Here is a 113,977-nt window from a genome sequence, read left to right on the forward strand (position 1 = left end):
GGTGACCTGCCATTCCTCGACGGCGATCTCGGCGGTGAGGGTGGTGCCGCCGTCGAAGGCGAGGGTGTAGGTGGCGCGGTCGGCGCGGGCCTGGTGGGTGACGCGGGGGGTGTGCGGGGTGCCGTCGATGAGGACCTGGGTGACGGGGGTCTCTTGGCCGTACAGGACGGCGCCGGTGGTGCGGTCGGTGTAGTCGAGGATGCGGGGGAAGGCGGGGTCGACGCGGACGTCCAGCGCGGTGGAGCGCAGGACCGTTTCTCCGGTGCGGGGTGCGGCGGCCGCGGTGCGGGTGCCGAGTGGGAGGGCGGTGGCGACGCCGGCGAGTGCGGTGGCGGCGACGAGTTGTCTGCGGCTGGGCCCTGGCTGTGCGGTCACGCGCGTCCTCCTCGGTGGCGGTGCGGCCTGTCGGCGGACAGCGTGCGCGGCGGGCGGGGCGCAGGCCCATGGACTAAGGGGCGGGAGGTGTTGGACAGATGTGGGGCGGCGGCGGCCCGGGTCAGTCGCCGTCCGGGCCGGCCGCGGGAAGGACCGCGGTGACTTCCCAGCCGCCTTCGGGTGCCGGGCCGGCGGTGAGGGTGCCGCCCAGGGCCTCGGCGCGTTCGGTGAGGCCGGCCAGGCCGAAGCCGCCGCCGCGGGCCTGTGCGGCGCGACGGCGATCCGGGCCCCGGTGGTGAGCGGGATCCGCCGGTACGGGACGGCGCACAGGCAGACCACGGCGGCCGCGGCGACGACGACGGCGGCGGGCGGGCGGGTGGGCTGCTGGGTGAGGACGACCGACTCGACGCCGACGAGGAAGAGCAGGACCCCGGCGAGGGCGGTCTTGACGGCGGCGGCCTTGCGGGGGTGGGCGCGGGCTCACCCGGTCATCGGACTCATCCGCCGGCGGCCAGCCCGGTCTCCCAGGCCCAGGCGGCGATCTCGACGCGGTTGCGGGCGGCGAGTTTGGCCTGCACGTTGGCAAGGTGCGTCTTGACCGTGGAGAGCGAGACGAAGAGTTCGTCGGCGATCTCGGCGTTGGTGCGGCCGGTGGCCAGGGCGCGGACGACCTGTTCTTCGCGTTCGGTGAGCGGTTCGGCGGGGGTGCGGGCGGTGGCGCGGCCGGCGGTGGGGGCCATGGCGCGCAGCAGCCGCAGGGTGATGGCGGGTGAGACCAGGGCGTCGCCGGCGGCCGCGGCGCGGACGCCCTCGATGAGCAGGGCGGGACTGGCGTCCTTGAGGAGGAAGCCGCAGGCGCCGTCGTGCAGCGCGGCGTGCACGTACGCGTCCAGGTCGAAGGTGGTGACGATGACGATCCTGGGGCGGTCGTGGTATTCGGGGTGGGTGGCGGCGCGTTCGGCGAGCCGGCGGGTGACCTCCAGGCCGTCCGGCTCGGGCATCCGGATGTCGAGCAGCAGCACGTCCGGTTGGAGCCGTTCGACGGCCTCCAGGGCGGCGGTGCCGTCGGTGACGTCGTCGAGGACCTCGATGTCGAGCTGGCTCTCCAGGATCATCCGGAAGCCCGTCCGGACCATCTCCTGGTCGTCGGCGATGACCACGCTGATCGGCATGGCTCCATCGGACCCGGGGCGGGCGGGGCCCGCAAGCCGCGGCGGCGGATGGTGGTACCGGCCGGGGCCCGGGGCAGCTGCCCCGGTCCCCGGCCGTCGGCGGTGCGCGCGGGTCAGCCGCCGAGCTCGGTGGCGGCCTTCTTGATGTCGGCCGCGAAGGTGCTCACCTCGCTGTAGACGCCGGGCTTGCCGGGCCGGGCGCAGCCCTCGCCCCAGGAGACGATGCCGACCTGGAGCCACTGGCCGGCGTCGTCTTTGCGGAACATCGGGCCGCCGGAGTCGCCCTGGCAGGTGTCGGTGCCGCCGGTGTCGAGCTTGCCGGCGCATATCTCGTCGCCGGGCGTGAGGGAGTCGCCGTACGCCTTCTGGCAGGTGGCGTCGTCGACGAACGGGACGGTGGCCTTGAGGAGGTAGCGCTGCTGGTCGCCGCCTTCCTTGTCGGCGCCCCAGCCGGCGATGGTGAAGTCGCCGTTGTTGTAGGTGTCCTGTTCGGCGATCTTCAGGGTGGGCTGGTCGATGGGCTTGGCGAGCTTGATGAGGGCCCAGTCCTTGCCCTTGCCGTTGTAGCCGGGGGCCTGGAGGACCTGGGTGGAGTTGACCTTGACGGCCGCGGAGTCTTCGAGGTCGACGGCACCGGCGGTGGCGGTGATGGACGTGTTGGGGCCGCTCCCGTCGACGCAGTGCGCGGCGGTGAGCACGATGTCCTTGGCGTAGAGGGCGCCGCCGCAGCCCATCGACAGCCGGACCATGAAGGGGAAGTCGCCCTGGTCGGCGCGGGTGCCGCCGACGACGTGGGAGTGCACGGAGCCGCCGGGGGTGGGGGCGGGGGCGGCGTGTGCGGCGGCCGGCTGGAGGCTGGCGGCGGCCAGCAGGATCGCGCCGGCGGCGGTGGTTCTCTTGAGGTGCTTCAGGGAGCTGCGCACGGGGCTTCCTTTCGTGGGGGGTCGAAAGCGCCATGACAGGCCCATGCCAAACCCAGCGCCGGGCATGGCGGCCGTAAAAACCGCGTGACCCACGGCAGCACACCGCAAAGCATCCGGGCATCCAGGCAATGAACCCGTAAAGCGCCCTGTGATTATGTGGAGTGCGGTATCAGAGTGACAAGGGTCAACATCCGGCCAACTCCCTTACCCCATACGCCCCGTACGCCCCGGTACCGCCGTCGGCCGCACCGGTCGTACAGTGTCGGGATGACCACCGGCGGCAGCGGGATCGCACACGGCTTCCCCCATCTCGACACGGTCCGCGCGGCCCTCACGGCGCTCTACCGGCGCGTCTCCCACGACACCGTGAGCACCTTCCCCACCAGCGTCCTCCCGGTGGACGTCGCCTTCGACGACACCGAGGACCTCCACCTGGGCGCCCAGCGGATCGCCCGCGCCATGGTCCACCAGCTGCACCTGCCGGACGCCCGGATCGTGCTCACCTTCCGCGAGATGGAACACGCCGCGACCGTCGAACTGACCGCGGGCCCGGAGTACTTCGTCGAGCTCAACGACCGCTTCCGGCACCACCGCAAGGACATCGGCGCCGCCCTCGCCCACGAGGTGACCCACGTCTGGCTGCACCGGCTGGACCTGTCCTTCCCCGGCACCCGCGACAACGAGATCCTCACCGACACCACCGCCGCCTACCTCGGCGCCGGCTGGCTGCTGCTGGACGCCTACCGCGAACACGGCCCGTTCTCGCAGAAGCTGGGCTACCTCACCCCCGAGGAGTTCGGCTACGTCCTGGCCAAGCGCGCCGACCTCTTCGGCGAGGACCCCGCACCGTGGTTCACCAGCCCGCAGGCGTACGACGCGTACACCGCCGGACGGGCGCGGGCCCGCCAGGACGCCCACCGGCCGCCGCTGGCCGGCGCCGGCTGGGCCGCCCGGCTCCGCTACGCCAAGGACCGCCGGGCGGCCCAGGGCCGCACCGCCCCGCCCGCCACCGGCCCCGGCGCCGGCTACGCCTTCGAGGCCGCCTCCGGGGGCGGGGCACCACTGCGGGTGTCCTTCCCCTGCCCGACCTGCTGCCAGCGGATCCGCGTCCCGGTCCGCGGCCGCCTCCAGGCCCGCTGCGGCCTGTGCAAAACCCTGTTGGACTGCGACACCTGAAGCACCGTCGGCCCGCGGGACGGCCCGGTCAGATCCAGCCCTCCAGCCCGGCCAGGAACCCCTCGAAGTCGTCCCGGTGGATGGTGTGCCCGGCGCCCTGTACCGTCCGGACCTCGAAGCCGCGGCGGGTCAGCTCCTTCGCCGCCTCCTTCGTGAAGAGGAACCCCTCCCCCGCGATCTGCACCAGCGACGGCACCACCGGCCGCTCCGGCGTCCGGTCCTGGAGATGGCCGCCGGACAGGGCCAGCGCCGTCCCGGTGTCCCAGTCCGCGATCGTGGCCAGCTCGATCTCGACGTCGGCGTCGTCCCAGCGCGGGTTGAAGGCCCGCACCCGGGACTCGTTGGCGTTCTTGAACGTCACGAAAACCGCCGGGTCGACGGCCTGGCCCACCCCCGCCAGTGCCCACGCCGGGTCGCTGTAGACCGCGCGCCGCGGCTGCAGCCGCTCGACCGCCAGGGACAGCGCCAGCCCGCCCAACGAGTGGCCGAGGACGACCTCGGCGCCGACCGGCAGGGTGTCCACCAGGTCCTCGGCGAAGAGCTCGGGGCCGTAGTCGCCGCGCGGGCTGCGGCCGTGGCCGCGCAGATCGACGCCGATGACGCGGTAGCCCCGCTCCGCGAGGGCCGGGCCGACCCGGCGCCAGGTGCGGTGGTCGGACATGATCCCGTGGATCAGCACCGCGATCCGGTCGCCGTCGCCCCACTCATGGGTGTGCAGCTGCATCCGTGCTCCTGTCCCGCTCGTCGCTCGTCTCCCGCCCGCGCCCAGGCGCCACATACGCCGCGCGCCGCCCCCGAGGGGCCGTCCGGCACGGCCGCACGGCCGAAGTTACACGTGTAAGTTGTCGGGCGAGCGTAAGCGGTGCCGCACACCGCCGACCCGCACCCCGGCGCGAGGATCCCCAGCGACATGACCGACGACCCCACCGGCCCCGACGCCACCCCGACTCCCCCGACCAGCGCGGCCGTTGCCCGCCGCGCCGGGGTGTCGCGCGCCACCGTCTCGTACGTGCTCAACGGGCAGGCCGCCGGGCGCGTCGGGGCGCGCGCCCAGGCCCGGGTGCGGGCCGCCGCCGAGGAGCTGGGGTACGTCCCGCACGCGGCGGCGCGCAGCCTGCGGGCCGGGCGGGGCCGGATCGTGCTGCTGGCCGCGCCGGCGGACTCCGCGCCCGCCTTCGGCCCGCTGTTCACCGGCTTCCTGGCCGGGTTCCAGACCGCGCTGCACCGCCTCGGCTACACCGGCGTGCTGCACGGCGCACCCGCCGGCTCCCCGCTGGCCGCCGCCCGCGCCTGGGCCGAGCTGCGGCCCGCCGCCGTGCTGGCGCCGCACGGGCCGCCGCTGGACGCCCCCGCCGTCGCCCTGCTCAAGCGCTCCGGCACCGCGGTCGTGCTCACCCCCGGCCCCCAGGCGACGCCCGGCGCCCACACCCTCCTGCTGGACCAGGCCGAGGCCGGTCGCCGGGCCGGTGCGCACCTGCTGGCCGCGGGCCGCCGCCGGATCGGGGTGGTCCGCCCCGCCGAGGGAGGTCTGGCCGCCTTCGCCGAGCCGCGACTGGCCGGCGTACGGGAGGCGGCCGCCGCCCACCCCGACGCCGCGGTCCGCCCCCTGGACCTGGCGCTCACCGAGGAGTCCGCGGCCCGGCTCGCCGCGCGGTGGCCGGCGCTCGGCCTGGACGCGGTGTTCGCCTACAACGACGAGTACGCGATGCTGCTGATGCGGGCCCTCCAGGACGCCGGCCACACCGTCGGCACCGGCCCGGGGCGGATCGCGGTGGTCGGCGCGGACGACCTGCTGCCGGCCCGGCTGCTGCGCCCCCGGCTGACCAGCGTCCGCACCGAGGTCATCGCCCCGGACCGGATCGCCCGCCTGGTCGACGCCCTGATCCGGGACCCGTCGGCCGCACCGGCCACCCACCGGCTGGGGACCTTCCACGTCGTGGCCCGCGACTCCGGCTGACGCTCCGTCACTTCACTGCGCGCAAAGTCACGTTGGCCAGAACTGCCGCAACCGCCCGGCCCGCACGACCGGTCCGCCTCCCGACCGGCCGCGCCCGGGACGGAACCCGTCGCGCCCCCGGCACGTCCCATCCGCGACCGACCCGAGGAGGCACGTCATGCAGCACCCCGCCCCCCGCAACCGCCCGCGCACCCGTGCGACCGCCCTGGTCGTCTGCCTCGCCGCGGCCGGCGCCGTCGCGCTCTCCGGTTGCGGCAGCAACACCCGGACGGTGGGCGCCGCACCGCCGCCGCGGGCCAAGGACGCCTTCGACCAGCGGGCCGCACAGATAGTGCGGGACTGGCCGAAGGTCGCCCCCGCCCCCGGCCGGCAGGACGCGCTGCTGCCGCTGGCCGGCGCCGACCACCCCAAGAGCCAGGACGTCCGGGAGCTCACCGTGACCGTCGGCCACAGTGCCTGCGACGCCGGCTACGGCACCCGCGTCCTGGAGTCCAAGGAGCTGGTCGTGGTGTCCGGGTGGGGCCGGAAGAAGATCCCCGAGGGGATGTGCACCGAGCAGTTGGCCACCGACAAGGCGAAGGTGCGGCTGGACGGCCCGCTGGCCGGCCGGAAGGTGGTGGACGCGGCCACCGGCAAGCAGTTGCTGAAGGGCTGAGCGCGTGCCGGCGGGCCGCGACCCGGGCGGCGGACGGCCGCGGGTTCCGCCGGGAGTGCGCTCCACGCCCTAGGCTCGCGTCCATGAGCCCTTCCATCGCCACCACCACCCGGGTCGACCTGTCCGAGCTGCTGGAGTTCGTCCGCCCCCGACACCACGCGATCCTGCTCACCCGCCGCTCCGACGGCACCCCGCAGGGTTCGCCGCTGACCTGCGGGGTGGACGACTCCGGCCGGCTGGTGATGTCGACGTACCCGGAACGGGCCAAGGTCCGCAACGTCCGCCGGGTCTCCTCGGTCAGTGTGCTGGTGCTGTCCGACGAGTGGACCGGCCCGTGGGTGCAGGTCGACGGCGAGGCCGAGGTGATCGACGCCCCGGACTCCATCGAGCCGCTGGTCGAGTACTACCGCAACATCGCCGGCGAGCACCCGGACTGGGACGAGTACCGCGCCGCGATGCGCAAGCAGGGCAAGTCGCTGATCCGGGTGACGCCGCGCCGCTGGGGCCCGATCGCGACCGGTGGTTTCCCGGCCCGCCTGGTGGCGGGCGACGGCGCCTGACGGGCGGCCCGCGGCGTCAACGGGTGGTGTGGGCACCCCCGTTGACGTTCAGCACCTGACCGGTGACGTGCCGGGCCGCCGGGGACGCCAGGAAGGCGACCGCGCCGGTGATGTCGTCCAGGGTGCCGGGGCGGCCGGTGGCGGTGGCCGCGATCAGGTGCACGCGGCGCTCGTCGGCGAGCTTGTCGCGGAAGAACTCGGTGCCGGCGATGTAGCCGGGCGAGACCACGTTGGCGGTGATCCCGCGGGGCCCGAGGGTCCGGGCCAGCTCGACGTTCCAGGAGGCGAGTCCGGCCTTGGCCGCCCCGTAGGAGCCGGAGCCCTGGTCGGCGGCGATGGACCCGATGTGGACCACCGCGCCGCCGGCCGCCAGCCGGTCCTCCAGGGCGCGGGTGGTCAGCGCGGCGCCGAGCAGGTTGGCGTCGAGGTTGGCGCGGAAGTCCCGGGCGTAGGAGGCCAGGTCGGTGGCGCCGTCGGCGTCGAAGTCGGTCTGGCCGCCGGCGTTGTTGACCAGGACGTCGAGGCGCTCGGGGAGTTCCCCGGCGAGTCGGAGGAGCGCCGCGGGGTCGGTGTGGTCGCAGACCAGGCCGGTCACCCCGGCGAGGGCGTCCGCGGTCTCCTGGAGCGGGCCGGGGCGTCGGCCGGTGATGACGACGCGGTCGCCGTGGCCCGCGAAGTGCTCGGCGAGGGCGCGTCCGATGCCGGTGCCGCCGCCGGTGATCAGGATGGTGCGTGCCATATGCTGCACTCCGTCCGTAATTTTTAGGTCTAAATACACAGCTCGCGAACGCCCTGCGTTCAGGGCTAAATTTAGACCTGAACATAACACTTCCAGGAGGTCCGGTGGCAAGCGAAGCCGAGGCGCAGGACGACGGCGGCCGCCCGGCAGCCTCCTCCACCTACCCCGTCGAGGAGATCGCCGCCGCCTGGCGGCGCGAGCGTCCGGGCACGCCGGTCTCCTCCATCGGGATCGTCACGCCCATCTGGCGGCTGGCCAAACTGCTGGGCGACGACCGGCGCCGGGTGCTGAACCGCGCCGGGATGGACCCGGCCACCCTCGACCTGCTGAGCGTGCTGCGCCGCGGCGGCCCGCCGTACACCCTGAGCACCCGGGAGCTGAGCCGGCGCACCATGGTCACCGCCGGGGCGATCTCCCAGCGGGTGGCCCGCGCCGAACGCGACGGCCTGGTCACCCGCCGCCCCGGCGAGGGCCGCCCGCGCACCGTCCTGGTCGAACTGACCCCGGCCGGACACGACCTCGTCGAGTCCACCGTCGACCAGGTCCTCGGCCGTGAGGCCGAGTTGATCGACGCGCTCGCCCCCGAGCAGCAGGAGCAGCTGGCCGGACTGCTGCGGATCCTCCTCCAGGACGTCCAGCACCGCCTGGGCGACGACCGGATCACCCAGGTCGGCGAGGACTGACCTCCGTCCGCTCGCGGGGCGGCGCCGGAGTGGGCGTCAGTACCGCTTCGGGCAGCCCCAGCCGGCTCCGGAAGGCGACCCGGCCGGCCTCGGTGACCGCGAGGATCCGGCTGGCCGGGGCCCTGATGACCCAGCGGTGCTCCAGCGCGTGCCGGTACAGGGCGGCCCCGACCGCGCCGGAGAGGTGCTGACGGCGCGAGGTCCAGTCCAGGCAGGTGCGCACGTGCGCCCGATGGGCCGGTGAGTGAGCGGCCTCCGGGATGCCCAGGTCGGCCAGCCACGCGGCGCCGGCGGCGGTCAGCTCCCACCCGTACTCCCGTACCAGCAGGCCGCGTTCGGTCATCGCCTCGGCGACGGCCACCCCGAGCGCCCCGGCGATGTGGTCGTAGCAGGTGCGGGCGTGGTGCAGGGCCCGGCGGTGGTTGGCCTCGGCCAGCGAGCGGATCCGCACCCGGCGGTAGGGGGCGAGTCCGGCGAGGTTCTCCAGGATCTCGGCGGTGTCCGGCCCGGCGAGTCCGACGTAGCGCCGCCGCCCCCGCCGCTCCTCGGCCAGCAGACCGCCGGCGACCAGGAGGTTGAGGTGCTCGGTCGCGGTGGACGGCGCCACCCCGGCGTACTCGGCCAGCTCGCCGGCGGTCCAGGTGCCGCCGTCGAGCAGGGCGATGCAGATGGCGGCGCGGGTCCGGTCCGCGAGCAGCGCCGCGAGGGCTGCCAGATCGGGGGTTTCCGCAGTGCTTACGTGATCGGCGTCCCATCGAATCATGTGCAGAGCGTAATCACATATAACACTTCGGTGAGTACCGAATCGTTCGGCTTCTATCCTCAGGAGTTATGAAATCCGCGCTGGAGAAGAGCAGTTCGGTCGTGCCCGCGCTGCTGTCCACGGAGAACGACGACGGGACCTTCGTGCTGGTCGCGCTGCAGATCCGGTGGGACCTCGGCCCGGTGGTGAGCGTCTGGCTGCCCGCCCGGGGGCGCACCGCCCAGAATCTCGCGGTACGCCCCGACGTCGTCTTCAACCTTCCGCCCCAGGAGACAGCGGCACAGGAGGGAACGGGCGGCGGCCCCGAGGGGGAGGTGCCGTGGACGGAGCCCTCCGAGCTGGTCCGGCCGCCCCGACTGGCGCACTGCCCGGTGCAGTTGGAGGCCCGCCGGGTCGGTGAGCGGACGATGACCGACGGCGCCTGGACCCAGATCGAGGCGCAGGTGCTGCGGGTGCACGCGGACCCGCGCTGGGTGCTGCCACTGGGCGACGGCAGCATCGACGTGTCGGGCTGGCGCGCGCCGGTGCACGATTTCCGGCCGCCGGCCGCTCCCCCGCCGCAGACCGTACCCGCGCCCGCCCGGGAACTGGCCCGGCAGTTGGGACGGCGCTTCCCGGCCCGGCGGGACTGCTTCCCCGCCCAGCGGGACTGCTAGCCCGACGGGGGCCGGGCGGCCGGGCCGCGGGGCCCGGAAAACAGCGCGGCGCCTGCCCTCCGGTCGGGGGAGGGGACAGGCGCCGCTGTACGGGGGCCGGGCTCTCACCCGGTCCCCGTGCCTCCGTACGACGCTGTACGGGACATCAGGGGACGGACGTTCACACCGTCAGGGCGCGGTCCGTCGGCTTGATCGGGGCCGGCAGGGCGCTGGCTCCGGTGAGGAAGCGGTCCACACCGCGGGCGGCGGAGCGGCCCTCGGCGATGGCCCACACGATCAACGACTGGCCGCGACCCGCGTCGCCGGCCACGTAGACGCCGGGCACGTTGGTGGCGAAGTCCGCGTCGCGGGCGACGTTGCCGCGGGCGTCCAGCTCCAGTCCGAACTGCTCGACCAGGCCGTTCTGCTGGTCGGTGCCGGTGAACCCCATCGCGAGGGTGACCAGCTGGGCCGGGAGCTTCCGCTCGGTGCCGGGCTTCTGCTCCAGCTTGCCGTCCTTGAACTCCACCTCGATCAGGTGCAGCCACTGGACGTTGCCGTCCTCGTCGCCCTCGAAGTGGGTGGTGGAGACGGAGTAGACCCGCTCGCCGCCCTCCTCGTGCGCGGAGGTGACCTTGTAGAGCATGGGGAACGTCGGCCAGGGCTGGCCCGCGGCCCGGTCCTCGCCCGGCTTGGGCATGATCTCCAGCTGAGTCACCGACAGGGCGCCCTGGCGGTGCGCGGTGCCGACGCAGTCCGCGCCGGTGTCGCCGCCGCCGATGACGACCACGTGCTTGCCCTCGGCGCTGATCGGGGCGACGGTCAGGTCGCCCTCCTGGACCTTGTTGGCCAGCGGCAGGTACTCCATCGCGAAGTGGACGCCGTTCAGCTCGCGGCCGGGCACCGGCAGGTCGCGGGAGATGGTGGCACCGGCCGCGATGACCACCGCGTCGTGGCGCTTGCGCAGCTTGCGGGCGTCGATGTCGCGGCCGATCTCCACCTCCGTGCGGAACTTGGTGCCCTCCGCGCGCATCTGCTCGATGCGGCGGTTGATGTGCCGCTTCTCCATCTTGAACTCGGGGATGCCGTAGCGGAGCAGGCCGCCGATGCGGTCCGCGCGCTCGTACACCGCCACCGTGTGGCCGGCGCGGGTCAGCTGCTGGGCGGCGGCCAGACCGGCCGGGCCGGAGCCGATGACGGCGACCGTCTTGCCGGAGAGCCGCTCGGGCGCCTGCGGGGTGACGTCACCGTTGTCCCACGCCTGGTCGATGATGGAGACCTCGACGTTCTTGATGGAGACCGGCTGCTGGTTGATGCCCAGCACGCAGGCCGCCTCGCAGGGCGCGGGGCACAGCCGACCGGTGAACTCCGGGAAGTTGTTGGTCGCGTGCAGCCGCTCGCTGGCCGCGGTCCAGTCCTCGCGGTAGGCGTAGTCGTTCCACTCGGGGATGAGGTTTCCGAGCGGACAGCCGTTGTGGCAGAACGGGATGCCGCAGTCCATGCAGCGCGACGCCTGCTTGGTGATGATCGGCAGCAGGGAGCCGGGCTGGTAGACCTCGTTCCAGTCCTTGACGCGCTCCTCGACGGGGCGGGTCCTGGCGTTCTCGCGCTCGTGGGTAAGGAAGCCCTTGGGGTCAGCCATTGGTCGCCGCCTCCATCATCTTCTCGTGGGTCTCGGACTCGGAGAGCCCGGCCTGCTCGGCGGCTTCCTTGGCGACGAGCACTGCCTGGTACGTCGGCGGGATGACCTTGCTGAAGCGCGCGGCCGCGGCATCCCAGTCGTCGAGGAGCTTGCCGGCCACGGTGGAGCCGGTCTCCTCCTGGTGGCGGCGCACCACGTCGTGCAGCCACTGCTTGTCGTTCGCGTCCAGCGGGGAGACCGCGGCGGCCAGTTCCTTGTTGACGTTGGCCGGGTCCAGGTCGATGACGTAGGCGAAGCCGCCGGACATGCCGGCCGCGAAGTTGCGGCCGGTCTCGCCGAGGACCACCGCGTTGCCGCCGGTCATGTACTCGCAGCCGTGGTCGCCGACGCCCTCGGAGACCACCGTGGCACCGGAGTTGCGGACGCAGAACCGCTCGCCGACCCGGCCGCGCAGGTACAGCTCGCCGCCGGTGGCGCCGTAGGCGAGGGTGTTGCCGGCGATGGTGGAGTACTCGGCGAGGTGGTCGGCACCGCGGTCCGGGCGGACGACGATCCGGCCGCCGGACAGGCCCTTGCCGACGTAGTCGTTGGCGTCGCCCTCCAGGCGGAGGGTGACACCGCGCGGCAGGAACGCGCCGAACGACTGGCCGGCCGAGCCGGTGAAGGTGAGGTCGATGGTGTCGTCGGGCAGGCCCGCGCCGCCGAACTTCTTGGTGACCTCGTGGCCGAGCATGGTGCCGACGGTCCGGTTGATGTTGCGGATCGCGACCTGCGCGCGGACCGGCTGGGCGGCCTCGGCGGTGTCCGCGGCCAGCGCGTCGGCGGCGAGCCTGATCAGCTCGTTGTCCAGCGCCTTCGCCAGGCCGTGGTCCTGGACGGTGACCTGGTGGCGGACCGCGCCCTCGGCCAGGTCGGGGACGTGCAGCAGCGGGGCGAGGTCCAGACCCTGGGCCTTCCAGTGGTCCACCGCCCGGGCGACGTTGAGGACCTCGGCGTGGCCGATGGCCTCGTCCAGGGTGCGGAAGCCCAGCTCGGCGAGGATCTCGCGGACCTCCTCGGCGATGAACTCGAAGAAGTTGACGACGAACTCGGCCTTGCCGCTGAACCGCTCGCGCAGCACCGGGTTCTGGGTGGCGATGCCGACCGGGCAGGTGTCCAGGTGGCAGACGCGCATCATCACGCAGCCGGAGACCACCAGCGGGGCGGTGGCGAAGCCGAACTCCTCCGCGCCCAGCAGGGCCGCGATGACCACGTCGCGGCCGGTCTTGAGCTGGCCGTCGGTCTGCACCACGATCCGGTCCCGCAGGCCGTTGAGCAGCAGGGTCTGCTGGGTCTCGGCCAGGCCCAGCTCCCAGGGGCCGCCCGCGTGCTTGAGGGAGGTGAGCGGGGAGGCGCCCGTACCGCCGTCGTGGCCGGAGATCAGGACCACGTCCGCGTGCGCCTTGGAGACGCCCGCGGCGACCGTGCCGACGCCGACCTCGGAGACCAGCTTCACGTGGATGCGGGCGGCCGGGTTGGCGTTCTTCAGGTCGTGGATGAGCTGGGCGAGGTCCTCGATGGAGTAGATGTCGTGGTGCGGCGGCGGCGAGATCAGGCCGACGCCCGGGGTGGAGTGCCGGGTCTTGGCGACCCACGGGTAGACCTTGTGGCCGGGCAGCTGGCCGCCCTCGCCGGGCTTGGCGCCCTGGGCCATCTTGATCTGGATGTCGTCGGCGTTGACCAGGTACTCGGAGGTCACGCCGAAGCGGCCGGACGCCACCTGCTTGATGCTGGAGCGGCGCGCCGGGTCGTACAGGCGCTCCGGGTCCTCGCCGCCCTCGCCGGTGTTGGACTTGGCCCCGAGCTGGTTCATGGCGATGGCGAGGGTCTCGTGCGCCTCGCGGGAGATCGAGCCGTAGGACATCGCGCCGGTGGAGAACCGCTTGACGATCTCGGAAGCCGACTCGACCTCGTCCAGGGGGATGGCCTGGCGGCCGGAGGCGAAGGAGAACAGGCCGCGCAGCGTCATCAGCCGCTCCGCCTGCTCATTCACCCGTTCGGTGTACTGCTTGAAGATGTCGTAGCGGCGCGCACGGGTGGAGTGCTGGAGCCGGAAGACGGTGTCCGGGTCGAAGAGGTGCGGTTCGCCCTCGCGGCGCCACTGGTACTCGCCGCCGATCTCCAGGGCGCGGTGGGTGGCCGCGATGCCGGAGGCCGGGTACGCCTTGGCGTGCCGGGCCGCGACCTCCTGGGCGATGACATCCAGGCCGGCGCCGCCGATCTTGGTGGTGGTGCCGTGGAAGTACTTCGCGACGAATTCCTCGTCCAGGCCGATCGCCTCGAAGACCTGCGCGCCGCGGTAGGAGGCGACGGTGGAGATGCCCATCTTGGACATCACCTTCAGGACGCCCTTGCCGAGCGCCTTGATCAGGTTCTTGATGGCGGTGTCGGTCTCCACGCCGGGCAGGAAGGTGCCGGCCCGGACCAGGTCCTCGACGGACTCCATCGCCAGGTACGGGTTGACCGCGGCGGCGCCGAAGCCGATCAGCAGCGCGACGTGGTGCACCTCGCGGACGTCGCCGGCCTCGACCAGCAGCCCGACCTGGGTGCGGGTCTTGGTGGCGATGAGGTGGTGGTGGACCGCGGCGGTCAGCAGCAGCGACGGGATCGGCGCGTGCTCGGCGTCCGAGTGGCGGTCGGAGAGCACGACCAGTCGGGCGCCGTCGGCGATGGCGGCGTCGGCCTCGGCGCAGATCTCCTCGATCCGGGCGGCCAGCGACGCGCCGCCGCCGGAGACCCGGTAGAGGCCGGACAGGGTCACGGCCTTCATGCCGGGCATGTCGCCGTCGGCGTTGATGTGGACGAGCTTGGCCAGCTCGTCGTTGTCGATGACCGGGAACGGCAGGGTCACGCTGCGGCAGGAGCTCGCGGTGGGCGTGAGGAGGTTGCCCTGGGGGCCGAGGGAGGAGATCAGGGAGGTGACCAGCTCCTCCCGGATGGCGTCCAGCGGCGGGTTGGTGACCTGCGCGAACAGCTGGGTGAAGTAGTCGAAGAGCAGCCGGGGCCGCTCGGACAGCGCGGCGATCGGCGAGTCGGTGCCCATCGAGCCGATCGGCTCGGCGCCGGCCTTGGCCATCGGGGCGAGGATGACCCGGAGCTCTTCCTCGGTGTAGCCGAAGGTCTGCTGGCGGCGGGTGACCGAGGCGTGGGTGTGCACGATGTGCTCGCGCTCGGGCAGGTCGGCCAGGTCGATCAGGCCGGCGTCCAGCCACTCCTGGTAGGGGTGCTCGGCGGCGAGCTGCGCCTTGACCTCGTCGTCCTCGATGATGCGGTGCTCGGCGGTGTCGACGAGGAACATCCGGCCGGGCTGCAGGCGGCCCTTGCGGACGACCTTGGCCGGGTCGATGTCCAGGACGCCGACCTCGGAGGAGAGCACGACCAGGCCGTCGTCGGTGACCCAGTAGCGACCCGGGCGCAGACCGTTGCGGTCCAGGACCGCGCCGACCTGGACGCCGTCGGTGAAGGTGACGCAGGCCGGACCGTCCCAGGGCTCCATCATCGTGGAGTGGTACTGGTAGAAGGCCCGCCGGGCCGGGTCCATGGCGGTGGCGTTCTCCCACGCCTCGGGGACCATCATCAGCACCGCGTGCGGCAGCGAGCGCCCGCCGAGGTGGAGCAGCTCCAGGACCTCGTCGAAGGAGGCGGAGTCGGAGGCGTCCGGGGTGCAGACCGGGAAGAGCCGGTCGAGGTTCTCGGGGGCTCCGTCGCCGAAGAGCGCGCTGGCCAGCTGGGACTCGCGGGCCCGCATCCAGTTGCGGTTGCCCTTGACCGTGTTGATCTCGCCGTTGTGCGCGACGAAGCGGTACGGGTGGGCCAGCGGCCAGCTCGGGAAGGTGTTGGTGGAGAACCGCGAGTGGACCAGCGCGATGGCGGTGGCGAACCGGCGGTCGGACAGGTCCGGGAAGAAGGGCTCCAGCTGGCCGGTGGTCAGCATGCCCTTGTAGACGAGGGTGCGGGCGGACAGCGAGGGGAAGTAGACCCCGGCCTCCCGCTCGGCGCGCTTGCGCAGCGCGAACGCCTTGCGGTCCAGTGCCAGCCCGGTGTTCTCGCCGTCCGCGACGAACAGCTGGGAGAAGGCCGGCATGGTGGCGCGGGCACCGTTGCCCAGCAGCTGCGGGGCGACCGGGACGACCCGCCAGCCCAGGACCGTGAGGCCCTCCTCGCCGGCGATCGTCTCGATGGTCGAGACGGCCTGGGCCGCTTCGTGGGCATCGGACGGCAGGAAGGCGATGCCGACCGCGTACGAGCCGGCCTCGGGGAGCTCGAAGGTGACGTTCTCGCGCAGGAACGCGTCCGGGACCTGGAGCAGGATGCCCGCACCGTCGCCCGAGTCGGGCTCGGAGCCGGTGGCACCGCGGTGCTCCAGGTTCGTCAGCACGGTCAGGGCCTGTTCGACCAGGGCGTGACTGGCCTCGCCGGTGAGCGTGGCCACGAATCCGACGCCACAGGCGTCGTGCTCGTTGCGCGGGTCGTACATGCCCTGCTGGGCGGGGCGGCCGTCCATGGGCGACCAAGCGGCGGCGGCGCTGCTGGTGGTCGCGGAGTGCGTGGACGCGAAGCGCATCGGCTCTCCCAACGTCGTCGTGGCATTTGCATTGCCGAGGGACGACGTTGGCCCTCCGCGAAATTTCGTGCAGGTTACAGGATGGCCCGCTTCTCAAAAAGCGAAAGATGCCTTCCAACATGCGGACACCGCGCCGGCGGTGAGACGGAATTTCTGGGAACTGCGGACGGAAACGAGCCGCCCTCTGCGGCGGCGTTCGGCGAGCGACATTGCCCGCGACGCCAGGGCCTTATGCCCGGTCGTCAACAAACCGAAACCGCTGGGTAACGCGGCCATGATGCGGTCACCCGAATGGGACGTCAACCCATCACCGTCCCGAACAGCACGCCGAGGGCGTACGTCACACCCGCCGCGGCGCCGCCCAGAGCCAGCTGACGCAGCCCGCTGAACCACCACGAACGCGCCGTCACTCGCGCCACCACGGCACCGCAGCCGAAGAGCCCGAACAGCGCCAGCAGCACCGCCGGCCAGAGCACAGTGGCGCCCAACAGATAAGGAAGAACAGGCAGCAGCGCGCCCAACGCAAAGGATCCGAAGGAAGAAACGGCCGCAACCATCGGAGAAGGAAGGTCCGACGGATCGATGCCCAATTCCTCGCGGGCGTGGATCTCCAGCGCCTGCTCGGGGTCGCGGGAGAGCTGTTCGGCGACCTGCCGGGCGAGCTCCGGCTCCACCCCGCGGGACTCGTAGAGGGCCGCCAGCTCGTCCTGCTCATCCTTCGGATGCTTGCGCAACTGGGCCCGCTCGACGTCCAGCTCCGCGACCACCAGTTCACGCTGCGAAGCCACCGAGGTGTACTCCCCCGCGGCCATCGAGAACGCCCCGGCCGCCAGTCCCGCCAGACCGGTGATCACGATCGTCTGCTGCGACACCGCGCCGCCGGCCACACCCGTCATCAGGGCGAGGTTGGACACCAGACCGTCCATCGCGCCGAAGACGGCGGGGCGCAGCCAGCCACCGTTCACATCGCGGTGGGTGTGGTTGTCGCGGTGCGCCACGTGCGTCGGTGCGGCCGCGTCCATGATCTCCATGACCGACATATCTGGACCTGCTCCCTGCTCTGCGAGGTGTGGGCCGCTGACGGCACTTCCCCCTCCAACACCTCGAAGCTATGCGCGAATTACCCTCCTCCGCTAGCAAGGAAGGCCGAACTTACCCCGCTGACCTGCGGTTTTACCGAGAACAGCACCTTGTGATCCGGATCACAAGGGATTCTCGTGGCCGCCGAGGGCCGTCCGCCACGGTCGACCGGGTGACCGTGGCGCCCCGGACAGCACAGCCGGCCCGCCGCGGGGGACGGATACCGCGCCGGGCGGCGACACGCGGGCCCCGCCGCCACCGCCGCCCGCCCCGGCACCACCGGCCCCCGCGAAAGGACGCCCCGCAGATGACGGACGCCACCACCGCCACCACGACACCGCCGGCCCCGGCACCGCCGGCCCCGGCACCGCCCCTGAGCCCGCACGGCGTCGGCCCGGACCCCGGACCGGCCGCCCCCGAGGTCGCCCCCCTTGAGGACCGGGCGACCGGTGCCCTCGTCGGCGCCGCGGTCGGCGACGCGCTCGGCGGGCCGGCCGAGGGCCTGACGCCGGAACAGATCGTGGCCCGGCACGGCGGCCGCATCGAGGGCATCGTCGGGCCGTTCCACACCGACTGGCGCACCGCCAGACCGCTCACGCCGTACCACAAGGGCGACGGCCACATCACCGACGACACCCTGATGACCCATGCACTGGTCCGCGTCTACGAGACGGTCCGCGACCACCTCGACGCCTACGACATCGCCGAACACCTCGTCCCCGACCTGATCGGCACCCCCCGCTGGATCCCCGAACTGGAGGCCGAGGCGCTGCCGTTGCAGCGGATCTTCCTCGCCGAGAAGTGGATCGTGGCCCGGCTGCACTACGGTCACGCCGATCCGCGCGAGGCCGGCGTCGGAAACATCGTCAACTCCGGTGCAGCGATGTACATGACGCCGGTCGGCATCGTCAACGCCGGTAATCCTGACCGGGCTTACGCCGAGGCCCTGGACATCTCCGGTGCCCATCAGGCGTCTTACGGGCGCGAGGCGGCCGGGGTGTTCTCCGCCGCGGTGGCCGCCGCGTTCCTGCCGGACGCCACTCCGGCCTCGGTCGCCGGGCATGCGCTGCGCCTGGCGAAGGACGGCACCCGGGCCGCGATCGAGGCGGTCTGCGACGTCGCCGCGCCGCACACCGACTACGAGTCCGCCCTCGTCCCGCTGCGGGCCGCGGTCGCCCCGTTCGACACCGTCGGCCCGGACCACCGCCAACCGTCGCTGGGCGCCCGCCGGCCCTCCCGGCTCCACGCCGTCGAGGAACTCCCCATCGCGCTCGGCATGCTGCTGGTCTCCGACGGCGACTACCGGGCCACCGTGCTCGGCGCGGTCAACTACGGGCGGGACTGCGCCGCCACCGCCACCATGGCCGGTGCGCTCGCCGGCGCCCTGAACGGCGCGGCGGCGGTGCCCGCCGCGTGGCACACCGAGGTCGCGCGGGCGAGCCGGCTCGACCTGCACGCCCCGGCCGCCGCGCTGGCCGCCGTCAGCCGCGAGGTGTTCGCCCGCGACCAGGCCCGCCGCCTGCGCCACGAGCAGGCGTTCGGTGCCATCGCGACGCGGGCCGTGGTGACCGAGGCCAGCGGGCGGTGACGGCCCGGCGGCAGAAACGGCGGAGCGCCGGGCGGTCCCGCGGTGAGCGGGTCCGCCCGGCGCTCCGGTCGGAGGGTTGCGCCGGCGGCGTCAGGGCGTGGCGCCGCCCGGGCTCCCGGCGGTCTTGACTGAGCCGGACGCGGAGGTGTCGGTGCGCTCGGCGCCGTCCGCGTCCCCGCCGTCCTTCTTGCCGTCGGCCCCGTCGGGCTTCCCGGCCGCCGCGTCCGACGCGCCGTCGGCGTCCTCGGACCCCTTGACGACCCCGGAACCCTCGGCCTCCTTGGTGCCCTTGGCGCCCTCGGTGTCCTTCGCGTCCTCGGTGCCCTTGGTGTCGTCCTGGGCGCCCTCGGCGAGCTGCCACTCCGGCTCGACGATCTCCTCGCGGCCCGGGGCCTTCCGGGCGGAGACGATCATGTAGATGACGGCCAGGATGAAGACGACCAGCGAGGTCCAGTCGTTCAGCCGCAGGCCGAGGATGTGGTGCGCCTCGTCGACGCGCATGTACTCGATCCAGGCGCGGCCCGCGCAGTAGGCGGCGACGTAGAGCGCGAACACCCGGCCGTGGCCGAGGCGGAAGCGCTTGTCCGCCCAGATCACCAGCGCCGCGACGCCCAGGCACCACAGGGACTCGTAGAGGAACGTCGGGTGGTAGGTACCGCCGATGCGGCCGATGGCCGGGTCCGGGTCGATCTTGAGCGCCCACGGGAGGTCGGTCGGCTTGCCGTACAGCTCCTGGTTGAACCAGTTGCCCCAGCGGCCGATCGCCTGGCCGATCGCGAGGCCCGGCGCCAGCGCGTCGGCGTAGGCCGGCATCGGGATACCGCGGCGGCGGCAGCCGATCCAGGCACCGAGCGCACCCAGCGCGACCGCGCCCCAGATGCCGAGGCCGCCCTGCCAGACCTTGAAGGCGTCGAGCGGATGGCCGTTCTTGCCGAAGTACGGCTCGTAGGTAGTGATGACGTGGTAGAGGCGCCCGCCGACCAGGCCGAAGGGCACCGCCCACACGGCGATGTCGGCGACGGTGCCGGAGCGGCCGCCGCGCTGCACCCAGCGCTTGTTGCCGAGCCAGACGCCGACGAAGACGCCGATGATGATGCAGAACGCGTAGCCGCGCAGCGGGATCGGGCCGAGATGGACGACACCGGTCGGCGGGCTGGGAATGAATGCGAGGTCCATGGCAGGACCGACGCTACCGCGCCGGGCCGGGTTGACGACAACCCGCCCGGCAACGGCTGCGTAACGACCCCGCTGGGGCCGCGGCCCGTACCGCCGGGCGGCTCAGCCCTTGGGCGACTGCTCGCCCTTGTTGGCGGCGAGGACCATCTTCTTGAGCTCGGCGGGGGTGACCTGGCCGCCCTTGACCTGGGCGAGGTCCTTGCCGTTCAGCAGGACGGTCGGGGTGCCGCGGAACCCGCCGCCGGCGAAGGCCGCGTTGGACTTGCGCACGAACCCGTCGTACCGGCCGTCCCGGACGCACTTGGTGAACGCGTCCGACACCAGGCCGTTGACCTTCCCGGCCAACTGGATCAGGTACTTCTTGTCGCTGAAGCGGTCCTGCTGCTCCGGCGGCTGGTGGGAGTAGAGGACGTCGTGGTAGTCGCGGAACTTCCCGGCGTCCTGGGCGCACAGGGCGGCGTTGGCGGCGGTCAGCGAGCCGGTGCCGCCGGCGTTGCCGTCGATGAGGGTGGCGAGGTGGTACTCGGTCTTGAGCTGGCCGGAGTCCTGGAGCTCGTGGATCACCGGGCGGAAGCCGGTCTCGAACTGCTGGCAGGCCGGGCAGCGGAAGTCCTCCCAGACGACGAGCGTGGAGCGGGCGCCGGCCGCGCCCACCGGGACGGCGGGCTTGTCGCCGTCGCTGGCCTGCTTGGGGAGGGCGAACGCGGTGTCGGTGGTGCTGCCGGTCCCGCCGCCCGAGGACACCCAGACGGCGACCCCGCCGGCCACCGCGAGCGCGGCCACCACCGCGCCGCCGACGACGGCCTGGCGGACCCGCCGGGCGCGCGTCTTCTCCTTGGTGCGCTGTTCCTGCAGCCGCTCACGGGCGCTGCTGATTCCGTCACGGTTCTGGCCGTCATGGCTCTTCTCGTTCACGCCCGTGGACAACGAGGCGGAGGGGCGCGGTCGCACCCCTCCGCTCCGAGGTTCGCTCCATCGGGCGAACGGACCGGGTCAGTCCCGGGCCGCACCGCCCCGGCGCACACCGTCGCCCAGTCGGCCGGCGAGGGCGCGGACCGCGGCCAGTCCGGCGTCAAGGTCGTCTTCCGCCGCCAGCAGGCACTTGACGAACGCCGAGCCGACGATCACACCGTCGGCGAACCGGGCCACCTCGCGGGCCTGCGTGGCGTTGGAGACCCCGAGCCCGACGCAGACCGGCAGTTCGGTCGTGGCGCGGGTGCGGGCCACCAGGTCCTCGGCCTCCCGGCCGACGGACTCGCGGGTGCCGGTGACGCCCATGAGGGAGGCGGCGTAGACGAAGCCGCTGCCGGCCGCGGTGATCTTGGCCAGCCGCTCGTCCCGGCTGCTCGGCGCGACCACGAAGACGGTGGCCAGGCCGTGCTGCTCGGCGGCCTTCCGCCAGACCTCGGACTCCTCGACCGGGAGGTCCGGCAGGATGCAGCCGGCGCCGCCCGCCTCGGCGAGGTCGGCGGCGAACCGCTCGACGCCGTAGCGGTCGACCGGGTTCCAGTACGTCATGCAGAGCACCGGTGCCCCGGTGGCGGTGTGCACCTCGCGGACCGTGCGGATCACGTCGACGATCTTGATGCCGGCGCGCAGCGCGATGTCGTCGGCGGTCTGGATCACCGGGCCGTCCAGGACCGGGTCGCTGTGCGGCAGCCCGACCTCGACGATGTCGCAGCCGCCGTCCAGCATCTCGGTCATCGCGCGGATGCCGCCGTCGACGGTGGGGAAGCCGGCCGGGAGGTAGCCGACCAGCGCCGCCCGGTCCTCGGCGCGGGCCTGCGCCAGGACGGACGTCAGAAGTTCGATGTTGCCCGCCATCACTTGTCCCCCTCGCCGGTCCGGGACGCCTCGTCCGCGGTGTCGTACAGCCCGAAGTACCGGGCGGCGGTGTCCATGTCCTTGTCGCCGCGCCCGGAGAGGTTCACCAGCAGCAGGCCGTCGGGGCCCAGCTCCCGGCCGACCTCCAGGGCGCCGGCCAGCGCGTGGGCGCTCTCGATGGCCGGGATGATGCCCTCGGTCCGCGACAGCAGCCGCAGGGCCTGCATCGCCGCGTCGTCGGTCACCGCGCGGTACTCGGCGCGGCCGACGTCCTTGAGGTAGGCGTGCTCGGGGCCGATGCCCGGGTAGTCCAGTCCGGCCGAGATCGAGTACGGCTCGGTGATCTGGCCGTCCTCGTCCTGGAGAACGTAGGAGCGGGAGCCGTGCAGGATGCCGGGGGTGCCCTCGGTGAGGGTGGCGGCGTGCTCGCCGGTCTCGATGCCGTGGCCGCCCGGCTCGCAGCCGATCAGGCGGACGTCGGCGTCGGGCAGGAAGGCGTGGAAGAGGCCGATGGCGTTGGAGCCGCCGCCGACGCAGGCCACGGCGGCGTCCGGCAGCCGGCCGGCGCGCTCCAGGATCTGCCGGCGGGCCTCGACGCCGATGACCCGGTGGAAGTCGCGGACCAGGGCCGGGAAGGGGTGCGGGCCGGCGACCGTGCCGAAGAGGTAGTGGGTGCGGTCGACGTTGGCGACCCAGTCGCGGAACGCCTCGTTGATGGCGTCCTTGAGGGTGCGGCTGCCGGACTTCACGGCGATGACCTCGGCGCCGAGCATGCGCATGCGGGCCACGTTGAGGGCCTGCCGCTGGGTGTCGACCTCGCCCATGTAGATGGTGCATTCGAGGCCGAAGAGGGCGCAGGCGGTGGCGGTGGCGACGCCGTGCTGGCCGGCGCCGGTCTCGGCGATGACCCGGGTCTTGCCCATGCGCTTGGTGAGCAGCGCCTGGCCCAGCACGTTATTGATCTTGTGCGAGCCGGTGTGGTTGAGGTCCTCGCGCTTGAGGAACACCCGGGCCCCGCCGGCGTGTTCGGCGAACCGCGGCACCTCGGTGAGCGCGCTGGGCCGCCCGGTGTAGTTGACCATCAGGTCGTCGAGCTCGGCGGCGAAGGCGGGGTCCGCCTTGGCCTTCTCGTACTCGGCGGCGACCTCGTCCACCGCGGCGACCAGCGCCTCGGGGATGAACTTGCCGCCGAACGCGCCGAAGTAGCCCTCGGCACTGGGCACTTGGCCTTCCGGGTCGGGAAGGAAGAAACGGGAACTTTCGGAGGACATCTGAGCACTCCTCGACCGGGGCGTACCGCCCCGGAGGTCCGGTATGTCGGGGTGACGTGACGACTGCTGCGCGCAGTGCTGCGCCGTCGCTACGGGGACGGGCGCGTCAGCGCGCGGTCCCCGGGCGCCATCGCATCCCGTTGATCTGACCCGGTTCGGAGCCGATGTGGTACCGGACCCGGCGTCCCCGGACCCGCCGGGCGGGGGCCCGGCAGCCGCGGTGCCACGAGGGCAGCGCCGAGCGCTTGGCCTCGGGGCGGCGGGGAACGGCGGTCATGTCGGTGTACCTGTGTCCTTCGGTGGCCCGCGCTCAGTCCCGGCCGTGCCGGATCGCCGGGTGGGAGCCCGCCGCGACCAGGTCCGCGACCGCGGTCCTGGGGTCCTTGCCGGTGACCAGCGACTCGCCCACCAGGACGGCGTCGGCGCCGTCGTTGGCGTACGCGATCAGGTCGTGCGGGCCGCGGACGCCGGACTCGGCGACCTTGACGATGTGGTCGGGGACCTCCGGGGCGACCCGGGCGAAGGTGCCCCGGTCGACCTCCAGGGTCTTGAGGTTGCGGGCGTTGATCCCGATGATCCGGGCGCCGGCGTCCACCGCGCGGGCGACCTCGTCCTCGTCGTGCGCCTCGACCAGCGGCGTCAGCCCGATCGACTCGGCCCGCTCGATCAGCGAGACCAGCGCCTCCTGCTCCAGCGCGGCGACGATCAGCAGCGCGAGGTCGGCGCCGTAGGCCCGGGCCTCCCAGAGCTGGTAGGCGGTGACGATGAAGTCCTTGCGCAGCACCGGGATGTCGACCTTGGCGCGGACCGCCTCCAGGTCGGCGAGCGAGCCGCCGAACCGGCGCTGCTCGGTGAGGACGGAGATCACCGCGGCGCCGCCCGCCTCGTAGTCGGCGGCCAGGCCCGCGGGGTCGGCGATCGCGGCCAACGCGCCCTTGGAGGGGCTGGAGCGCTTGACCTCGCAGATCACCCGGACGCCCTCGCCCTTCAGAGCGGCGACACCGTCCTTGGCGGGGCGTGCCTTGCGGGCCCGCTCCTTGAGCTCGTCGAGGCTGACGCGCGCCTGCCGCTCGGCGAGGTCGGCGCGGACTCCGTCGATGATCTCATCGAGCACGCTCACGCGAGCGGCCTCCTTCTTGAACGGTGGAGGTGGACAGTGACCCTGTGGGACAGGCCACTGTCCCAATCGGTTCTCTGATGGTATCCGCCAGCGGGGACAGGTCCCGCATCCGGTTGACTCCGGTCCCACAACCTGGACATCTCCGGGTTTCGCGGTGGTTTGCGCCGGGGGCGGTGCCGGGGCCCGCGCGTGGTGCGGATCACGGGCGCAGTCCGGCGCCGAAGGGCAGGTTGCGGACGACCGTGAAGGCCAGCAGCAGGCCGCCCAGCGCCCACCAGTGGGCCGGCCGGGGCCGTGGCCCCGCGGTGGGCAGGCCGCGGGCCGCCCGGGTCAGCCAGACCAGCCAGAGGAGCGCGAACGCGGCGTAGCCGGCCACCGCGGGGGCGTTGGCGCCCAGCGCGGCGGCGAGGTCGCCGTGCGCGACGGCGTGCGCGCTGCGCAGCCCGCCGCAGGCCGGACAGAGCAGGCCGGTGAGGTGCAGCAGCGGGCAGACCGGGTAGTGGCCCGGTTCGTTGGGGTCGACGGCGCCGACCCAGGTGAAGGCGGCGGCCACCGCCGCCAGGGTGCCGACCGGCGCCGCGAGGCGGCGCAGCGGACGACCGGGCCGGGAACCGTCCGGCCGCAGCGGAACCACGGGATCGCTCACGGTGCCGATGGTGCTACCGGACGCGGAAAGGCGCAGCTTCTCGGCCGCCGTACGGGGCGCGGGCCGTACGAGGGGCGGGAAGCGGCGCCTCCGGGTTCGTGCCGAGCGGGGCTCAGCCCTCCTGCGGCTGGACCGTGGCCGGGGCGACCTTGGCGGAGCGCTTCGGCTCCTGGCCCATGCCGGCCGCGCGCATCAGGCCACCCACGACGGCACCGGCGCCGATCAGCACCATGCCCGCCCAGAAGCCGGCCACGTTGGCCATCACGATGAAGACACCGGCCACGCAGAAGCCGATGAACGCGATGATGACGCCGGTCCAGGCGGCGGGGGTGTGTCCGTGGCCACTGCTCGACATGGAGTGCTCCTCGTTGCTCTGTCGCGCCGGGGTCCGGGCGCGGGAATGTCGTCGTCCATTGTCACCGATGCCGGGCGGAACCCTTTTACCGGGTGGGGTCCTCGCCGCGGTCCAGGGACTTCCAGATCTCCTCGGGACGGTCCAGGTCCGGCGCCGCCGGGGCGCGCCGCGGACCGCGGGCGCCGCCGGGGGTGCGCTCGTACCGGCCCGACATCGCAGGCCAGGAGCGGCCGTACACCAGGGCCAGCACCCCGGCGAGGAACAGCAGCAGGCCGCCGGCGGCGGCCACCCACGGCCAGGCGGTGTGGGTGACGTGATGCACATCGGCGCCGGCCAGCCCGACCGCGTCGGCGGCCTTCTCGCGCAGTGCCGAGGTGTCGGTGTTGCCGAGCGCGGCGGCGGCGGTGATGCCCAGCCCGCTGAGGGCCAGCAGCGCGGCGACCACGATCCGGCCGACCCGGCGGACCGCGAAGACGGCGACCAGGGCGGCCAGGCCGACCACCGCCAGCGCACCGGGCACCCCGGTCACGTCGGCGCCGGTCACGGTGCGCGGCAGCTCGCCCTGGGCGAGCACCGCGGTGCCCTGGGCCCAGGTGCGGCCGGAGGCCAGCAGCGCCAGGCTCGCGCCGGCGGCGCCGAGCAACAAGGCCAGGGCGACGGAGCGCTTGGCGCTGCGCGCGGGCCGGGCCGGGGTCGCGGCCGGCTCGGCGTCGGTACGGGGCTGGGGTACGGCACTCACGCGTACCACTATCGCCCACCGGCCCGGGTGGACCGGTGGGCGGGGGTGCGGCGGATCATTTCCCCAGGTGGTTGGCGGTGTGGACGGCGCGGAGGACGGCCGCGGCCTTGTTGCGGCACTCGGTGTCCTCGGCGACCGGGTCGGAGTCGGCGACGATTCCGGCGCCGGCCTGGACGTAGGCGGTGCCGTCCCGCAGCAGGGCGGTGCGGATGGCGATGGCGGTGTCGGAGTCGCCGGCGAAGTCCAGGTAGCCCACGCAGCCGCCGTAGAGGCCGCGCCGGGTCGGTTCCAGCTCCTCGATGATCTGGAGGGCGCGCGGCTTGGGCGCGCCGGAGAGGGTGCCGGCGGGGAAGCAGGCGGTGAGCACGTCGAAGGCGGTGTGGCCGGCGGCGACCGTGCCGGTGACCGTGGAGACGATGTGCATGACGTGGCTGTAGCGCTCGACGGACATGAAGTCGACCACCTCGACGCTGCCCGGCTCGCAGACCCGGCCCAGGTCGTTGCGGCCCAGGTCGACCAGCATCAGGTGCTCGGCGCGCTCCTTGGGGTCGGCCATCAGCTCGTCGGCGAGCGCCTGGTCCTCCTGGACGGTCGCGCCGCGCGGGCGGGTGCCGGCGATCGGGTGCACCATGGCCCGGCCGCCCTCGACCTTGACCAGCGCCTCGGGGCTGGAGCCGACCACGTCGAAGGCGCGGCCGTCGTCACCCTCGAAGCGGAAGAGGTACATGTAGGGGCTGGGGTTGGTGGCCCGCAGCACCCGGTAGACGTCCAACGCACTGGCCGTGCAGGGGGTTTCGAACCGCTGCGAGGGCACCACCTGGAACGCCTCGCCGGCCCGGATGCGCTCCTTGACGTCCTCGACGGCGGCCATGAACGCCTCGCCGCCCCACTTGCCGGTGTACGGGGGCACGGCGGACGGCGGGAGCGCGGCGGCGCTCGCGGGGGCCGGGCGGGCCAGGTCGTCGGCCATCGCGTCCAGGCGGGCCACCGCGTCCGCGTACGCCTCGTCGACGCCGGTCTCCAGGTCGTTGTGGTTGATCGCGTTGGCGATCAGCAGGACCGTGCCGCTCCAGTGGTCCAGGACCGCGAGGTCGGAGGTGAGCAGCATGGTCAGCTCGGGCAGGCCGAGGTCGTCGGTGGTGTGCTCGCCGACCTTCTCCAGGCGGCGCACGATGTCGTAGCCGAGGTAGCCGACCATGCCGCCGGTGAAGGGGGGCAGCCCCTCGCCCTCGATGAGGTCGTGGGTGGGGGCACCTCCCGCGCCGCGAGGCGCAGGGGGAGTGTGCAGGGTCTCGACGGTGGCGCGCAGCGCGGCGAGCGGGTCGCCCTCGGTGGGGACGCCGACCGGCGGGGTGCCGAGCCAGTGCGCCTGCCCGTCGCGGGTGGTGAGCGTCGCGGCGCTGCGGACGCCGATGAACGAGTACCGCGACCACGTACGGCCGTTCTCGGCGGATTCGAGGAGGAAGGTGCCGGGGCGCTCGGCGGCGAGCTTGCGGTAGAGGCCGACCGGGGTGTCGCCGTCCGCCAGGAGGCGCCGGACGACGGGGATGACCCGTCGGTCCTTGGCGAGCGTGCGGAAGGTGTCGAGGTCCGGTGCGGCGGTTCCGGTGGTTCCCGTGGTCATGGCAGCGGAGCCTACTGGTCGGCGGAGGGTGCGCCGGCCAGTACGTCCGCGTCGAAGCAGGTGCGGGCACCGGTGTGGCAGGCGGCGCCGACCTGGTCGACCTTGACCAGAACGGTGTCGGCGTCGCAGTCCAGGGCGACGGACTTGACGTACTGGAAGTGGCCGGAGGTGTCGCCCTTGACCCAGTATTCCCGGCGGCTGCGGGACCAGTACGTGCAGCGGCCGGTGGTGAGGGTGCGGTGCAGCGCCTCGTCGTCCATCCAGCCGAGCATCAGCACCTCGCCGGTGTCGTACTGCTGGGCGATGGCCGGGAAGAGGCCGTCGGCGCCGCGCTTGAGGCGGGCGGCGATGGCGGGGTCCAGGGCGGGTGCGGTGGCGCGACTGCTGGTCATGGGTCCATTGTGCCGTGCGGCATCCTGCTGGGATGGATCAGCAGCCGCCGCCCGTCCCGCCCCCGCCCCCGCCGGACCCGGACCGGACGGCGAAGGTCGCGGTGCGGGTGCTGGCGGCGGTGTTCGCGGCGGCGCTGGTGGCCGCCGTGGTGGTGGCGGTGGTCGTGCTGCGGTACTGACGGCGGAGCGCGCCGGTCGGGCGTGCGCCGTGGCAGGGTGCGCGGGGCGGTCGTAGGCTGGCCGTATGTCGACCCATGCGAAGCGTGAACGGCTCCTTCTGGCCGACCTGTTGGAGAGTGCGGGCCCCGAGGCGCCGACCCTGTGTGACGACTGGACGACACGGGACCTGGCCGCGCACGTGGTGGTGCGCGAGCGGCGTGCCGACGCGTCCGCGGGGATCGTGGTCAAGCCGCTGGCGGCGCGGCTCTCGCGGGTGCAGGCGGAGTTCGCGGCGAAGCCGTACGAGGAGCTGATCAACCTGATCAGGACCGGACCGCCGAAGATGTCGCCGTTCGCCCTCAAGCAGATCGACGAGGCGTCGAACACCGTCGAGTTCTACGTGCACGCCGAGGACGTGCGGCGGGCCCAGCCGGACTGGGCGCCGCGCGTGCTGGACCCGGTCTTCGAGGACGCCCTGTGGACGCGGCTGGAGCGGGCGGCCCGGGTGCTGGGCCGCAAGGCGCCGGTGGGGGTGGTGCTGCGGCGGCCGGACGGGCAGACCGCGGTGGCTCATCGGGGCACTCCGGTGGTGACGGTCACCGGTGAGCCGGGCGAGCTGACGCTGTTCGCCTTCGGCCGCATGGAGGCGGCGAAGGTGGAGCTGGACGGGGAGAAGGACGCGGTGGCGAAGCTGCTGGAGGCGCAGCTGGGGGTGTGACGGGGGCGGCGCGGGGCCGGGGGCCTTCCCCGGCCCGGCGCTCCGTCTCAGGACGCGCCGCCCGCCAGGTGCTCCCGCAGGATGCGGTCCAGTTCGCGGGCGGCGCGCGGCGGTGAGACGTCGCCGCGGTGCGCGACGGAGACCACGCGGTGCATGCCGGGGGTGGCGAACGGGGTGACGCGCAGGCCGGAGCGTTCGGCGACCATGCTGGGGACGACGGCGATGCCGAGCCCGGCCCGGACGAAGCCGAGGACCGCGTCCATCTCGCCGCCCTCGACGGTGAAGGTCGGTTCGAAGCCGGCCGCGCGGCAGGCCGCGGTGGTGAATTCCCGCAGGTCGTAGCCGCGGCGGAACATGGCGAGGGGGCGGCCGCGGAGGTCCTCGACGCGGATCCGGGTGCGCCGGCCGGCCACCGGTGCCGGGCGGCCGGGGGCGGAGACCACCACCAGTTCCTCGCGCAGCAGCTCCGCGGTGGCCAGCGCCGGGGCCTGGCCGGGCAGCGGCGTGATGATCAGGGCCAGGTCCAGTTCGCCGTCGGCCAGGGCCCGGACGAGGTCCTGGGAGCCGTCCTCGGTGACGATCAGGTCGACGCCCGGGTAGGTGGCGTGGAAGGCGCTCAGCACGTCGGGGACGAGGCTGGCGCAGAGGCTGGGCGGGGCGCCGAGGCGGAGCCGGCCGCGGCGCAGCTGGGCGACCTCCTGGACCTCGCGGCGGGCGGTCTCGGTGTCGGCGAGGATCCGGCGGGCCAGCGGCAGCAGGGTCTCGCCGGCGTCGGTGAGGGTGATGTGGCCGCGGGCGCGGTGGAAGAGCTCGGCGCCCAACTCTCTTTCCAGGGCGCGGATCTGCTGGGAGAGGGAGGGTTGGGCGACGTGTTCGCGTTCGGCGGCGCGGGTGAAGTGGCGGGTGTCGGCCACGGCCGTGAAGTAGCGGAGCTGCTGCAGCTGCATAAGGGGAATATAAGGCAGCGATAGGGCCAGCCTATTGAGATCAGCTGGACCATGTCTTGGACTGATGGCGAACGCGTCCCTACCGTCGGGACTCATGGCACTGGCAACACGGACGGACCAAAGGCCGCCGAAGAAGAACCGCGCGCCGCAGCGCCCCGGCGGCCGGCCGACGGGCGGGCGCGCACTGTGGGACTCCACCGTCGGCAAGAAGGCAGTGATGGCCGTCAGCGGCCTGATCATGCTCGGCTATCTCGTCGTCCACATGTTCGGCAACCTGAAGATCTTCTTCGGGCCCGGCACCTTCAACGAGTACGCGCACTGGCTGCGCACCGTCGGCGAGCCGTTCATGCACTACGAGTGGACGCTCTGGGTGGTCCGCGTGGTCCTCGTGGCCGCCGTCGTCGCGCACGCCACCTCGGCGTACCAGCTCAGCCGACGCGACATCAGGGCCCGCCCGACCAAGTACGTGCACAAGAAGCCGCGGGCCGGTTACGCCACCCGCACCATGCGGTGGGGCGGCATCATCCTCGGCCTGTTCATCGTCTGGCACGTCCTGGACCTGACCACCGGCACCGTGCACACCGGCGGCTTCCAGCCGGGCCACCCCTACCAGAACGTCGTGGACACCTTCTCCACCTGGTACGGCAACGCCATCTACCTCGTGGCGATGCTCGCGCTGGGCCTGCACGTCCGGCACGGCTTCTGGAGCGCCGCACAGACCCTCGGCGCCGGCAGCCGGAACCGCGACCGCCTCCTCAAGACCCTGGCCAACCTGCTCGCGCTGGTACTGACCGTGGGCTTCATCGCCGTCCCCGTCGGCGTCATGACCGGATTGGTGAGCTGACCATGAACTACACCGAGTTCGCGACCGGGGAGCCGGTCGTCGACACCAAGGCCCCGACCGGCCCGATCGCCGAACGCTGGGACACCCGCCGCTTCGAGGCCAAACTGGTCAACCCGGCCAACCGCCGCAAGCACACGGTCATCGTCGTCGGCGCCGGCCTGGCCGGCGGCTCGGCCGGCGCCACCCTCGCCGAACAGGGCTACCACGTCGTCCAGTTCTGCTACCAGGACTCGCCGCGCCGGGCCCACTCCATCGCCGCGCAGGGCGGCATCAACGCCGCGAAGAACTACCGCAACGACGGCGACTCCGTCCACCGCCTCTTCTACGACACCGTCAAGGGCGGCGACTTCCGGGCGCGGGAGTCCAACGTCCACCGGCTCGCCCAGATCTCCGTCGAGATCATCGACCAGTGCGTCGCCCAGGGCGTCCCCTTCGCCCGCGAGTACGGCGGCCTCCTCGACACCCGTTCCTTCGGCGGCGTCCAGGTGTGCCGCACCTTCTACGCCCGCGGCCAGACCGGCCAGCAGCTCCTGCTCGGCGCCTACCAGGCACTGTCCCGGCAGATCGCCGCGGGCAACGTCGAGATGCACCCGCGCACCGAGATGCTCGACCTGATCGTCGTCGACGGCCGGGCCCGCGGCATCGTCGCCCGCGACCTGATCACCGGGAAGATCTCCACCTACTTCGCGGACGCGGTGGTCCTCGCCTCCGGCGGCTACGGCAACGTCTTCTACCTGTCGACGAACGCCATGAACTCCAACGCCACCGCGGTATGGCGCGCCCACCGGCGCGGCGCCTACTTCGCCAACCCCTGCTTCACCCAGATCCACCCGACCTGCATCCCGCGCACCGGCGACCACCAGTCCAAGCTGACGCTGATGAGCGAGTCGCTGCGCAACGACGGCCGGATCTGGGTGCCGAAGGCGCAGGGCGACACCCGGCCGCCGAACCAGATCCCCGAGGACGAGCGCGACTACTACCTGGAGCGCATCTACCCGTCCTTCGGCAACCTCGTGCCGCGCGACATCGCCTCCCGGGCCGCGAAGAACGTCTGCGACGAGGGCCGCGGCGTCGGCCCCGGCGGCCAGGGCGTGTACCTGGACTTCGCGGACGCCATCGCCCGGATGGGCCGCAAGGCCGTCGAGGCCAAGTACGGCAACCTCTTCGACATGTACCAGCGGATCACCGACGAGGATCCGTACCGGGTGCCGATGCGGATCTACCCCGCGGTGCACTACACGATGGGCGGCCTGTGGGTCGACTACGACCTCCAGACCACCGTCCCGGGCCTGTTCGCGATCGGCGAGGCCAACTTCTCCGACCACGGCGCCAACCGCCTGGGCGCCAGCGCGCTGATGCAGGGCCTGGCCGACGGCTACTTCGTGCTCCCCGCCACCATCAACGACTACCTGGCGCGGCACCCGCACAAGGACGAGGTGGGGGCCGACCACCCGGTGGTCCAGGAGGCGCTGGCCGACACCGAGGACCGGCTGAACCTGCTGCTCGCCGTCGACGGCGACCGCACCCCCGACTCCTTCCACCGCGAGCTCGGTGAACTCATGTGGGAGTACTGCGGAATGGCCCGCACCGACGAGGGCCTGCGCAAGGCCCTGGACCGGATCCCGCAGATCCGCGAGGAGTTCTGGCGGCGCATCAAGGTGCCCGGCACCGGCGAGGAGTTCAACCAGTCGCTGGAGAAGGCCAACCGCGTCGTCGACTACCTGGAGCTCGCCGAGCTGATGTGCCTCGACGCACTGCACCGCGGCGAGTCCTGCGGCGGCCACTTCCGCGCCGAGTCGCAGACCCCCGACGGCGAGGCCGCCCGCCGGGACGACGCGTTCTCCTACGCCGCCGCCTGGGAGTTCGCCGGCACCGGCGCGGCCCCCACCTTGCACAAGGAAGACCTGGTCTTCGAGTACGTCCACCCCACCCAGCGGAGCTACGCATGACTGCCGCCTCCCGGGGGGCGACCCCCGTACCCCCGATGTCCCTCACCCTGCGCGTCTGGCGCCAGAAGAACGCCGACGCACCGGGCACCATGTCCACGTACGCGGTGGACGGCATCTCCCCGGACATGTCGTTCCTGGAGATGCTCGACACCCTCAACGAGGAACTCATCCTCAAGGGCGAGGACCCGGTCGCCTTCGACCACGACTGCCGCGAGGGCATCTGCGGGGCCTGCTCGCTCGTCATCAACGGCGACGCGCACGGCCCGGAGCGGACCACCACGTGCCAGCTCCACATGCGGTCCTTCAAGGACGGCGACACCATCGACATCGAGCCGTGGCGGGCCGCGGCCTTCCCGGTCGTGAAGGACCTCGTCGTCGACCGCTCGGCCTTCGACCGGATCATCCAGGCCGGCGGCTACGTCACCGCGCCGACCGGCGCCGCCCCCGAGGCGCACGCCACGCCGGTGCCGAAGCCGGACGCCGACTTCGCCTTCGAGCACGCCGAGTGCATCGGCTGCGGCGCCTGCGTGGCCGCCTGCCCCAACGGCGCGGCGATGCTCTTCACCTCCGCGAAGGTCAACCACCTCAACGTGCTGCCGCAGGGCGCCCCGGAACGCGAGACCCGGGTGCTGGACATGGTGGCCCAGATGGACGAGGAGGGCTTCGGCGGCTGCACCCTCGCCGGCGAGTGCGCCACCGCCTGCCCCAAGGGCATCCCGCTGTTCAGCATCACGAAGATGAACCGGGAGTTCGTCCGGGCGGTGCGCAAGGGGCGCTGAGCCGCCGGCCGGCCGAACGCGGCGAGGCCCCCTCCGCAGGACGCGGAGGGGGCCTCGTGCCGTACGGGCGCCGGGGCGCGCCGGTTCACCGCACCGGGTGGCCGGCGTCCCGCAGCGCGTCCTTGACCTGGCCGATGCGCAGGTCGCCGAAGTGGAAGACGGACGCGGCCAGGACGGCGTCGGCGCCGGCCGCCACCGCGGGGGCGAAGTCGGCGAGCTTGCCGGCGCCGCCGGAGGCGATGACCGGGACGCCGACGTGCCGGCGGACCGCCTCGATCAGCTCCACGTCGTAGCCGTCCTTGGTGCCGTCGGCGTCCATGGAGTTCAGCAGGATCTCCCCGGCGCCGAGCTCCGCGGCGCGGTGCGCCCACTCCACGGCGTCGATCCCGGCCGACCGGCGGCCGCCGTGGGTGGTGACCTCGAACGACCCCGACGCGGTGCGGCGGGCGTCGACGGAGAGCACCAGCACCTGGCTGCCGAAACGCTCGGCGATCTCCTTGATCAGCTCCGGGCGGGCGATCGCCGCGGTGTTGACCCCGACCTTGTCGGCGCCGGCCCGCAGCAGCTTGTCGACGTCCTCCGCGGTGCGCACCCCGCCGCCGACGGTCAGCGGGATGAAGACCTGCTCGGCGGTGCGGCGGACCACGTCGTAGGTGGTCTCGCGATTGCCGGAGGACGCGGTGATGTCGAGGAAGGTCAGCTCGTCGGCGCCCTCGTCGCCGTAGACCTTCGCCATCTCGACCGGGTCCCCGGCGTCGCGGAGGTTCTGGAAGTTGACGCCCTTGACGACGCGGCCGTTGTCGACGTCCAGGCAGGGAATGACGCGGACCGCCAGGGTCATGTCGTTCAGCCCTCTCGCTCGGTTTCCGGGGACAGGTCCCGGAACGCTTCTAGTTCTACTTCCACCAGGACACGGGAGTCGACGAAGCCGGAGACCACGACCAGGGTCGTGGCGGGCGGCGCGGCTTCGAACAGCTCGCGGTGGGCGCGGGCGGCGGCGTCCGCGTCGCGCAGGTGGGTCAGGTACATCCGGGTGCGCAGCACGTCGGCGGCGCCCAGTCCGAAGGGTTTGAGCGCCGCCAGCGCGTTCCCGAAGGACACCTTGGTCTGGACGTAGGGATCACCCTCGCCCTGGAGGACACCGCCGACCAGCGGCATGGTGCCGGAGACCAGGACCCGGTCTCCGGCGGCCACCGCGCGCGCGAAGCCAATGGTCTCTTCCCAAGGACTGTCGGTCCGTACGCGCTCGATGCTCATCACGCCGCCTCCCTTGTGGCCGGTTGCGGCACCCGCGGCTACGACACCGCCGCCAGTGCCTCTTCGAGGGTGAACGCCTTCGCGTAGAGCGCCTTGCCGACGATGGAGCCCTCCACGCCCTCCGGCACCAGCGCGGCGATCGCCCGCAGGTCGTCGAGGGAGGAGACGCCGCCGGAGGCGACGACCGGGCGGTCGGTGGCCGCGCAGACGTTCTTCAGCAGTTCCAGGTTGGGGCCCTGGAGCGTGCCGTCCTTGTTGATGTCGGTGACGACGTAGCGGGCGCAGCCCTCGGAGTCCAGGCGGGCCAGCGTCTCGTAGAGGTCGCCGCCGTCCCGGGTCCAGCCGCGGCCGCGCAGGGTGGTGCCGCGGACGTCCAGGCCGACCGCGATCTGGTCGCCGTGCTCGGCGATGATCTTGGCGACCCACTCCGGGTTCTCCAGCGCCGCGGTGCCGATGTTGACCCGGGTGCAGCCGGTGGCCAGGGCGGCCGCCAGCGAGTCGTCGTCGCGGATCCCGCCGGACAGTTCGACCTTGATGTCCATGGAGCGGGCGACCTCGGCGATCTGCGCGCGGTTGTCGCCGGTGCCGAAGGCGGCGTCCAGGTCGACCAGGTGCAGCCACTCGGCGCCGGCCCGCTGCCAGGCCAGGGCGGCCTGCAGCGGGTCGCCGTAGGAGGTCTCCGAGCCGGACTCGCCGTGCACCAGGCGGACGGCCTGGCCGTCGCGGACGTCGACGGCGGGCAGCAGTTCAAGCTTCTTCACAGCGTTCACAGCGTTTCGATCCAGTTGGTGAGGAGCTGGGCACCGGCGTCGCCGGACTTCTCGGGGTGGAACTGGGTGGCCCACAGCGCGCCGTTCTCGACCGCGGCCACGAACGGCTCGCCGTGCGTGGCCCAGGTGACCTTCGGGGCGGCGAGGTGCTCGTTGCCGACCTCCAGCTCCCAGTCGTGGACCGCGTAGGAGTGCACGAAGTAGTAGCGGGCGTCGGCGGGCTGCCCGGCGAAGAGCTGGGAGTCCTCGGCGGCGCGGACGGTGTTCCAGCCCATGTGCGGGACCACCTCGGCCTTGAGCGGCCCGACCGTGCCGGGCCACTCCTCCAGGCCGGAGGTCTCCACACCGTGCTCGATACCGCGGCCGAAGAGGACCTGCATGCCGACGCAGATGCCCATCACGGGGCGGCCGCCGGACAGCCGGCGGCCGATGATCCAGTCGCCGCGGGCCTCCTTCAGACCGCGCATGCACGCGGCGAACGCGCCGACGCCGGGCACCAGCAGCCCGTCGGCGTTCATCGCGGTGTCGTAGTCGCGGGTGATCTCCACGTCCGCGCCGACGTGCGCCAGGGCGCGCTCGGCGGACCGGACGTTGCCGAAGCCGTAGTCGAAGACGACGACCTTTTTGGCGGTCTTCCCCGGGGACTGCCGCGCGGCGCTCAACTCCACACCTCCAGTCGCATCACACCCGCCACCAGGCACATCGCCGAGGCGATGGACATGAGGATGATCACGGACTTGGGGATCTTCTGCTTCCAGAACGAGTAGACGCCGCCGAGCAGGAAGAGCCCCACCAGGATGAAGACGGTGGACAGACCGTTCATCAGAGGGCGCCCTTCGTGGAAGGCAGGATGCCGGCCGCCCGCACGTCACGCTCGCTGGCGTAGCGCAGGGCCCGGGCCAGCGCCTTGAACTGGCACTCCACGATGTGGTGGGCGTTGCGCCCGTACGGCACGTGGACGTGCAGGGCGATCTGGGCCTGGGCGACGAACGACTCCAGGATGTGCCGGGTCATCGTGGTGTCGTAGGTGCCGATCATCGGCGCCATGTTCTCCGGCTCGGTGTGCACCAGGTACGGGCGGCCGGAGAGGTCGACGGTCACCTGGGCCAGCGACTCGTCCAGCGGGACGGTGCAGTTGCCGAAGCGGTAGATGCCGACCTTGTCGCCGAGCGCCTGCTTGAAGGCGGCGCCGAGCGCGAGGGCGGTGTCCTCGATGGTGTGGTGGGTGTCGATGTGCAGATCGCCGTCGGTCTTGACCTTGAGGTCGAAGAGGCCGTGCCGGCCGAGCTGGTCGAGCATGTGGTCGTAGAAGCCGACGCCGGTCGAGACGTCGACCTGGCCGGTGCCGTCGAGGTCGATCTCGACCAGCACCGTGGTCTCCTTGGTGGTGCGCTCCACGCGCCCCACGCGGGCGGTCGCCCCGCTCATCGCTTGTTCTCCTTCAGGCTGCGTTCTTTGAGCACCGCGCGCACCGCGTCCAGGAACGCGTCGTTCTCGGCCGGGGTGCCGGCGGTGACCCGCAGCCAACCCGGTACGCCGTTGTCGCGGACCAGCACGCCGTGGTCGAGGATCGCCTGCCAGGTGGCGTGCGCGTCGTCGAAGAGGCCGAACTGGACGAAGTTGGCGTCCGAGGCGACGACCTGGCAGCCGATCGCGCGCAGTTCGGTCACCAGGCGGTCCCGCTCGTCCTTGAGCTGCGCCACGTACTTGAGGAGCGTATCGGTGTGCTCCAGGGCGGCGAGCGCGGTGGCCTGGGTGACGGACGAGAGGTGGTAGGGCAGCCGGACCAGCTGGACGGCGTCGACCACGGCCGGGTCGGCGGCGAGGTACCCCAGCCGCAGCCCGGCGGCGCCGAACGCCTTGGACATGGTCCGGGACAGCACCAGGTTCGGCCTGCCCTCGATCAGCGGCAGCAGCGAGGGGTGGTGGCTGAACTCGCCGTACGCCTCGTCGACCACGACCAGTGCCCCGGCGGTGCCGGCCTTGGCGGCCTGGGCCGCCTCGTACAGCGCCAGGACGGTGTCGGCCTCGACGGCGGTGCCGGTGGGGTTGTTCGGCGAGCAGACGAAGACCACGTCGGGCCGGTGCTCGGCGATGGCCGCCTTCGCCGCCTCGACGTCGATGGTGAAGTCGTCGTTGCGCGGGCCGGAGATCCAGCCGGTACCGGTGCCGCGCGAGATCAGCGCGTGCATGGAGTACGACGGCTCGAAGCCGAGGGCGGTGCGGCCGGGGCCGCCGAAGGTCTGCAGCAGCTGCTGGATGACCTCGTTGGAGCCGTTGGCGGCCCAGACCTGGCCGGCGGTGACCGCGTGGCCGGCGGTGCGGGTGAGGTAGGCGGCCAGCTCGGTGCGCAGCTCGACCGCGTCCCGGTCGGGGTAGCGGTTGAGCCGGCGGGCGGCCTCGGTGACCCGCTCGGCGATCCGCCGCACCAGCGGTTCGGGGAGCGGGTAGGGGTTCTCGTTGGTGTTGAGGCGCACCGGGACGTCCAGCTGCGGCGCGCCGTAGGGGGACTTGCCGCGCAGTTCGTCCCGGATGGGGAGATCGTCGATCTTGGTCATCTGCCTGCTCACTTGCTCTGCGGAACCGTCCAGTCGAACCTCGCCTTGACCGCCGCGCCATGGGCCGGGAGGTCCTCGGCCTCGGCAAGGGTCACCACGTGGTGGGCGACCTCGGCCAGCGCCTCCCGCGAGTAGTCCACGACGTGGATGCCGCGCAGGAACGACTGGACGGACAGGCCGGAGGAGTGGCAGGCACAACCGCCGGTGGGCAGGACGTGGTTGGAGCCGGCGCAGTAGTCGCCGAGGGAGACCGGGGCGTAGGTGCCGACGAAGACCGCGCCGGCGTTGCGCACCCGGGCGGCGACCGCGGCGGCGTCCGCGGTCTGGATCTCCAGGTGCTCGGCGCCGTAGGCGTCCACCACCTTCAGGCCCTCGTCGAGGCCGTCGACCAGGACGATCGCGGACTGCCGGCCGGACAGGGCCGGCACGATGCGGTCCTCGACGTGCTTGGTGGCCTCGATCTGCGGGGCCAGTTCCTTCTCGGTGCGGTCGGCCAGCTCCTCGGAGTCGGTGACCAGGACGGCGGCGGCCATCGGGTCGTGCTCGGCCTGGCTGATCAGGTCGGCGGCGACGTGGACCGGGTCGGCGGTGCGGTCGGCGAGGATCGCGATCTCGGTGGGACCGGCCTCGGAGTCGATGCCGATCCGGCCCTTGAGGAGGCGCTTGGCGGCGGCGACGTAGATGTTGCCGGGGCCGGTGACCAGGTTGGTCGGGGCGCATTCGGCGGTGCCGTACGCGAACATCGCGACGGCCTGGGCGCCGCCCGCGGCGTAGACCTCGTCGACGCCGAGCAGGGCGCAGGCGGCGAGGATCGTGGGGTGCGGCAGCCCGCCGAAGTCGGCCTGCGGCGGGGAGGCGACGGCCAGCGAGCCGACGCCGGCCTCCTGGGCGGGGACCACGTTCATGACGACGGAGGACGGGTAGACCGACCGGCCGCCGGGGACGTAGAGGCCGACCCGCTCGACCGGCACCCAGCGCTCGGTGACCGTGCCGCCGGGCACGACCTTGGTGGTGACGTCGGTGCGGCGCTGCTCGCGGTGGACGATCCGGGCGCGCCGGATGGACTCCTCCAGGGCGGCGCGGACCTTCGGGTCCAGCGCGTCGAGGGCCTCGGTGAGCGCCTCGGCCGGGACCCGGACCCGCTCGATCTCGACACCGTCGAACCGCCGCGCGTAATCGATCAGCGCCGCGGTGCCGCGATGGCGTACGTCCTCGCAGATGGGCCGCACCTTCTCCAGGGCGGCTTCCACGTCGAACTCGGCACGGGGCAGCAGGTCGCGGAGCGCGGCGCCCTCGGGGAGGGCCGCACCACGCAGATCGATTCGGGAGATCACTCCCCCAGTGTCTCAGACCCGTCGTCGGGCCCGAGCGGCCGTATCACTGGGTGATACGCAGTGACACACGGGCCGGGCGGGCGTCGGGGCGGTCCGCGAAGTTGACCGGAGTTGGCCCTGACCACGCGTGTTCAACCGGTCACCGGGCGGGCAAGGGGTTCGGTGCGGGCGCACGGGGGCGACCGCGGGGCGGGCGGAAGAGGGCCCGCCGGGATGCATCCGAACAGGTATCGCGACCGGATACCGGCCCGCCCCGGGCAGCGCCCCGGCCGGGCGGCCGCCGCGCGAGCGCAGCGACCACCGGACCACGAGCACCGGACGACAAGCACCGGACCACGAGCAACGACCACCGGACACGGCCGGCCGGCCGGCACCGTGAGAGCAAGGGGGAGCAACAGTGACCGGAGCCAGGGACGGCGACGCACCCGCCGACCTGCGACTGACGTCCGCGGAATGGAGCATGTGGCAGGCGTTCCGCAACGGCAGCACCTGCAACCTGCACAGCGGCGAGCCGTCCCGGGACGACCCGCACGGGCAGCACCTGTGGGGCCCGGAGCGCCGGATCCGGGCCCGGGTGGTGGCCCTGCTGCTGCTCGACGGGCCGGCGCCGCAGCCTGGCCGGGTGTCCGGGCTGAAACTGACCGGGGCGTACATCACGGACACTCTCGACCTTGCGGGCGGCACGATCAAGCCATTCGTGGAGCTGCGGGACTGCCGCTTCGAGGCCGAGGTGCTGCTGCCGGAGAGCCGGTTCACCACGTTGCGGATGGTGAACTGCGCCCTGCCACGGCTGGAGGCGGCCCGGCTGCACACCGAGGGCGATCTGCACCTGCCGCGCTGCGTGGTGCACTCCGGTATACGACTGACCGACGCGCACATCGGCACCGACCTGATGCTCAACCAGGTGGTGGTCCACAAGGACCGGCAGGGCCGCTCGATCATGGCGGACGGGCTGACCGTCGCCCAGGACCTCCAGGCCGAGATGCTGGAGTCCTACGGCGAGCTGTCGCTGCGCGGCGCCACCGTCGGGGTGTCGCTGAGCCTGCGCGGCAGCCACCTGAGCAACCCCTTCGGCCGCCGGGCGCTGAACGCCCCCCAGCTGACCGTCGAGCGGACCCTCTACCTCACCGCCGCGGGCCTGGCCAACTCCCCGTTCTCCAGCGGCGCCACGCCCCCGTACGGGATCACCCACACCCCGGCCCGCGGCACCCGGATGCAGCGCTTCGAGTGCGAGGGCGGGGTGCGGCTGGACGACGGGCGGTTCGGGGACGCGGTGGACCTGGAGCACGCCCGGTTCATCATGGAGTCCGACCAGGAGCTGTCGCTGCGCCGGATCCAGGCGCCGGAGCTGCGGTTCCTGGGCGAGCGCCCGCAGCGCGGCCGGGTGATCCTCTCCGGCGCCCGGGTCGTCAACCTCGTCGACAAGTCGGCGAGCTGGCCGGGGCTGGGCGGGCTGATGATGGCCGGCTTCTCCTACGAGACGCTGATCCCGCACGGCCACTTCCCGCTGGCGCTGCGGCTCCAGTGGGTGGCCGCGGCGACCCCGGAGTACGCGCCCGAGCCCTACGAGATGCTGGCCGCCTCGCTGCGCGCCATGGGCGAGGACGCGGACGCCCGGGAGGTGCTGCTGGCCAAGCAGCGGCGGCGGCGCGAGACGCTGCCGCTGGCGGCGAAGGCGTGGGGCTTCCTCCAGGACTGGACGGTCGCCTACGGCTACCGCCCGGGGCGGGCCGCGGTGTGGATGGCGATCCTGTGGGCGATCGGCACGGCGTACTTCTCCTCGTACCCGCCACCGCCCCTCAAGCACGACGAGGCGCCGCCCTGGAACCCGTACCTCTACTCGCTGGACCTGCTGCTGCCGGTGATAGACCTCTATCAGGGCGGCGCCTGGAAGCCGGGGGGCGGCGCCCAGTGGGTGGCGGCCGTGATGATCATGACGGGGTGGGTGCTGGCGACGACGGTCGCGGCCGGCGCGTCCCGGTTGCTGCGGCGGGCCTAGACCGTGTCCGGTGGATCGGGATCGGCCCCGGCCGCGAACGGCCGGGGGCCCTGACCGGGTGCGGGTGGTGGCCCGCGCGGGCACAGGCTCTAGGCTTACCGACTGTGTCCTCCGTGCGTCTGCCGCTGTTCCCGCTCAACTCGGTGCTGTTCCCGGGTCTGGTGCTGCCGCTGAACGTCTTCGAGGCGCGCTACCGGGCGATGATGGCCGATCTGCTGGACCGGCCCGAGGACGACCGCCGGTTCGCGGTGGTCGCCATCCGGGACGGCCGGGAGGTCGCCCCCACCGCACCCGGGCTGCCGGACGCCACCGCGCCGGCCGCCACCGGACCGGCCGCGGGCTTCGGCGACGATCTGCTCCGGGCCTTCCACACCGTCGGCTGCGTCGCGGACGCGGCGACCGTCCGGGAGAAGTCGGGCGGCGGCTACGAGGTCCTGGCCACCGGCACCACCCGCTTCCGGCTGCTGTCGGTGGACGCCTCCGGGCCCTACCTGACCGGGGAGCTGGCGCCCCTGGAAGAGGACCAGGGGGAGGGCGCGGGCGCGCTGGCCTCCGGTGTGGTGCGGGCCTTCCGCACCTACCAGAAGCGGCTGGCGTGGGCGAACGAGCGGACCCTGACCACCGGCCAGGACCTGCCCGCCGACCCGTCGGTGCTGTCGTACCTGGTCGCCGCGGCGGCGGTGCTGGACGTGCCCGCCAAGCAGGAGTTGCTCGCGGCGCCGGACACCGCGGACCGGCTGCGGCAGGAGCTGAAACTGCTTCGCCAGGAGTCGGCGGTGATCGGTAAGCTCCCGTCGCTGCCGGCCGTGGAGCTGACCCGGCAGCCGACCAGTCCCAACTGACGCACGGGCCCCACGGAACGTCCGGTCCCGGGGCGGGCAGGCTCCGCGTTCGAACGAGGCGAGGCACGTTGGCGAAGAAGCCGAAGCAGGGGAAGAAGGGCGCGGCCCAGTCCGGCGGTACGCCCGCGACGGTGGCGCTGACCGCGGCCGGCGTCCCGTTCACGGTGCACGCCTACGAGCACGACCCGGCGGCCGCCTCGTACGGCGAGGAGGCCGCCGAGGCGCTCGGGGTCTCCCCCGACCAGGTGTTCAAGACGCTGCTGGCGGACGTGGACGGCACCCTCACGGTGGCTGTGGTGCCGGTCTCCGGCTCGCTGGACCTGAAGGCGCTGGCCGCCGCGGTGGGCGGCAAGCGGGCGGCGATGGCCGACCCGGCGGCGGCCGAGCGCAGCACCGGCTACGTGCTCGGCGGGATCTCACCGCTGGGGCAGCGCAAGCGGCTGCGGACGGTGCTGGACGCCTCGGCGGAGGGCCGGCCGACGGTCTGCGTCTCGGCGGGCCGGCGCGGCCTGGAGGTCGAACTCGCGCCCGCCGACCTGGTCGCGCTGACCGGCGCACGGTTCGCGCCGATCGCGCGGGGCTGAGCCCGGCCGGCGCCGCCGCGCGCCCCCGGTGCCGCCGCCCGCACCGCTCCAGTACTTCCCGCGCACCCCTGCCTCCGGTTACGACCGGGGGAGGAGGTACGCCGATGTCGAAGAGGACCCGTAAGCGGAAATGGCGCGTCCGGAAGGGCCGGGCCAACCACGGCCGCCGGCCGTCCTGAGGGGCGGCCGGCGCGGCGGTCAGTCGACCGGCGGCTGGTGGTGTCCGGACCAGTCCGGCACCACCGGCCCGTCCAGCTCCGGGTCGCGCGGCCCGAACAGCCCGGTCAGCGCGATCTGGGTGAGCATCCCGGCGATCGGCCAGGCCAGCAGGGCGCCCTTGGCCTGGAGCCGCAGCGGGCCGTCGAAGACGACGCCGGCGCCGACCTGCTTGGCGTGCGCGACCACGTCCGGGGTGGGTCCCAGCCACATGCCGGTCAGCCAGCCCAGCACGGCACCCAGCAGTCCGCCCAGGGCCAGCGACACCACCAGCGGGATGCCGCCGCGCCGCCGGACGAGGAAGACCACCGCCGCGGTGACCACGCCGAAGCCGAGCGCCAGCAGGACGAAGGTGCCGTCGGCGCCGATCGCCTCCTCGCCCTCGGTGTTCTTGAGGTAGACGTTGTGGGTGTCCGCGATCAGCGGGACGCGCGGCGCCAGCCAGGCCCACAGCACGCCCAGCAACACCCCGCTCACCGCGACCGCCAGGGCGATCAGCACACCCTCCCGCAGCTCGCGGGCGAATTCGGGGCCGCCGTCGGGTTCGGCGGCGGCACCGTGGTCCTCGACGGGGGCGGCCTGCGGCCGGTGCGGCTCTTCGGGCGGTTGGTTCTCGTGGGGCGTCTGCGCTGTCACCCCGTCATCGTGCCAGGCCGACGCCGCGGTACCGGCAGCAGGACGCCCGTGGCCCCCCTGAGGGTCGGCGGCGGCGCTCACCGGACCGCCGCCCGGCGGTACGCCCAGGTCGCCACGGCCAGCGAGAGCACCCCGACGGCCGCACAGACGCCCAGGTCCGCGGCGACCGCCAGCCAGTCGGGATGCGGCGCGAAGGTGCGCGCCAGCGCCTCCACCCCGTAGGTCGAGGGCAGCAGATCACGGGCCCAGCCGATCGGCTCGGGCATCCGCGAGGCCGGCAGCACCCCCAGCAGCAGCGCCGCCGACATGCCCAACTGGCCGCCGAGGGTGGCGAGTTCCTGGCGTGGGGCGAGCAGCCCGAGGGCCGCGCCGAGCCCGGACAGCGCCGCCCCGGAGAGCGGGACCACGGCCACCAGCACCCACAGGTGGGCCATCGGCAGATGGAAGAGCACACAGCCGGTGACCGCGGTGACCACCGCGCCGGGCACGGTGAAGGAGGCGTACGCGGCGGCCGCGCCGAGCACCACGGCGGCCGGCGGCACCGGCAGCGTCGCGTAGTGGTCCAGGCCGCCGCCGGCCCGCAGCTGGCCGAAGTACTGGGCCAGCAGGTTCAGCGCGACGAAGGCGACGACCAGCACCGCGGAGCCGGAGACCACCGACCACGCCGGGTCGCCGCCGCTGACCACCCCGCGCAGCAGGACCATGATCCCGACGGACTGGAAGGTGGCGACGAACAGCAGCGGAATCCGGGCGACCCGGGCCCGGGAGAGCTGGGCGCGGTAGACGGCGGCGAGCGCGGGCAGCAGCCGGGCCCGGGGCGCGAGCGGGGCGGCCCCACCGGCCCCACCGTCGTCCAGTCGCGCTCCGGAACCGGTCGCCACCTGTGCGGACACCACACTCATGCGGTCACCCAGCTTTCCTCGACACGCCGCCGGTCCGTACTCCCGGCCATGCTCCTCCTCCGGCCGCCGGCCGCGTTCGGCCCCGCGCCCCGCCCGCTCACGCCTTCATCAGCCCTTCCGCGCGCCCGCCCAGGGACACGTAGACGTCCTCCAGGCTCGGCGTGGCCAGCGTGAAGTCGTCCAGGGCCGCGAAGGCGGGCCCGGCGGTGACCGCGGTGACCGCGGAGCGGGCCCGGTCGGCGGGGAGCCGCAGGGTCCAGCGGCGGCCGGCGGTGCGGGCCTCGGCGGCGAGCGCGGCGACCTCGGGGACGTCCAGCGGCGGCCGGTCGCGCCAGACCAGTTCCAGCCGGACCTCCTCCCCCACCAGTTCCTTCAGCCGGCCGGGCGTGTCACAGGCGATCACCCGGCCCTGGTCGATCACCGCGACCCGGTCGAGCACGCTCTCGGCCTCCAGCACGTTGTGCGTGACCAGGACGACGGTGGCGCCCCGCTCGGCGCGGCGGCGGTCCACCGCGGCCCAGACGGCGCGCCGGGCGACCGGGTCCATACCGGTGGTCGGCTCGTCCAGTACCAGCAGCGGGCGCTCGCCGATCAGCACGGTGGCGAAGCAGGCCAGTCGCCGCTGGCCGCCGGAGAGCTTCTTCAGCGCCCGGCCGGCGATCGGGCCCAGGCCCAGTTCGTCGAGGACCGCGTCGCGTTCGGCGCGGGCGGTCCGGGTGTCCAGGCCGCGCAGCCGGCCGGTGGTCTCCACGGCGAGGGAGACGGTCAGCTCGTCCAGCGCGGTCGACTCCTGGCCCAGGTAGCCCAGCAGCCGGGCGGCCCGCTCGGGGTGCCGCACCAGGTCGTGGCCGAGGACGACGATGCGGCCGGAGTCCGGCCGCAGCAGTCCGGTCAGCTGGCGGACCAGCGTGGACTTGCCGGCGCCGTTCGGGCCGAGCAGCCCGAAGATCTCGCCGCGCCGGACGTCGAGGCTGATGCCGTCGCTGGCGCGTACCGCCGGCGCCCGCTCCGTCCCGCGCCGCCCGCGCAGCGCCGGATAGGTCTTGACCAGGTCCTGCACCACGCACACCGGCGCGCCGTGCTCCACCTGTTTTGCGCCCGTCTTCACGAGCTACGAGGGTACGCGGCCCCGGGCGGCCGCCGGTCCCGGGGGCTCCGTGGGCCCGGCGCGCACAGCCTGCGCACAGCCTCCTCCCCGGCCGTCAGTCGGCCGACGGGGTGTGCTCGGCGGCGGTACGGAGGTCGACCTCGCGCCAGAAACCGGCCCGGATGGCGTACCGGTCGTGCTCGTCGATCTGGTCGTCCTTGTGGGCGAGCAGGCCGAAGCGGGCGGCGTAGCGGAGCAGTTCCCCGTCGATGCGGTGCGGGATGCGGGGGTACTCCGTGGAGATCTGCTGGAGGTGGGCGGCGTCGGAGAGCCGCTCGGTCCAGCGGCGGGCGAAGACCTGGCCGACCTCGAAGGGGTCGCCGCCGACCGCCGTGATGTCCTCCTCGCGGTCGGCCCAGCGCTGTTCGGCGCTGGTGAGCAGGGCGAGGGTGGGCAGCGAGGCGGTCTCGGCGGGCTCGCCGAGCGGGCCGCCGCGCTCGATCCACCCCTTGTCGGAGGACCAGCGGAGGGTGGCGGCGGGCTGGCTGCCGTTCGGCGAGGGGCTCTGGGCGGCGGGCGGGCGGCCGAGGCCGGCGAGGTCCTTGGGGGTGGGGACACCGCGGGAGCCGCCGGAGCCGGTCTCGCCGGACGGTTCGCCGCGGTCGCCGGCGGGGGCGGGGCGGGGGGTGCCGTTGGTACCGGTGCGCCCGTCGGTGTCCGGTCCGGCCGCGGCGGCCGCGGCGGCGACCGCGGTCTCCGGGAGCGGGGCGGAGAGGATCGCGGCGATCTCGGGGCGGGGGGCCGGCGGCGGGGCGCAGGGGCCGCCCAGTTCCTTGGCGTGGACCGCGCGGGTGATCCAGGCCCGGTCCAGCACCCGCCGCTCGTCGGCCTCGGCGACCAGGTCCTCGGACTGGTTGTAGTCGCCGTCGGCGGCCTGGACGGCCCAGAGGTGGACGGCGACGCCGTGCTCCTTGGCGGACATCAGGCCGGGCAGCAGGTCGCCGTCGCCGGTGACCAGCACGATGTCGGAGCAGGCGCGGTTGCGGGCGAGTTCGGTCAGCTCGGCGTGCATGGCGGCGTCCACGCCCTTCTGCGCCCAGCGCCCGTCGCTGCGGGTCAGGGCGCCCAGCCGGACGGTGACCCGGGGCATCACCCGCAGCCGGCGGTGTTCGGGCTGCGGGACGCGGTCGGGGGCGCCGTCGAACCAGTAGATGCGCAGCAGCGGTCGTTCGGTGTCGGCCTCGGCGCGCTGGCGCAGCCCTTGGATGAGGGCGGCGTGGTCGACGGTGATCCGGGAACGGGCGGGTTCTCCGGCGAGCAGGCTCGCGGCGGCACCGAGCAGATACCCGGCGTCCACCAGGACGACGCAGCGGTCCACGTTCCACCCTCTTCCCTGAGGTGCTGAAGTCCGGTCGCCCCCCGGCTCGGCCCGTGGCACGAGTGCTCCTCGGCTTCCTTCGAGTCTGCCCGACCGAACGGGGGTTAACTGCACGAACTCGATCTTCGGCGTGGCGGATTCGGTCCCGGCCGTCCACACGGCGGGTAACTGGCGTTATCACCCAGGGTAATTGCCCGAAATGCAGTGATGTGCCCGGCATGTAAGGCTGATTCCGGCCGATCCAAAGATCCCCTTCAGGAGGCACGATCATGGCCAAGAACAAGAAGGACCGGAAGCAGCCCAAGGCGAGCGAGGCCGAGCGAGGCCAGCAGCAGTCCGAGAAGGCGACCCTCGACGCGATCTCGCACTCGCAGGCCCCGGGCACCCCGGCGGACGTCGCGCGCAAGCACCAGCGCCGCTTCGGCCACAACTGAACGTCCCGGCGCGGCCGCCCGGCAGTGCCCCCAACCGACCCGCGCCGCCGATGACTTGAGGGGCGCGCCCGCATCGTGCGGGCGCGCCCCTCGTGGCATCCGGGGCCGGGGCGGCGGCGACGCCCCGGCCGGCGGCTCAGCCGGCCAGGCAGGACGGGCCGAGCAGCACCTTCAGATCGCCGAACAACGACGGGTCGGCGGTGACCCGGTGGCGGTCCAGGCGGAGCACCGTGGTCTTCCGCACGCCCTGGAGCCTGATCCGGACCTCGGTCGAACCGCGGTGGCTGCCGAGCACCTCACCGAGCTTCTCGACCATCGGCGGGGTGACCTTCACGGCCGGAATCGTGATCGTCACCGGGGCGTTGGCGCCGGCCTCGGAGAGGTCGGGGACCATCATCTCCATGGCGACCAGCCGCGGCACGTCCTCCCGCTTGTCGAGCCGGCCCTTGACGAACACCACGGTGTCCTCGACGAGTTGGGTGGACACCAACTGGTAGGTCGCCGGGAAGAACATGCAGTCGATGGAGCCGGCCAGGTCCTCGACGGTGGCGATCGCCCAGGCGTTGCCCTGCTTGGTCATCTTGCGCTGGAGGCCGGAGATGATGCCGCCGATGGTGACGATCGAACCGTCGGAGTAGTCACCGCCGGTCAGCTGGGCGATGGCGGCGTCCGCCTTGTCGCTCAGCACGTGCTCCAGCCCGAAGAGCGGGTGGTCGGAGACGTAGAGACCGAGCATCTCGCGCTCCTGGGCGAGCAGATAGGTCTTGTCCCACTCCTCCTCGGAGAACTCCACGTCCAGCCCGAAGCCGGGGCCGTCGTCGGCGGTGTCGTCGCCCATCCCGCCGAAGAGGTCGAACTGGCCCTCCGCCTCCTTGCGCTTGACCTGGACGACGTTGTCGATCATCGGCTCGTAGTGCGCGGTCAGGCCCTTGCGGGTGTGGCCCATCTCGTCGAAGGCGCCGGCCTTGATCAGCGATTCGGTGGTGCGCTTGTTGCAGACCACCGCGTCGACCTTGTCGAGGTAGTCCGGGAAGGAGGAGTACTTCCCCTTCGCCTTGCGGCAGCGGATGATCGAATCGACGACGTTCTGCCCGACGTTGCGCACCGCGGTGAGGCCGAAGAGGATGACGTCGTCGCCCTGGGCGGCGAAGTTGGCCTCGGACTCGTTGACGTTGGGCGGGAGCACCTTGATGCCCATCCGCCGGCACTCGTTGAGGTAGACCGCGGACTTGTCCTTGTCGTCGCGCACGGACGTCAGCAGCGCGGACATGTACTCGGCCGGGTAGTTGGCCTTGAGGTAGGCGGTCCAGTAGGTGACCAGGCCGTACGCGGAGGAGTGCGCCTTGTTGAAGGCGTAGCCGGCGAACGGGACCAGGACGTCCCACAGGGCCTGGATCGCCGAGTCGCTGAACCCCTTCTTCTTGGCGCCCTCCTGGAAGATGGTGAAGTTCTTCGCCAGCTCCTCCGGCTTCTTCTTGCCCATCACGCGGCGCAGGATGTCGGCCTCGCCGAGGGAGTACCCGGCGATGATCTGGGCGGCCTTCTGCACCTGCTCCTGGTAGACGATCAGGCCGTAGGTCAGGCCCAGGGTCTCCTTGAGCGGATCCTCCAGCTCCGGGTGGATCGGGGTGATCTCCTGGCGGCCGTTCTTGCGCTCGGCGTAGTTGATGTGCGAGTTCATGCCCATCGGGCCCGGCCGGTACAGGGCCGAAACGGCGGAAATGTCCTCGAAGTTGTCGGGCTGCATCTGGCGCAGCAGCGACCGCATCGGTCCGCCGTCGAACTGGAACACACCGAGCGTGTCACCGCGGCAGAGCAGTTCGTACGTCTTGGGGTCGTCGAGCGGGACCGACAGGAGCTCCAGTTTGACGCCCTTGTTGGACTCCACCATCTTCACGGCGTCGTCCATGATCGTCAGGTTCCTGAGGCCCAGGAAGTCCATCTTGATCAGGCCGAGGTTCTCGCACTGCGGGTAGTCCCACTGCGTGATGGTCACGCCGTCGGTGTGCCGCACCCAGATCGGGGCGTGGTCGACGATGGGCTCGCTGGACATGATGACGCCGGCGGCGTGCACGCCCATCTGCCGGACCAGGCCCTCGACGCCCTTGGCGGTGTCGATGACCTTCTTGACGTCCGGCTCGTTCTCGTACATCCCCCGGATCTCGCCGGCTTCGTTGTAGCGCGGGTGCGAGGGGTTGGTGATGCCGTCGAGGTCGATGCCCTTGCCGAGGACGTCCGCGGGCATCGCCTTGGTGAGGCGGTCGCCCATCGCGTACGGGTAGCCGAGAACGCGGGCGGAGTCCTTGATGGCGTTCTTGGCCTTGATCTTGCCGTACGTGCCGATCATGGCGACCTTGTCGGCGCCGTACTTCTCGGTCACGTACCTGATCACTTCGACGCGCCTGCGCTCGTCGAAGTCGATGTCGACGTCGGGCATGGAGACGCGCTCGGGGTTGAGGAACCGCTCGAAGATCAGCCCGTGCTCGATCGGGTCGAGGTCGGTGATGCCCATGGCGTACGCGACGATCGAACCGGCCGCGGAGCCTCGGCCGGGGCCCACCGCGATGCCGTTGTTCTTCGCCCACATGATGAAGTCGGCGACGACGAGGAAGTAGCCCGGGAACCCCATCTGGATGATGACGTCCATCTCGTACTCGGCCTGCTTCTGCCGGTCCTCGGGCACACCGCCGGGGAAGCGGCGGAGCATGCCGCGGCGCACTTCCTCCTTGAACCACGTGGTGTTGGTGTAGCCCTCTTCCGGGATGTCGAACTTCGGCATGAGGTCGCGCTTCTCGAACATGCCGGTGGTGTCGATCTGCTCGGCCACCAGAAGGGTGTTGCGGCAGCCCTCCTGCCAGGCGTCCGAGGAGTCGACGGCGTACATCTCGTCGGTGGACTTGAGGTAGTAGCCCGTCCCGTCGAACCGGAAGCGGTCCGGGTCGGAGAGGTTCTTGCCGGTCTGGATGCAGAGCAGGGCGTCGTGCGCGGTCGCCTCGTGGGCGTACGTGTAGTGCGAGTCGTTCGTCACCAGCGGCGGGATGCCGAGCTTCTTGCCGATCTCCAACAGGCCGTCGCGGACCCGGCGCTCGATCTCGATGCCGTGGTCCATCAGCTCCAGGAAGTAGCGGTCCTTGCCGAAGATGTCCTGGTACTCGGAGGCCGCCTTGAGCGCCTCGTCGAACTGGCCGAGGCGCAGCCGGGTCTGCAGCTCACCGGAGGGGCAGCCGGTGGAGGCGATCAGGCCCTCGCTCCACTGGGAGATCGTCTCCTTGTCCATCCGCGGCCACTTCTGCAGCCAGCCCTCGGCGTACGCGTCCGAGGAGAGCTTGAAGAGGTTGTGCAGGCCCGTCTTGTTCGCCGCCCAGATCGTCTTGTGGGTGTAACCACCGGAACCGGAGACGTCGTCGCGCTTCTGGTGCGGCTGGCCCCACTGGATCTTGCGCTTGTTGCGCCGCGACTCCGGCGCGACGTACGCCTCGATGCCGATGATCGGGGTGACCCCGGCCTTCTTCGCGGAGTGGAAGAAGTCGTAGGCGCCGTGGAGGTTGCCGTGGTCGGACATGGCGATGTGCGTCATCCCCATGTCGTTGCACGCCTTGAACATGTCGGAGAGCCGCGCCGCTCCGTCCAGCAGTGAGTACTGGGTGTGGACGTGCAGGTGCGTGAAGGGGGGCCTGGACGAGGGGGCCACGGCGCTGAACCTCCGGGAGCGGCAGTTGTCAGGATGGGCGGGCGGGGCGGACGGGAAGCGCCCGTGAGGACGAGCGGAAGGGGTCGCGAGGGATGGGTGGGACGGTCTTGAAGTCTACGACCCGGAGCTGACAGCGAAGGCCCCGTCGAGGGGATCCGCGGCGCCCCGGCGGGACGGCGGGGCGTCCGGGCACTCACCGGCCTCCCCACCCGTTGTCCGGCTGATCTCCGATCCGCTTTCCGGCACCCCAGGAGGCAGCCAGCGATGCCGATCTCCCACGCCCCGGCGCGCGACAGCGCGTGGCACGGCCAGGACACCGCCCGGCGCGAGGGGCAGCTCCTCGCCGCCCTCGACACCGCCTCCGGCCCGGCCCTGCGCCGGATGGCCGGCTCCCCCGCCGCGTTCTTCGCAGGCGGGGCGGCCCTGTTCCACCACGACCTGGCGGCGGCCGGCGCGGGCGCGCCCGGCGCCCCGTATCTGGACGAGCGCACCGGCCGGGTGTGGATCCACGGCGATCTGCACGCCGGGAACTTCGGCACGTACCTCGACGCCACCGGCCGGCTGGTGTTCGGCGTCACCGGTTCCGGTGAGGCGTACGTCGGCCCGTTCACCTGGGACCTGAAGCGGTGCGCGGCCTCGGTGGCGCTGCTGGGCCATGCCCGGGGGCTGAGCGATGCCCGGATCACCGAACTGGTGCGGGCCTTCGCCGCGGCCTACCGGGAGCACGTCCATGCGCTGGCCTCCGGAGCGGACGCGATCCCGCCGGCCACCCTGGACACCGCCGACGGCCCGCTGCTCGCCGTGCTGCGCGCGGCCCGCGGCCGGACCCGGGCCGGGCTGCTGGCGCCGCTGACCGAGGTGTGCGACGGCGAGCGGCGCTTCACCGGCGGGCGCGGCACCGTCGAGCTGGACGCGGCGGCCCGCTACACGGTCCTGGCGGCGTTCGACGGCTATCTGGAGACGCTGCCGGAGACCGGCCCGGCCCGCCCGGAGGCGTACCGGGTCAAGGACGTGGTGGGCCGGCCCGGCGCCACCCCGGCCGACCCGGCCTCCTACGACCTGCTGCTGGAGGGCGGCAGCGACGTCCTGGAGAGCGACGTGGTGCTCACCATGCGGCAGGTGCCGGCCCCGGCGCTCGCCCGGCACCGCCCGGTTCCGGAGGTCGCCGAGCACGTCCGGCACGAGGGGCACCGGGCGGCGCTGGCCCGGCGCGCCCTCCAGGCGCACGCCGATCCGTGGCTGGGCTGGACGGCGCTGAACGGCGCGGGTCTCCTGGTCGGCGAGGTGTCGCCGTACGCGGTCGGGCTGGACTGGTCCGCCCTCGACGCCCCGGAGGAGATCGCCGCGGCCGTCGCGGGGCTGGGCCGGGTCACCGCCGCGGCACACGCCGCGGGGGACGGCAAGGACCGGCACCCGCTGGTCCCGTTCCGGCCCGAGCGGGCCGTCGACGCGGCGATCGCGGCCGACGAGGACGGCTTCGGGCCGCTGCTGGCGGACGCCGCGCTCGCCGCGGCGTCCCGCGCCCGCGCCGACCACCGGATCTTCGTGGAACTCCTCCGGGACGACCGGTTCCCGGGCCGGTAGGACGGCCCCCGCACTCCTCTTAGTGCCGCTTTAGCGCGTCCCATGGCACACTCGCAGACGATGGACATCTCGGTGGCACACCTGCGGGCACTGCGCGCGGCATTCTTCGCGACGCTGTGCGTGACGCTGTCGTCCGCGTCCCACGTGCTGCTCTCCCGTATGCCGCTGCCGCCGGTCACGGTCGTCGCGACCGGTGCCGCGGTGTTCGCGCTCGCCTACGCGCTGGCCGGCCGCGAGCGCGGCTACTGGCGGATCGCCGGGCTGCTGCTCCCCCTGGAGCTCGCCGCCGACGCGGTCTTCAGCCTCGGCCAGCACACCTGCTACGGCCCGGACGGGACCCCGGCCCCACCCGTGCACTCACTGGGCACGATGCTGCTCTGCGGCGGCGGTCCGGTCGGCGGCCCGCTGGCCCAGCTGACCCACGAGGGCGACGCCCCGGCCCAGGTCTGGCTGCTGCTGCTCGCCGCGCACCTGGCGGTCGGGCTGCTGGCGGCCGGCTGGCTGCGCCGCGGCGAGGCCGCGCTGGTGCGGCTGCTGGGCGCGGTGGCCGGCTTCGCGTTCCGTCCGCTGCTGATCGCGGCCGCGGTCCTGGGCGGCACCGCCGCACCGCGCCGCCCGGTGCCCGCCCCCGTACGGAACGGGCCGACCGTCCGCTCCGCCCCCCTGCTCGTGCACTCCGTGGTGCGCCGCGGGCCGCCGTGCGCGCTCGCCGCCTGAGGTCCCTTCCCGGCCCGGCGGCCGGCGTGCGCCCGTACGGCGCGCATGCCCCAGGCAGCACGCACCCCGTCCCCCTGGACCACGGAACCCACGGAGCAACAGTCATGAGCAACCGCAACAGTCAGGCCAACAAGCAGGCAGCCCGCGACCGGCTGCGCGCCGAGCGCGAGCGGCAGGCCAAGAAGGACCGCACCCGCCGCCAGTTGATCGTCGCCGGCTCGGTGGTCGCGGTGCTGGCGGTGGCCGGCGGCATCGGCCTGACGGTCGCCAACTCGGGCGGCGGCAGCGGCGCCGGCGGTTCGGGCGCCGACGTCTGGGCGAAGGCCGCCAAGGCCAAGCCGGTCCCGCCCGCCCACACCAGCGGCCCCAACGGCACCACCATCGTCGTCGGCAAGTCCGACGCCAAGAACTCCCTCGAACTCTTCGAGGACCCGCGCTGCCCCGGCTGCGCCGCCTTCGAGCAGACCGTCGGCGCGACGGTCGAGAAGGACATCAGCGACGGCAAGTACAAGGCGACGTACCACATCGGCACCTTCCTGGACGGCAACCTCCAGGGCACCGGCTCCAAGAACGCGCTCAGCGCGCTGGGCGCCGCCCTGAACGTCTCCCCGGACGCCTTCCTGAAGTACAAGTTCGCGCTGTACTCCAAGGAGTTCCACCCGGAGGAGACCGGCCCGGACAAGTTCGCCGACGACAACTACCTGATCAAGGTGGCCGACACCATCCCGGCGCTGAAGGGCAACGCCGCCTTCCAGAAGTCGGTCAAGGACGGCACGTACGACGCCTGGGCGATGGCGATGTCCAAGGAGTTCGACTCGCACAAGGACGTCCGCAGCACCCCGACCATCAAGATGAACGGCACGGTCCTCGGCACCCAGACCGCCCAGGGCCCGGTCGCGCCGTCCACGCTCGCGGACTTCACCGCCCAGGTGGACAAGAACCTCAAGAAGTGACCCCCGGGTACTGACGCCGGGGCGCACCCCCGGCGGCGGCATCGGACGGCGTGCCTCCCGCACGCCGTCCGATGCCAAATCTTGACCCGGATTCCCGTCGTGCTCATGGCAGACTCCGGCCATGCAGGGGAGGGGAGTCCGCCCGGCGGCCCGGCCCGGGGCCTCGCCCGGAGAGCGGCCGGTGGTGCGGGGGTTACCTCCCGTGCCGTCAGGGCCACGCGGCCGGGCGGCGCTGTTCACCGCGGTGTGCGTCACCCTGTCCGCCACCTGCCACGTCCTGCTCTCCCGCAATCCGCTGCCGCCCGCGGCGCTCGCCGCGGTGTGCGCCGGGATCTTCGCCGCGGCCTACGGGCACACAGGCCGGGAGGACGGCTACGGACGGACCGCCGCACTGCTGGTCCCCCTGGAGCTGGCCGCCGACACCGTCTTCACCACCGGCCAGTACGCCTGCTACGGCCCGCTGCGCGCGGTCGGGGTCGACCTGCTGTGCCGGGGCGCCGCGGGCGGCACCGGCCCGGCGGGTCCGACCGCCCCCCGCCCCGGCCTGCCCGCGGTACCGCCGGCCGCCGCCTGGCCGCTGCTCGCCGCACACCTCGCCGTCGGCCTGCTCGCCGCCGGCTGGCTGCACCGCGGGCAGGAAGCGCTCGGCACCCTGCTGCGGGCGGCCGGCGCGGGTGCCGCCCGGCCGCTGCGGACCGCGGCCGCCGTGGTCCGCGCCGCCGTCGCGCGCCGTCACCACCGCCGCGCACCGCGCCCCTCGGCGCCGCCCCGGCCGCTCCCTCTCCGCCGGCACTACGTGCGCCGTCGCGGCCCTCCGTTCCCGGCCGCCGTCTGACACCCGCACCGCCCTCAGCCAGCGCAGCACCGAAGGATCGGACACCCCCCATGAGCAACCGGAACACCCAGGAGAACAAGCAGGCCGCCCGTGAGCGGATCCGCGCCCAGCGCGACAAGGAGAAGAAGAAGGAGCGGCTGCGCCGCCAACTCGTCGTGGCGGTCTCGGTCGTCGGTGTCCTGGCGGTCGCCGGCGGCATCGGCTTCGCCGTGCTGAAGGCGAACGAGCCGACCGGCTGGGAGGCCGCCAAGGAGGCCAAGCTGGTCACCCCGGCGCACACCCAGGGCAAGAACGGCACCGAGATCCTGATCGGCGACAAGAGCGCCAAGGACACCCTGGAGGTCTTCGAGGACGTCCGCTGCCCGGCGTGCGCGGCGTTCGAGCAGAGCACCGGCGAGGAACTGCTCAAGGACATCCACGACGGCCGGTTCAAGGTCCGCTTCACCCTGTACTCGTTCATCGACGACATGTCGGGCGGCGAGGGCTCCAAGAACGCCCTGAGCGCGCTGGGCGCGGCGCTGAACATCAGCCCCGAGGCGTTCCTGAAGTACAAGTCGGCGCTGTACTCGACCACGTACCACCCCGACGAGCGCGAGGACCTCTACGCCAAGGACGCCGAGCTGCTGAAGGTGGCCGCCGACGTGCCGGAGCTGAAGGGCAACAAGGCGTTCGAGAAGCAGGTCAAGGACGGCACCTACGACCGCTGGGCGATGGAGATGAGCGCGCTGTTCGGCCGCAAGGGCGTACGCGGCACCCCGACCTTCATGCACGGCGACAAGAAGCTCACGATTGCGGAGATACCGCAGCAGCAGATGACGCAGCAGCAGTACAACCAGCTCGCGCGGGCCAACTTCGGCAAGATGATCGACAAGGAGTTCGGCCCGGCGAAGGGCGGGGGCGCCGGCAAGGACAGCGGCAAGGACGGCGGCGGCCAGGGCATCGCCAAGGGCGAGAAGGACCCGACCGGCGGCAACTGACCGCCGCGGCCCGCCCGTTGAACAGGCCCGGGGCGGGCGTTCCCGGTCCTACGGGAACGCCCGCCCCGGCCCGGCCGCGGTTCAGTCCCGCGCGGGCAGGTCCACCAGGAACCCCAGCGCCACCTTCCAGGCCCGCTCCGCCGCCTCCGCGTCGTAGTCCGGCAGGTCGGGGTCGGTGAAGAGGTGGCCGGCACCGGCGTAGCGGAACACCTCGACGTCCGCGCCGGCCCGGCGCATCCGCAGGTACCAGGCGTTCAGCCAGTCGTGCGGCTCGAACGGGTCGGGGTCGGCGACGTGCAGCTGCACCGGCAGGTCGTCGGCACTGGCGCCGTCGGCGATGTCGGAGGTGCCGTGCATCAGCAGCAGTCCGCGGGCCTTCTCGTCGCCGAGGGCGAGGTTCTGCGCGACCGCGCCGCCGAAGGAGAACCCGGCGTAGACCAGTCCGCGGTCGGAGTACGGGGCGGCCGCCGCGACCGCGCGCCGGAGCAGCTCCTCCTTGCCGATCTCGTCCTTGATCACGATGCCGTCGGCGACCGAGTCCGCGGTCCGCCCGCCGAACAGGTCCGGGACGATCACCTCGTGTCCCGCGGCCCGCAGCCGGTCCGCGTCGGCGTGCACGGCGGGACGCAGCCCGCACACCGAATGGAACAGCAGGATGGTGGAGGAACCGCTGGTCGCGGGCTCGGCGGAGGCGGGCACAGACATCACTTCCCTGGGGTTGGATCGCTCTCCCCCCATCGTGCCAGCTACCGTCGTCGGGTCCGGCAGGAGCACACCGCACCGAGGAGGAGTCCCGTGTCCCTGGAGGCCGTGCTGCGCCCGATCGTCGTCATCGGGGGCTCGATCGTGGTCACGCTCGTACTGGTCTGGTCGATCGACCGGACCCTGCAGCGGATCGACAACCGGCACCCGGAGACCCCGCTGTGGGGCCTGCTGCGGCGCTGCCGCATACCGCTCCGGCTGATGCTCGCCGCGGCCCTGTTGCTGGGGTCGTACGGCCAGACCCGGATCCCCGTCGTGGTGCAGCACGCGGCGGGCATCGGCCAGGCCCTGACGCTGGTGCTGATAGCCGCCACCGCCTGGCTGCTGGTGCGGGCCGCGGCGGCGATCGTGGAGTCGTCGTACACGCACTATGCGGCGGGCGCCCGGGACGCGGCGCGGGTGCGGCGGGTGCGGACCCAGGTGACGCTGATCCAGCGGGTGGTCACCGCGGTGGTGATCGTGGTCGCGGCGGCCTCGATGCTGCTGACGTTCCCGCAGATGCGGGCGGTGGGCACGTCCGTGCTGGCGTCGGCCGGACTGCTGGGCATCGTCGCCGGCATCGCCGCCCAGTCCACCCTGGGCAACCTCTTCGCCGGGCTCCAGATCGCCTTCGGCGACATGGTGCGCATCGGGGACACCGTCGTCGTGGACGGCCAGTGGGGCACGGTCGAGGAGATCACCCTGACGTTCCTGAGCGTGCGGACCTGGGACGAGCGCCGGATCACCATGCCGGTGTCGTACTTCACCAGCAAGCCGTTCGAGAACTGGTCGCGCGGCGGCGCCCAGATGACCGGCGCGGTCTTCTTCCACCTGGATCACTCCGCCCCGGTGGAGAAGATGCGGCAGCACCTGCACGAACTGCTGCAGGAGTGCCCGGAGTGGGACGGCCGGTCCTGGAGCCTGGTGGTCACCGACACCACCCCGTCCACCATCGTGGTCCGCGCCCTGGCCACCGCCCGGGACGCGGACGCCGTGTGGACGGTGCGCTGCCAGGTCCGCGAGCGGATGATCGAGTGGCTGCGGACCGAGCACGCCTACGCGCTGCCGCGGATCGCCACCGCGCCCGCCCCGGTCACCGAGGAGGCGCTGCGCACGGACCCGCCCGGCCCGGCGGGCGCCGCGGGCGGTGCCGGGGAGCGCTGACCGGCCGCCGTCCTGTACGCCCGGCCCCGGGCCACCGGTCCTACGGGGTGGCCCGCAGGCTGCGCACGTCCAGATGGCGCAGCACCCGGTCGACGATCTCCGGGTCGGCACCCGGTTCGCTGCGCGCCGCCAGCACCTCGTGCCGGGCGGCGGAGAGCATCTCGTTCTGGATCCGCTGGACCTTCTTCAGCCGGGAGATCCGCTTCTCGAACAGCTCGCGCCGCTCGTCGTCGACGATGTCCGGCGCGATCCGGGCCCCGATGTCGTAGGCCCGGCGGGCCAGTTGGTCGGCGACCTCGTCGGGCACCTCCTCGACCTCCAGGACCTCCTTGAGGCGCCGCTTGGACGCCTTGATCACCCGCAGCGCCAACTCCCGCTCCAGCGCGTCCGCGACGTCGGTGTCGGCCCGCACCCGCAGCTTGCGCACCAGCCACGGCAGCGTCAGCCCCTGGATGATCAGGGTGGAGAGGACCACCGCGAAGGCGATGAAGAGGATCTCGTCGCGGGCCGGGAAGGGCCCGCCGTCCACCCCGAACGGGATGGCCAGCGCCAGCGCCACCGAGGCCACCCCGCGCATCCCCGACCACCACATGATGACCGTCTCGCGCCAGCTCATCGGGATGTCCTCGTCGTAGTCCCGGCGCTTGTGCATCCGCTTGGCGAGCCAGGCGGCGGGCAGCAGCCACAGCAGGCGCACCGCGACGACGACCGCGACCACCGCGGCGCCGGCGCCGAGCATCTCGCCCCAGCGGCCGGACGCGGCGCCGATGATGTTGTGCAGCTCCAGGCCGATCAGCCCGAAGGCGACGCCGGTGACGAGGGTGTCGACCACTTCCCAGAAGGTGTAGCCGGCCAGCCGGCCCATCACGTCGTCCGCGTCGACCGCGTACTCGGCCAGGAACAGCCCGCAGGTCAGCACCGCGAGCACGCCCGAGCCCTTGAACTCCTCGGCCAGGACGTAGGACACGAACGGCACCAGCAGCGTCAGCCCGATCTGCAGCGTCGGGTCGCCCAGCCGCCCCATCAGCTGGTTCGTGACCCACCCGAGCACCAGGCCGACCGCTATGGCGACGACGGCGGAGAGCACCAGCGAGCCCACCGCGCCGGGCACCGAGAAGGAGCCGCTGATCACCGCGGCCAGCGCGACGTGGTAGAGCACGATCGCGGTGACGTCGTTGAACAGCCCCTCGCCCTCCAGGATGGAGACCAGGCGGCGGGGCAGGCCCAGCTTGCCCGCCACCGCGGTGGCGGCGACCGGGTCGGGCGGGGCGACCAGCGCGCCCAGCACCACCGCGGCGGCCACCGGCATCCCGGGCACCACCGCCTGGGCGACCGCCGCGACCGCCGCCGTGGTGGCGAACACCAGCAGCACGGCGAGCAGGAAGATCGGCCGGATGTTGGCGGTGAACTGCCGCCAGGAGGTGCGCTGGACCGCCGCGTAGAGCAGCGGCGGCAGCACGATCGGCAGGATGTACTCCGGCGGTACCTGGACGTTGGGCACGAACGGCAGCAGCGCCAGCACCGCACCGGCGAGCGTCATCAGCACCGGCGAGGGCAGGCCCAACCGGTCGCCGAGCGGAACCATCACCACCGCTCCGAGGAGCAGGACGAACAGCAGGGCCAACTGATCCACGGCGATTACGCTCCGGGACGGTCGATTTCGATCACTTTCCGCCCCAAGCCTGCCATGAAGTGATCAGATGCCCGCTTTTGCCGACTGAGTTGTCTGGCAGTTGTTTGGCAGTTGTTCGCTGCTGTTCCCGCAGGCGACGTCAGTAGCTCTCTTCCCGGACGGTGTCCAGCGCGTGCTGGAGGTCCGCCGGGTACGCGCTCTCGAACTCGACCCAGCGCCCGTCCGAGGGGTGCTCGAAGCCCAGCCGCACCGCGTGCAGCCACTGCCGGGCGACACCCAGCCGCTTGGCGAGGGTGGGGTCCGCCCCGTAGGTCAGATCGCCGACGCAGGGGTGCCGGTGCGCGGACATGTGCACCCGGATCTGGTGCGTCCGCCCGGTCTCCAGCTTGATGTCCAGCAGGCTCGCGGCCCGGAACGCCTCGATCAGGTCGTAGTGGGTGACCGACGGCTTGCCGTCGGCGGTGACCGCCCACTTGTAGTCGTGGTTCGGGTGCCGCCCGATGGGGGCGTCGATGGTGCCGCTCATCGGGTCCGGGTGGCCCTGCACCAGCGCGTGGTAGCGCTTGTCCGGCACCCGCTCCTTGAACTGCCGCTTCAGCGAGGTGTACGCCCGCTCCGACTTGGCGACCACCATCAGGCCGGAGGTGCCGACGTCGAGGCGGTGCACGATGCCCTGCCGCTCGGCCGCCCCGGACGTGGAGATCCGGTAGCCGGCCGCGGCCAGACCGCCGATGACCGTGGTGCCGCTCCAGCCGGGGCTGGGGTGCGCGGCGACCCCCACGGGCTTGCCGATCACCACGATGTCCTCGTCGTCGTGCACGATCTCCATGCCCTCGACGGGCTCGGCGACGATCTCCACCGGCGCGGCGGCGGCCGGCATCTCGACCTCCAGCCAGGCGCCCCCGCTGACGCGCTCGGACTTCATCACCTCCGAGCCGTCGACCCGGACCTTGCCGGCCGAGGCGAGCTCGGCCGCCTTCGTCCGGGAGAAGCCGAACATGCGGGCCAGCGCGGCGTCCACGCGCTCGCCTTCCAGGCCGTCCGGTACGGGCAGGGTGCGGATCTCGGGAAGCGTGCTCACCCCACGAGTATGGCAGTCCCGCGGTACTGCCCCGCCCGGCGGCGGGCGCCGGCCCCCCGGACCGGCACTCGGCCCGGGTCCGGGCCGTCAGTCCTTGTGGACCGTGCCGTCGGGGTCCAGGCCCCGGAAGGACAGCAGCACGATCAGCACGCCGCCGCAGACGATCGCGGAGTCGGCGAGGTTGAAGACCGCGAAGTGCGCGGGGGCGATGAAGTCCACCACCGCGCCCTGGAAGACGCCCGGCGAGCGGAAGATCCGGTCGGTGAGGTTGCCGAACGCACCCCCCAGCAGCAGGCCCAGCGCGATCGCCCAGGGCAGGCTGTAGAGCTTGCGGGCGATCCGGGCGATCACCACGATCACCACCGCGGCGATGATGGTCAGGAAGACCGTCAGCGCCTCACCGAACCCGAAGGCGGCCCCGCGGTTGCGGATGACGCTGAACTGCAGCAGCGTCCCGATGACCTCGATCGGCGCGTGGTGCTCCAGCTTGGCGACCACCGCGAGCTTGCTGCCCAGATCGAGCAGGTAGACGACCGCGGCCACCAGCAGCAGCGCGGCGATCCGCCGCTTCCCGCGTGCGGTGGGCCGCTCACCCTCCGCCGGCCGTCCCCCTTCGGATCCCGCCACGGGATCCGACCCGGAACCCGGCTCGGATTCCGGCGTACCGGTGATGCGTTCCGCCTCTGCCACGTGTGCGTCCCTCAGCCCGTCGAGTCATCCGGCCAGGCCCAGCCCGGCTGACCACGAGAGTACGGCACATGCCCGCGGCAGCGGGCCGGACAGGTACCGCCCCGCGACACACCGCCACGGGCACCGACCGGGTCAGCGCCGCTCCTGCTTCTGCTTGCACTCCACACACAGCGTCGCCCGCGGGAACGCCTGCATCCGCGCCTTGCCGATCGGCTTGCCGCAGTTCTCACACAGGCCGTACGTACCGGCGTCCAGCCGGCCGAGGGCGCGCTCGGTCTGGTGCAGCATCTCGCGGGCGTTGGAGGCCAGCGCCAGCTCGTGCTCGCGGGTGATGTTCTTGGTGCCGGTGTCGGCCTCGTCGTCGCCCGCACCGTCCCCCGAGTCCCGCATCAGCCCGGCGATGGCGTCCTCGGCGGACACGATCTCGGTCCGCAGCCGGCCCGCCTCCGCCATCAGGTCGGACCGCGCCTCGGCGACCTCCTCCGGCGTCCAGGGGTCCTCACCGGGCCGTACCGCCAGCTCGCCGGGGGTCGCGGCCGCGCGGGTCGAGGGCACCGCCGAGTCCGTACCGTGCTGGGCCGTCGCGGCCGCCGTCTTCTTCGCCACCACCGTCTTGGCTCCCGTCTTCTCCGCCTCCGCCTTCCCGGCGGTCGTACTGCCGGCCGCCGCCTTCTTGGCGGGCGTCTTCTTCGGAGCCGCCTTCTTGGCCGCGGCCTTGGCGGGCGCCGCCTTCTTGGCCGGCGTCTTCTTCGCGGCCGCCCTCTTGGGGGCGGCCTTCTTCGGGGCCGCCGGATGCCCGGCCGCCTCCTCGTGGGCGGACTGCCGAGCGACGTCCTGGTCAGCGGCCCCGGTGGACGTCGTGGTCTTCTCCGCGGCGGTCTTCTTCGCCACCATGGCCGCGACCCCTTCACATATGTGATCTTGTTCGCGAATCGTGACGGGAACGATAAAACGCCGCGCGGCACGCGGCAACGGGACGCACCGCCCGGCCACCCCCGCCGCCGGGGCCGTACGTCCGGTCTGCCTCGGTTGTGCCCCGCTACGGGCGCGGTAATCCGCCCGGAATGACCAGGTCTGCCGGTGTCGCCATTCGGGTCACCCGCCGGCCGGCGGCCGGCGGCCCCGCCCCCCGGTCCCGTCGCCCCGGAGCCGGCGCCCGGAATCCGGTCGGCCGGCGTCGGCGCGGCCCTTTACACTGGGCGCAGCGAAAGGCATTGATGGGACGAGTAGCGTCATACGCAGCCTGCAGCGACCCGGGGACGGTGCGAGCCCGGGGGCGTGCATGACGTGAAGATCAGCCCGGAGTCGCCGGAAGAAAGCTCTGGACAGTGGGCTCCGCCCACGGACCGCGGGTCCACGGGGCGAGTAGAACCGGCAGCGCGATCCCAATGAGGGGACGGTGCGGCCAGCGCCGTCAAGGAGGGTGGTACCGCGGGAGCCAGTGCTCTCGTCCCTCCGGTCGGAGTACGCACCCAGGTGTCCGCCGGAGGAACCGATGAGTCCCACACCCCAGTACCGCCCGGTACCAGCCCAGGTAGACCTGCCCGCCCTCGAACACGCGGTGCTCGACTTCTGGCAGGAGCGGAAGGTCTTCGCCCGCACCCTCCAGCAGTCCGAGGGCCGCCCCGAGTGGGTCTTCTACGAGGGCCCCCCGACGGCCAACGGCATGCCCGGCGCCCACCACATCGAGGCCCGCGTCTTCAAGGACGTCTTCCCCCGGTTCCGCACGATGCAGGGCTACCACGTCGACCGCAAGGCCGGCTGGGACTGCCACGGCCTCCCGGTCGAGCTGGCCGTGGAGAAGGAGCTGGGCTTCAACGGCAAGAAGGACATCGAGGCGTACGGCATCGCCGAGTTCAACGCCAAGTGCCGCGAGTCGGTGACCCGGCACACCGACGCCTTCGCCGAGCTGACCACGCGGATGGGCTACTGGACCGACCTGGACGCCCCGTACCGCACCATGGACCCCGACTACATCGAGTCGGTCTGGTGGTCGCTGAAGGAGATCTTCTCCAAGGGCCTGCTGGTCCAGGACCACCGCGTCGCCCCCTGGTGCCCGCGCTGCGGCACCGGCCTGTCGGACCACGAGCTGGCCCAGGGCTACGAGACGGTCGTGGACCCCTCGGTCTTCGTCCGCCTCCCGCTGACCTCCGGCCCGCTGGCCGGCCGGGCCGCCCTGCTGATCTGGACGACCACCCCCTGGACCCTGGTCTCCAACACCGCGGTCGCCGCCCACCCCGACGTCACCTACGTCGTCGCCACCGACGGCACCGAGCAGCTGGTCGTCGCCGAACCGCTGCTGGAGAAGGCGCTGGGCGAGGGCTGGACGGCCACCGGCGAGTCCTTCACCGGCCGCGAGATGGAGCGCTGGGCCTACGAGCGCCCCTTCCAGCTCGTCGACCTCGACGGCGCCCACTTCGTCGTCAACGCCGAGTACGTCACCACCGACGACGGCACCGGCCTCGTCCACCAGGCCCCCGCCTTCGGTGAGGACGACCTCAAGACCTGCCGCGCGTACGGCCTGCCGGTGGTCAACCCGGTCCGCCCGGACGGCACCTTCGAGGAGCAGCTGCCGCTCGTCGGCGGCCAGTTCTTCAAGAAGGCCGACGAGGCGCTGGTCGCCGACCTCGACGCCCGCGGCCTGCTCTTCCGCCACGTCGCCTACGAGCACAGCTACCCGCACTGCTGGCGCTGCCACACCGCGCTGCTCTACTACGCCCAGCCGTCCTGGTACATCCGCACCACCGCGGTCAAGGACGCCCTGCTGCGGGAGAACGAGAACACCAACTGGTTCCCCGAGTCGGTCAAGCACGGCCGGTTCGGCGACTGGCTGAACAACAACATCGACTGGGCGCTGTCCCGCAACCGCTACTGGGGCACCCCGCTGCCCATCTGGCGCTGCGAGGAGGGCCACCTCACCTGCGTCGGCTCGCTCACCGAGCTGTCCGAGCTGACCGGCACCGACCAGTCCGGCCTGGACCCGCACCGCCCGTTCATCGACGAGATCACCTTCGGCTGCACCCACGAGGGCTGCGCGCTGACCGCCACCCGCGTCCCCGAGGTGATCGACGCCTGGTACGACTCGGGCTCGATGCCGTTCGCGCAGTGGGGCTACCCGTACCGCAACAAGGAGCTCTTCGAGAAGCGGTACCCGGCGCAGTTCATCTCCGAGGCCATCGACCAGACCCGCGGCTGGTTCTACACGCTGATGGCCGTCGGCACGCTCGTCTTCGACAAGTCGTCGTACGAGAACGTGGTCTGCCTCGGCCACATCCTCGCCGAGGACGGCCGGAAGATGTCCAAGCACCTGGGCAACATCCTCCAGCCGATCCCGCTCATGGACCAGCACGGCGCCGACGCGGTCCGCTGGTTCATGGCCGCCGGCGGCTCGCCGTGGTCGGCCCGCCGGGTCGGTCACAACACCATCCAGGAAGTCGTCCGCAAGACGCTGCTGACGTACTGGAACACCGTCGCCTTCCAGGCGCTGTACGCCCGCACCACCAACTGGGCGCCGTCCGCGGCCGATCCGGCCCCCGCCGACCGCCCGCTGCTGGACCGCTGGCTGCTCGGCGAGCTCAACACCCTGGTCGAGGGGGTCAGCGACGCCCTGGAGGGCTTCGACACCCAGCGCGCCGGCAAGCTGCTCTCCGCCTTCGTCGACGACCTCTCCAACTGGTACGTCCGCCGCTCCCGCCGCCGCTTCTGGCAGGGCGACCCGGCCGCGCTGCGCACCCTCCACGAGGTCATCGAGACGGTGACGCGCCTGATGGCCCCGCTCACCCCGTTCATCACCGAGCGGGTCTGGCAGGACCTGGTCGTCCCGGTCACCCCGGACGCCCCGGACTCCGTCCACCTCTCCACCTGGCCGGTCGCCGACCGCGAGCTGACCGACCCGGCGCTCTCCGTGCAGATGCAGCTGGTGCGCCGGCTGGTCGAGCTGGGCCGCGCCACCCGCGCCGAGTCCGGTGTGAAGACCCGCCAGCCGCTGTCCCGCGCGCTGGTCGGCGCCCACGGCTTCGCGGACCTCTCCGAGGACCTGCGCGCCCAGATCGCCGAGGAGCTGAACGTCAGCTCGCTGGCCTCGCTCTCCGAGGTGGGCGGCTCCCTGGTCGACACCACCGCCAAGGCCAACTTCCGCGCCCTGGGCAAGCGGTTCGGCAAGGGCGTCCAGGCGGTCGCCAAGGCCGTCGCCGCCGCGGACGCCGCCGCCCTCTCGCTCGCGCTGCGCGACGGCACGGCGAGCGTCGAGGTCGACGGCGAGACCGTCAGCCTCACCCCGGAAGAGGTCATCATCACCGAAACCCCGCGCGAGGGCTGGTCGGTGGCCTCCGACGCGGGCGCGACGGTCGCCCTCGACCTGGAGATCACTCCGGAGCTGCGCCGCGCCGGCCTGGCCCGCGACGCGATCCGGCTGATCCAGGAGGCCCGCAAGAACAGCGGTCTGGACGTCGCCGACCGGATCGCGCTGCGCTGGGCGGCCGCCGACGACGAGCTGCGGACGGCACTGACCGACCACGCCGCGCTGATCTCCGACGAGGTGCTGGCCACCGACTTCGCCGCTGGCGAGCCGGACGGGTCCTACGGCCCGGCCTTCACCGACGAGGCGCTGTCCCTGACCTTCCACCTCCGCAAGGCGTAACGGAGCACGGAAGCACGGCAAGCACGACCGGGCCCCACGGCCCGCACCGCAGGCCCCGGCGCACTCCGCGCCGGGGCCTGCGCTCTTGTCCGCCCCCCGCGCACCACCGATCGCGCCCCCGCCGGAACGACGGCACGAACAGGGCCGGGCCCCGAGGGAGTTCCCTCGGGGCCCGGCCCTGATTGCCGACTCGGGACGCCGTACCGGCGTCAGCCGTCCGTCAGTTGTCGTCCTCGTCGATGAGGAAGCCACGCATCGGCGACGGCGTCTGCTGCATCGGCGCCGGACCCTGCGGCCGCACCGGTGCCATCGGCTGGGTCATCGCCGGCGACATCTGCTGCTGGCCGCCGTAGGACGGACCACCGCTGGACGGGCTGCTCATGGAGTGGTTGCCGCCCATGGACTGGCCGCCACCCATGGTGTGGTTGCCACCCATGGTGCCCGCACCGGCCGACGCCATCGACGGCGACGGCGGCAGCGAGGGGGCCGCGGGGGTCCGCGGCGGGGCCAGCGACTCGTCGGCCTGGTTCTCCAGCTGGCGCAGCTGGCTCTCCAGGTACGACTTCAGACGCGTGCGGTACTCGCGCTCGAAGCCCCGCAGGTCCTCGACCTTGCGCTCCAGCGTCGCGCGGGCCGACTCCAGCGAGCCCATCGCCACGCGGTGCTTCTCCTGCGCGTCCCGCTCCAGGGCGTCGGCCTTGGCGCGGGCGTCCCGCTCCAGGCCCTCGGCACGGCTGCGCGCCTCACCGACGATCTTGTTGGCCTCGGAACGGGCCTCCGCGATCGCCTGGTCGGCGGTCTGCTGTGCCAGCGACAGCACGCGCGCCGCACTGTCACCGCCGGGGCCGCCCTGCTGCGGCGGGGCCTGCTGCGGCAGTTGCTGCGCGGGACCGCCGAGCGGACCGCCCATGGGACCGCCCTGGCCCATGGGACCGCCCTGGCCCATCGGGCCGCCCTGACCCATCGGGCCGCCCTGGCCCATGGGGCCGGGACCGTGCGAAACCTGCGGACCGTGGCCACTGGGACCGGGGGGCAGCTGCGGTGCACCACCGGGCAGTTGGGGCGGGCCACCCATCCCCTGCTGCTGCGGCGGAACCGGCTGCGGACCGGATATGGCGGCGGGCACCGGGGCCCCCGGCCGCTGCTGCTGCTCCTGCTGCTGGTCGGGTCCCTTGCGCAGACCCTGCTGCTGGTTCTGCGCGGCGGCACGAGTGGCGGCGGCCAGCTTGGCGCGCAGGTCCTCGTTCTCCCGCAGCAGGCGGGTCAGTTCGCCCTCGACCTCGTCGAGGAAGGCATCGACCTCGTCCTCGTCATAGCCTTCTCGGAGGCGGACGGTCGTGAACTGCTTGTTCCGCACGTCCTCGGGGGTCAACGGCATCTCTACTTCACCTCAACGTAGTCGTCGGCAATCGGCAAGACCGTATCGTTCACACCAACAACACCGTCCTCACGACGGTGATCAGGATGTAGACGATGATCATCAATACGAAGAAGGACAGGTCGAGCGCCACGCCCCCGAGACGCAGCGGCGGGATGACCCGCCGCAGAAGCTTGAGTGGCGGATCGGTGACAGTGTAGGTGGCCTCAAGAATCACCACCATCGCCTTGCCGGGTTGCCATGAACGGGCGAACTGGAAGACATAGTCCATCACCAGCCGGAAGATCAGCACGATCAGGAAGCAGTACAGCGCGATATAGATCACCTGACCAGCGACACTCATCTCGCGCGTCCCTCTCCCCTTGTTCCTGTGCTGACCTTATGGCCTTGGTGTGCCCGGTGTTGCGTCTCAGCTCTGGTTGAAGAACCCGCCCTCTGCGATACGGGCCTTGTCCTCCGCCGTGACATCGACGTTAGCAGGCGACAACAGGAACACCTTCTGCGTCACCCGCTCAATGCTCCCATGCAGTCCGAAGACCAGACCGGCCGCAAAGTCGACAAGTCGCTTCGCGTCCGTGTCGTCCATCTCCGTGAGATTCATGATCACCGGAGTGCCCTCACGGAAGTGTTCCCCGATGGTACGGGCTTCGTTGTAGGTCCGGGGGTGCAGTGTGGTGATGCGGTAAGGCTCCCGCTCGGACACAACTTTGGGCATGATCACCGGTGCGTTCTTCTCCAGGTTCGGACGTTCGGGTGTGATGGATGCCACGGGGGCGATACGCGCGGGTCGTCCGCTTTCCGCGGCGAGCGGGGCGGGTTCACGCGGAGCGGGAGGCGTCACGGCACGAACCGGTTCCTCCCGTTCCGGGCGTGTCTCGGGCTGCACTTGGTGTTGCTGCCGCCGCCGATCAGGCTCCGGGTCAAGCTCGGGCTCGAACTCGTCGTCGGGGTCGAACCCCCGGCCGTCGTAACCATCGTCCTCCACGAGGCCGAGGTAGACCGCCATCTTGCGCATCGCGCCGGCCATTCTCTGCGTCCTCCGCTCTGTGGTGGATCGGCTCCGTCACCGGGGGCCTTGGATCCACTCGGCCTGCCCCGCTTCCTGCGGGAATGACCATATTTTGTGCTGTGGTCCGACTTGCTTGGCGACGTTACCCGAGCCGTGGTCGGACTCCGAGTACCGCGCTGCCGATGCGCACATGTGTCGCCCCGGCCGCCACGGCGTCCTCAAGGTCCGCACTCATACCTGCCGACACCATGGTGGCAGCAGGATGGGACATGCGCAGGTCGGATGAGATTTCCACGAGCCGCTCGAAAGCGGCGCGTTGACGTCCGGCGTACGGTCCGGCCAGCGGCGCGACCGTCATCACGCCGTCCAGGCGCAGCCCTTGGGAACCGGCGATCACCTCGGCGAGTTCCGCGACACCCTCCGGCGCCACCCCGCCGCGATCCCCGACGATCCGTCCGCTTTGCCCTGATTCAACGTCAAACGCCACCTGGATCAGGCAACCCAGTTCGCGTCCGGACCGCACCGCCTCCTTGGACAGCGCGGTGGCGAGCCGGGGCCGGTCGACCGACTGGACGATCCCGGCGTAACCGGCCACGGACCGCACCTTGTTGGTCTGCAATTGACCGACGAAGTGCCAAGTCAGCGACAAATCGGCACATTCGGCCGCCTTGGGCGCCGCTTCCTGATCGCGGTTCTCCGCGACCTGACGGACCCCCAGCTCCGCGAGCAGCCGGACGTCGCTCGCGGGGTAGGTCTTGGTGACGACGATCAGCGTGACCTCGTCGCGTGCCCGGCCGGCCTTTGCACAGGCGGTGGAGATACGATCCTCCACCCGCGCCAGGTTGTCGGCCAGTTGCGTTCTGCGGTCGTCGGTCACTGCGCAGCCTCTCCGGGGACGCCCCCGAGCCATACGTAGCTCGCGAGCCGCCCGGTCGTGCGGTCGCGGCGGTACGAGTAGTGGTCCGCCGACTCCCGGGTGCAGAGGGGCGATTGCGTACGCAACTGCACACCGACCGCGGCGAGTTGGGCCCGCACCCCGGCGGCGACGTCCACCGACGGGGTGCCCCAGGAGGTGGTCGCCCACGCCTCCGGCACCACTGCCGCGACGTCGGCGCGCATCGCCTCGGGCACCTCGTAGCAGCGTCCGCAGACCGCGGGGCCGACATGGGCGACGATCCGGGACGGCTCCGCGCCCAGTGCGGTCATGGCGGCGACGGCCGCCGGAACCACCCCGGCGACCAGGCCCGGCCGGCCGGCGTGCGCGGCGCCCGCGATCCCAGCGACCGGGTCGGCGAGCAGGACCGGGACGCAGTCCGCGGTCAGCACGGCCAGCGCCAGCCCCCGGCGGGCGGTCACCACCCCGTCCACGGACGGGATGTCACCCTCCCCCCAGGGACCCTCGACCACGGCCACGTCCCGGCCGTGGACCTGGTTCATCCAGACCACCGCGGCCGGGTCGAGGCCCAGTTCCCGGGCCACCAGGTCGCGGTTGGCACGGACGGCCGCGGGGTCGTCGCCCACCGCGCCGCCCAGGTTGAGCTGCTCATACGGAGCGGCGCTCACCCCGCCCCACCTGTCGGTGAAGGCGAAGTGCGCGCCGCTCTCGTGGTGCTGTTGCCCTATCACGTCGGTGCTTTACATCACTTCAGGAAGTCGGGAACGTCCAGTTCCTCGGCCGCGGAGTCCGAGTACGGACGGGCCGGGGGAACCGAAGGACCGCCGTTCGGCGGGGTGGACACCTCGCCCAGCGACGCGGACTCGGACGACACCGGGGAATCGTCCCGGACCGGCGGAACCGCGCCGAGACCGCCGAACGACGGTGCCGTGCGCGGCGGCTCGACCGGGGGCACCGTCGGACGGCTCGGCGCCGGAACGGGCTCCTCGCGCTTCGGGGCCGACATACCGGTCTGCTGCGCGTCGCGGCGGGCCGGCGGCTGACCGCCGTCGAAGCCCGCGGCGATGACGGTGACCCGGACCTCGTCGCCCAGCGCGTCGTCGATGACCGCGCCGAAGATGATGTTGGCCTCGGGGTGCGCGGCCTCGCTGACCAGCTGCGCGGCCTCGTTGATCTCGAAGAGGCCGAGGTCGGAGCCGCCGGAGATGGAGAGCAGTACACCGCGGGCGCCGTCGATGGACGCTTCCAGGAGCGGCGAGGAGATCGCCATTTCCGCGGCGGCCACCGCGCGGTCGTCGCCGCGCGCCGAGCCGATGCCCATGAGCGCCGAGCCGGCCTCGGACATCACGGACTTGACGTCGGCGAAGTCGAGGTTGATCAGGCCCGGGGTCGTGATCAGGTCGGTGATGCCCTGAACGCCCGACAGCAGCACCTGGTCCGCGGACTTGAACGCGTCGAGCACGCTCACCTGGCGGTCCGAGATGGACAGCAGACGGTCGTTGGGGATCACGATGAGGGTGTCGACCTCTTCGCGAAGGCTCGCGATGCCGTCCTCGGCCTGGTTGGCGCGGCGGCGGCCCTCGAAGGTGAACGGCCGGGTGACCACACCGATCGTCAGGGCCCCCAGCGAGCGGGCGATGTTGGCGACGACCGGGGCACCGCCGGTGCCGGTCCCGCCGCCCTCACCCGCGGTCACGAAGACCATGTCGGCCCCCTTGAGGACCTCCTCGATCTCCTCGCGGTGGTCCTCGGCCGCCTTGCGGCCCACGTCCGGGTTGGCGCCGGCGCCGAGTCCGCGCGTCATCTCGCGGCCGACGTCGAGCTTGACGTCGGCGTCGCTCATGAGCAACGCCTGCGCATCGGTGTTGATCGCGATGAACTCGACGCCCTTGAGCCCGACCTCGATCATCCGGTTGATGGCGTTCACGCCACCGCCGCCGATGCCGACGACCTTGATGACTGCGAGGTAGTTCTGCGGTGCTGCCACGTCGAAGGCCTCTCGCCTCGATTTACGTGTCGTCGCCGCACATTGCGTGTGGACGCCGACTGATGCCGAAGGGATGGTCCGCTCTGCCGACCCGAACCCTAACCCTGAAGTTTAGGGTTACTGTGCCTGTGTTCCTGGTTCCACGGTCCCTTTGGAACGAGACACTAAGTCGACAAGGCGCGCGCGTTCAACGAACACGCCGAACCTCCCGTTTTTCTTTTCACCCTATGTGATCACCCATAGTCGTAGCCATCCAGGGTGCTGGCCTGCGACGCGGTACGTCAACTCCCGGACACCGCGGGTGCACTGGGAACCGAGATGTCGAAGTGGCGCGCGTCACGCGCGGCCTTCAGCAGCCCGGCCAGCACCTTCGCCTTTTCGGCACCCTGTTCGCGGCTGCCCCACATCACCGTGCGGCCACCTGCGAGTTCGAGGGTGACGGAGTCGTAGGAGCGCACCTGGACGGTGCGGATGTCCTTACGGACGGCGGCCGGGAGGTCCTCGGCGACGGTGACCGCGGCGCGCAGCAAACGACCGGTTCCGAAACGGCGCAGACTCGGGGAGTCGGAAACGGTCATACGCAGAAGCGGAACGCCTTTGGGCGCGCGGGTCACCGTGGCGAACCGGATGCCCTCGTTGTCGACTTCCTCAAACTTCCCGTTCGTTTGCAGCAGCAGTTCCGGCTTCCTTTCGGTCACTTCCAGACCGAGGGTGTGCGGCCATGACCGGGTGACCTCAACGCTTTTGAGGCGCGGGAGTTTGGCGAGCAGCCGGCGCTGCACCGCGTCGGTGTCCACGGAGGCGAGCGGCGCGTCGAGGGGGGCGGCCGCGGCGGCGACCACCTCCGCCGGCGTGAGCACCTCGGTGCCGCCGGCCCGGACCCGCTCCAACCGGAGCCAGTCCGAGCCGTAGAGCACCCAGGCGCCGAACCCGCCGAGCAGCACCGCGAGGACCGCGATGATGATCACACCGCGGCGGCCCGGACGGCTCAGCCGGAGGGGCGGCAGCCGGAAGCGCCGACCGCCGGACGGCCGCGAAGGGGGCGGGCCGGACGGTGACTTCTTCGCTCCGCGTCTGGCGGTGGTCGGTCCGGCCACGCTCTCCGCCTTCTCTCGTCCGCTACTTGCGGCGCTGCTCGATCGCGTCGTAGACCATGCCGACCAGCAACTCGTCGGCGTCCCGACGGCCGAACTCCGAGGCCGCGCGGGACATCTCGTACAGCCGGTGCGGATCGCCCAGGACCGGGAGCACGTTGTTCTGCACCCAGTCCGGGGTCAGCTGGGCGTCGTCGACCAGCAGGCCGCCGCCGGCGTTGACCAACGGCTGGGCGTTGAGCCGCTGCTCGCCGTTGCCGATGGGCAGCGGGACGTAGGCGGCCGGGAGCCCGACGGCGGACAGCTCGGCGACGGTCATCGCGCCCGCGCGGCAGAGCATCATGTCGGCGGCGGCGTACGCGAGATCCATCCGGTCCAGGTACGGTACCGGGACATAGGGGGGCATCCCCGGCATGTTGTCCGCGTGCGGCAGTTCGTTCTTCGGTCCCACCGCGTGCAGCACCTGGATACCGGAGCGCTGGAGCGCCGGAACGGCCGCCTGGACGACCTCGTTCAACCGCCGGGCACCCTGCGAACCGCCGGACACCAGCAGCGTCGGAAGGTTGGGGTCGAGACCGAACGCGGCACGCGCCTCGGGGCGGACCGCGGCGCGGTCCAGAGTGGCGATGGACCGGCGCAGCGGAATGCCCACGTAGCGGGCGCCGCGCAGCTTGCTGTCCGGGGTGCTGACGGCGACGTACGTGGCGTACCGCGAGCCGATCTTGTTGGCCAGGCCGGGGCGGGCGTTGGCCTCGTGGACGACGATCGGCACACCGAGCCGCTTGGCGGCGAGGTAGCCGGGCAGCGCCACGTAGCCGCCGAAGCCGACGACGCAGTCCGCCTTGGTGCGCTCCAGGATCTGCTCGGCGGCCTTGATCGTGCCGCGCAGCCGCCCGGGGACGGTGATCAGTTCGGGGGTGGGCTTGCGGGGCAGCGGGACGGCCGGGATCAGGCCCAGCTCGTAGCCGCGCTCGGGGACCAGTCGGGTCTCCAGGCCGCGCTCCGTGCCGAGTGCCGTGATCCCCACGGTCGGGTCCTGCCTCCGCAGGGCGTCCGCGAGGGCGAGCGCGGGCTCGATGTGGCCGGCGGTCCCCCCACCGGCGAGTACGACATGCACCGAAATTCACCGCTCTCCGGACGGCCGCCTCTTAACGCGCCGTCTCATCGTCTTCCATCTCACCCCAGCCGGCTTCCTGCCGGACACCGGCTTCCGCGCCGACCGAGCCGTCAACGCCGCCCGTGCGGCGGGCTCGTCACGCGCGAAGGCGATCAGCAGCCCGACGGCGAACATCGTCGGCAGCAGGGCGGAGCCTCCGTAGGAGAACAGCGGCAGCGGGACACCGGCGATCGGCAACAGACCGAGCACCGCACCGATGTTGATCACGGCCTGGGCCATGATCCAGGTGATCACGCCTCCCGCTGCGTACCGTACGAAGGGGTCCTCCGTGCGTCCGGCCACGCGGATACCCGCATAGCCTAGAGCCGCGAAGAGGGCGAGTACCGACAGCGTCCCCGCCAGTCCCAGTTCCTCCCCGGTGATGGCGAAGATGAAGTCGGTGTGCGGTTCTGGGAGTTCTCCCCATTTTTCCATACTCGCCCCGAGGCCGGAACCGAAGAGTCCGCCCGAGGCCAACGCGTAGATGCCGTGCACGGCCTGCCAGCACTGGTCGCCGGGGCCTGGATCGGTCGCGCCGATGCAGGCCAGGCGGGACATCCGGTGGGCGCTGGTCTTGATCAGCAGCGCGCTGAGCACCGTGGCCGCGCCCAGCACCCCTGCGAACAGCCGGGTCGGGGCGCCGGCCAGCCACAGCAGGCCGAAGAGGATCGCGGTGAGGATGATCGTGGTGCCCATGTCGCCGCCGAGCATGATCAGCCCGAGCAGGAGAAATGTCACCGGCGTCAGCGGAACCAGCAGATGCTTCCACTGCGTCAGGAGCTGCTTCTCCTCTTTGCGGGCGAGCAGGTCCGCGGCCCACAGGACGAGCGCGAGCTTGCCGAACTCGCTCGGTTGCACCTGGAAAGGGCCGCCCAGGCTGAGCCAGTTCTGGTTGCCGTTGACCGAGACCCCGATCCCCGGGATCTGCACCATGCCGAGCAGGAACACCGAGCCGGCGAGCAGGGGGTACGCCAGCGCCCGGTGACGCCGCACCGACAGGCGGGAGGCGAGCAGCAGCAGGCCGCCGCCGATGGCGGCCGCCAGCAGCTGCTTGCGGAAGAAGTACGACGGCGCCAGACCGGACTGGAGTGCCTTGATCTGGGACGCCGAGTAGACCATCACCAGGCCCAGGACGATGATCAGCACCGGGGCACCGAGGATGAGGTAGTAGGCCGTCAACGGGCGGTCCCAGGCCCGCTTGGCCCGGGTGTACACGCCGCGCGGGCCGGTCGGGGTCCGGCCGGCCCGCGGCGGGCGCACCTTGGCGGGGGTCCGACGCGCCGGGCTCGGCCGGGCCGGCTTCGCCGATCGGGCGGTCATCCTCGTCCCCTCCACAGGTGCGCTCGCCGCCGGCGACGACGGCAGCGGGGAGAACCGGGCTAGTGACCCGCGGCGGCCAGTTCGCCCACCGCGTCGGCGAATGCCTCGCCCCGCTTGTTGTAATTGACGAACATGTCCATCGAGGCGCAGGCCGGGGCCAGCAGGACGGTGTCGCCGGGCTCGGCCAGCCGGGCCGCTTCCCGGACCGCCTCGGACATCGCCCCAGTGTCTGTCCGGTCAAGGTCGACAACTGGGACATCGGGGGCGTGTCGCCCGAGCGCTTCGCGGATCAGCGCCCGGTCGGCGCCGATGAGGACCACTGCGCGCAACCGCCCGGCGGCGGTGCGCACCAGCTCGTCGAAGGTGGCTCCCTTCGCCAGGCCGCCGGCGATCCACACGATGTGCTCGTACGCCGCCAACGACGCCTCGGCGGCGTGGGTGTTGGTGGCCTTGGAGTCGTCGACGTAGGCGACCTGGGCGACGTCCGCGATGTGCTGGATGCGGTGCGCGTCCGGGTGGAAGGTGCGCAGGCCCTCGCGGACCGCGGCGGCCGGGACGCCGAAGGCGCGGGCCAGCGCCGCGGCGGCCAGCGCGTTGGCGATGTTGTGCGGGGCCGCCTTGCCGGAGGCGGGCGCGATGTCCGCGATCTCGGCGAGCTCCTGGGCCTGCTTCTGCCGGTTCTCCACGAAGGCGCGGTCGACGAGGATGCCGTCGACGACGCCCAGCTGGGAGGGGCCGGGGGTGCCGAGGGTGAAGCCGATCGCCCGGCAGCCCTCCTCGACGTCGGCCTGCCGGACCAGTTCCTCGGTGGCGGGGTCGGCGGCGTTGTAGACGCAGGCGACCGTGTTGCCCTCGTAGATCCGGCCCTTGTCGGCGGCGTACGCCTCCATGGAGCCGTGCCAGTCCAGGTGGTCCGGGGCGAGGTTGAGGACGGTCGCGGAGTGCGCCCGCACCGACGGGGCCCAGTGCAGCTGGTAGCTGGAGAGCTCGACGGCCAGGACGTCGTACGACGCCCCCTCCGCCCGGCCCTCGCCGAGCACCACGTCGACCAGCGGGACGCCGATGTTGCCGACCGCGGCGGTGCGCAGACCGGCCGCGGTCAGGATCGAGGCCAGCATCCGGACAGTGGTGGTCTTGCCGTTGGTGCCGGTGACCGCCAGCCAGGGCGCGGCGTCCGGGCCGCGCAGCCGCCAGGCCAGTTCGACGTCGCCCCAGACCGGCACGCCGGCCTTCTCGGCCGCCAGGAAGAGCGGGCTGCTCGGCTTCCACCCGGGGGTGGTGACGATCAGCTCGGTGCCCTCGGGGAGGGTGTCGCCGTCGCCCAGCCGGACCGTGGCGCCGAGCTCCGCGAGCTCGGCCGCCTGGGCCCGTTCCCGTTCGCCGTCGCTGCTGTTGACGACGGTGACGCGGGCGCCGAGGCCGGCCAGGGCGCGGGCGGCGGGGACGCCGCTCACGCCGAGGCCGGCAACGGTGATGTGCCTGCCGGCGAAGTCCTGGGGGGCCCGCGGGTCGTACCCGGTCACTTCGCCGCCTGCCAGCCGCCGTAGAAGATGCCCAGACCGACGATCACGCACATGCCCTGGATGATCCAGAACCGGACCACCACAAGGACTTCGGACCACCCCTTGAGTTCGAAGTGGTGCTGTAGTGGCGCCATCCGGAAGACCCGCTTGCCGGTCATCCGGAACGAGCCGACCTGGATGACCACGGACATGGTGATCAGGACGAACAGACCGCCCAGGATGGCCAGCAGCAGCTCCGTGCGGGAGCAGATCGCGAGGCCGGCGAGGGCGCCGCCCAGTGCCAGCGAGCCGGTGTCGCCCATGAAGATCTTGGCGGGCGAGGTGTTCCACCACAGGAAGCCGAAGCAGGCGCCCATCAGGGCGGAGGCGACCACGGCGAGGTCGAGCGGATCTCGCACCTCGTAGCAGCCGGGTCCGGCGGTGATCTGGTTGGCGCAGGACTCCTGGTACTGCCAGATGCCGATGAAGGTGTACGCGCCGAAGACCATCACGGAGGCGCCGGTGGCCAGACCGTCGAGGCCGTCGGTGAGGTTCACGCCGTTGGACATCGCCAGGATCATGAACAGCGCCCAGATGACGAACAGCACCGGGCCGATCTGCCAGCCGAAGTCCTGGGTGAAGGAGAGCCGGTCGGAGGCCGGGGTGGCGCCCCGCAGGTCGGCGAACTGGAGCGAGAGCACCGCGAAGGCGATGCCGACGATCAGCTGGCCGGCCATCTTCGCCTTGGCCCGCAGGCCCAGCGACCGCTGCTTGACGATCTTGATGTAGTCGTCGAGGAAGCCGACCAGGCCCATGCCCGCGAAGAGGAAGAGCACCAGGATGCCCGAGAAGGTCGGGTCGCTGGAGGTGATCACCTTCGTCAGGGCGTAGGCGATGATCGTGGCCAGGATGAAGGAGATGCCGCCCATGGTGGGCGTGCCCTTCTTACTGCCGTGGGTGCGGGGGCCGTCATCGCGGATGAACTGCCCGTAGCCCTTCTTGGCCAGCAGTTTGATCAGCAGCGGGGTACCGATCAGGGTCAGGAAGAGCCCGATCATCCCGGAGAAGAGGATCTGCTTCATGGAGTTCATCGGGACGCGGCCCCGCCCTCAACGCCGGACCCGCCCTCGCCGTCCAGCAATGCCGCGGCGACTCGCTCCAGGCCCACCGACCTGGACGCCTTCACCAGCACGACGTCTCCCGGTCGCAGATCCCTGCGCAACAGATCGATCGCCGCCCGCGCGTCGGACACGTGCACCGACTCCTCACCCCACGAACCCTCGTTCTTGGCGCCCATGTCGAGCCAGGCCGCTTCCCTGCCGCCGACCGCCACGAGCTTGCTGACGTTGAGCCGGACGACCAGCCGTCCGACCGCGTCGTGTTCGGCGAGTGACTCCTCGCCCAGCTCGGCCATCTCACCGAGCACCGCCCACGTCCGGCCCCCGTTCGCCTTGACGGCGGTGCCCATGGCGACCAGCGCACGCAGCGCCGCTCGCATGGACTCGGGGTTCGCGTTGTAGGCGTCGTTGACGACCGTCACGCCGTCCGCGCGCTCGGTGACCTCCATCCGCCAGCGGGAGAGCGTGCCGGCTTCGGAGAGCGCGACGGCGATCTCGTCCACGGGCATGCCCAACTCATGGGCGACGGCGGCCGCGGCAAGCGCGTTCGACACGTGGTGCTCACCGTACAGCCGCATCGTCACATCGCTGCACCCGGAGGGTGTGTGAAGCGTGAAGGCGGGCTGTCCGAGGCCGTTGAGCCGGACATTCTCGGCGCGTACGGCGGCGTCCGCGGCCTCGCCGAAGAGGATGGTGCGGGCCTTGGTGCGGGACGCCATGGCACGGACGAACGGGTCGTCGGCGTTGAGCACCGCCACCCCGCCGTCCTCGGCCGCGGGCAGCGACTCGACGAGCTCGCCCTTGGCCTCGGCGATCTGCTCGCGGCCGCCGAACTCGCCGAGGTGCGCGGTGCCGACGTTGAGGACCACCCCGATCCGGGGCGGGGTCAGCCCGGCGAGGTAGCGGATGTGGCCGACGCCGCGGGCGCCCATCTCCAGGACGAGGTGACGGGTGGTGGCGTCGGCGCGCAGCGCGGTGAGCGGCAGCCCGATCTCGTTGTTGAGGTTGCCTTCCGGCCACACCGTCGGCCCGTGCCGCTGCAGCAGCTGGGCGATCAGGTCCTTGGTGCTGGTCTTGCCGGCCGAGCCGGTCAGACCGACGACGGTGGTGCCCAGGCGGTCCACGACGGCTCGGGCGAGTGCGCCGAGAGCTGCGACGACGTCATCGACGATGATCGCCGGGACGCCCACCGGGCGGGCCGCGAGGACGGCCGTCGCACCGGCTTCCACGGCGCCGACGGCGAAGTCGTGGCCGTCGACGCGCTCACCGGCGAACGCAACGAACAGGCCACCCGGGCGGACCGCCCGGGAGTCCGAGACGACCGGCCCGGTGACCTCGCGGTCCGGGTCCGGTATGTCGTGCTGCTGTCCGCCGACGATGCTCGCGATCTCGGCGAGGGACAGGGAGATCACAGGTCACCCCCGGGGCCGTGCAGAAGGTGCCAACAAGAGGATTGTGCGCGCATGGCGGTGTGTCATCCCTGGTGGTTCGGCTGCTGTGACTGCTGCGACGTCTGCGACTCCTCGATGGCAGCGCGCAGCACCTGACGGTCGTCGAAGGGGCGTACCACTCCGGCGATGTCCTGACCCTGTTCGTGGCCCTTGCCCGCGACGATCACGGTGTCGCCTGGCTCGGCGCGGGCGACCGCGGCGGCAATGGCGGCGGCCCGGTCCTCTTCCACGAGAACGGTGCCGCGCTCGTGGACGGGCACCTCGGCGGCGCCCGCAAGCATGGTGGCGAGGATCGAGAGCGGATCCTCGGAACGCGGATTGTCGGAGGTCAGCACGGCGGTGTCGGCGAGCCGGGCGACCGCGGCACCCATCGGCATCCGCTTGTGCGGGTCGCGGTCGCCGCCGCAGCCGAGGACCGCGTGCACCTTGCCGGTGGTGACCTTGCGCAGGGCGCGCAGAACCGATTCGACGGCGTCCGTCTTGTGGGCGTAGTCGACGACCGCGAGGTAGGGCTGGCCGACGTCCACCCGCTCCAGGCGGCCGGGGACCCCGGGGATCGCGGCGACGCCGTCGGCCGCGGTCTGCGGGTCGACACCGGCGACGACCAGCGCCGTGATGGCGGCCAGCGCGTTGGAGACGTTGAACGGGCCGGCGATCGGGGAGGCGGCGCGCACCGTCACGCCCCCGGGGCCGTGCACGGTGAAGGTCGAGCCGAGCGCGCCGAGCTCGACGTCGGCGGCGCGCCAGTCGGCGTCCGGGTGGCCCTCGGCGGAGAACGTGGTCACCGGGACCTCGGACTCGCCGGCGGCCAGCCGGCGGCCGTACTCGTCGTCGAGGTTGACCACCCCGGCCTTGCTGCGCGCCGCGGTGAACAGCTGCGCCTTGGCCTGGAAGTAGTCCTCCATGCCGGAGTGGAACTCCATGTGCTCCGGGCTGAGGTTGTTGAAGACCGCGACGTCGAAGACGCAGCCGTCGACCCGGCCGAGCACCAGCGCGTGGCTGGAGACCTCCATGGCGACCGAGCGGACGCCGCGCTCGCGCATCACCGCGAACAGCGCCTGGAGGTCGGTGGCCTCGGGGGTGGTCCGCTCGGACTTCAGGCGCTCGTCGCCGATCCGGGACTCGACCGTACCGATCAGGCCGGTCAGCCCCCCGCCCTCCTTGGCGGCCGCGGCCCGCAGCCCGCCCTCGATGAGGTACGCGGTGGTGGTCTTGCCGGAGGTGCCGGTGATACCGATCTGGAGGAGGTCCTCACCCGGCGCCCCGTAGATCGAGACGGCCAGGGCGCCCATCCGCCCGCGCGGGTCGTCGACGGCCAGGACCGGCAGGCCGGTCGCGGCGGCCCGCTCGGCGCCCGACGGGTCGGTCAGGATCGCGGCGGCGCCGAGGTCGGCGGCCTGGGCGACGAAGTCGGCGCCGTGCAGACGGGCGCCGGGCAGTGCGGCGTAGACGTCGCCGGGGCGGACCGCACGGGAGTCGTGGGTGATGCCGGTGACCCGGACGGCGCCCGCGCGGTCCGGGGCCGGGATCGCGAGCTGCCGGGCGAGGTCGGCCAGGGGGGTGGGGCGGACCTCCTCAGGGCGCGGCGCGCCCGGATATCTGCCGGGGCCGCCCTTCTCCGCGTGCTGGGGTTTCGGGGACTGATCAGCTTGTGACACGGCGGTGAGCGTACCGGGCAGAACGGGCTCGGGGCGAAGTGAGGGCTTCGCCGGGGTTCTGTCACCGGGCAGGTGCGGGCCGTCTGGGGTGATCGTCGTCACGGCGGTGTTGCCTCGATTTCATTCGCCTGGCTTGAACGTGACCGGCAGCCGCGGCGGCTGTGCACCGGTCGGGGGGACCTGGAGGGTCTTCAGTGCGAACGCCATGACCTGCTGGAAGATCGGGCCGCAGACCTGGCCTCCGAAATAGCTGCCCTGCTTGGGGTTCTGTACGGCGCAGTAGACGGTGATGCGCGGCTTGTCGGCGGGCGCGAAGCCGGCGAAGGAAGCGGTGTAGCCGTGGTAGCGGCCGGTCTTCGGGTCCACCCGGTTGGAGGTGCCGGTCTTGCCGCCGACCCGGTACCCGTCGATCTTCGCCTTGGCTCCGGTGCCCTCCTGGTCGTCCACCACCGACTCCAGCATGTTGGCGAGGGTGCCGGCGGTCTTCTGGCTCACCACGCGGTCCCGGGCGGGCGCGGGGGCCGGGGCGTACCGGCCGTCCGGCCCGGTGGTGCCGCGGACGAGGGTGGGGGCGATCCGCTCGCCGCCGTTGGCGATGGTGGAGTACACCGAGGCGGCCTGGACGGCGTTGAGGGACAGGCCCTGGCCGAACGGGATGGTGTACTGCTGGGAGGTGTTCCAGTCCTGCGGCTTGGCGAGGATGCCGTCCGTCTCGCCGGGGAAGTTGAGCCCGGTCGGCTGGCCGATGCCGAATTTCCGCAGGTAGGAGTAGAGGACCTGGTTGGCCTGGGGCTGGGTGGTGCCCAGCTGGCCGGCGGCCAGGATGGTGCCGATGTTGCTGGACTTGGCGAGCACGCCGTTGAGCGTGAGGTGCCAGGTGGCGTGGTCGACGTCGTCCGAGAAGAGCCGGTCGCCGCGGTGCAGCCGGTTGGGCACGGTGACCCGGGTGTACGGGGTCGCGGCGCCCTCCTGAAGGACGGCCGCCATCGACATCAGCTTGCTGGTGGAACCGGGTTCGAAGGCATCGGTGAGCGCGGGGTTGCCGAGCTCGTCGGGTCCGGCCTTGGAGAGGTCGTTGGGGTCGAACCCGGGCGCGTTGGCCAGTGCCAGGATCTGGCCGGTGCGGGTGTCCTGGACGACGACGTAGCCGCGGTCGGCGCGGGACTTCTCCACCTGGTCGGAGATGGCCTGCTGGGCCGCCCACTGGATGTCCCGGTCGAGGGTCAGCTGCACGTCGGTGCCGGGTACGGCGGGGTGCTCCTGGGTGTCGGCGGTGGGCACCCGGCGGCCCCCGGACTGCGCGTAGACCAGCTTGCCGTCCTTGCCGGCCAGCTCCTTGTCGAGCTGGGCCTCCAGGCCGCCGGCGCCCTTGCCCGTGCCGTTGACGAAGCCGAGGACGCCGGCCGCGAGGTCGCCGCCCGGATAGACGCGCTTGCTGTGCTTGTCCGCGAAGACCCCGACCAGGACGTCGGGGCGGGGCGCGCTCTTGGGCGCGGCGGCCGCCTTGGCGTCCAGCACCTTGCGAAGGTCCTTGATCTGCTTCCAGACCAGGGGGGTGCGCTGCCGGGCGAGCAGGACGTAGCGGGACGTCGGGTGGTCGAGCTTGGCGGCGAGGGTCGCCTCGGGCTCGCCGAGGATCGGCGCGAGCAGCGCGGCGGCCTGCTGCGGGGCGTCCTTGATCTTGATCTTGTCGGGCGCCAGCAGGCTCGGGTCGGCGGTGATGTCGTACGCGTCCACGGTGGTGGCCAGGTCCACGCCGTTGCGGTCGGTGATCGCGCCGCGCTCGGCGGCCAGCTTGACCGGGACGTAGCGGTTCTCGTTGGCCTTGGCGGCGTACGCGGCGGCGTCCACGCCCTGCACCTGCACCAGCCGGACGACGAAGGCCAGCATCACCAGCGTCAGCGCCAGGGCGACCAGGCGCAGCCGCGGGCGCGGGCTGACCGGCCGCAGCGGTCCGGCGGCCGGCCGCCGGGCCGAGCCGGCTGGGCGGCGGGCGGCGGACGGGCGGGGCGCGCCGGAGCGGCCGGCGGGTCGGCCGCCGGGCCGGGCGGGGCGCGGAACGCGACGGGGGTCCCTGGGCTGGGTCATACCGCGGTCTCCGAGGCGGGCACGGGGGTGGCGGGCAGCGGCGCGGCGCCGTGCCCCCGGTGCACCGGGGGCACGGCGCCGCAGCAGCGGAATGCGGGGGCGGGCGTCACGGGGTCACCTGCGCGGCGGCCGCCGGGGACGGCCCGGCCGTGGGACCGGACGCGCGGGCGGCGGGCGCCGGCGGTGTGGGCGTGTCGGGCGTGAGGAAGGAGGCCGGGGCCATGGGGGCCGCCAGCGGGCCCGGGGAGGGCGGGACGCCCGGGGTGCTGGGGGCGAGCGGTCCCGGCGGGGTCGATACGGCCGCCGGCGCCACCGGCGGGACCGCGACCGCCGGGGCCGTCTCCTGGACCGCGGGCCGCAGGCCCCCCGGGCCGAGCGGCAGCGGCCCGGCGGAGGCGGACAGCGGGGTGCCGGTGGACGAGACCGGGCCCGGGGCGCCGCGGACCGTGCCGTCCGGCAGCAGGAACGCCGGGTTGCCGCCGGGCACCATGCCCAGCTTGCGGGCCCGGCGCGCCAGCGCGTCCGGCGCGGAGTAGCCGTTCACCTCCTGCTGGAGCGCCTGCTGCTCGTCCGTCAGCTCGCCGGTCTTCCGCTCCAGCCGGCTCAGCTCGAACGAGCCTTGGTTGAGCGCCGAGTTGAGCAGCAGCAGAGTGATCAGACCGGAGCCCAGGAGCACCACGACCAGCAGGACGAAGGGCGTCCGCGCGGCGGTGCCGCCGCGCGGACCGGAGGGCAGCAGCGCGGTCAGGCGCTGCCTGCCGCGCGGTCGGCCCCCCCGCGCTGTCACGCGATGTCCTCGCGGATGCGCTCGGCGCCGCGCAGCCGGGCGGGGGCCGCGCGCCGGTTCTCCGCGACCTCCTCCTCCGTGGGCAGTTCGGCGCCGCGGGTCAGCAGCTTGAGCCGGGGCTGGTAGCGCTCGGGGACCACCGGGAGGCCGGGCGGCGCGGTGTTGCTGGCGCCGGCCGCGAAGACCTGCTTGACCAGCCGGTCCTCCAGCGAGTGGTACGCGAGCACGGCGATCCGGCCGCCCACCGCGAGCGCCTTCACGGCGGCCGGGATGGCGCGCTCGACGCAGGCCAGCTCGCCGTTGACCTCGATGCGCAGCGCCTGGAAGGTGCGCTTGGCCGGATTGCCGCCGGTGCGCTTGGCGGCCTGCGGCAGCGCGTCGCGGATCAGCTCGACCAGCCGGGCGCTGTTGCTGAACGGCTCCTTCTCCCGCTCCCGGACCACCGCGGAGACGATCCGCTTGGCCTGCTTCTCCTCCCCGTAGGCGCGCAGGATCCGCACCAGTTCCCCGGGCGGGTAGGTGTTGAGGACCTCGGCGGCGCTGATGCCGGTCGTCTGGTCCATCCGCATGTCGAGCGGGGCGTCCTGGGCGTAGGCGAAGCCGCGGTCGGCCTCGTCGAGCTGCATGGAGGAGACACCGAGGTCGAACAGGACGGCCTGGACGTGCGGCAGCCCGAGCCGGTCGAGGACCTCGGGGAGCTCGTCGTAGACCGCGTGCACCAGGGTGGCGCGCTCTCCGTAGGGGGCCAGCCGCTCCCCCGCGAGCCGGAGCGCGGACGGGTCGCGGTCCAGGGCGACCAGCCGGGCCTGGGGGAACGTGGCGAGCAGCGCCTCGCTGTGCCCACCGAGGCCGAGGGTGCAGTCGACGACGACCGCGCCGGGCTCGGCGAGCGCGGGGGCGAGCATGTCCAGACACCGCTGGAGCATGACGGGTACGTGGCGAGTGTTGCTACTCATGCGCCTTCCGATGGTGGCGGCAGGTGGGTCCCCGGCCGTTGGCTGGGGGATGCCGCACGTACCGCTTGGTCCCCGCCCGCTCTGAAGGGGAAGTGGCCCTCCGGCGACGGGGAAGTGACGTCGGAAGACTGGTGGAGCGGGAGGAGGCCGAACCGTACGTACGGTCACGCACACGAGGGATCCGGGATCCAAGGAGAGCGTCACGCCTCCCACTTCGCGCCACTTTAGTCCACCTGCCGCCCCGGTCAATCAACTGGTTCCGCGCGTCCCCCGCACGGTGCGCCCGGAGGATTCCTCCGCGTTTGCCCCATGGCGTCCGAGCCGGTGGATCACCTCACCAGGTGTGATGTTGCCCCCTACGCCTACCGCACAGAGGGGCTGAACAGGGCATCAACGATTACCGTGAGGCCATGCCCATACCTGCGTCGCAGCCGCTGCCCCAGTCCGCCAACAGCACCTCCGCCGCCACCGACGGCACGCTCACCGACCGTCTCGTCGAGGCCAACCAGCGCTACGCCGCCGCCTTCACGGACCCCGGGATGGACGCCCGGCCGGTTCTCCAGGTCGCGGTCGTGGCCTGTATGGACGCCCGGCTCGACCTGCACGCCGCGCTGGGCCTGGAGCTCGGCGACTGCCACACCATCCGCAACGCCGGCGGTGTGGTGACCGACGACATCATCCGCTCCCTGACGATCAGCCAGCGCGCGCTCGGCACCCGGTCGGTCGTCCTCATCCACCACACCGGTTGCGGTCTGCTCAGCCTGACCGAGGACTTCCGGCACGAGCTGGCGGCCGAGGTCGGCCAGCGGCCCACCTGGGCGGTCGAGGCGTTCAAGGACCTCGACGAGGACGTCCGCCAGTCCATGCAGCGGGTGCGCACCTCACCCTTCCTGCTGCACACCGACGACGTCCGCGGCTTCGTGTTCGACGTGACGACGGGGCTGCTGCGCGAGATCGATCCGCGGGACTGACCTGCGACGGTACCCCTGGCCGACCCGCCGTGCACGGCGGCGGGTCCCGGCCGTCACCCCGCCTTCGCGCCCGGTTCGCCGGAGTTGTCCGGTTGGCGGGGACCGAACGGTGTGAGTTATCCACAGGCCATGACGTGAGGCCGCACGGGCGGCAAGAATGCGTAGGTGACATCCCGCCCGGCCGCGGCCTGGCGGGATGCGCACACGGGGAGGGCCGGGTCCGTCAAGGGGGCGTCGGCCACCCGGGGAGGGGCCGAGGAGGGCCGAGTGACGACGTATGACGAACGAGCGAGCCTTGCCGATCTGACCACCACCGCCGGTCGGGTGCACCGGTCGGTGGAGGGAGTGATCGAGGGCAAGCCGGAGGTCGTACGGCTCGCGCTGACCGTCCTGCTGGCCGAGGGGCATCTGCTCATCGAGGACGTGCCCGGCGTCGGCAAGACGATGCTCGCCAAGGCGCTGGCCCGGTCCATCGACTGCTCGGTGCGCCGCATCCAGTTCACCCCCGACCTGCTGCCGTCGGACATCACCGGCGTCAGCGTCTACGACCAGCAGCGCCAGGACTTCGAGTTCAAGCCCGGCGCGATCTTCGCCCAGATCGTGATCGGCGACGAGATCAACCGCGCCTCCCCCAAGACCCAGTCGGCACTCCTGGAGTCCATGGAGGAGCGCCAGGTCACCATGGACGGGCAGACCTACCACCTGCCCAGCCCCTTCATGGTCGTCGCGACGCAGAACCCGGTCGAGATGGAGGGCACCTACCCGCTCCCGGAGGCGCAGCGGGACCGCTTCATGGCCCGGGTGTCGATCGGCTATCCCAGCCCGGCGGCCGAGCTGCGGATGCTCGACGTGCACGGCGGCGCCTCCCCGTTGGACGGCCTGCGCCCGGTGGCGCACGCCCACGAGATCGTGAAGCTGACCGAGGCGGTGCGCACCGTGCACGTCGCCGAGGCCGTGCGCCGGTACGCCGTCGACCTCGTGGCGGCCACCCGCAGCCACCCCGATCTGCGGCTCGGCGCCTCGCCCCGGGCGACCCTGCACCTGCTGCGCGCCGCCAAGGCCGCGGCGGCCATGTCCGGGCGGGAGTTCGCGCTCCCGGACGATGTGCAGTCGCTGGCGGTGGCGGTGCTCGCGCACCGTCTGCTGCCCACCGCCCAGGCCCAGTTGAACCGCCGCACCGCCGAGCAGGTGGTGCTGGAGATCGTGCGGCGCACCCCGGTCCCCGACCCGTCCGCCCCGCGGTCGCGGCAACCCGACCGCGGCCAGCAGCCGCCCGGCGCACGGGGGTTGTGATGTCCGGCGGGGGGAGCACCGGGACGCCGGAGCCGGGCGGTCTCCGCGCCGCCTTCGGGGGGCTGACGACGCGCGGCCGGTCGTTCCTGGCGGCCGGGCTGGCCGCCGCGGCCTGCGCGTATCTCCTGGGGCAGGCGGATCTGCTGCGGGTCGGACTGCTGCTGGCGGCGCTGCCGCTGGTGTGCGTCCTGGTGCTGCACCGCACCCGCTACCGCGTCGCGGGCAGCCGCACGCTCGCACCGGCCCGGGTGCCGGCGACGGCCGAGGCCCGGGTCGGACTCCGGGTGGAGAACGTGGCCCGGCTGTCGACGGGTGTGCTGATGCTCCAGGACCGGGTTCCGTACGTCCTCGGGCCCCGGCCCCGCTTCGTCCTGGACCGGATCGAGCCCGGCGGACACCGCGAGGTGTCCTACCGCGTCCGCTCCGACCTGCGTGGCCGCTATCCGCTGGGGCCGCTCCAGCTGCGCCTGTCCGACCCGTTCGGCATGTGCGAGCTGACGCGTTCCTTCAGTACGTTCGAGACCCTGACCGTGGTGCCCCGGGTCGAGCCGCTGCCCCCGGTCCGGCTGGCCGGCGAGGCCGCCGGGTACGGCGACGGGCGCCACCGCTCCCTCGCCCTGGCCGGTGAGGACGACATCATTCCGCGCGGCTACCGCCACGGCGACGACCTGCGCCGGGTCCACTGGCGCTCCACCGCGCGCCATGGCGAGCTGATGGTCCGCCGCGAGGAGCAGCCGCGGAAGGCGCGCTGCACGATCCTGCTCGACACCCGGACCGTCGCCCACCACGGCTCCGGGCCGGACTCGGCCTTCGAATGGGCGGTGGCCGGCGCCGCCTCGGTCGCACTGCATCTGCTGGAGCGGGGCTTCTCGGTGCGGCTGCTGACCGACACCGGCAGCGCGGTGCCCGGCCCGGAGGGCGGCGGTTTCGCGGGCGGCGAGTCCGCCGACGCCGGGGGCCTGCTGCTGGACACCCTCGCCGTCGTGGAGCACTCCGCCGAAGAGGGCCTCTCCGCCGCGTACGACGCGCTGCGCGGCGGCACGGAGGGACTGCTGATCGCCTTCTTCGGCGAGCTGGACGAGGAGCAGGTCGCGCTGGCAGGCCGGATCAGCCGGCGCAGCGCCACCGCGGTCGCCTTCGTCCTGGACGGCGACGCCTGGTCCCGGGGACCCGGTGGGATCCGCTTCTCACAGGGCGGGACACCGGTCGCCGAGCGGTCGCGGATGCTGCGCGAAGCGGGCTGGACAGCGCTGCCGGTGGCGCCGGGTGCCGCGCTCACCGATCTGTGGCGGGCCGCGGACCGGGCGGGGGCGGCACCGGCCGGGGCGGCACCGGGGTGGGGCGACGCGCACGGCGCGCACGAACGAAGCGAGGCGGGCGCATGAGCGAGCGCGGCGAGCAAATCATCAGGCCGGGCGCGCCTCGCGTGTGCGGGGGCGGGCGAAGCGAGCTCTCGGGCATGAGGGAGCGCAGCGAGCGAATCATCAGGAGGTGCGCGCCTCGCGTATGCGAGGGCGAGCGAAGCGAGCTCTCGGCATGAGCGGGCGGGCGCGGCTGGCGCTGTGTGCGATGGTGGCGACGCTGTGCGCCGGGAGCGCGTTGCTGCCGCTGGTGGACCCGATCACCTGGTTCTTCCAGGCGGCCCTGATGCTGGCGCTGGTGACGGGGGTGGGTGCGCTGGGTCGGCGGGTCCCGCTGGCCCGGCCGCTGACCGTCGGCGCACAGGCGCTGGCGGCCGTCCTGCTGCTGACCGTAGTGTTCGCCCGCGGCCAGGCGATAGCCGGGCTGCTGCCGGGTCCGGACGCCGTCACCGCCTTGGTCGACCTGGTGCGGGACGGGGTCCGGGACGTCGGCCGGTACGCCATCCCGGCTCCGGTCACGCCCGGTATCCGGCTGCTGCTGGTCGCCGGGGTGCTGCTGATCGGCCTGGTCGTGGACGCGACGGCGGTCACCTACCGCAGCGCCGCTCCCGCCGGGCTGCCGCTGCTCGCGCTGTATTCGGTGGCAGCGGGGCTGTCCCAGAGCAGCGCGGGCTGGCTGTGGTTCGTCGTGGCGGCCGCCGGCTATCTGCTGCTCCTGCTCGCCGAGGGCCGCGACCGGCTCTCCCAGTGGGGGCGGGTGTTCGGCGGCCCGGTGGCCGGTCGGCCGGGAACGGACCCGGGCGGCCGGCTGCCGATCCGCCGGGGCCGCCGGATCGGTGCGCTGGCACTGGGCATCGCACTGCTGGTGCCCGCCGTGCTGCCGTCGCTGGGCGCCGGGCTGCTCGGCCCGACCGCCGACGGCACCGGCCCGGGTGGTGGGGGCGGCACCATCTCCGCGGTGAACCCCCTGGTCTCGCTCCAGGACAGCCTGAACCAACCGGAGGACCGCGAGGTCCTCAACTACCGCACGACCGCGGCCGACACCCGCGAGATGTATCTGCGGATCGTCGCCCTGGACCAGTTCGACGGCACGGCCTGGAAGCCGTCCGAGCGCACGGTCACCGACGTTCCCGCGGAGTTGCCGCGGCCGCCCGGCCTCAGCTCCGACGTGTCCGTCACCCGCGTCAACACCTCCCTGTCCACCGCTCAGTGGTATGCCCAGAACTGGCTGCCGCTCCCCTATCCGGCGGCCAAGGTGGACATCCCCGGCCGCTGGCGGTTCGAGCCCGAGGGCCGCACCCTGGTCGGCGACCGCGGGCAGAACACCCACGGCCTCCAGTACCAGGTCGAGAGCCTGCAGGTGCGGCCCACCGCCCACCAGCTGGCCGCGGCCCCGCCGCCGCCCGCCGCCCTGCGGAGCGAGTACACCAAGGTCCCGGACTCCCTCCCGCCGATCGTCCGCACCACCGCCCGCCAGGTCACCCGCGGCGCCCGCACCGCGTACGACAAGGCGGTCAAGCTCCAGGACTGGTTCGCGCTCTACGGGGGCTTCAGCTACAACACCGAGGTCCGGGCGGGCAGCGGCACCGAGGCGATAGCCCGCTTCCTGGAGGACAAGGAGGGCTTCTGCGTCCACTTCTCGTTCTCCATGGCGGCGATGGCCCGCACCCTGGGCATCCCGGCCCGGGTCGCGGTCGGTTTCACCCCGGGCACCCGGCAGCCCGACGGTACGACGTCGGTGAGCCTGAAGGACGCGCACGCCTGGCCCGAGCTGTATTTCCAGGGCGTCGGCTGGACCCGTTTCGAGCCGACCCCGAGCCGCGGCAGCGTCCCGGACTACGCCTTTCCGGACACCTCGCAGCCGACCGGTCCGGGCGGCCCGGACCACGCGCCGGGGCCGACCGCGGTGCCCTCGACCGGGCCGTCCGCGGCCCCCTCCTGCGGCCCCGGCGAGCGGCGGGCCGGGCCGGAGTGCGCGGCCATGCCCGCGGTGCCGACTGCCGGCCCGCCGGACGGCGGCCTCTCCCCCGGGGTGCTCAGCCTCCTCGCCCTCGCCGCGCTGCTGGTCGTGGTGCTGCCCGCGGTCCCGCTGCGGTGGCGGGCCCGGGCCCGCGCCCGGCGGTTGGCGGGCGGTCCGGACGGTGCCGCCGCGGCGGACCCTCTCGCCGCCTGGCAGGAGCTGGTCGACACCGGCTGGGACTTCGGCATCCTCCCGGACGAGTCGCTGACGCCGCGCGCGGCGGTGGCCCGGATCATTCGCGTCGGGGAACTGTCCCCCGACGCCGCCGCGGCCGCCCAGCGGGTCGCCACGGCGGTCGAGCAGGTGCTGTACGCCCCGCAGCCGGTTCCGGCGGCCGGCCTCGCCGCGGACGTCCGGCGGGTGCACACCGGTCTGCGGGACGGCGCGCCCCGCGCGCTCCGGCTTCGGGCCCGGTTCGCCCCGCGCTCCGCGGCCCGTCTGCGCTGGTCCTGGGCGGTCCGCTGGTCGGCCCTGCGGCTGCGCTGCCGGGACAGCCGCCCGGCGGCCGCGGCCCGGCGGGCGGCGGACGCACTGCGGACGGCGGCGCGGCGGCGCGGCAGGCGGGCGTAGTCCGGCGCGGCGGACGGCCCGCCCCGGGCGCGGCGCCGGGGTCCGGTACGCCGTCGCCGGGCTCGGACGGCCCCCTCGCACTCCCGTAGGCGGCCCGCCGCCCGGCGCGTGGCACGGCTGCCCCCGTGGTGACCAGCGGAAGCGCACGTCACGGGCACGGCCCAGGCCGGACACACGCCACGGGACACGGGACACGGGAAGAGGGGAAAGCGAGGGAAGAGGGGAAAGCGAGGGAAGAGGGGCAGGCACAGGAAGAGTGGCAGGCACGAGAAGAAAAGGGTGTGGCCCCCGATCCCTCGGGGGCCACACCACGGAAGTCACATGGACGGTCCGATGCCCGCGCGTGCGCCGTTGCCGGGGCGCAGAGGCGGGCGCAGGCCGCGGACGGGCGTCAGAGACTTGGCTGGATCCGAGCCGGACCGCATGGCGGGATCCGGGCGCAGGGGCCGGTTGTCAGTGACCCTGCTGTTCGTCGCGGCGGCGCTGCCAGCGGTCCTCGATGCGGTTCATCATCGAGCGGCGCTGCCGGACCTGGCGGCGCGTCTGCGGCCCGCCCGGGGCCGCACCCCGCTCACCGGGCTTGGGGGCCTTGCGCCAGCCGGTGACGGCCAGCACGGCGCAGCCGAGCATGACGAGGAAGCCGACGACGCTGACCCACCAGATCTGCTGCGCGACCATTCCGGCCATGAGCAGGCCGATACCCACCAGGAAGCCCGCGACCGCTTGGTAGACCCGTCGCCGGGTGTACGTACGCAGCCCGCTTCCCTCAAGCGCTGTCGCGAACTTGGGATCTTCGGCGTACAGCGCTCGCTCCATTTGCTCGAGCATGCGCTGCTCGTGCTCCGAGAGCGGCACGGAGTCCTCCTACTCGTCGGTCGCGGGGGGCGACCGGGTGCGACCCTTTCAGGATAGGCAGGGAATCGCCCCCGTGAAACCCGCCCCTCTACGCCAATTCACCGTCCGCACCGCCGCGGCGGTGCGGTGGTGATGCTGGCTGCATTCCCCACCCGCCAGTCCGTCATGCCGGAGCGTCGTACCCCGATCATACGGGGCGAAGCGGCTGTTCGGGTGGCCTGTGGTCGACCGCACGCGGTGCCCGCGGGCGTCGCCGGGGCTGCGCCGGCGGTGCTCCCGGCCGCCGTACCGGTCCCGCCCGCGACCGAGGCCGCCCCCGGTACGCCGGTCCGGAGGTGCGGCCGCCGCGTCCGGGGCCCGGTCAGTCGCGCTCGGCCAGGACGTGGAGTTGGGTGGCGACGGAGTGGAACGCGGGCTGCTCGGCCGCGGCGGCCTCCAGCTTCAGCAGGGCGTCGACGGCTCCGGGCTCGGTGTCGACGAGGACGCCGGGGACCAGGTCGGCGAAGACCCGTACGCCGTGCACCGCGCCGACCTGGAGGCCGGTGGCGGTGACCAGGTCGGTGAGCTGCTCGGCGGTGAACCGGCGGGGCACCGGGTCGCCCTCGCCCCAGCGGCCCGCGGGGTCGGTGAGGGCCCGGCGGGCCTCGGTGAAGTGGCCCGCCAGGGCGCGGGCGAGGACCGCCCCGCCCAGACCGGCGGCGAGCAGGCTGAGGGTGCCGGCGGGGCGCAGCGCGCCGACGGCGTTGCGCAGGCCCTCGGCGGGGTCGTCCACGTACTCCAGTACGCCGTGGCAGAGCACCGCGTCGTAGCCGCCGCGCTCGACGACCTGGAACAGGCCGTGGGCGTCGCCCTGGACCCCTCGGATGCGGTCGGCGACCCCGGCCTCGGCGGCCCGGCGCTCCAGGGCGAAGAGGGCGTTGGGGCTGGGGTCGACGACGGTGACGTGATGGCCGAGGCGGGCCACCGGGACGGCGAAGTTGCCGCTGCCGCCGCCGGTGTCGAGGACGTCCAGGGCGTCGCGCCCGGCGGCCTTGACCCGGCGCTCCAGGGCGTCCTTGAGGACGTCCCAGACCACGGCGGTACGAAGGGAGGCGCGCGGGCGCAGCGGGTCAGACACGGTGGGTGGCTCCTCGGCGGGGCATGAACATCCAGTCGTTCACCACCCTATTCCGTAATCCGGCGGGTGCCGCGTCCGGCCCGCGCGGCGCAGCAGGTCCGGGCGTCAGCCGGTCTTCCCCCAGCCGGCGCCGGGGGTCCCGGCCCGCTGCGGGGGCAGCGCCGGCTGGAGCCGGAGCATCCGCTCGACGAGGCGGAGGAACATCCCGGCGTCCCGCAGGAGGTCGTCGGCGGCGCGCCGGGTGGCCGCGCCCGCTATGCCGGCCTCGGCCCTGGCCCGGCGGTCGGCGCCGGCCGCGAACAGGGCGCTCCACTCGGAGAGTTCGGGGGCGACCTCGGGCAGCACCTCCCAGGCGCTCCGGATAGTCTTCCGACGGCGCGCGGTGGGCTCCGGCCGGCCGCGCACGGCGAGGACCGCGGCCGCGGCGCGCAGCGCGGCCAGGTGGGCGGTGGCGAACCGTTCGTTGGCGGATTCCAGGGTCTCGGCCTCGTCGAGGCCGTGCTGGGCCTTGGTGAGCAGATCGAGGGCGGCGGGCGGCGCGGCCGCCCGGCGCAGGACGGGGTGGACATCGCTCGGGGGACCGTACGCAGTCGAGCTGCCCGCGGCGGGACGAGCTGCCATGACGAACCTCCTGTCGTCGCCCGCCGGTCGAGGACCGGCGGGCCGATGCGGACCGTATGCACCCATCGTGCGGCACACCACTGACAATCGACCCTGACCTGCGGTTTCGCCGGAAAACGGACATCGGGTCGGCGGATCCGGAACGGGGTTTCGCGGATTTTCGGCGAACCCCTTGCGGAGGGTGGGACGGATCCCTACTTTGAACTGACCAGTCAGTGCAAAGGAGGGGATCGTGGACAGCACCCCGCACGGGGCGGCGGTCACGGCCGCGGGATTCGGGGTCAAGGGCCCCCGCGGATGGGCGTTCCGGGACCTCGACATCACGGCGGAACCCGGCGCGCTGATCGCCGTACCGGGCCCGTCGGGGTCCGGTCGCACGTGTCTGCTGCTGGCGCTCACCGGCCGGATGAAGCCCGCGGCGGGCACCGCCGAGGTCGCCGGGCTGCCGCTGCCCCAGCGTATGGCCGCGGTCCGGTCCCGCACCGCGCTCGCCCACGTGCCGGGGGTCGCCGAGCTCGATCCGGCCCTGACCGTGGGCGAGCACCTGCGTGAACGCGCCCTGCTGCAGGGCCGGTTCGGCGCCTCCCTCCGTACGCTGCTGCGCCCCCGGCGGGAACGCCGGGCGCAGGCCCGCGCCCTGGTGGACGACGCGCTGACCGCTGCCGGACTGGACGTGGCGGCGCTGCCCAAGGGGATCCGCACCTCCGTGCGCGACCTGGAGCGGCTGGAGGCGCTGCGGCTGTCCGTGGCGCTGGCGCTGATCGGCGGCCCCCGGCTGCTGGCCGTGGACGACACCGACCTGAAGCTGTCCGACGCGGAACGCACCGCGGCCTGGGCGCTGCTGCGGGCACTGGCGGAGGCCGGCACCACCGTGCTCGCGGTGTGCAGCGAGCCGCCGGCGGACCTCGCGGGCGTGGTCCTGGTACGCACCGGCCGCCCGGAACCGGACGCTGCCGACGCCCCCGAGGACGGCGGGCACGACGAGGAGGGGGCGGCCGATGCGCTCGCCGAAGCTGGCCGCGCTTGAGCTGAAGCGGTTCGGGAGGGGGAAGCTGCCGCGCGCCGCGCTGGCCGCGCTCCTGCTGCTGCCGCTCCTGTACGGCGCGCTCTACCTGTGGTCCTTCTGGGACCCCTACGGCCGGCTGGACCGGATCCCGGTCGCGCTGGTCAACGACGACCGGGGCGCCGACGTCGGCGGGCAGCACATCGCGGCCGGCGACGGCATCGTCGCCGGGCTGCGCGACAGCCACACCTTCGACTGGCACCAGGTGGACGCCCAGGAGGCCGGCCGGGGCGTCGAGGACGGCACGTACTACCTCTCGCTGTCCATCCCGCGGGACTTCAGCCGGCGGATCGCCTCCAGCTCCGGGGCCCACCCGGAGACCGGCGCCCTGAAGGTGCGCACCAACGACGCCAACAACTACATCGTCGGGCAGATCTCCCGGACGGTCTTCTCCGAGGTGCGCGCGGCGGCCACGGCCAAGGCGTCGCGGACCTTCCTCGACAAGATCTTCGTCTCGTTCTCGACCCTGCACGGCAAGACCGAGGAGGCCGCCGACGGCGCGGACCGGCTCAAGGACGGCATCGGGCAGGCGAAGGACGGCACCGGCAAACTGGCCGACGGCCTGGGCACCGCCAAGAACGGCAGCGCCCGGCTGGTCGACGGCCTGGGTGACCTCGACGCCGGCGCGGGCCGGCTCCACCAGGGCAGCGCCGAACTCGCCAAGGGGGCCGGCACCGCCGCCACCGGGGCACGCCAACTGGCCGACGGCTCCGGGCAGGTGGCCCAGGGCACCCAGCAGCTCGCCGACACCGTCAACGGCGTCGTCGCCAAGGTGGGGCCGTTCGTCCGGGCGCACGGCAAGGAGATCGGCGAGGCCGCGCAGCTGGTCGCCGACGGCGCCCAGGCGGTGCGCGACCACCTGGACAAGCTGCCCGGCGCGGCCGACACCGGCGCACGGCTCTCCCGGGGCCTGTCCGACCACCTGGACACGTACTACCGGCTGCGCTGCGGCAGCGGCGTCACCCTGGAGACCGACTGCGCCGAACTGAAGCGCATCACCGAGCAGGCGGCCGCCGCGGCGGACACCGCCGAGGAGGTCAGCGGCTACGTCCACGACCAGAAGAACCTCGACCAGCTCGGCCGGGACCTGGACACCCTGCACTCCCTGGCCCTCGAACTCGCCGCGCACGGGCCGACCCTCGGGGCCGACATGGACGCCGCGGTCCAGAAGATCAACGACCTCAACGCCGGCGCCCACAAGGTCTCCGCGGGCGCCCGCAAACTGGCCGCGGGCAACGCCCGGTTGGCCGCCGGTGCGGACCGGCTCGACGACGGGGCGGGGCAGCTGCACGACGGCACCGGCCGCGCCGCCTCCGGGATGGCCGACCTGGACGCCGGCGTCGGCCGCCTCAAGGACGGCGCGCAGACGCTGGACGGCGGGATGTTCAAGCTCTCCGACGGCTCGGCACAGCTGGCCGGCGGGCTGCACGACGGGGTGAAGCAGATCCCCGACTACGGCAAGAAGGAGCGCGACGCGCGCACCCTGGTCATGTCCGACCCGGTGCAGCTGGCGTCCGGCGCCGCCCACAAGGCGCCCAACTACGGCACCGGGTTCGCCCCGTACTTCATCCCGCTGTCCCTGTGGGTCGGCGCGATGGTGGCGTACATGCTGATCCCGCCGCTCAACCGGAGGGCGCTGGCGATGGGCGCGTCCTCCTGGCGGGTGGCACTGTCCGGATGGCTGCCGGTGTTCGGCATCGGGGTGCTCCAGACCGCCGCGCTGATGTCCGTGCTGCACTTCGCGCTCGGCCTTCAGATGGCCCGGGCGGCCGGCACGCTCGGCTTCCTGGTCCTGGTCACGGCCTGCTTCTCGGCGATCGTGCAGTGGCTGAACGCGAAGTTCGGGCCGGCCGGCCGGATCCTCGTCCTGGCGCTGCTGATGCTCCAGCTGACGTCGGCCGGCGGCACCTATCCGGTGCAGACCAGTCCGGGCTTCTTCGAGGCCATCCACCCCTACCTGCCGATGAGTTACATCGTCGAGGGGCTGCGCCGGCTCATCACGGGCGGCGACCTGGCCCCCGTGTGGCAGGGCGGTGCGGTGCTGGCGGCGTTCACCCTCGGGGCGCTCGCGCTGACCTCCCTGGCGGCGCGCGGCCGCCAGGTGGTGCGCATGAAGGACCTCCACCCGGAGCTGAGCCTGTGAGCGCGCACACAGCCTCGACCGGCACAATCGCCCCTATGGACAGCTCCCACACACGCCGCGACGCGACCCGGCGCAAGCTCTTCGAAGCCGCGGTCACGCTCATCGCCGAACAGGGCTTCTCCTCCACCACGGTGGACGAGATCGCCGAACGGGCGGGGGTCGCGAAGGGCACCGTGTACTACAACTTCGCGAGCAAGAACGTCCTCTTCGAGGAGCTGCTGCGGCACGGCATCGAGTTGCTGGCGTCCTCCCTCCAGACGGCCGCCGACGCGGTCACCGACCGGGGCGGCACCCAGGTCGACGCCCTGGACGCGATGATCCGGGCCGGCCTGGACTTCATCGCCCGCTACCCGGCCCTCACCCAGCTCTACGTCGCCGAACTGTGGCGCACCAACCGGGCCTGGCAGTCCACCCTCATGGTGGTGCGGGCGCGGGCCATCACGGTGGTGGAGAACGTGCTGCGGGAGGCCGTGGCCGGCGGGGAGCTCAGCGAGGAGATCGACATCCCGCTGACCGCCTCGGCGCTGTTCGGGATGGTCCTGGTGGCCGCCCTGGACTGGCAGTCGTACCAGCCGGACCGGTCGATCGACGACGTGCACGCGGCCCTGTCGCGGCTCCTCCAGGGGCGGGTCACCGGCCGCCCGGCCTGAGGGAGCGGCGGTCCGCCCCTCGCCCCCGGAGCCCGGCCCCGAACGGACATGGGCGCTGCCCTGGCACGGATCGTTCCCCCGATCGATCCGACCAGGGCAGCGCCGCCCCCGTCGTTCCCCCGTACTCCCCCGTACTCCCCCGTTCCGTCCGGGGAGCCGCACCGCTCCGCCGCCCCGTGTCGGCGGTGCGGCGCCGCTTCCCGTCCGTGGCCCCCACTCTTCCGTCCGGGCGGATCCCGGCCCATCCGCGTACCTACTCATCTCGGCGTCTGAGTACGGATACTCAAAGCTGAGCACCCCGCCCCATCAGCCGGGCGGCGGCCCCCTCGGACCGCCTACGATCTGCGACGTGTCCGTACTTCCCTTGGTCTTCACCAGCGGCTGGGCGAGCGGGATCAACGCCTACGCCGTCGTCCTGCTCCTCGGCCTGCTCGGCGCGACCGGCGTCTCCGACGAGGTCCCCGCCGCGCTGGAACGCCCCGATGTGCTGATCGTCGCCGGACTGCTCTTCCTGGTCGAGGCGATCGCCGACAAGATCCCGTACGTGGACTCCGTCTGGGACGCCGTGCACACCGTGGTCCGGCCGATCGCCGGCGGTGTGGTGGCGGCGCTGCTGGCCGGGCACGACGGGTCGCTGCCGCAGCTGGCGGCCGGTGCCGTGGGCGGCTCCACGGCGCTGGTGAGCCATCTGGTCAAGGCGGGCACCCGGATCGCGGTCAACACCTCGCCGGAGCCGGCCAGCAACATCGTGCTGAGCCTGGCGGAGGACCTGGGCGTCGCCGGGATCGTCGCGTTCGCGCTGTTCCACCCGTGGATCGCGGCGGGCATCGCGGCGGTGCTGCTGGCCGCCGGTATCGCGGTGGTGATCTTCCTGTGGTCGCGGATCCGCCGGTACCTGCTGCGCCGGCGGGAACGGCGCGCGGAGAAGCGGCTCGCGACGGCCGCCGGCAGCGCGCCACCGGCCGCCTGAGCCCGTCCGGCGCCCGGACCGGGCACCGGCCGTCGGCGGCGTTGTCAGTGCCGCCGGATACAGTCGCAGGCATGGCAGGGATTGCGGTGATCGGCGCCGGGATGGGCGCGATGGCGGCCGCCGCCCGGCTGGCCGTCGCGGGCCACCGGGTGGCGGTGTTCGAGCGCGGTGCGACGTACGGCGGCGCGCTGGGCCGGTTCGAGCGGGACGGCTTCGCCTTCGACACGGGCCCCGGTCTGCTGCACCTGCCGGCGGTCTACCGCGACCTGTTCGTCAAGACCGGCCGCGAGCCGCTGGAGCGCTGCGTCGAGCTGACCCAGGTCGACCCCGCGAGCCGGCACGTCTTCGCCGACGGCACCTCCGCGACGCTGCCGAACGCCTCCCGGGCCGGTGTCCTGACCGCCCTGGACGAGGCGCTGGGTGCCGGCCGCGGCGAGCGCTGGAGCGCCCTGCTGGTCCGCGCCCGCGAGGCGTGGGACGCCACCCGCCGACCGCTCCTGGAGGAGCCGCTGTGGGCGGACTGGCGGGTGCTGGGGCGCGACCCGTATCCGGCGGTGCGCCGGCGCGGCCTGTTCGGGCTGGGCGGAGGCAAGGGCCCGACCACCGCCACCCTCGCCGAGGTCGCCCGGCGCGAGCTGGCCGACCCCCGGCTGATCGCCCTGTTGGAGAGCCACGCCCTGGCGTACGGCTTCGACCCGCGCACCGCCCCGGCCAGCGCCGTCGTGCTGCCGTACATGGAGCAGACCTTCGGCAGCTGGTACGTGGGCGGTGGGATGCGGGCGCTGGCCGACGCGCTGTACGAGCGCTGCCGGGCGCGCAGGGTGGAGTTCAGCTTCGGCGCCGAGGTGACCGGGATCCTGGAGAAGGACGGCCGGGCCGCGGGCGTGGAGCTGGCCGACGGCCGGGTGGCCGACGCCGAGTTCGTGGTCGCGGGCGTCGACCCGGCCGGGTTGCCGGAGCTCTGCGCGGGCCGCGAGCCCTGGAACGACGGTGACGTCCGCCCCGACCCGGGGCCGGGCGACCGGGCTCCGGCGCGGCTGACGGTCTGCCTGGCGCTGCGCGGCGCCCGCCCGGCGGACACGGTGCACCGCACGGTGGTCCACGCCGCGGACCGCGGCGCGGAGCTGGCCGCCGTCTTCGGCGACGGGCAGGACCTGCGGGACCCCTGTGCCCGACCGACGGTGACGGTGCTGCGCCCCGACGACCCCGCGACGCGGCCCGACGACGGCCACGAGGCGGTGACCCTCACCGCCACCGTCGCCCCGCACGGTCCGGTCGACTGGCTGGACCCCGAGGCCCTGGAGCAGGACGCGGACCGGCTGGTCGAGAGCGCCGAGGCGGCGGTGCCGGGCCTGCGGGAGCGGGTGCTGTGGCGGGAGGTCCTGCCGCCGACCGGCGGCGGGCCGGTGCCGGGCCCGGCGCTGGCGGGCCGGGAGGGGCGCTTCCTGCGGCCCGGCAACCGCACCCGGATACCGGGGCTCTACACCGTCGGCGGCTGGTCCCACCCCGGCGGCGGGCTGGCGCACGCCGGGATGTCCGGGGCGATCGTCGCCGGCCTGATCGTGAACGGCGACGACTGGCACGGCTCGGAGTGAGACCGGAGTAAGACCCGGCTGAGGCCGGTCGGCCCGGCAGCGCCGGGACCGGCCTCGACTCGGGCCGCGGCGGCGGGAGTTCACCAACCCCGCGGCCGAGTCACCCCCTCCTCAGGAGCCGCACCGCTCAGCAGCCCGCGGCTCAGTAGTGGTACCGCTGCTCGTCGTACCCCGGGTGCTGCGGGGGCGGGTAGGTCGGCTGCTCCGCCGGGTGCCCGGTCTCGCGCTGCTGCGGCACCCAGACGCCGTCGGGCGGGGTCTCGGGGTGGTACTCCTGCCCGTAGTGCTGCGCCGGCTGCCCGCCGAGGCCGTCGTAGTACTGCCCGGTCTGATACTGCCCCTGGCCGAACGGGTCGGGCTCCTCGTACGGGTCGTAGTGCGCGGCGTACTGCTGGGTGCCGATGTACGGGTCGGAGTAGGGCGCCTGCCCGCCGTGGTAGGCGCCCTGGTCGTAGGCGGGGTAGGGATCGGCGTAGCCGTCCTGGCCGGTGGTCGGGGCGTAACCCCCGCCGTAGCCCTGGCCGTTGCCGTCGCCGTCCGCGGTGGCGTTCCCGAAGACGTCGTACGAGGCGGGGGCGGCCAACGGGTCGGGGCGGGCGTCGGGGCTGTAGACGCCGTAGGCCCCGGTCTCGTCCGGCAGCGGCTGGGGCGCGTAGACGGTGGCGGCGTCCGGTTGGCCGTACTCGAAGAAGTCCGGGGCGGCGGCGGGCGGTTCACCGGGGCCGGGCGCGTCCGGCAGCGGCTGGTACGGGTCCGGGCTCCCGGCACCGTCCCCGCCGTGGCCGCCGTCCTCGCCATGGCCGCCGTAGCCGCCGTGGCCGCCGTCCTCGCCATGGCCGCCGTAGCCGCCGTGGCCGCCCGGCGGGGTCTCCGCGGCGGCGTCGGCGGCGGCCGGGGCCGTCTCCTCCGTCAGCCCGGAGACCTGGAGGTTCGGCCCGGCGGCGGGGGCGCGGGACGAGCGGGCGCGGCGCCGGCGGTTCGGCTTGGGCCGCCCGCCGATCGTCCAGCCCTCCTCGTAGCCGCGGCGGACGGAGAGCGTGACGAAGGTCTGCCCGATCGCGAAGGCGATGGCGCCCAGCGCGATCACGATGACCGACGGGATGAGCACGCCGGCCACCACGCAGAGGAAGCCGCACAGTGCCAGCAACCGCCAGCGCACCGGCGCCTTGTGCTGGAACAGGACCTCACCGAGCAGCCACAGAGCGACCAGGGCGAACGCAATGTAGAGGATCATCCAGCCCATATGCGCCCCTCTTCCGCCGGATGCCGGCCAAGCGTGGTCAGGGCCGCTGGTGCAGCCCCAGGTTCTCGTAGATTTCCAAGGTCGCCGTGGAGTGGTTCAGGGTGATGAAGTGCAACCCGGGCACGTCCTCGGCCATCAAGCGCGCACACAGGTCCGTCGCGTACTCGATGCCAATGGAGCGTACCGCCGCCGGGTCGTCCTTGACGGCGAGGATGCGCTCCGCGAGCTCCGGCGGGAAAGCGGCATTGCTGAGCTGCGCGAACCGCTCGATCTGGCGCACGTTGGTGACCGGCATGATCTCCGGAATGATCGGCGTGGGGCAACCCGCGGCGTCGACCCGGTCCCGCAGCCGGAAATAGTCCTCCGGGTAGAAGAACATCTGCGTGATCGCGAAGTCGGCGCCCGCGCGGCACTTGTCGACGAAGTGCCGGATGTCGGTGTCCCAGTCCGTCGAGCGCGGATGCATCTCGGGGAAGGCCGCCACGCCGACGCAGAAGTCGCCGGACTCCTTGATCAGCCGGACCAGGTCGGCGGCGTGGCCGATGCCGTCGGGGTGCCGGACCCACTCGCCCATCGGGTCGCCCGGCGGGTCGCCGCGCAGCGCGAGCATGTTGCGGATCCCGGCGTCGGCGTACTGGCCGATGATGTTGCGGAGCTCGGCGGTGGAGTGGTTGACCGCGGTCAGGTGGGCGACCGGGGTGAGAGTGGTGTCGGTGGCGATGCGCTCGGTGGCGCGGACCGTGCCGTCGCGGGAGGTACCGCCGGCGCCGTAGGTCACCGACACGAAGGTCGGGGCGACGGCCTCGATGCGGCGAATGGCGTTCCACAACGTCCGCTCGCCCTTCTCGGTCTTCGGGGCGGCGAACTCGAATGAATAGGATCGCTTGCCGGAAGCAAGCAGGTCGCGCACGGTTCGTGCGCGATCAGTCCTGGTGGAAGCTGTACCTAGGGCCATACGGGCAGGTTAACCACACCCCGGACGGACACCAACCGACATCGAGGTAATGCCTGGTTGATGCGGCTGCTGTCCAGTACGTGGACATCCCGCGGCCATCCCGTGGTCATCCGACGGTCTCCCGGCGGGCACCGGCCGGCCCCGTCAGGCGGACCAGCTCCGGATCCGCTTGGCCAGCTCCGCGGCCGCCGCACCCGGGTCGTCGGCCTCGGTGAGGGCACGGACCACCACCACCCGGCGGGCGCCGGCCGCCAGCACCTCGTCGAGGTTGCCGGCGTCGATCCCGCCGATGGCGAACCAGGGGCGCTCGGGGTTCCGTGCGGCGGCGTACCGGACCAGGTCCAGGCCGGGGGCGTGCCGGCCGGGCTTGGTCGGGGTCGGCCAGCAGGGGCCGGTGCAGAAGTAGTCGACGCCGGGCTCGGTGAGCGCGGCGTCCACCTCGGCCTCGGCGTGGGTGGAGCGGCCTATCAGCGGCTCCGGGCCGAGGAGGGCGCGGGCGGCCGGGACCGGCAGGTCCCCCTGGCCGAGGTGGAGCACCTCGGCGCCCGCGGCGTGGGCGACGTCCGCGCGGTCGTTCACCGCGAGCAGCTTGCCGTGCCGCCGGCAGGCGTCCGCGAAGACTTCCAGGTGGCGCAGCTCCTCGCCGGCCTCCAGGCCCTTGTCGCGCAGCTGGACGATGTCCACGCCCGAGGCCAGCACCGCGTCCAGGAACTGCGGGAGGTCGCCCTGGCGGGTGCGCGCGTCGGTGCACAGGTAGAGCCGGGCGTCGGACAGGGCCTGTCGAACGGTGGTCATCGGGCGGCTTCCCCCCTCGTCGGCGGCGTACGGACCGGCCGGGGCCGGTCCGTACGCCGCGTGGATGCGGTTGCGGATGCGTGGTGCGGTTGCTGCGGGACGCGGGTGCGTCAGACGGCCAGTGCCTGGGCCCGGCGCTTGACCTCCGTGCCGCGATTCTCGCGCAGCGCCTGCGCCGGGGTGCCGGGCAGGGTGTCATCCGCGGTGAAGAGCCACTCCAGCATCTCCTCGTCGGCGAAGCCGTCGTCCCGCAGGAGCGTCAGCGTGCCGACGAGTCCCTTGACGACCTTGCCGTCCTTGATGAATTCGGCGGGCACCTGGAGCACGCGGTTCTCGCCGCGGCGCACCGCGATGAGCTGGCCCTCCTTCACCAGCTGCCGCACGCGGGTCACCTCGATGTCGAGTTCTTCGGCGATGTCGGGGAGGGTGAGCCAGGCGGGGACGAGTCCATCGATGTTTGCGTCAATCTCGGTCACAGGACAAGCCTGCCACCTCCCACTGACAGCCGGTACCCGGGCATCGCCGTCGGGCGGCGCGTGCACACCGCCGGGTGAGCCCCGGGCGGCCGCGGACCGCGCTACCGGACCGCCGACTTGAGCGGAACGGTCGCGTCCGCCGCCCGTTCCCGGTCCAGCAGCGCACCGCGCTCGATGAGCCGGCGCCCCTGGGCCAGGTCCCGCGGGCGCCCCACCGCCAGCAGCGCGACCAGCCGCCCCGCCCCGTCGCCGGCGCCCGCACCGCGGAGCCACAGCACCGACCAGGCGGCACCGGCCGGATCGCCGCGCCAGACCAGTTCGTCGGCGTCCCCGTGGTGACCGGCGTACTGCACGAACCGCCCGAACTGCTCGGACCAGAAGTACGGCACCGGGTCGTAGACCGTGCCCTCCGCCGCGCCCTGGGCGATGTCCTCGGCCACCGTGCGGGGCCCCTGGAGGGCGTTGTCCCAGTGGTGGACCAGCAGCCGGGTGCCGTAACGGGCCGACGGGAAGGAGGCGCAGTCGCCGACCGCGTAGACGTCGGGGGCGGAGGTGCGCAGCCGCTCGTCGGCCAGGACCGAGCCGTCCGCGGGCGAGAGGGCGACGCCGGAGCCGGCCAGCCAGGCGGTGGCGGGCCGGGCACCGATCCCGACGACGACGGCGTCGGCGGGCAGGGTGGTGCCGTCGGCGAGGGTCACCGCGCCGGGGGTGACGGAGTCGACCCGCACGCCGGTGCGCAGGTCGGCCCCGGCGTCCGCGTACCAGCCGGTCATGTAGGCCGCGACCGCGGCGGGCAGGGCGCCGGCCAGCGGGTGGTCGGCGGCCTCGACGACGGTGACCTCGCAGCCCGCCTCGCGGGCGGCGGTGGCGAACTCCGCGCCGATCCAGCCGGCCCCCACCACCACGATCCGGTGCTGGGCGGCGAGCACCGGCCGCAGCCGCTCGGCGTCGTCCAGGGTGCGCAGCAGGTGGACGTCGGCCAGGCCCTCGCTGCCGGGCAGCCGGATCGGTTCGGCGCCGGTGGCGATGACCGCGTGGTCGTAGCGGATCGGGCCCTGGCCGGTCTCGACGACGTGCGCGTCCGGGCGCAGTGCGGTGACCGGACTGCCGAGGCGGAGGTCGATGCCGAGGCCGGCGAAGTCGATGTCGAACGCGGAGCCGTCGGCCTTGCCGAGCAGCACCGCCTTGGACAGCGGGGGGCGGTCGTAAGGCTGGTGGGGCTCGTCGCCGAGGAGCGTGATCGCTCCCCGCCAGCCTTGTTCGCGCAGGGCCACGGCGGTCTGCACACCCGCCATCCCCGCGCCGACGATCACCACGCGCGGCGTGCGGTCAGGGTCCTGGGGAGACTTGCTCTGCTCGCTCACCCGCTCACTCTAGGACGGCGGACGACGCGGCCCGCAGCAGCGCGCAAGGAGATCTCTGACACAGCGTCACGCGCCGTGCCGACCGGGTCCGGTCCGGCGGCGCTCCCTTACGGCGCGTCGCGGCCCGTATTAGGGTGGCGCCTGACGCACTCGCGGGAGCCCGGACGCACCGGGCTGAGAGGGAGGCTGGCCGGCCTCCGACCGTACGAACCTGATCCGGGTCATGCCGGCGAAGGGAGGGGCTGGACGCCCATGCATCCATCCACCACACCAACGGACCCGTCGCGGCCCGCGGGCCGGCACCCCGATGTGCTGGTCGTCGGCGGCGGCATCATCGGGCTGGTCACCGCCTGGCGGGCGGCCGGCCGCGGACTGCGGGTCGCGGTGGCGGACCCTGCGCCCGGCGGCGGCGCGGCGGCCGTCGCGGCCGGCATGCTGGCCGCCGTCACCGAACTGCACTACGGCGAGGAGACCCTGCTGGGGCTCAACCTGGCCTCGGCGCACCGGTATCCGCGCTTCACGGAGGAACTGGAGGAGGCGAGCGGACAGCGGATCGGCTACCGGCGGTGCGGCACCCTGGCCGTCGCGCTGGACGCCGACGACCGCGCCCACCTGAGGGAGCTGCACGCCCTCCAGGTCCGCTCGGGCCTGGACTCGCAGTGGCTGAACGGGCGCGAATGCCGCCGACTGGAGCCGATGCTCGCCCCCGGGGTGCGCGGCGGCCTCCGGGTGGACGGCGACCACCAGGTCGACCCGCGGCGGCTGGCGGACGCCCTGCTGGCCGCCTGCGAGCGGGCCGGGGTGGTCTTCCACCGGACGTCGGCGGAGCGCCTGACGACCGCCGGCGGGCGCGCCGCGGGCGCCGAACTCGCCGACGGGACACGGCTGGCGGCCGGTCAGGTCGTCCTGGCCGGGGGCAGCCACAGCGGCCGGCTGGCCGGGGTCCCGGAGGCGGTGCGGCCACCGGTGCGGCCCGTCAAGGGACAGGTGCTGCGGCTGCGGCTGCCGGCCCCGCCCCCGGGGGGCCGGGCGTTCCTCTCCCGCACCGTACGGGCCGTCGTCCGGGGCAATCCCGTCTACCTCGTGCCCCGCGAGAGCGGTGAACTGGTCCTCGGCGCCACCAGCGAGGAGCTGGGCTGGGACACCACGGTCACCGCGGGCGGCGTCTACGAACTGCTGCGGGACGCCCACGAGCTGGTCCCGGGCATCACCGAACTGCCGCTGACCGAGAGCCGCGCCGGGCTGCGTCCCGGCTCCCCCGACAACGCGCCGCTGCTCGGGCCGACCGAGCTGCCCGGCCTCCACCTGGCCACCGGCCACTTCCGCAACGGCGTGCTGCTGACGCCGGTCACCGGTGACGTGATGGCCGAGGTGCTGGCCACCGGAACCGTCCCGGAAGAGGCCCGCCCCTTCTCCCCCGCGCGCTTCTCCCCCACCACCCGGGGGGCAGCGTGCGCCCGCGCCCTTGAGGAGCAGCCCGTATGAGCGCCCCAGGTACCCCCAGCAGCCCCGTTGGTCCCGATGCCTCCGATGTCCCCGAGGGCGCCGAGGTGTCCGTCTCGGTCAACGGGGCGGCCCGCCGGATCCCGGCCGGGCTGACCCTCGACCGGCTGGTCGCCACGCTGTCCCGGGCGTCGGCCGGGGTGGCCGCCGCGGTCAACGAGACCGTGGTGCCGCGCACCCAGTGGTCCACCACCGCGCTCGGCGACGGCGACCGCGTCGAAGTGCTCACCGCCGTGCAGGGAGGCTGATCATGGCCATGGCCGACACCGCAGTGGAGCGGGGGACCGCCCCGGCGGCACCCGCCACCGACGCCGACCCGCTGACCATCGCCGGCACCTCGTTCCGGTCCCGGCTCATCATGGGCACCGGCGGCGCGCCCAGCCTCGGCGTCCTGGAGCGCGCGCTGCTGGCCTCCGGGACGCAGCTGACGACGGTCGCCATGCGGCGGCTGGACCCGACCGTGCAGGGCTCGGTGCTGTCCGTGCTGCAGCGGAACGGGATCCGGGTGCTGCCGAACACCGCCGGCTGCTTCACCGCGGGCGAGGCGGTGCTCACCGCCCGGCTCGCCCGGGAGGCGCTCGGCACCGACTGGGTCAAGCTGGAGGTCGTCGCCGACGAGCGGACCCTGCTGCCCGACCCGGTGGAGCTGCTGGACGCCGCCGAGACCCTTGTGGACGACGGCTTCACCGTGCTCCCGTACACCAACGACGACCCCGTCCTGGCCCGGAAGCTGGAGGACGTGGGCTGCGCGGCGATCATGCCGCTCGGTTCGCCGATCGGCTCCGGCCTCGGGATTCGCAACCCGCACAACTTCCAGCTGATCACCGAGCGCGCGGGCGTCCCGGTCGTCCTGGACGCGGGCGCGGGCACCGCCTCGGACGCCGCGCTCGCCATGGAGCTGGGCTGCGCGGCGGTGATGCTGGCGTCGGCGGTGACCCGGGCGCAGGAGCCGGAGCTGATGGCGGCGGCGATGCGGCATGCGGTGGAGGCGGGCCGGCTGGCCCACCGCGCGGGCCGGATCCCGCGCCGCCACTTCGCGCTGGCGTCCTCGCCCACCGACGGCGTCGCGGAGCTGGACCCGGAGCGGCCGGCCTTCTAGGCGCCGCGGGAGCGGGGGGGGCGGGCAGCGGGCTCAGGCCGGCCCGGCGGCCGCCCCCACCCGGTCCGCCGCCCCGACCCCGTCCGCGAACTCCGGCGGGGCGGTGAACTCCGAGGGGGCGGCGGTGATCACCTCGTCGAGCAGGTCCCGGGAGGCCATCAGGGCCTCGATGGAGCCGGTGAGCCGGGCGCGCTCCCGGTGGAGCTCGCCGACCAGCTGCGGGCACGTGGGCACCAGCCGGCCGTCGTCGTCGCGCAGACAGGGCAGCACCTGCGCGATGGTGGCGGTGTTCAGCCCGGAGGTCAGCAGCGTGCGGATCCGGCGGACCTGGGCGACGTCGGCCTCCTGGTAGAGGCGGTAGCCGGCGCTCGTCCGCCGGGGGCTGAGCAGCCCCTGCTCCTCGTAGTAGCGCAGCAGCCGCTCGGTGGTGCCGGTCCGCCGGGCCAGCGCGCCGATCTGGAGCGTCGTCATCGGGTCCCCCTCTGGTGCCGTGTGGCGTCGCGGCCGCGGGCGCCACCCCCTCGTGCGACTACGGCCGGGCCCGGATTATTCCGCGCCGGGCCCCGGCCGCGCCGTCCGCCCCCTTGTCACGGTTCCGCTGCGGTCCCCGGCGGGGATGGCCGGGGGCGTCCGGTGTGTCGGTGCGGGCTCGTAGACTCGTCTGCCGTGGATACGACGTTGCAGGACCCTCTCGTGGGCCGGCTGCTCGACGGTCGCTATCGCGTCGAGGGGCGCATCGCCGCCGGGGGCATGGCCACCGTCTACCGGGCCGTGGACACCCGGCTGGACCGCGTGCTCGCCCTGAAGGTGATGCACCCGAGCCTGGCCGTGGACGAGGCGTTCGTCGACCGCTTCATCCGCGAGGCCAAGTCCGTCGCCCGGCTCTCGCACCCGAACGTGGTCGGCGTCTTCGACCAGGGCACCGACGGCACCTACGTCTATCTGGCGATGGAGTACGTCGCCGGCTGCACCCTGCGCGACGTGCTGCGCGAGCGCGGCGCCCTCCAGCCGCGGGCCGCGCTGGACATCCTGGAGCCGATCCTGGCCGCGCTGGGGGCCGCGCACCGCGCCGGGCTGGTGCACCGCGACATGAAGCCGGAGAACGTCCTGATCGGCGACGACGGCCGGGTCAAGGTCGCCGACTTCGGCCTGGTGCGCGCGGTGGACACGCACACCACCGCCTCCACCGGCTCGGTCCTGGGCACGGTCTCGTACCTCGCCCCCGAGCAGATGGAGCACGGCACCGCGGACGCCCGGGTCGACGTCTACGCCTGCGGCGTGGTGCTCTACGAGATGCTCACCGGCGGCAAGCCGCACACCGGCGGCTCCGCGGCGCAGATCCTCTACAGCCATCTGCACGACGACGTCACCCCGCCCTCCGAGCTGGTGCCGGGCCTGGCGTCCGAGCTGGACGAGCTGGTCGTGGCGGCCACCGCCCGCGCCCCCGAGCAGCGCCCGCAGGACGCGGTGGCACTGCTCGCCCGGGCCCGCTCGGCCCGCACGCGACTGACCGACGCCCAGCTCGACCTCGTCCCGCCGCAGGCCAAGGAGCCGTCGGACGACGACGAGCGGACCGACGTGATACCGCGCCCGGCGGGCGTACAGCTGGCGCTGCCCGTCGAGGACCAGGCGGAGCTGAACCGCACCAGCGTTCTGGAGGTGCCGCCGGCGGACGCCGCGCCGGCGGACGGCCGGACCACCCGGTTGCGGCCGCCGCCCGCGGCACCGGCCGACGGGCGGGTCCGGCGGCGCCGGACCGCCACCATCGTGGCGGCCGTGCTGCTGGTCCTGGGCCTCGGCACCGGCGTCTGGTACATCAACGTCGGCCAGTTCACCCGCGTCCCGGCGGTGCTGGACATGTCCCAGACCGAGGCGCAGCAGGCGCTGCACGACGCGGGGCTGCGGATCAAGGTGGAGCGCGGCTTCAGCGCCAACGTCCGACGCGGCCACGTGATGGCGACGGAGCCGGAGACCGGCCTGCGGATCCGCGGCAACGGCACGGTCACCCTGGTCGTCTCGCGCGGCCCGGAGAAGGTCACCGTCCCCGACCTGGCCGGCACCCCGCTCGCCGACGCCCGGCGCAAGCTGCGTGACCTGGGCCTGGTGCCGGGCACCGAGACCCGGGCGTTCAGCGACGAGGTCGCCAAGGGGTCGGTGATCCGTACGGACCCGGCGGCGGGCAGCACCCGGCGGCCGGACACCGCGGTGGCGCTCACCGTCAGCCGCGGCGCGCCGGCGGACGTGCCGAACGTGGTCGGTTCGGCGCGCGAGGACGCCGCGGCGGCCCTGCGGCAGGCCGGCTTCCGCGTCCAGTTCGCCGACCAGCCGGTCTTCGCGCCGCAGGACAAGGACGCGGTGGCCCGCCAGTCGCCCGGCGCGGGGACCACGCTGGGCAAGGGCGACACGGTGACCCTGACGCTCTCCAAGGGGCCGGAGATGGTCACCGTCCCGGACGTCGGCGGCAAGAACACCGCGGACGCCACCAAGGCGCTGACCGATCTCGGCTTCGAGGTCACGGTGGACAAGCCGTTCCTGTTCCCGCAGGACAAGGTCGCGTCCCAGTCGGTCGCGGCCGGTGACAAGGCGCCCAAGGGCAGCACGATCACCATCCGGTTGAAGGGCGCGCTGTAGCCCGTCCCAGGTGCCCTGCGGACGGCCGCCGGGCACCTGGCACCCTGGGAGGGTGAGTACTCCCCTGTCCCCCGAGGGCGCCGCGCAGCGCGCCCGCGCACGCAATCCGGTCGGCGGCCATGTGCCGGTGGCCGGCGGCCTGGCCAAGGTCGGCCTGCCGTACGCCCGGCAGATCGGCTGCGAGGCCGTCCAGGTCTTCGTCGCCAATCCGCGCGGCTGGGCGACCCCGCCCGGCAGTCCCGAGCAGGACGCGGCGTTCCGCGCGGCGTGCGCCGAGGAGGGCATCCCCGCCTACGTGCACGCGCCGTACCTGATCAACTTCGGGTCGCACACCGCGGCGACGGTCGAGAAGTCCGTGCTGTCGCTGCGCCACTCGCTGCGTCGCGGCCGGGACATCGGCGCCCTCGGGGTGGTCGTGCACACCGGCTCGGCGACCGGCGGGCGCCCGCGGGAGGCGGCATTGGCGCAGGTCAGGGCGGAGATGCGGCCGCTGTTGGACGAGCTGACGCGGGACGACGACCCCTGGCTGCTGCTGGAGCCCACGGCCGGCCAGGGCGCCTCGCTGTGCTCGCTGGCGGAGGACCTGGGGCCGTACTTCGACGCGCTGGACCACCATCCGCGGCTCGGGGTGTGCCTGGACACCTGCCACGCGTTCGCGGCCGGGCACGACATGGCGGCGCCGGGCGGCACGAAGGCGCTGCTGGACGAGCTGGTGGAGGTCACCGGCGAGGGCCGGCTGAAGCTGATCCACGCCAACGACTCCAAGGACGTGGTCGGCGCGCACAAGGACCGGCACGCGAACATCGGCGCCGGCCACATCGGTGCGGAACCGTTCGCCGAGCTGTTCGCCCACCCCGCGACCGACGGCGTCCCGCTGGTCATCGAGACCCCGGGCGGCGAGGAGGGCCATGCCGCGGACGTGGCGCGGCTGAAGGAGCTGCGGGTGTCCTGAGCGGGCACCGGACCGGCGGGCGGCCCGGACGGACTCTAGAGTTCCGGGCCCTCGCCCGGCTGCTCCTGGTAGGAGTAGCGCTGCTCCTGCCAGGGGTCGCCGAGGTTGTGGTAGCCGCGCTCCTCCCAGAAGCCGCGGCGGTCGGCGGTCATGTACTCGATGCCGCGGACCCACTTGGGGCCCTTCCAGGCGTAGAGGTGCGGCACGACGAGCCGGACCGGGAAGCCGTGTTCGGCGGTGAGCAGTTCGCCGGAGCGGTGGGTGGCGAAGAGGCAGTTCTCCGCGCCGAAGTCGGCGAGCTTGAGGTTCGAGCTGAAGCCGTACTCGGCCCACACCATCACGTGGGTGGCCTCGGGCGCGGGCGGCGCCAGCTCCAGGAGGGTCCGGGTCAGCACGCCGCCCCATTCGGCACCGAGCATGCTGAACTTGGTGACGCAGTGCATATCGGCGACGACGGTGGTGTACGGCAGGGCCGTGAACTCCTCGTGCGTCCAGCAGTGCTTGGCGCCGTCGGCGGTGGCGCCGAAGACCCGGAACTCCCAGCGCTCGGGGCGGAACTTCGGGACCGGTCCGTAGTGCGTCACCGGCCAGCCACGCTGCAGCCGCTGTCCCGGAGGCAGCACAGGCTCCTCTTCGCGACTCTCCGGCTGACCCATGCCTCCATGGTGTCAGACCCCGAAGGGTGCCGATGACCAGGGTGGTACGGAATCGGGCAACTGGTACTAAGTGTGAACTTACTGGACGGCCCGCTCGGCGCGGTGCGAGGATGCGCGGCACCTGCCCAGAACTCGCGTGAAAGGGGCCCGCAGACATGCAGGGCGACCCCGAGGTCATCGAATTCCTCAACGAGCAGCTGACCGCCGAGCTGACCGCGATCAACCAGTACTTCCTGCACTCCAAGATGCAGGAGAACTTCGGCTGGCCGAAGCTCGCGAAGTACACCCGCGCCGAGTCCTTCGACGAGATGAAGCACGCGGAGGTGCTGACCGACCGCATCCTCTTCCTGGAGGCACTGCCGAACTACCAGCGGCTGTTCCACGTCCGCGTCGGCCAGACCCTCACCGAGATGTTCCAGGCCGACCGACAGGTCGAGGTGGAGGCCATCGACCGGCTCAAGCGCGGCGTCGAGGTCATGCGCGCCAAGGGGGACATCACCTCGGCCAACATCTTCGAGGACATCCTCGCCGACGAGGAACACCACATCGACTACCTCGACACCCAGCTGGAACTGGTCGAGAAGCTCGGGGAAGCGCTCTATATCGCCCAGCTGATCGAGCAGCCGAGCTGACGGCCCGGCGCGGTGCGCACCGGCGGGGTGCCCCGGGGGGCTACGCGGCCGCCCGGAGGTCCGCGGGCCCCGGTGCGGCCGCCTCCGCGGCCAGCGGCCCGGATGCCGCACCCAGCGCGTCGGGCTCCTGGCTCCACGGCTCGGACTCCGGCCGCAGCGCGTCGGGGACGCCACTGTCGATCAGCTCGCGACGGGGGCACGCACCGCGACCCAGCAGCGCCTGGATGCGGCGGACGCAGCCGCCGCAGTCGGTGCCGGCCTTGCAGGCGGAGGCGACCTGGCGGGGCGTGCAGGCACCCCGGTCCGCGTGCTCGCGGACCTGCTGCTCGGTGATGCCGAAGCAGGAGCAGACGTACACGCGGGTTCACCTCCGTAAGCGCGCCTCGCTCCGATCCCGGTGATCGACAGTGAGGTAACCCTTACCTTACCCGGGACCGCGGGCGGGCAACAATGCACGGCAACGCAGTGGGGCGCGGATCACAGGATCCGCGCCCCACTCGTCTCGCGCCGCTGTTACTGGTCGCGGTACATCTCCGCCACCAGGAAGGCCAGGTCCAGCGACTGGCTGCGGTTCAGCCGCGGGTCGCAGGCCGTCTCGTAGCGCTGGTGCAGATCGTCGACGAAGATCTCGTCGCCGCCGCCCACGCACTCGGTGACGTCGTCACCGGTCAGCTCGACGTGGATGCCGCCCGGGTGCGTGCCGAGGCTCTTGTGGACCTCGAAGAAGCCCTTGACCTCGTCCAGCACGTCGTCGAAGCGACGGGTCTTGTGACCCGAGGCCGCCTCGAAGGTGTTGCCGTGCATCGGGTCGCAGATCCACACGACCTGGGCACCGGAGGCGGTGACCTTCTCCACCAGGTCGGACAGCTTCTCGCGGATCTTGTCCGCGCCCATCCGGGTGATGAAGGTCAGCCGGCCCGGCTCGCGGTTCGGGTCGAGCCGGTCGATGAGGGTGAGCGCGTCCTCAGGGGTCGTCGTCGGGCCGAGCTTGACGCCGATCGGGTTGCGGATCCGGGAGGCGAACTCGATGTGCGCGCCGTCCAGTTGACGGGTGCGCTCACCGATCCAGACCATGTGGCCGGAGACGTCGTAGAGGTTCCCGGTGCGGGAGTCCACGCGGGTCAGCGCCGACTCGTAGTCCAGGATCAGCGCCTCGTGCGAGGAGTAGAACTCCACGGTCCGGAACTCCTCCGGGTCCACCCCGCAGGCGTTCATGAAGTTCATCGCCCGGTCGATCTCGCGGGCCAGCGCCTCGTACCGCTGGCCGGAGGGCGAGGACTTCACGAAGTCCTGGTTCCAGGCGTGCACCTGGCGCAGGTCGGCGTAGCCGCCGGTGGTGAAGGCGCGCACCAGGTTGAGGGTGGCCGCGGAGGCGTTGTACATCCGCTTGAGCCGCTGCGGGTCCGGGATGCGGGCCGCCTCGGTGAACTCGAAGCCGTTGACGGAGTCGCCGCGGTAGGTCGGCAGGGTCACCCCGTCGCGGGTCTCGGTCGGCTTGGAGCGCGGCTTGCTGTACTGGCCGGCGATCCGTCCGACCTTGACCACCGGGACGGACCCGGCGTACGTCAGCACGGCGCCCATCTGGAGGAGCGTCTTGAGCTTGTTGCGGATGTGCTCGGCGGAGACGGCGTCGAAGGCCTCCGCGCAGTCGCCGCCCTGAAGCAGGAACGCCTCGCCTCGGGCGACCGCGCCCAGGCGCTCGCGCAGCTGGTCGCACTCGCCCGCGAAGACGAGCGGCGGATAGGACTCGAGCTCCGCGATCACATCGCGCAGAGCCTCTTGGTCCGGCCAGTCAGGCTGCTGCGCCGCGGGCAGGTCTCGCCAGGTGTTGCCACCGGCGTGGGTTTCAGCGTTCACGGTCACACACACCACATTACGGGGTCCCGGAGGGGTGTCCGTCCGCCATCCGGACTGTGAGACGCCGCCGCGGCCGGGGTCCGGTAGGGTGCCCGACATGCACACGCGACCGATCATGAACATGAACTGGTGGTGGACCGCCCAGCCGGCGGCCCACTGATTCGCGTACGCATCCACAGACCGCGAAGGCCGCCCGAGGGGCGGCCTTCGGTGTTCCCGCGGCCGTTCCCTCCACACCGGCAACACTCCCGGAAGGAACCGCCATGCACCCCGAGCCCCAGACCCGGCCCACCGCCGCCGCGCTGGTCCAGCGGCTGCTCGACCCCGCCTGCCCGCCGTTCGCCCTGCTCCGCCGCCGCGCCCCCGGCCGGGACGGCGGCACGGTCGAGG

General features: G+C 73.0%; 107 protein-coding genes and 1 riboswitch (2 of these 108 only partly in view). Of the genes, 39 read left to right on the plus strand and 68 right to left on the minus strand.

Going from position 1 to position 113,977, the window contains the following annotated elements:
• From CG747_RS08950 to CG747_RS08965, 4 genes are all read right to left on the minus strand, one after another.
• Positions 1 to 375, minus strand: partial view of an endo-alpha-N-acetylgalactosaminidase family protein gene (locus CG747_RS08950; RefSeq protein ID WP_100601266.1) — the beginning only. 2,694 nt of this gene lie to the left of the window's left edge; only the first 375 of its 3,069 coding nucleotides appear in the window; the start codon lies at positions 373 to 375; its stop codon lies beyond the left edge, outside the window.
• A 121-nt stretch (positions 376 to 496) separates the two neighbouring features.
• Positions 497 to 703, minus strand: a complete 207-nt coding sequence (locus CG747_RS47835; protein ID WP_180985446.1) for a hypothetical protein — start codon at positions 701 to 703, stop codon at positions 497 to 499.
• A gap of 169 nt (positions 704 to 872) precedes the next feature.
• Entirely contained in the window at positions 873 to 1,547 is a 675-nt protein-coding gene (locus CG747_RS08960; RefSeq protein WP_100601111.1) for a response regulator transcription factor, read from the minus strand.
• 113 nt (positions 1,548 to 1,660) lie between these two features.
• Positions 1,661 to 2,470 carry a trypsin-like serine protease gene (locus CG747_RS08965; protein WP_100601112.1) on the minus strand — a complete coding sequence of 270 codons (810 nt, stop codon included), beginning with the start codon at positions 2,468 to 2,470 and terminating at the stop codon, positions 1,661 to 1,663.
• 267 nt (positions 2,471 to 2,737) lie between these two features.
• Between CG747_RS08965 and CG747_RS08970 the strand changes: the two genes are divergently transcribed.
• The gene (locus CG747_RS08970) at positions 2,738 to 3,646 is read left to right on the plus strand and encodes a hypothetical protein (RefSeq protein ID WP_100601113.1); all 909 of its coding nucleotides are present in this window, start codon (positions 2,738 to 2,740) and stop codon (positions 3,644 to 3,646) included.
• 28 nt (positions 3,647 to 3,674) lie between these two features.
• Here CG747_RS08970 and CG747_RS08975 read toward each other — a convergent pair whose 3' ends face one another.
• The gene (locus tag CG747_RS08975) at positions 3,675 to 4,370 is read right to left on the minus strand and encodes an alpha/beta fold hydrolase (RefSeq protein ID WP_100601114.1); all 696 of its coding nucleotides are present in this window, start codon (positions 4,368 to 4,370) and stop codon (positions 3,675 to 3,677) included.
• Positions 4,371 to 4,556: 186 nt separating this feature from the next.
• On the opposite strand from CG747_RS08975, the gene CG747_RS08980 reads away from it, so the two are divergent.
• The 3 genes from CG747_RS08980 to CG747_RS08990 all read left to right on the plus strand — a co-directional run bounded on the left by CG747_RS08980 (position 4,557) and on the right by CG747_RS08990 (position 6,818).
• Positions 4,557 to 5,603: a LacI family DNA-binding transcriptional regulator gene (locus CG747_RS08980; protein ID WP_100601115.1), complete on the plus strand. Its 1,047-nt coding sequence runs from the start codon at positions 4,557 to 4,559 to the stop codon at positions 5,601 to 5,603.
• 157 nt (positions 5,604 to 5,760) lie between these two features.
• Positions 5,761 to 6,258, plus strand: a complete 498-nt coding sequence (locus tag CG747_RS08985; RefSeq protein WP_100601116.1) for a hypothetical protein — start codon at positions 5,761 to 5,763, stop codon at positions 6,256 to 6,258.
• An 83-nt stretch (positions 6,259 to 6,341) separates the two neighbouring features.
• Positions 6,342 to 6,818, plus strand: a complete 477-nt coding sequence (locus CG747_RS08990; RefSeq protein ID WP_100601117.1) for a PPOX class F420-dependent oxidoreductase — start codon at positions 6,342 to 6,344, stop codon at positions 6,816 to 6,818.
• 16 nt (positions 6,819 to 6,834) lie between these two features.
• Here the strand turns inward: CG747_RS08990 and CG747_RS08995 are convergent, their stop codons facing one another.
• Positions 6,835 to 7,557, minus strand: coding sequence for an SDR family NAD(P)-dependent oxidoreductase (locus CG747_RS08995; RefSeq protein WP_100601118.1), 723 nt, complete (start codon positions 7,555 to 7,557; stop codon positions 6,835 to 6,837).
• Between the two features lie 104 nt (positions 7,558 to 7,661).
• On the opposite strand from CG747_RS08995, the gene CG747_RS09000 reads away from it, so the two are divergent.
• Complete coding sequence (locus CG747_RS09000; RefSeq protein ID WP_100601119.1) at positions 7,662 to 8,240, plus strand: MarR family winged helix-turn-helix transcriptional regulator; 579 nt, start codon at positions 7,662 to 7,664, stop codon at positions 8,238 to 8,240.
• Here the strand turns inward: CG747_RS09000 and CG747_RS09005 are convergent.
• Complete coding sequence (locus CG747_RS09005) at positions 8,218 to 9,003, minus strand: helix-turn-helix transcriptional regulator (RefSeq protein WP_100601120.1); 786 nt, start codon at positions 9,001 to 9,003, stop codon at positions 8,218 to 8,220. The two genes, CG747_RS09000 and CG747_RS09005, sit on opposite strands and share 23 nt — an antisense overlap.
• Before the next feature lie 68 nt (positions 9,004 to 9,071).
• Here CG747_RS09005 and CG747_RS09010 point away from each other — a divergent pair, with 68 nt between their 5' ends.
• Positions 9,072 to 9,659 carry a hypothetical protein gene (locus CG747_RS09010; RefSeq protein WP_100601121.1) on the plus strand — a complete coding sequence of 196 codons (588 nt, stop codon included), beginning with the start codon at positions 9,072 to 9,074 and terminating at the stop codon, positions 9,657 to 9,659.
• Positions 9,660 to 9,819: 160 nt separating this feature from the next.
• Here the strand turns inward: CG747_RS09010 and CG747_RS09015 are convergent, their stop codons facing one another.
• The 3 genes from CG747_RS09015 to CG747_RS09025 all read right to left on the minus strand — a co-directional run bounded on the left by CG747_RS09015 (position 9,820) and on the right by CG747_RS09025 (position 16,914).
• Positions 9,820 to 11,280: a glutamate synthase subunit beta gene (locus CG747_RS09015; protein ID WP_100601122.1), complete on the minus strand. Its 1,461-nt coding sequence runs from the start codon at positions 11,278 to 11,280 to the stop codon at positions 9,820 to 9,822.
• Positions 11,273 to 15,883 (minus strand): glutamate synthase large subunit, encoded by a 4,611-nt coding sequence (gene gltB, locus CG747_RS09020; RefSeq protein ID WP_100601123.1) that lies wholly within the window; start codon positions 15,881 to 15,883, stop codon positions 11,273 to 11,275. The genes CG747_RS09015 and gltB overlap by 8 nt, the downstream gene beginning before the upstream one ends.
• Positions 15,884 to 16,182: 299 nt before the next feature.
• On the minus strand, positions 16,183 to 16,914 hold the full coding sequence (locus CG747_RS09025) for a VIT1/CCC1 transporter family protein (protein ID WP_100601267.1): 732 nt from the start codon (positions 16,912 to 16,914) through the stop codon (positions 16,183 to 16,185).
• A gap of 356 nt (positions 16,915 to 17,270) precedes the next feature.
• Between CG747_RS09025 and CG747_RS09030 the strand changes: the two genes are divergently transcribed.
• Positions 17,271 to 18,551 (plus strand): ADP-ribosylglycohydrolase family protein, encoded by a 1,281-nt coding sequence (locus tag CG747_RS09030; protein ID WP_257980294.1) that lies wholly within the window; start codon positions 17,271 to 17,273, stop codon positions 18,549 to 18,551.
• A 90-nt stretch (positions 18,552 to 18,641) separates the two neighbouring features.
• Here the strand turns inward: CG747_RS09030 and lgt are convergent, their stop codons facing one another.
• The 11 genes from lgt to hisI form a co-directional block, all read right to left on the minus strand.
• Positions 18,642 to 19,727: a prolipoprotein diacylglyceryl transferase gene (lgt, locus tag CG747_RS09035; protein WP_100601124.1), complete on the minus strand. Its 1,086-nt coding sequence runs from the start codon at positions 19,725 to 19,727 to the stop codon at positions 18,642 to 18,644.
• A 102-nt stretch (positions 19,728 to 19,829) separates the two neighbouring features.
• Positions 19,830 to 20,642 (minus strand): thioredoxin domain-containing protein, encoded by an 813-nt coding sequence (locus tag CG747_RS09040; protein ID WP_180985447.1) that lies wholly within the window; start codon positions 20,640 to 20,642, stop codon positions 19,830 to 19,832.
• 78 nt (positions 20,643 to 20,720) lie between these two features.
• Entirely contained in the window at positions 20,721 to 21,551 is an 831-nt protein-coding gene (gene trpA / locus CG747_RS09045; RefSeq protein ID WP_100601126.1) for a tryptophan synthase subunit alpha, read from the minus strand.
• On the minus strand, positions 21,551 to 22,822 hold the full coding sequence (trpB, locus tag CG747_RS09050; RefSeq protein ID WP_100601127.1) for a tryptophan synthase subunit beta: 1,272 nt from the start codon (positions 22,820 to 22,822) through the stop codon (positions 21,551 to 21,553). Before trpB ends, trpA begins: the two co-directional genes overlap by 1 nt.
• A gap of 106 nt (positions 22,823 to 22,928) precedes the next feature.
• Positions 22,929 to 23,099 (minus strand): tryptophan biosynthesis modulator TrpM, encoded by a 171-nt coding sequence (gene trpM / locus CG747_RS47840; RefSeq protein WP_180985448.1) that lies wholly within the window; start codon positions 23,097 to 23,099, stop codon positions 22,929 to 22,931.
• Between the two features lie 33 nt (positions 23,100 to 23,132).
• Positions 23,133 to 23,942, minus strand: a complete 810-nt coding sequence (gene trpC, locus CG747_RS09055) for an indole-3-glycerol phosphate synthase TrpC (protein ID WP_100601128.1) — start codon at positions 23,940 to 23,942, stop codon at positions 23,133 to 23,135.
• Positions 23,943 to 24,141: 199 nt separating this feature from the next.
• Entirely contained in the window at positions 24,142 to 24,588 is a 447-nt protein-coding gene (locus CG747_RS09060) for a DUF2752 domain-containing protein (protein WP_257980295.1), read from the minus strand.
• Between the two features lie 112 nt (positions 24,589 to 24,700).
• Entirely contained in the window at positions 24,701 to 24,943 is a 243-nt protein-coding gene (locus tag CG747_RS09065) for an HGxxPAAW family protein (protein ID WP_100601130.1), read from the minus strand.
• Positions 24,944 to 25,028: 85 nt separating this feature from the next.
• Positions 25,029 to 25,682, minus strand: a complete 654-nt coding sequence (locus tag CG747_RS09070; protein ID WP_100601269.1) for a TIGR02234 family membrane protein — start codon at positions 25,680 to 25,682, stop codon at positions 25,029 to 25,031.
• Positions 25,683 to 25,737: 55 nt separating this feature from the next.
• The gene (locus CG747_RS09075; protein WP_100601131.1) at positions 25,738 to 27,306 is read right to left on the minus strand and encodes an anthranilate synthase component I; all 1,569 of its coding nucleotides are present in this window, start codon (positions 27,304 to 27,306) and stop codon (positions 25,738 to 25,740) included.
• Between the two features lie 11 nt (positions 27,307 to 27,317).
• Complete coding sequence (gene hisI, locus CG747_RS09080) at positions 27,318 to 27,698, minus strand: phosphoribosyl-AMP cyclohydrolase (RefSeq protein WP_100601132.1); 381 nt, start codon at positions 27,696 to 27,698, stop codon at positions 27,318 to 27,320.
• A gap of 32 nt (positions 27,699 to 27,730) precedes the next feature.
• Here hisI and CG747_RS47845 point away from each other — a divergent pair, with 32 nt between their 5' ends.
• On the plus strand, positions 27,731 to 27,877 hold the full coding sequence (locus CG747_RS47845; RefSeq protein WP_180985449.1) for a hypothetical protein: 147 nt from the start codon (positions 27,731 to 27,733) through the stop codon (positions 27,875 to 27,877).
• 65 nt (positions 27,878 to 27,942) lie between these two features.
• Complete coding sequence (locus CG747_RS09085) at positions 27,943 to 28,575, plus strand: TIGR03085 family metal-binding protein (protein ID WP_100601133.1); 633 nt, start codon at positions 27,943 to 27,945, stop codon at positions 28,573 to 28,575.
• Between the two features lie 47 nt (positions 28,576 to 28,622).
• On the opposite strand, the gene CG747_RS09090 is transcribed toward CG747_RS09085, so the two are convergent.
• Entirely contained in the window at positions 28,623 to 29,522 is a 900-nt protein-coding gene (locus tag CG747_RS09090) for a LysR family transcriptional regulator (protein ID WP_100601134.1), read from the minus strand.
• Between the two features lie 94 nt (positions 29,523 to 29,616).
• Here CG747_RS09090 and CG747_RS09095 point away from each other — a divergent pair, with 94 nt between their 5' ends.
• Genes CG747_RS09095 through CG747_RS09105 form a run of 3 tightly spaced genes read left to right on the plus strand, consistent with a single transcriptional unit; the run spans position 29,617 to position 33,094 of the window.
• Positions 29,617 to 30,366 (plus strand): succinate dehydrogenase, encoded by a 750-nt coding sequence (locus CG747_RS09095; protein WP_374701749.1) that lies wholly within the window; start codon positions 29,617 to 29,619, stop codon positions 30,364 to 30,366.
• A 2-nt stretch (positions 30,367 to 30,368) separates the two neighbouring features.
• Positions 30,369 to 32,315 carry a fumarate reductase/succinate dehydrogenase flavoprotein subunit gene (locus CG747_RS09100; protein ID WP_100601135.1) on the plus strand — a complete coding sequence of 649 codons (1,947 nt, stop codon included), beginning with the start codon at positions 30,369 to 30,371 and terminating at the stop codon, positions 32,313 to 32,315.
• A 35-nt stretch (positions 32,316 to 32,350) separates the two neighbouring features.
• The gene (locus tag CG747_RS09105) at positions 32,351 to 33,094 is read left to right on the plus strand and encodes a succinate dehydrogenase/fumarate reductase iron-sulfur subunit (RefSeq protein ID WP_100601136.1); all 744 of its coding nucleotides are present in this window, start codon (positions 32,351 to 32,353) and stop codon (positions 33,092 to 33,094) included.
• Between the two features lie 85 nt (positions 33,095 to 33,179).
• On the opposite strand, the gene hisF is transcribed toward CG747_RS09105, so the two are convergent.
• The 8 genes from hisF to hisD are packed head-to-tail and all read right to left on the minus strand — an operon-like array spanning position 33,180 to position 39,013.
• On the minus strand, positions 33,180 to 33,935 hold the full coding sequence (hisF, locus tag CG747_RS09110; RefSeq protein WP_100601137.1) for an imidazole glycerol phosphate synthase subunit HisF: 756 nt from the start codon (positions 33,933 to 33,935) through the stop codon (positions 33,180 to 33,182).
• A 5-nt stretch (positions 33,936 to 33,940) separates the two neighbouring features.
• On the minus strand, positions 33,941 to 34,351 hold the full coding sequence (locus CG747_RS09115) for a Rid family hydrolase (protein ID WP_100601138.1): 411 nt from the start codon (positions 34,349 to 34,351) through the stop codon (positions 33,941 to 33,943).
• Between the two features lie 38 nt (positions 34,352 to 34,389).
• Positions 34,390 to 35,112, minus strand: coding sequence for a bifunctional 1-(5-phosphoribosyl)-5-((5-phosphoribosylamino)methylideneamino)imidazole-4-carboxamide isomerase/phosphoribosylanthranilate isomerase PriA (priA, locus tag CG747_RS09120; protein WP_100601271.1), 723 nt, complete (start codon positions 35,110 to 35,112; stop codon positions 34,390 to 34,392).
• Positions 35,113 to 35,117: 5 nt separating this feature from the next.
• Positions 35,118 to 35,789 (minus strand): imidazole glycerol phosphate synthase subunit HisH, encoded by a 672-nt coding sequence (gene hisH, locus CG747_RS09125; RefSeq protein ID WP_374701750.1) that lies wholly within the window; start codon positions 35,787 to 35,789, stop codon positions 35,118 to 35,120.
• On the minus strand, positions 35,780 to 35,944 hold the full coding sequence (locus tag CG747_RS47850) for a hypothetical protein (protein ID WP_180985450.1): 165 nt from the start codon (positions 35,942 to 35,944) through the stop codon (positions 35,780 to 35,782). The genes hisH and CG747_RS47850 overlap by 10 nt, the downstream gene beginning before the upstream one ends.
• Positions 35,944 to 36,549, minus strand: coding sequence for an imidazoleglycerol-phosphate dehydratase HisB (hisB, locus tag CG747_RS09130; RefSeq protein ID WP_100601140.1), 606 nt, complete (start codon positions 36,547 to 36,549; stop codon positions 35,944 to 35,946). The genes CG747_RS47850 and hisB overlap by 1 nt, the downstream gene beginning before the upstream one ends.
• Entirely contained in the window at positions 36,546 to 37,679 is a 1,134-nt protein-coding gene (locus tag CG747_RS09135; RefSeq protein WP_100601141.1) for a histidinol-phosphate transaminase, read from the minus strand. The genes hisB and CG747_RS09135 overlap by 4 nt, the downstream gene beginning before the upstream one ends.
• 8 nt (positions 37,680 to 37,687) lie before the next feature.
• Complete coding sequence (gene hisD / locus CG747_RS09140) at positions 37,688 to 39,013, minus strand: histidinol dehydrogenase (RefSeq protein WP_100601142.1); 1,326 nt, start codon at positions 39,011 to 39,013, stop codon at positions 37,688 to 37,690.
• A gap of 397 nt (positions 39,014 to 39,410) precedes the next feature.
• On the opposite strand from hisD, the gene CG747_RS09145 reads away from it, so the two are divergent.
• From CG747_RS09145 to ybaK, 3 genes are all read left to right on the plus strand, one after another.
• The gene (locus tag CG747_RS09145; protein ID WP_100601143.1) at positions 39,411 to 41,012 is read left to right on the plus strand and encodes an oxidoreductase; all 1,602 of its coding nucleotides are present in this window, start codon (positions 39,411 to 39,413) and stop codon (positions 41,010 to 41,012) included.
• Positions 41,013 to 41,116: 104 nt separating this feature from the next.
• Entirely contained in the window at positions 41,117 to 41,854 is a 738-nt protein-coding gene (locus tag CG747_RS09150) for an LON peptidase substrate-binding domain-containing protein (RefSeq protein ID WP_100601144.1), read from the plus strand.
• Between the two features lie 68 nt (positions 41,855 to 41,922).
• Complete coding sequence (ybaK, locus tag CG747_RS09155) at positions 41,923 to 42,438, plus strand: Cys-tRNA(Pro) deacylase (protein ID WP_100601145.1); 516 nt, start codon at positions 41,923 to 41,925, stop codon at positions 42,436 to 42,438.
• Positions 42,439 to 42,636: 198 nt separating this feature from the next.
• Here ybaK and CG747_RS09160 read toward each other — a convergent pair whose 3' ends face one another.
• The 4 genes from CG747_RS09160 to CG747_RS09175 form a co-directional block, all read right to left on the minus strand.
• Entirely contained in the window at positions 42,637 to 43,290 is a 654-nt protein-coding gene (locus tag CG747_RS09160; protein ID WP_100601146.1) for an ABC transporter permease, read from the minus strand.
• 77 nt (positions 43,291 to 43,367) lie between these two features.
• On the minus strand, positions 43,368 to 44,192 hold the full coding sequence (locus CG747_RS09165; RefSeq protein ID WP_100601147.1) for an ABC transporter permease: 825 nt from the start codon (positions 44,190 to 44,192) through the stop codon (positions 43,368 to 43,370).
• 97 nt (positions 44,193 to 44,289) lie between these two features.
• Positions 44,290 to 45,279 (minus strand): ABC transporter ATP-binding protein, encoded by a 990-nt coding sequence (locus tag CG747_RS09170; protein WP_100601148.1) that lies wholly within the window; start codon positions 45,277 to 45,279, stop codon positions 44,290 to 44,292.
• Positions 45,280 to 45,394: 115 nt separating this feature from the next.
• Positions 45,395 to 46,657 (minus strand): NYN domain-containing protein, encoded by a 1,263-nt coding sequence (locus tag CG747_RS09175; protein ID WP_100601149.1) that lies wholly within the window; start codon positions 46,655 to 46,657, stop codon positions 45,395 to 45,397.
• A 269-nt stretch (positions 46,658 to 46,926) separates the two neighbouring features.
• Here CG747_RS09175 and CG747_RS47855 point away from each other — a divergent pair, with 269 nt between their 5' ends.
• On the plus strand, positions 46,927 to 47,091 hold the full coding sequence (locus CG747_RS47855) for a hypothetical protein (protein WP_180985451.1): 165 nt from the start codon (positions 46,927 to 46,929) through the stop codon (positions 47,089 to 47,091).
• Between the two features lie 136 nt (positions 47,092 to 47,227).
• Here CG747_RS47855 and dnaE read toward each other — a convergent pair whose 3' ends face one another.
• Complete coding sequence (dnaE, locus tag CG747_RS09180; protein WP_100601150.1) at positions 47,228 to 50,782, minus strand: DNA polymerase III subunit alpha; 3,555 nt, start codon at positions 50,780 to 50,782, stop codon at positions 47,228 to 47,230.
• A gap of 264 nt (positions 50,783 to 51,046) precedes the next feature.
• Here dnaE and CG747_RS09185 point away from each other — a divergent pair, with 264 nt between their 5' ends.
• The 5 genes from CG747_RS09185 to CG747_RS09205 all read left to right on the plus strand — a co-directional run bounded on the left by CG747_RS09185 (position 51,047) and on the right by CG747_RS09205 (position 55,848).
• The gene (locus tag CG747_RS09185) at positions 51,047 to 52,366 is read left to right on the plus strand and encodes a DUF2252 family protein (RefSeq protein ID WP_100601151.1); all 1,320 of its coding nucleotides are present in this window, start codon (positions 51,047 to 51,049) and stop codon (positions 52,364 to 52,366) included.
• A gap of 60 nt (positions 52,367 to 52,426) precedes the next feature.
• Entirely contained in the window at positions 52,427 to 53,083 is a 657-nt protein-coding gene (locus CG747_RS09190) for a hypothetical protein (protein ID WP_100601152.1), read from the plus strand.
• Positions 53,084 to 53,187: 104 nt separating this feature from the next.
• Complete coding sequence (locus CG747_RS09195; protein ID WP_100601153.1) at positions 53,188 to 54,036, plus strand: thioredoxin domain-containing protein; 849 nt, start codon at positions 53,188 to 53,190, stop codon at positions 54,034 to 54,036.
• 202 nt (positions 54,037 to 54,238) lie between these two features.
• Entirely contained in the window at positions 54,239 to 54,871 is a 633-nt protein-coding gene (locus CG747_RS09200) for a hypothetical protein (RefSeq protein ID WP_100601154.1), read from the plus strand.
• 50 nt (positions 54,872 to 54,921) lie between these two features.
• Complete coding sequence (locus CG747_RS09205) at positions 54,922 to 55,848, plus strand: thioredoxin domain-containing protein (protein WP_100601155.1); 927 nt, start codon at positions 54,922 to 54,924, stop codon at positions 55,846 to 55,848.
• Positions 55,849 to 55,929: 81 nt separating this feature from the next.
• Here the strand turns inward: CG747_RS09205 and CG747_RS09210 are convergent, their stop codons facing one another.
• Positions 55,930 to 56,547, minus strand: a complete 618-nt coding sequence (locus CG747_RS09210) for a dienelactone hydrolase family protein (protein ID WP_100601156.1) — start codon at positions 56,545 to 56,547, stop codon at positions 55,930 to 55,932.
• 102 nt (positions 56,548 to 56,649) lie between these two features.
• Between CG747_RS09210 and CG747_RS09215 the strand changes: the two genes are divergently transcribed.
• Complete coding sequence (locus tag CG747_RS09215; protein WP_257980305.1) at positions 56,650 to 57,753, plus strand: mechanosensitive ion channel family protein; 1,104 nt, start codon at positions 56,650 to 56,652, stop codon at positions 57,751 to 57,753.
• A 40-nt stretch (positions 57,754 to 57,793) separates the two neighbouring features.
• On the opposite strand, the gene CG747_RS09220 is transcribed toward CG747_RS09215, so the two are convergent.
• From CG747_RS09220 to CG747_RS09235, 4 genes are all read right to left on the minus strand, one after another.
• A complete protein-coding gene (locus CG747_RS09220) occupies positions 57,794 to 59,386 on the minus strand; it encodes a Na+/H+ antiporter (RefSeq protein ID WP_100601158.1) in 1,593 nt (530 codons plus the stop codon).
• A 139-nt stretch (positions 59,387 to 59,525) separates the two neighbouring features.
• Positions 59,526 to 60,467 (minus strand): RluA family pseudouridine synthase, encoded by a 942-nt coding sequence (locus CG747_RS09225; protein WP_100601159.1) that lies wholly within the window; start codon positions 60,465 to 60,467, stop codon positions 59,526 to 59,528.
• 87 nt (positions 60,468 to 60,554) lie between these two features.
• A complete protein-coding gene (lspA, locus tag CG747_RS09230) occupies positions 60,555 to 61,157 on the minus strand; it encodes a signal peptidase II (RefSeq protein ID WP_100601160.1) in 603 nt (200 codons plus the stop codon).
• A gap of 132 nt (positions 61,158 to 61,289) precedes the next feature.
• Positions 61,290 to 62,051, minus strand: a complete 762-nt coding sequence (locus tag CG747_RS09235; RefSeq protein ID WP_100601161.1) for a TraR/DksA C4-type zinc finger protein — start codon at positions 62,049 to 62,051, stop codon at positions 61,290 to 61,292.
• Between the two features lie 601 nt (positions 62,052 to 62,652).
• On the opposite strand from CG747_RS09235, the gene ileS reads away from it, so the two are divergent.
• Complete coding sequence (gene ileS, locus CG747_RS09240) at positions 62,653 to 65,796, plus strand: isoleucine--tRNA ligase (protein ID WP_100601162.1); 3,144 nt, start codon at positions 62,653 to 62,655, stop codon at positions 65,794 to 65,796.
• Between the two features lie 220 nt (positions 65,797 to 66,016).
• On the opposite strand, the gene CG747_RS09245 is transcribed toward ileS, so the two are convergent.
• The 16 genes from CG747_RS09245 to rsmH form a co-directional block, all read right to left on the minus strand.
• Complete coding sequence (locus CG747_RS09245) at positions 66,017 to 67,174, minus strand: DivIVA domain-containing protein (RefSeq protein WP_100601163.1); 1,158 nt, start codon at positions 67,172 to 67,174, stop codon at positions 66,017 to 66,019.
• Between the two features lie 49 nt (positions 67,175 to 67,223).
• Positions 67,224 to 67,517, minus strand: coding sequence for a YggT family protein (locus CG747_RS09250; RefSeq protein ID WP_100601164.1), 294 nt, complete (start codon positions 67,515 to 67,517; stop codon positions 67,224 to 67,226).
• Positions 67,518 to 67,583: 66 nt separating this feature from the next.
• A complete protein-coding gene (locus tag CG747_RS09255; protein WP_100601165.1) occupies positions 67,584 to 68,201 on the minus strand; it encodes a cell division protein SepF in 618 nt (205 codons plus the stop codon).
• A gap of 124 nt (positions 68,202 to 68,325) precedes the next feature.
• Positions 68,326 to 69,060, minus strand: a complete 735-nt coding sequence (locus tag CG747_RS09260; RefSeq protein WP_257980296.1) for a YggS family pyridoxal phosphate-dependent enzyme — start codon at positions 69,058 to 69,060, stop codon at positions 68,326 to 68,328.
• Positions 69,057 to 69,809 carry a peptidoglycan editing factor PgeF gene (gene pgeF, locus CG747_RS09265; RefSeq protein WP_100601167.1) on the minus strand — a complete coding sequence of 251 codons (753 nt, stop codon included), beginning with the start codon at positions 69,807 to 69,809 and terminating at the stop codon, positions 69,057 to 69,059. Before pgeF ends, CG747_RS09260 begins: the two co-directional genes overlap by 4 nt.
• Positions 69,810 to 69,823: 14 nt before the next feature.
• The gene (ftsZ, locus tag CG747_RS09270; protein ID WP_100601168.1) at positions 69,824 to 71,065 is read right to left on the minus strand and encodes a cell division protein FtsZ; all 1,242 of its coding nucleotides are present in this window, start codon (positions 71,063 to 71,065) and stop codon (positions 69,824 to 69,826) included.
• Positions 71,066 to 71,346: 281 nt separating this feature from the next.
• Positions 71,347 to 72,162: a cell division protein FtsQ/DivIB gene (locus CG747_RS09275; RefSeq protein ID WP_100601169.1), complete on the minus strand. Its 816-nt coding sequence runs from the start codon at positions 72,160 to 72,162 to the stop codon at positions 71,347 to 71,349.
• Positions 72,163 to 72,184: 22 nt separating this feature from the next.
• A complete protein-coding gene (gene murG / locus CG747_RS09280; protein WP_100601170.1) occupies positions 72,185 to 73,276 on the minus strand; it encodes an undecaprenyldiphospho-muramoylpentapeptide beta-N-acetylglucosaminyltransferase in 1,092 nt (363 codons plus the stop codon).
• Positions 73,277 to 73,282: 6 nt separating this feature from the next.
• Entirely contained in the window at positions 73,283 to 74,635 is a 1,353-nt protein-coding gene (gene ftsW / locus CG747_RS09285) for a putative lipid II flippase FtsW (RefSeq protein WP_100601171.1), read from the minus strand.
• Between the two features lie 59 nt (positions 74,636 to 74,694).
• On the minus strand, positions 74,695 to 76,158 hold the full coding sequence (gene murD, locus CG747_RS09290; protein ID WP_100601172.1) for a UDP-N-acetylmuramoyl-L-alanine--D-glutamate ligase: 1,464 nt from the start codon (positions 76,156 to 76,158) through the stop codon (positions 74,695 to 74,697).
• Positions 76,155 to 77,219, minus strand: coding sequence for a phospho-N-acetylmuramoyl-pentapeptide-transferase (mraY, locus tag CG747_RS09295; protein WP_100601173.1), 1,065 nt, complete (start codon positions 77,217 to 77,219; stop codon positions 76,155 to 76,157). The genes murD and mraY overlap by 4 nt, the downstream gene beginning before the upstream one ends.
• 5 nt (positions 77,220 to 77,224) lie before the next feature.
• Positions 77,225 to 78,667: a UDP-N-acetylmuramoyl-tripeptide--D-alanyl-D-alanine ligase gene (murF, locus tag CG747_RS09300; protein ID WP_100601174.1), complete on the minus strand. Its 1,443-nt coding sequence runs from the start codon at positions 78,665 to 78,667 to the stop codon at positions 77,225 to 77,227.
• Between the two features lie 62 nt (positions 78,668 to 78,729).
• Positions 78,730 to 80,466 carry a UDP-N-acetylmuramoyl-L-alanyl-D-glutamate--2,6-diaminopimelate ligase gene (locus tag CG747_RS09305; protein WP_100601175.1) on the minus strand — a complete coding sequence of 579 codons (1,737 nt, stop codon included), beginning with the start codon at positions 80,464 to 80,466 and terminating at the stop codon, positions 78,730 to 78,732.
• 18 nt (positions 80,467 to 80,484) lie between these two features.
• On the minus strand, positions 80,485 to 82,452 hold the full coding sequence (locus CG747_RS09310) for a penicillin-binding protein 2 (protein ID WP_100601176.1): 1,968 nt from the start codon (positions 82,450 to 82,452) through the stop codon (positions 80,485 to 80,487).
• A 106-nt stretch (positions 82,453 to 82,558) separates the two neighbouring features.
• Entirely contained in the window at positions 82,559 to 83,239 is a 681-nt protein-coding gene (locus CG747_RS09315) for a septum formation initiator family protein (protein ID WP_100601177.1), read from the minus strand.
• On the minus strand, positions 83,236 to 84,195 hold the full coding sequence (rsmH, locus tag CG747_RS09320; protein ID WP_100601178.1) for a 16S rRNA (cytosine(1402)-N(4))-methyltransferase RsmH: 960 nt from the start codon (positions 84,193 to 84,195) through the stop codon (positions 83,236 to 83,238). The genes CG747_RS09315 and rsmH overlap by 4 nt, the downstream gene beginning before the upstream one ends.
• 410 nt (positions 84,196 to 84,605) lie before the next feature.
• Between rsmH and CG747_RS09325 the strand changes: the two genes are divergently transcribed.
• The 4 genes from CG747_RS09325 to CG747_RS09340 all read left to right on the plus strand — a co-directional run bounded on the left by CG747_RS09325 (position 84,606) and on the right by CG747_RS09340 (position 90,410).
• Positions 84,606 to 85,166 carry a carbonic anhydrase gene (locus tag CG747_RS09325; protein ID WP_180985453.1) on the plus strand — a complete coding sequence of 187 codons (561 nt, stop codon included), beginning with the start codon at positions 84,606 to 84,608 and terminating at the stop codon, positions 85,164 to 85,166.
• Positions 85,167 to 85,433: 267 nt separating this feature from the next.
• The gene (locus CG747_RS09330) at positions 85,434 to 86,459 is read left to right on the plus strand and encodes a MoxR family ATPase (RefSeq protein ID WP_100601179.1); all 1,026 of its coding nucleotides are present in this window, start codon (positions 85,434 to 85,436) and stop codon (positions 86,457 to 86,459) included.
• The gene (locus CG747_RS09335) at positions 86,459 to 87,844 is read left to right on the plus strand and encodes a DUF58 domain-containing protein (RefSeq protein WP_100601180.1); all 1,386 of its coding nucleotides are present in this window, start codon (positions 86,459 to 86,461) and stop codon (positions 87,842 to 87,844) included. Before CG747_RS09330 ends, CG747_RS09335 begins: the two co-directional genes overlap by 1 nt.
• Positions 87,845 to 87,995: 151 nt before the next feature.
• Complete coding sequence (locus CG747_RS09340; RefSeq protein WP_100601181.1) at positions 87,996 to 90,410, plus strand: DUF3488 and transglutaminase-like domain-containing protein; 2,415 nt, start codon at positions 87,996 to 87,998, stop codon at positions 90,408 to 90,410.
• A gap of 453 nt (positions 90,411 to 90,863) precedes the next feature.
• On the opposite strand, the gene CG747_RS09345 is transcribed toward CG747_RS09340, so the two are convergent.
• From CG747_RS09345 to CG747_RS09360, 3 genes are all read right to left on the minus strand, one after another.
• Positions 90,864 to 91,265, minus strand: coding sequence for a DUF3040 domain-containing protein (locus CG747_RS09345; protein WP_100601182.1), 402 nt, complete (start codon positions 91,263 to 91,265; stop codon positions 90,864 to 90,866).
• A 361-nt stretch (positions 91,266 to 91,626) separates the two neighbouring features.
• The gene (locus tag CG747_RS09355) at positions 91,627 to 92,382 is read right to left on the minus strand and encodes a methyltransferase (RefSeq protein ID WP_100601183.1); all 756 of its coding nucleotides are present in this window, start codon (positions 92,380 to 92,382) and stop codon (positions 91,627 to 91,629) included.
• 105 nt (positions 92,383 to 92,487) lie between these two features.
• Positions 92,488 to 93,003 carry an SAV_6107 family HEPN domain-containing protein gene (locus CG747_RS09360; protein ID WP_100601184.1) on the minus strand — a complete coding sequence of 172 codons (516 nt, stop codon included), beginning with the start codon at positions 93,001 to 93,003 and terminating at the stop codon, positions 92,488 to 92,490.
• 232 nt (positions 93,004 to 93,235) lie between these two features.
• On the opposite strand from CG747_RS09360, the gene CG747_RS09365 reads away from it, so the two are divergent.
• The 5 genes from CG747_RS09365 to CG747_RS09385 all read left to right on the plus strand — a co-directional run bounded on the left by CG747_RS09365 (position 93,236) and on the right by CG747_RS09385 (position 99,424).
• Positions 93,236 to 94,030 carry an ATP-binding cassette domain-containing protein gene (locus CG747_RS09365; RefSeq protein WP_100601185.1) on the plus strand — a complete coding sequence of 265 codons (795 nt, stop codon included), beginning with the start codon at positions 93,236 to 93,238 and terminating at the stop codon, positions 94,028 to 94,030.
• Positions 94,002 to 96,209 (plus strand): YhgE/Pip family protein, encoded by a 2,208-nt coding sequence (locus CG747_RS09370; RefSeq protein ID WP_100601186.1) that lies wholly within the window; start codon positions 94,002 to 94,004, stop codon positions 96,207 to 96,209. The genes CG747_RS09365 and CG747_RS09370 overlap by 29 nt, the downstream gene beginning before the upstream one ends.
• Positions 96,210 to 96,244: 35 nt before the next feature.
• On the plus strand, positions 96,245 to 96,859 hold the full coding sequence (locus CG747_RS09375; RefSeq protein WP_100601187.1) for a TetR/AcrR family transcriptional regulator: 615 nt from the start codon (positions 96,245 to 96,247) through the stop codon (positions 96,857 to 96,859).
• Between the two features lie 349 nt (positions 96,860 to 97,208).
• Positions 97,209 to 97,829 (plus strand): DUF4126 domain-containing protein, encoded by a 621-nt coding sequence (locus CG747_RS09380; RefSeq protein ID WP_100601188.1) that lies wholly within the window; start codon positions 97,209 to 97,211, stop codon positions 97,827 to 97,829.
• 71 nt (positions 97,830 to 97,900) lie between these two features.
• Positions 97,901 to 99,424 (plus strand): NAD(P)/FAD-dependent oxidoreductase, encoded by a 1,524-nt coding sequence (locus tag CG747_RS09385; protein WP_180985454.1) that lies wholly within the window; start codon positions 97,901 to 97,903, stop codon positions 99,422 to 99,424.
• Positions 99,425 to 99,566: 142 nt separating this feature from the next.
• On the opposite strand, the gene CG747_RS47860 is transcribed toward CG747_RS09385, so the two are convergent.
• The 5 genes from CG747_RS47860 to CG747_RS09410 all read right to left on the minus strand — a co-directional run bounded on the left by CG747_RS47860 (position 99,567) and on the right by CG747_RS09410 (position 104,257).
• Positions 99,567 to 100,658, minus strand: a complete 1,092-nt coding sequence (locus tag CG747_RS47860; RefSeq protein WP_257980297.1) for a hypothetical protein — start codon at positions 100,656 to 100,658, stop codon at positions 99,567 to 99,569.
• Between the two features lie 46 nt (positions 100,659 to 100,704).
• Complete coding sequence (gene metF, locus CG747_RS09395; RefSeq protein WP_100601191.1) at positions 100,705 to 101,622, minus strand: methylenetetrahydrofolate reductase [NAD(P)H]; 918 nt, start codon at positions 101,620 to 101,622, stop codon at positions 100,705 to 100,707.
• A 144-nt stretch (positions 101,623 to 101,766) separates the two neighbouring features.
• Positions 101,767 to 102,417: a thiamine phosphate synthase gene (gene thiE, locus CG747_RS09400; protein ID WP_100601192.1), complete on the minus strand. Its 651-nt coding sequence runs from the start codon at positions 102,415 to 102,417 to the stop codon at positions 101,767 to 101,769.
• Between the two features lie 110 nt (positions 102,418 to 102,527).
• Entirely contained in the window at positions 102,528 to 102,893 is a 366-nt protein-coding gene (locus tag CG747_RS09405) for an Rv2175c family DNA-binding protein (protein ID WP_100601193.1), read from the minus strand.
• Between the two features lie 101 nt (positions 102,894 to 102,994).
• Positions 102,995 to 104,257 (minus strand): NAD(P)/FAD-dependent oxidoreductase, encoded by a 1,263-nt coding sequence (locus tag CG747_RS09410; RefSeq protein ID WP_257980298.1) that lies wholly within the window; start codon positions 104,255 to 104,257, stop codon positions 102,995 to 102,997.
• A 142-nt stretch (positions 104,258 to 104,399) separates the two neighbouring features.
• Positions 104,400 to 104,512, plus strand: a riboswitch (TPP riboswitch).
• Here CG747_RS09410 and thiO point away from each other — a divergent pair.
• From thiO to CG747_RS09425, 3 genes are all read left to right on the plus strand, one after another.
• Positions 104,510 to 105,742 (plus strand): glycine oxidase ThiO, encoded by a 1,233-nt coding sequence (gene thiO, locus CG747_RS09415; RefSeq protein ID WP_180985455.1) that lies wholly within the window; start codon positions 104,510 to 104,512, stop codon positions 105,740 to 105,742. It overlaps the preceding riboswitch by 3 nt.
• A gap of 65 nt (positions 105,743 to 105,807) precedes the next feature.
• Positions 105,808 to 106,008 (plus strand): sulfur carrier protein ThiS, encoded by a 201-nt coding sequence (gene thiS, locus CG747_RS09420; protein WP_100601196.1) that lies wholly within the window; start codon positions 105,808 to 105,810, stop codon positions 106,006 to 106,008.
• An 8-nt stretch (positions 106,009 to 106,016) separates the two neighbouring features.
• On the plus strand, positions 106,017 to 106,859 hold the full coding sequence (locus tag CG747_RS09425) for a thiazole synthase (RefSeq protein WP_100601273.1): 843 nt from the start codon (positions 106,017 to 106,019) through the stop codon (positions 106,857 to 106,859).
• Positions 106,860 to 106,892: 33 nt separating this feature from the next.
• Here the strand turns inward: CG747_RS09425 and CG747_RS09430 are convergent, their stop codons facing one another.
• Positions 106,893 to 107,330, minus strand: coding sequence for a MerR family transcriptional regulator (locus CG747_RS09430; RefSeq protein WP_100601197.1), 438 nt, complete (start codon positions 107,328 to 107,330; stop codon positions 106,893 to 106,895).
• 195 nt (positions 107,331 to 107,525) lie between these two features.
• Here CG747_RS09430 and pknB point away from each other — a divergent pair, with 195 nt between their 5' ends.
• Together pknB and CG747_RS09440 are read left to right on the plus strand one after the other, a co-directional pair.
• A complete protein-coding gene (gene pknB / locus CG747_RS09435; protein WP_257980300.1) occupies positions 107,526 to 109,490 on the plus strand; it encodes a Stk1 family PASTA domain-containing Ser/Thr kinase in 1,965 nt (654 codons plus the stop codon).
• A 52-nt stretch (positions 109,491 to 109,542) separates the two neighbouring features.
• The gene (locus CG747_RS09440) at positions 109,543 to 110,442 is read left to right on the plus strand and encodes a deoxyribonuclease IV (protein WP_100601199.1); all 900 of its coding nucleotides are present in this window, start codon (positions 109,543 to 109,545) and stop codon (positions 110,440 to 110,442) included.
• Between the two features lie 35 nt (positions 110,443 to 110,477).
• Here CG747_RS09440 and CG747_RS09445 read toward each other — a convergent pair whose 3' ends face one another.
• Positions 110,478 to 111,098 (minus strand): sulfite oxidase-like oxidoreductase, encoded by a 621-nt coding sequence (locus CG747_RS09445; protein WP_100601200.1) that lies wholly within the window; start codon positions 111,096 to 111,098, stop codon positions 110,478 to 110,480.
• A 155-nt stretch (positions 111,099 to 111,253) separates the two neighbouring features.
• Here CG747_RS09445 and bfr point away from each other — a divergent pair, with 155 nt between their 5' ends.
• On the plus strand, positions 111,254 to 111,730 hold the full coding sequence (gene bfr, locus CG747_RS09450; protein WP_100601201.1) for a bacterioferritin: 477 nt from the start codon (positions 111,254 to 111,256) through the stop codon (positions 111,728 to 111,730).
• Between the two features lie 40 nt (positions 111,731 to 111,770).
• On the opposite strand, the gene CG747_RS09455 is transcribed toward bfr, so the two are convergent.
• Positions 111,771 to 112,088 (minus strand): bacterioferritin-associated ferredoxin, encoded by a 318-nt coding sequence (locus tag CG747_RS09455; protein ID WP_100601202.1) that lies wholly within the window; start codon positions 112,086 to 112,088, stop codon positions 111,771 to 111,773.
• 155 nt (positions 112,089 to 112,243) lie between these two features.
• Positions 112,244 to 113,587, minus strand: a complete 1,344-nt coding sequence (locus CG747_RS09460; RefSeq protein WP_374701754.1) for a class II 3-deoxy-7-phosphoheptulonate synthase — start codon at positions 113,585 to 113,587, stop codon at positions 112,244 to 112,246.
• A 263-nt stretch (positions 113,588 to 113,850) separates the two neighbouring features.
• Between CG747_RS09460 and CG747_RS09465 the strand changes: the two genes are divergently transcribed.
• A protein-coding gene (locus tag CG747_RS09465; protein WP_100601204.1) for an anthranilate synthase family protein crosses the window boundary here: on the plus strand, positions 113,851 to 113,977 show its beginning. It continues 1,823 nt past the right edge of the window; the window shows 127 of its 1,950 coding nt (coding positions 1-127); it begins with the start codon at positions 113,851 to 113,853; its stop codon lies off the right edge, out of view.

The sequence above is a fragment of the Streptomyces sp. CB02959 genome (assembly GCF_002803155.1).
Taxonomy (GTDB): Bacteria; Actinomycetota; Actinomycetes; order Streptomycetales; family Streptomycetaceae; genus Streptomyces.

Coding starts and splice junctions, on each gene's coding strand:
- CG747_RS08975 (WP_100601114.1), bottom strand. CDS start 4,370: ATGCAGCTGCACACCCATGAGTGGGGCGACGGCGACCGGATCGCGGTG.
- ftsW (WP_100601171.1), bottom strand. CDS start 74,635: ATGACCGCCCGATCGGCGAAGCCGGCCCGGCCGAGCCCGGCGCGTCGG.
- CG747_RS09165 (WP_100601147.1), bottom strand. CDS start 44,192: ATGAGTGTGGTGTCCGCACAGGTGGCGACCGGTTCCGGAGCGCGACTG.
- CG747_RS08995 (WP_100601118.1), bottom strand. CDS start 7,557: ATGGCACGCACCATCCTGATCACCGGCGGCGGCACCGGCATCGGACGC.
- mraY (WP_100601173.1), bottom strand. CDS start 77,219: ATGAAGCAGATCCTCTTCTCCGGGATGATCGGGCTCTTCCTGACCCTG.
- CG747_RS09090 (WP_100601134.1), bottom strand. CDS start 29,522: ATGCAGCTGCAGCAGCTCCGCTACTTCACGGCCGTGGCCGACACCCGC.
- CG747_RS09010 (WP_100601121.1), top strand. CDS start 9,072: ATGAAATCCGCGCTGGAGAAGAGCAGTTCGGTCGTGCCCGCGCTGCTG.
- CG747_RS09075 (WP_100601131.1), bottom strand. CDS start 27,306: ATGACCACGGGAACCACCGGAACCGCCGCACCGGACCTCGACACCTTC.
- CG747_RS09085 (WP_100601133.1), top strand. CDS start 27,943: ATGTCGACCCATGCGAAGCGTGAACGGCTCCTTCTGGCCGACCTGTTG.
- hisI (WP_100601132.1), bottom strand. CDS start 27,698: ATGACCAGCAGTCGCGCCACCGCACCCGCCCTGGACCCCGCCATCGCC.
- CG747_RS09185 (WP_100601151.1), top strand. CDS start 51,047: ATGCCGATCTCCCACGCCCCGGCGCGCGACAGCGCGTGGCACGGCCAG.
- CG747_RS09340 (WP_100601181.1), top strand. CDS start 87,996: ATGAGCGGGCGGGCGCGGCTGGCGCTGTGTGCGATGGTGGCGACGCTG.
- CG747_RS09025 (WP_100601267.1), bottom strand. CDS start 16,914: ATGGAGATCATGGACGCGGCCGCACCGACGCACGTGGCGCACCGCGAC.
- CG747_RS47860 (WP_257980297.1), bottom strand. CDS start 100,658: ATGATCCTCTACATTGCGTTCGCCCTGGTCGCTCTGTGGCTGCTCGGT.
- CG747_RS09135 (WP_100601141.1), bottom strand. CDS start 37,679: ATGACCAAGATCGACGATCTCCCCATCCGGGACGAACTGCGCGGCAAG.
- rsmH (WP_100601178.1), bottom strand. CDS start 84,195: ATGAGTAGCAACACTCGCCACGTACCCGTCATGCTCCAGCGGTGTCTG.
- CG747_RS09100 (WP_100601135.1), top strand. CDS start 30,369: ATGAACTACACCGAGTTCGCGACCGGGGAGCCGGTCGTCGACACCAAG.
- CG747_RS09310 (WP_100601176.1), bottom strand. CDS start 82,452: ATGACCCAGCCCAGGGACCCCCGTCGCGTTCCGCGCCCCGCCCGGCCC.
- CG747_RS09325 (WP_180985453.1), top strand. CDS start 84,606: ATGCCCATACCTGCGTCGCAGCCGCTGCCCCAGTCCGCCAACAGCACC.
- CG747_RS08985 (WP_100601116.1), top strand. CDS start 5,761: ATGCAGCACCCCGCCCCCCGCAACCGCCCGCGCACCCGTGCGACCGCC.
- ileS (WP_100601162.1), top strand. CDS start 62,653: ATGAGTCCCACACCCCAGTACCGCCCGGTACCAGCCCAGGTAGACCTG.
- lgt (WP_100601124.1), bottom strand. CDS start 19,727: ATGGACCTCGCATTCATTCCCAGCCCGCCGACCGGTGTCGTCCATCTC.
- trpA (WP_100601126.1), bottom strand. CDS start 21,551: ATGGCGGGCAACATCGAACTTCTGACGTCCGTCCTGGCGCAGGCCCGC.
- CG747_RS09370 (WP_100601186.1), top strand. CDS start 94,002: ATGCGCTCGCCGAAGCTGGCCGCGCTTGAGCTGAAGCGGTTCGGGAGG.
- CG747_RS08980 (WP_100601115.1), top strand. CDS start 4,557: ATGACCGACGACCCCACCGGCCCCGACGCCACCCCGACTCCCCCGACC.
- trpB (WP_100601127.1), bottom strand. CDS start 22,822: ATGTCCTCCGAAAGTTCCCGTTTCTTCCTTCCCGACCCGGAAGGCCAA.
- CG747_RS08960 (WP_100601111.1), bottom strand. CDS start 1,547: ATGCCGATCAGCGTGGTCATCGCCGACGACCAGGAGATGGTCCGGACG.
- CG747_RS08970 (WP_100601113.1), top strand. CDS start 2,738: ATGACCACCGGCGGCAGCGGGATCGCACACGGCTTCCCCCATCTCGAC.
- thiO (WP_180985455.1), top strand. CDS start 104,510: ATGCATCCATCCACCACACCAACGGACCCGTCGCGGCCCGCGGGCCGG.
- CG747_RS09425 (WP_100601273.1), top strand. CDS start 106,017: ATGGCCGACACCGCAGTGGAGCGGGGGACCGCCCCGGCGGCACCCGCC.
- trpM (WP_180985448.1), bottom strand. CDS start 23,099: ATGACCGCCGTTCCCCGCCGCCCCGAGGCCAAGCGCTCGGCGCTGCCC.
- CG747_RS09445 (WP_100601200.1), bottom strand. CDS start 111,098: ATGGGTCAGCCGGAGAGTCGCGAAGAGGAGCCTGTGCTGCCTCCGGGA.
- bfr (WP_100601201.1), top strand. CDS start 111,254: ATGCAGGGCGACCCCGAGGTCATCGAATTCCTCAACGAGCAGCTGACC.
- CG747_RS09015 (WP_100601122.1), bottom strand. CDS start 11,280: ATGGCTGACCCCAAGGGCTTCCTTACCCACGAGCGCGAGAACGCCAGG.
- CG747_RS09195 (WP_100601153.1), top strand. CDS start 53,188: ATGAGCAACCGCAACAGTCAGGCCAACAAGCAGGCAGCCCGCGACCGG.
- CG747_RS09065 (WP_100601130.1), bottom strand. CDS start 24,943: ATGTCGAGCAGTGGCCACGGACACACCCCCGCCGCCTGGACCGGCGTC.
- CG747_RS09360 (WP_100601184.1), bottom strand. CDS start 93,003: ATGGCAGCTCGTCCCGCCGCGGGCAGCTCGACTGCGTACGGTCCCCCG.
- CG747_RS08990 (WP_100601117.1), top strand. CDS start 6,342: ATGAGCCCTTCCATCGCCACCACCACCCGGGTCGACCTGTCCGAGCTG.
- CG747_RS09250 (WP_100601164.1), bottom strand. CDS start 67,517: ATGAGTGTCGCTGGTCAGGTGATCTATATCGCGCTGTACTGCTTCCTG.
- hisF (WP_100601137.1), bottom strand. CDS start 33,935: ATGACCCTGGCGGTCCGCGTCATTCCCTGCCTGGACGTCGACAACGGC.
- hisB (WP_100601140.1), bottom strand. CDS start 36,549: ATGAGCGGGGCGACCGCCCGCGTGGGGCGCGTGGAGCGCACCACCAAG.
- gltB (WP_100601123.1), bottom strand. CDS start 15,883: ATGCGCTTCGCGTCCACGCACTCCGCGACCACCAGCAGCGCCGCCGCC.
- CG747_RS09430 (WP_100601197.1), bottom strand. CDS start 107,330: ATGACGACGCTCCAGATCGGCGCGCTGGCCCGGCGGACCGGCACCACC.
- CG747_RS47845 (WP_180985449.1), top strand. CDS start 27,731: ATGGATCAGCAGCCGCCGCCCGTCCCGCCCCCGCCCCCGCCGGACCCG.
- CG747_RS09190 (WP_100601152.1), top strand. CDS start 52,427: ATGGACATCTCGGTGGCACACCTGCGGGCACTGCGCGCGGCATTCTTC.
- CG747_RS09335 (WP_100601180.1), top strand. CDS start 86,459: ATGTCCGGCGGGGGGAGCACCGGGACGCCGGAGCCGGGCGGTCTCCGC.
- metF (WP_100601191.1), bottom strand. CDS start 101,622: ATGGCCCTAGGTACAGCTTCCACCAGGACTGATCGCGCACGAACCGTG.
- CG747_RS09030 (WP_257980294.1), top strand. CDS start 17,271: ATGACGGACGCCACCACCGCCACCACGACACCGCCGGCCCCGGCACCG.
- CG747_RS47855 (WP_180985451.1), top strand. CDS start 46,927: ATGGCCAAGAACAAGAAGGACCGGAAGCAGCCCAAGGCGAGCGAGGCC.
- CG747_RS09255 (WP_100601165.1), bottom strand. CDS start 68,201: ATGGCCGGCGCGATGCGCAAGATGGCGGTCTACCTCGGCCTCGTGGAG.
- CG747_RS09375 (WP_100601187.1), top strand. CDS start 96,245: ATGGACAGCTCCCACACACGCCGCGACGCGACCCGGCGCAAGCTCTTC.
- CG747_RS09205 (WP_100601155.1), top strand. CDS start 54,922: ATGAGCAACCGGAACACCCAGGAGAACAAGCAGGCCGCCCGTGAGCGG.
- thiE (WP_100601192.1), bottom strand. CDS start 102,417: ATGACCACCGTTCGACAGGCCCTGTCCGACGCCCGGCTCTACCTGTGC.
- CG747_RS09245 (WP_100601163.1), bottom strand. CDS start 67,174: ATGCCGTTGACCCCCGAGGACGTGCGGAACAAGCAGTTCACGACCGTC.
- CG747_RS09105 (WP_100601136.1), top strand. CDS start 32,351: ATGTCCCTCACCCTGCGCGTCTGGCGCCAGAAGAACGCCGACGCACCG.
- CG747_RS09115 (WP_100601138.1), bottom strand. CDS start 34,351: ATGAGCATCGAGCGCGTACGGACCGACAGTCCTTGGGAAGAGACCATT.
- CG747_RS09385 (WP_180985454.1), top strand. CDS start 97,901: ATGGCAGGGATTGCGGTGATCGGCGCCGGGATGGGCGCGATGGCGGCC.
- CG747_RS09005 (WP_100601120.1), bottom strand. CDS start 9,003: ATGATTCGATGGGACGCCGATCACGTAAGCACTGCGGAAACCCCCGAT.
- CG747_RS09235 (WP_100601161.1), bottom strand. CDS start 62,051: ATGGTGGCGAAGAAGACCGCCGCGGAGAAGACCACGACGTCCACCGGG.
- CG747_RS09095 (WP_374701749.1), top strand. CDS start 29,617: ATGGCACTGGCAACACGGACGGACCAAAGGCCGCCGAAGAAGAACCGC.
- CG747_RS47850 (WP_180985450.1), bottom strand. CDS start 35,944: ATGAACGGTCTGTCCACCGTCTTCATCCTGGTGGGGCTCTTCCTGCTC.